The sequence below is a fragment of the Enterobacter sp. WCHEn045836 genome (genome assembly GCF_003965585.1).
Lineage (GTDB): Bacteria > Pseudomonadota > Gammaproteobacteria > Enterobacterales > Enterobacteriaceae > Enterobacter > Enterobacter dissolvens.
The window spans coordinates 173,015-278,490 of the sequence record NZ_RXPT01000006.1 but is presented as its reverse complement, the minus strand read 5'-3'; the positions used below and the strand labels follow the sequence as shown (position 1 = coordinate 278,490).

Annotated in this window: 94 protein-coding genes (1 of these 94 cut by a window edge); 45 read left to right on the top strand and 49 right to left on the bottom strand. The window is 54.6% G+C overall.

The annotated features are described in order from the left end of the window. Positions 1-120: 120 nt before the first annotated feature. Positions 121-687: a D-glycero-beta-D-manno-heptose 1,7-bisphosphate 7-phosphatase gene (gene gmhB / locus EKN38_RS10470; protein WP_014830732.1), complete on the bottom strand. Its 567-nt coding sequence runs from the start codon at positions 685-687 to the stop codon at positions 121-123. A gap of 188 nt (positions 688-875) precedes the next feature. On the opposite strand from gmhB, the gene metN reads away from it, so the two are divergent. From metN to proS, 6 genes are all read left to right on the top strand, one after another. After that, the gene (gene metN, locus EKN38_RS10465) at positions 876-1,907 is read left to right on the top strand and encodes a methionine ABC transporter ATP-binding protein MetN (protein WP_014830731.1); all 1,032 of its coding nucleotides are present in this window, start codon (positions 876-878) and stop codon (positions 1,905-1,907) included. Further along, on the top strand, positions 1,900-2,553 hold the full coding sequence (locus EKN38_RS10460; RefSeq protein WP_014830730.1) for a methionine ABC transporter permease MetI: 654 nt from the start codon (positions 1,900-1,902) through the stop codon (positions 2,551-2,553). Before metN ends, EKN38_RS10460 begins: the two co-directional genes overlap by 8 nt. A 41-nt stretch (positions 2,554-2,594) precedes the next feature. After that, entirely contained in the window at positions 2,595-3,410 is an 816-nt protein-coding gene (gene metQ, locus EKN38_RS10455; protein WP_014830729.1) for a methionine ABC transporter substrate-binding lipoprotein MetQ, read from the top strand. Between the two features lie 106 nt (positions 3,411-3,516). After that, positions 3,517-3,921, top strand: a complete 405-nt coding sequence (gene rcsF / locus EKN38_RS10450) for an Rcs stress response system protein RcsF (protein ID WP_014830728.1) — start codon at positions 3,517-3,519, stop codon at positions 3,919-3,921. Continuing rightward, positions 3,918-4,625, top strand: coding sequence for a tRNA (N6-threonylcarbamoyladenosine(37)-N6)-methyltransferase TrmO (gene tsaA / locus EKN38_RS10445; RefSeq protein WP_014830727.1), 708 nt, complete (start codon positions 3,918-3,920; stop codon positions 4,623-4,625). The genes rcsF and tsaA overlap by 4 nt, the downstream gene beginning before the upstream one ends. Before the next feature lie 112 nt (positions 4,626-4,737). Beyond that, complete coding sequence (gene proS / locus EKN38_RS10440) at positions 4,738-6,456, top strand: proline--tRNA ligase (protein WP_014830726.1); 1,719 nt, start codon at positions 4,738-4,740, stop codon at positions 6,454-6,456. A 50-nt stretch (positions 6,457-6,506) separates the two neighbouring features. Here proS and nlpE read toward each other — a convergent pair whose 3' ends face one another. Genes nlpE through EKN38_RS10425 form a run of 3 tightly spaced genes read right to left on the bottom strand, consistent with a single transcriptional unit; the run spans position 6,507 to position 8,204 of the window. Beyond that, positions 6,507-7,205, bottom strand: a complete 699-nt coding sequence (nlpE, locus tag EKN38_RS10435; protein WP_014830725.1) for an envelope stress response activation lipoprotein NlpE — start codon at positions 7,203-7,205, stop codon at positions 6,507-6,509. Between the two features lie 34 nt (positions 7,206-7,239). Then, entirely contained in the window at positions 7,240-7,662 is a 423-nt protein-coding gene (gene arfB / locus EKN38_RS10430) for an alternative ribosome rescue aminoacyl-tRNA hydrolase ArfB (RefSeq protein ID WP_014830724.1), read from the bottom strand. Beyond that, on the bottom strand, positions 7,659-8,204 hold the full coding sequence (locus EKN38_RS10425) for a YaeQ family protein (protein WP_014830723.1): 546 nt from the start codon (positions 8,202-8,204) through the stop codon (positions 7,659-7,661). The genes arfB and EKN38_RS10425 overlap by 4 nt, the downstream gene beginning before the upstream one ends. A 196-nt stretch (positions 8,205-8,400) precedes the next feature. Here EKN38_RS10425 and EKN38_RS10420 point away from each other — a divergent pair, with 196 nt between their 5' ends. After that, the gene (locus EKN38_RS10420) at positions 8,401-8,601 is read left to right on the top strand and encodes a YaeP family protein (RefSeq protein ID WP_008501889.1); all 201 of its coding nucleotides are present in this window, start codon (positions 8,401-8,403) and stop codon (positions 8,599-8,601) included. Then, a complete protein-coding gene (rof, locus tag EKN38_RS10415) occupies positions 8,588-8,848 on the top strand; it encodes a Rho-binding antiterminator (protein WP_014830722.1) in 261 nt (86 codons plus the stop codon). Before EKN38_RS10420 ends, rof begins: the two co-directional genes overlap by 14 nt. A 28-nt stretch (positions 8,849-8,876) precedes the next feature. On the opposite strand, the gene tilS is transcribed toward rof, so the two are convergent. The 20 genes from tilS to rpsB all read right to left on the bottom strand — a co-directional run bounded on the left by tilS (position 8,877) and on the right by rpsB (position 32,361). After that, on the bottom strand, positions 8,877-10,163 hold the full coding sequence (gene tilS / locus EKN38_RS10410) for a tRNA lysidine(34) synthetase TilS (protein WP_014830721.1): 1,287 nt from the start codon (positions 10,161-10,163) through the stop codon (positions 8,877-8,879). A gap of 58 nt (positions 10,164-10,221) precedes the next feature. Beyond that, the gene (locus tag EKN38_RS10405) at positions 10,222-10,611 is read right to left on the bottom strand and encodes a VOC family protein (protein WP_014830720.1); all 390 of its coding nucleotides are present in this window, start codon (positions 10,609-10,611) and stop codon (positions 10,222-10,224) included. A 65-nt stretch (positions 10,612-10,676) separates the two neighbouring features. Beyond that, a complete protein-coding gene (locus tag EKN38_RS10400) occupies positions 10,677-12,809 on the bottom strand; it encodes a lysine decarboxylase LdcC (RefSeq protein WP_014830719.1) in 2,133 nt (710 codons plus the stop codon). A 100-nt stretch (positions 12,810-12,909) separates the two neighbouring features. Then, positions 12,910-13,869 carry an acetyl-CoA carboxylase carboxyl transferase subunit alpha gene (accA, locus tag EKN38_RS10395; RefSeq protein ID WP_014830718.1) on the bottom strand — a complete coding sequence of 320 codons (960 nt, stop codon included), beginning with the start codon at positions 13,867-13,869 and terminating at the stop codon, positions 12,910-12,912. Positions 13,870-13,881: 12 nt separating this feature from the next. After that, complete coding sequence (dnaE, locus tag EKN38_RS10390; RefSeq protein WP_014830717.1) at positions 13,882-17,364, bottom strand: DNA polymerase III subunit alpha; 3,483 nt, start codon at positions 17,362-17,364, stop codon at positions 13,882-13,884. Positions 17,365-17,402: 38 nt separating this feature from the next. After that, positions 17,403-17,999: a ribonuclease HII gene (gene rnhB, locus EKN38_RS10385; protein ID WP_014830716.1), complete on the bottom strand. Its 597-nt coding sequence runs from the start codon at positions 17,997-17,999 to the stop codon at positions 17,403-17,405. Then, positions 17,996-19,144 (bottom strand): lipid-A-disaccharide synthase, encoded by a 1,149-nt coding sequence (gene lpxB, locus EKN38_RS10380; RefSeq protein ID WP_014830715.1) that lies wholly within the window; start codon positions 19,142-19,144, stop codon positions 17,996-17,998. Before lpxB ends, rnhB begins: the two co-directional genes overlap by 4 nt. Then, on the bottom strand, positions 19,144-19,932 hold the full coding sequence (gene lpxA, locus EKN38_RS10375; RefSeq protein WP_013095662.1) for an acyl-ACP--UDP-N-acetylglucosamine O-acyltransferase: 789 nt from the start codon (positions 19,930-19,932) through the stop codon (positions 19,144-19,146). The genes lpxB and lpxA overlap by 1 nt, the downstream gene beginning before the upstream one ends. A 3-nt stretch (positions 19,933-19,935) precedes the next feature. Then, entirely contained in the window at positions 19,936-20,391 is a 456-nt protein-coding gene (gene fabZ / locus EKN38_RS10370) for a 3-hydroxyacyl-ACP dehydratase FabZ (protein ID WP_010426706.1), read from the bottom strand. A 104-nt stretch (positions 20,392-20,495) separates the two neighbouring features. Then, complete coding sequence (gene lpxD / locus EKN38_RS10365; RefSeq protein ID WP_013095661.1) at positions 20,496-21,521, bottom strand: UDP-3-O-(3-hydroxymyristoyl)glucosamine N-acyltransferase; 1,026 nt, start codon at positions 21,519-21,521, stop codon at positions 20,496-20,498. 3 nt (positions 21,522-21,524) lie between these two features. Continuing rightward, positions 21,525-22,019, bottom strand: a complete 495-nt coding sequence (gene skp / locus EKN38_RS10360) for a molecular chaperone Skp (protein ID WP_014830714.1) — start codon at positions 22,017-22,019, stop codon at positions 21,525-21,527. 122 nt (positions 22,020-22,141) lie between these two features. Beyond that, positions 22,142-24,559: an outer membrane protein assembly factor BamA gene (bamA, locus tag EKN38_RS10355; RefSeq protein ID WP_014830713.1), complete on the bottom strand. Its 2,418-nt coding sequence runs from the start codon at positions 24,557-24,559 to the stop codon at positions 22,142-22,144. A gap of 31 nt (positions 24,560-24,590) precedes the next feature. Next, the gene (gene rseP, locus EKN38_RS10350) at positions 24,591-25,943 is read right to left on the bottom strand and encodes a sigma E protease regulator RseP (RefSeq protein WP_014830712.1); all 1,353 of its coding nucleotides are present in this window, start codon (positions 25,941-25,943) and stop codon (positions 24,591-24,593) included. Between the two features lie 11 nt (positions 25,944-25,954). Next, on the bottom strand, positions 25,955-26,812 hold the full coding sequence (gene cdsA / locus EKN38_RS10345; RefSeq protein ID WP_014830711.1) for a phosphatidate cytidylyltransferase: 858 nt from the start codon (positions 26,810-26,812) through the stop codon (positions 25,955-25,957). Between the two features lie 12 nt (positions 26,813-26,824). Continuing rightward, complete coding sequence (ispU, locus tag EKN38_RS10340) at positions 26,825-27,583, bottom strand: (2E,6E)-farnesyl-diphosphate-specific ditrans,polycis-undecaprenyl-diphosphate synthase (RefSeq protein WP_014830710.1); 759 nt, start codon at positions 27,581-27,583, stop codon at positions 26,825-26,827. Between the two features lie 186 nt (positions 27,584-27,769). Next, positions 27,770-28,969, bottom strand: a complete 1,200-nt coding sequence (gene ispC / locus EKN38_RS10335; RefSeq protein WP_014830709.1) for a 1-deoxy-D-xylulose-5-phosphate reductoisomerase — start codon at positions 28,967-28,969, stop codon at positions 27,770-27,772. Between the two features lie 95 nt (positions 28,970-29,064). Then, positions 29,065-29,622, bottom strand: coding sequence for a ribosome recycling factor (gene frr, locus EKN38_RS10330; protein ID WP_008501909.1), 558 nt, complete (start codon positions 29,620-29,622; stop codon positions 29,065-29,067). Between the two features lie 167 nt (positions 29,623-29,789). Then, positions 29,790-30,515 (bottom strand): UMP kinase, encoded by a 726-nt coding sequence (gene pyrH, locus EKN38_RS10325; RefSeq protein ID WP_003856194.1) that lies wholly within the window; start codon positions 30,513-30,515, stop codon positions 29,790-29,792. 151 nt (positions 30,516-30,666) lie between these two features. Then, entirely contained in the window at positions 30,667-31,518 is an 852-nt protein-coding gene (gene tsf / locus EKN38_RS10320) for a translation elongation factor Ts (protein WP_126522046.1), read from the bottom strand. 117 nt (positions 31,519-31,635) lie between these two features. After that, positions 31,636-32,361, bottom strand: coding sequence for a 30S ribosomal protein S2 (gene rpsB / locus EKN38_RS10315; protein ID WP_013095653.1), 726 nt, complete (start codon positions 32,359-32,361; stop codon positions 31,636-31,638). A gap of 321 nt (positions 32,362-32,682) precedes the next feature. Here rpsB and map point away from each other — a divergent pair, with 321 nt between their 5' ends. The 4 genes from map to EKN38_RS10295 all read left to right on the top strand — a co-directional run bounded on the left by map (position 32,683) and on the right by EKN38_RS10295 (position 37,571). Beyond that, a complete protein-coding gene (gene map, locus EKN38_RS10310) occupies positions 32,683-33,477 on the top strand; it encodes a type I methionyl aminopeptidase (RefSeq protein ID WP_013095652.1) in 795 nt (264 codons plus the stop codon). A 63-nt stretch (positions 33,478-33,540) separates the two neighbouring features. Beyond that, the gene (gene glnD / locus EKN38_RS10305; protein ID WP_014830707.1) at positions 33,541-36,216 is read left to right on the top strand and encodes a bifunctional uridylyltransferase/uridylyl-removing protein GlnD; all 2,676 of its coding nucleotides are present in this window, start codon (positions 33,541-33,543) and stop codon (positions 36,214-36,216) included. A 32-nt stretch (positions 36,217-36,248) separates the two neighbouring features. Then, on the top strand, positions 36,249-37,073 hold the full coding sequence (gene dapD, locus EKN38_RS10300) for a 2,3,4,5-tetrahydropyridine-2,6-dicarboxylate N-succinyltransferase (protein WP_013095650.1): 825 nt from the start codon (positions 36,249-36,251) through the stop codon (positions 37,071-37,073). A 111-nt stretch (positions 37,074-37,184) separates the two neighbouring features. Beyond that, positions 37,185-37,571 carry a DUF3461 family protein gene (locus EKN38_RS10295; protein ID WP_014168696.1) on the top strand — a complete coding sequence of 129 codons (387 nt, stop codon included), beginning with the start codon at positions 37,185-37,187 and terminating at the stop codon, positions 37,569-37,571. An 88-nt stretch (positions 37,572-37,659) separates the two neighbouring features. Here EKN38_RS10295 and cdaR read toward each other — a convergent pair whose 3' ends face one another. From cdaR to dgt, 3 genes are all read right to left on the bottom strand, one after another. After that, the gene (gene cdaR / locus EKN38_RS10290; RefSeq protein WP_013095649.1) at positions 37,660-38,817 is read right to left on the bottom strand and encodes a DNA-binding transcriptional regulator CdaR; all 1,158 of its coding nucleotides are present in this window, start codon (positions 38,815-38,817) and stop codon (positions 37,660-37,662) included. Between the two features lie 146 nt (positions 38,818-38,963). Beyond that, a complete protein-coding gene (gene degP, locus EKN38_RS10285; RefSeq protein WP_014830706.1) occupies positions 38,964-40,400 on the bottom strand; it encodes a serine endoprotease DegP in 1,437 nt (478 codons plus the stop codon). Positions 40,401-40,531: 131 nt separating this feature from the next. Beyond that, on the bottom strand, positions 40,532-42,046 hold the full coding sequence (dgt, locus tag EKN38_RS10280; protein WP_014830705.1) for a dGTPase: 1,515 nt from the start codon (positions 42,044-42,046) through the stop codon (positions 40,532-40,534). Positions 42,047-42,128: 82 nt separating this feature from the next. Here dgt and mtnN point away from each other — a divergent pair, with 82 nt between their 5' ends. Genes mtnN through EKN38_RS10265 form a run of 3 tightly spaced genes read left to right on the top strand, consistent with a single transcriptional unit; the run spans position 42,129 to position 44,271 of the window. Continuing rightward, the gene (gene mtnN, locus EKN38_RS10275; protein ID WP_013095646.1) at positions 42,129-42,827 is read left to right on the top strand and encodes a 5'-methylthioadenosine/S-adenosylhomocysteine nucleosidase; all 699 of its coding nucleotides are present in this window, start codon (positions 42,129-42,131) and stop codon (positions 42,825-42,827) included. Next, complete coding sequence (gene btuF / locus EKN38_RS10270; protein WP_014830704.1) at positions 42,820-43,620, top strand: vitamin B12 ABC transporter substrate-binding protein BtuF; 801 nt, start codon at positions 42,820-42,822, stop codon at positions 43,618-43,620. Before mtnN ends, btuF begins: the two co-directional genes overlap by 8 nt. Positions 43,621-43,647: 27 nt before the next feature. Beyond that, positions 43,648-44,271, top strand: a complete 624-nt coding sequence (locus EKN38_RS10265) for a TRIC cation channel family protein (protein ID WP_013095644.1) — start codon at positions 43,648-43,650, stop codon at positions 44,269-44,271. Positions 44,272-44,363: 92 nt separating this feature from the next. Here the strand turns inward: EKN38_RS10265 and erpA are convergent, their stop codons facing one another. Together erpA and clcA are read right to left on the bottom strand one after the other, a co-directional pair. Beyond that, on the bottom strand, positions 44,364-44,708 hold the full coding sequence (erpA, locus tag EKN38_RS10260) for an iron-sulfur cluster insertion protein ErpA (protein ID WP_013095643.1): 345 nt from the start codon (positions 44,706-44,708) through the stop codon (positions 44,364-44,366). 85 nt (positions 44,709-44,793) lie between these two features. Beyond that, positions 44,794-46,194 carry a H(+)/Cl(-) exchange transporter ClcA gene (clcA, locus tag EKN38_RS10255; RefSeq protein WP_014830703.1) on the bottom strand — a complete coding sequence of 467 codons (1,401 nt, stop codon included), beginning with the start codon at positions 46,192-46,194 and terminating at the stop codon, positions 44,794-44,796. A 176-nt stretch (positions 46,195-46,370) separates the two neighbouring features. Between clcA and hemL the strand changes: the two genes are divergently transcribed. Continuing rightward, on the top strand, positions 46,371-47,651 hold the full coding sequence (gene hemL / locus EKN38_RS10250) for a glutamate-1-semialdehyde 2,1-aminomutase (protein ID WP_014830702.1): 1,281 nt from the start codon (positions 46,371-46,373) through the stop codon (positions 47,649-47,651). A 94-nt stretch (positions 47,652-47,745) separates the two neighbouring features. On the opposite strand, the gene fhuB is transcribed toward hemL, so the two are convergent. From fhuB to hrpB, 6 genes are all read right to left on the bottom strand, one after another. Continuing rightward, positions 47,746-49,728 (bottom strand): Fe(3+)-hydroxamate ABC transporter permease FhuB, encoded by a 1,983-nt coding sequence (fhuB, locus tag EKN38_RS10245; protein ID WP_014830701.1) that lies wholly within the window; start codon positions 49,726-49,728, stop codon positions 47,746-47,748. Next, positions 49,725-50,618: a Fe(3+)-hydroxamate ABC transporter substrate-binding protein FhuD gene (gene fhuD / locus EKN38_RS10240; RefSeq protein WP_014830700.1), complete on the bottom strand. Its 894-nt coding sequence runs from the start codon at positions 50,616-50,618 to the stop codon at positions 49,725-49,727. Before fhuD ends, fhuB begins: the two co-directional genes overlap by 4 nt. Beyond that, a complete protein-coding gene (gene fhuC, locus EKN38_RS10235) occupies positions 50,618-51,415 on the bottom strand; it encodes a Fe3+-hydroxamate ABC transporter ATP-binding protein FhuC (RefSeq protein WP_014830699.1) in 798 nt (265 codons plus the stop codon). Before fhuC ends, fhuD begins: the two co-directional genes overlap by 1 nt. A 50-nt stretch (positions 51,416-51,465) precedes the next feature. Then, positions 51,466-53,676 (bottom strand): ferrichrome porin FhuA, encoded by a 2,211-nt coding sequence (gene fhuA / locus EKN38_RS10230; protein ID WP_014830698.1) that lies wholly within the window; start codon positions 53,674-53,676, stop codon positions 51,466-51,468. A gap of 231 nt (positions 53,677-53,907) precedes the next feature. After that, complete coding sequence (gene mrcB, locus EKN38_RS10225; protein ID WP_014830697.1) at positions 53,908-56,436, bottom strand: bifunctional glycosyl transferase/transpeptidase; 2,529 nt, start codon at positions 56,434-56,436, stop codon at positions 53,908-53,910. Positions 56,437-56,580: 144 nt separating this feature from the next. Next, the gene (hrpB, locus tag EKN38_RS10220) at positions 56,581-59,010 is read right to left on the bottom strand and encodes an ATP-dependent helicase HrpB (protein ID WP_014830696.1); all 2,430 of its coding nucleotides are present in this window, start codon (positions 59,008-59,010) and stop codon (positions 56,581-56,583) included. Between the two features lie 73 nt (positions 59,011-59,083). Between hrpB and thpR the strand changes: the two genes are divergently transcribed. From thpR to EKN38_RS10140, 16 genes are all read left to right on the top strand, one after another. Further along, positions 59,084-59,638 (top strand): RNA 2',3'-cyclic phosphodiesterase, encoded by a 555-nt coding sequence (gene thpR / locus EKN38_RS10215; RefSeq protein WP_014830695.1) that lies wholly within the window; start codon positions 59,084-59,086, stop codon positions 59,636-59,638. Further along, on the top strand, positions 59,628-60,332 hold the full coding sequence (gene sfsA / locus EKN38_RS10210) for a DNA/RNA nuclease SfsA (RefSeq protein WP_014830694.1): 705 nt from the start codon (positions 59,628-59,630) through the stop codon (positions 60,330-60,332). Before thpR ends, sfsA begins: the two co-directional genes overlap by 11 nt. Before the next feature lie 176 nt (positions 60,333-60,508). Further along, complete coding sequence (gene dksA, locus EKN38_RS10205; RefSeq protein WP_013095632.1) at positions 60,509-60,964, top strand: RNA polymerase-binding protein DksA; 456 nt, start codon at positions 60,509-60,511, stop codon at positions 60,962-60,964. Between the two features lie 59 nt (positions 60,965-61,023). Further along, positions 61,024-61,914, top strand: coding sequence for a tRNA glutamyl-Q(34) synthetase GluQRS (gluQRS, locus tag EKN38_RS10200; protein ID WP_047360392.1), 891 nt, complete (start codon positions 61,024-61,026; stop codon positions 61,912-61,914). A 42-nt stretch (positions 61,915-61,956) separates the two neighbouring features. Beyond that, the gene (gene pcnB, locus EKN38_RS10195; protein ID WP_074163208.1) at positions 61,957-63,354 is read left to right on the top strand and encodes a polynucleotide adenylyltransferase PcnB; all 1,398 of its coding nucleotides are present in this window, start codon (positions 61,957-61,959) and stop codon (positions 63,352-63,354) included. Further along, a complete protein-coding gene (gene folK / locus EKN38_RS10190) occupies positions 63,351-63,830 on the top strand; it encodes a 2-amino-4-hydroxy-6-hydroxymethyldihydropteridine diphosphokinase (protein ID WP_014830691.1) in 480 nt (159 codons plus the stop codon). Before pcnB ends, folK begins: the two co-directional genes overlap by 4 nt. Positions 63,831-63,953: 123 nt before the next feature. Continuing rightward, positions 63,954-64,745 (top strand): 3-methyl-2-oxobutanoate hydroxymethyltransferase, encoded by a 792-nt coding sequence (gene panB, locus EKN38_RS10185; protein WP_014830690.1) that lies wholly within the window; start codon positions 63,954-63,956, stop codon positions 64,743-64,745. Between the two features lie 11 nt (positions 64,746-64,756). Further along, on the top strand, positions 64,757-65,608 hold the full coding sequence (panC, locus tag EKN38_RS10180; protein ID WP_014830689.1) for a pantoate--beta-alanine ligase: 852 nt from the start codon (positions 64,757-64,759) through the stop codon (positions 65,606-65,608). A 59-nt stretch (positions 65,609-65,667) separates the two neighbouring features. Continuing rightward, on the top strand, positions 65,668-66,048 hold the full coding sequence (gene panD, locus EKN38_RS10175) for an aspartate 1-decarboxylase (protein WP_003856284.1): 381 nt from the start codon (positions 65,668-65,670) through the stop codon (positions 66,046-66,048). A 402-nt stretch (positions 66,049-66,450) separates the two neighbouring features. Beyond that, positions 66,451-67,038: a fimbrial protein gene (locus tag EKN38_RS10170; protein WP_014830688.1), complete on the top strand. Its 588-nt coding sequence runs from the start codon at positions 66,451-66,453 to the stop codon at positions 67,036-67,038. A gap of 61 nt (positions 67,039-67,099) precedes the next feature. Continuing rightward, complete coding sequence (locus tag EKN38_RS10165) at positions 67,100-67,837, top strand: fimbrial chaperone (protein ID WP_014830687.1); 738 nt, start codon at positions 67,100-67,102, stop codon at positions 67,835-67,837. Positions 67,838-67,902: 65 nt separating this feature from the next. Next, positions 67,903-70,482 carry an outer membrane usher protein gene (locus EKN38_RS10160; RefSeq protein WP_043951566.1) on the top strand — a complete coding sequence of 860 codons (2,580 nt, stop codon included), beginning with the start codon at positions 67,903-67,905 and terminating at the stop codon, positions 70,480-70,482. Positions 70,483-70,495: 13 nt separating this feature from the next. Then, on the top strand, positions 70,496-71,074 hold the full coding sequence (locus EKN38_RS10155) for a fimbrial protein (RefSeq protein WP_014830685.1): 579 nt from the start codon (positions 70,496-70,498) through the stop codon (positions 71,072-71,074). A 24-nt stretch (positions 71,075-71,098) separates the two neighbouring features. Further along, a complete protein-coding gene (locus EKN38_RS10150) occupies positions 71,099-71,656 on the top strand; it encodes a fimbrial protein (protein ID WP_014830684.1) in 558 nt (185 codons plus the stop codon). A gap of 29 nt (positions 71,657-71,685) precedes the next feature. After that, a complete protein-coding gene (locus tag EKN38_RS10145; protein ID WP_014830683.1) occupies positions 71,686-72,291 on the top strand; it encodes a fimbrial-like protein in 606 nt (201 codons plus the stop codon). 24 nt (positions 72,292-72,315) lie between these two features. Then, positions 72,316-73,389: a fimbrial protein StkG gene (locus EKN38_RS10140; RefSeq protein ID WP_014830682.1), complete on the top strand. Its 1,074-nt coding sequence runs from the start codon at positions 72,316-72,318 to the stop codon at positions 73,387-73,389. Position 73,390: 1 nt separating this feature from the next. Here the strand turns inward: EKN38_RS10140 and EKN38_RS10135 are convergent, their stop codons facing one another. The 4 genes from EKN38_RS10135 to EKN38_RS10120 form a co-directional block, all read right to left on the bottom strand. Next, on the bottom strand, positions 73,391-74,638 hold the full coding sequence (locus tag EKN38_RS10135) for a polysaccharide deacetylase family protein (protein WP_014830681.1): 1,248 nt from the start codon (positions 74,636-74,638) through the stop codon (positions 73,391-73,393). Between the two features lie 63 nt (positions 74,639-74,701). After that, positions 74,702-75,142 (bottom strand): PTS sugar transporter subunit IIA, encoded by a 441-nt coding sequence (locus tag EKN38_RS10130; protein ID WP_014830680.1) that lies wholly within the window; start codon positions 75,140-75,142, stop codon positions 74,702-74,704. Between the two features lie 107 nt (positions 75,143-75,249). Next, positions 75,250-76,020: an ABC transporter permease gene (locus EKN38_RS10125; protein ID WP_013095617.1), complete on the bottom strand. Its 771-nt coding sequence runs from the start codon at positions 76,018-76,020 to the stop codon at positions 75,250-75,252. Continuing rightward, positions 76,017-76,943 (bottom strand): ABC transporter ATP-binding protein, encoded by a 927-nt coding sequence (locus EKN38_RS10120; protein ID WP_126522044.1) that lies wholly within the window; start codon positions 76,941-76,943, stop codon positions 76,017-76,019. Before EKN38_RS10120 ends, EKN38_RS10125 begins: the two co-directional genes overlap by 4 nt. 107 nt (positions 76,944-77,050) lie before the next feature. Between EKN38_RS10120 and can the strand changes: the two genes are divergently transcribed. Further along, positions 77,051-77,713, top strand: a complete 663-nt coding sequence (can, locus tag EKN38_RS10115) for a carbonate dehydratase (RefSeq protein ID WP_014830678.1) — start codon at positions 77,051-77,053, stop codon at positions 77,711-77,713. A gap of 60 nt (positions 77,714-77,773) precedes the next feature. On the opposite strand, the gene hpt is transcribed toward can, so the two are convergent. Next, positions 77,774-78,310, bottom strand: coding sequence for a hypoxanthine phosphoribosyltransferase (gene hpt / locus EKN38_RS10110; RefSeq protein WP_013095614.1), 537 nt, complete (start codon positions 78,308-78,310; stop codon positions 77,774-77,776). A 208-nt stretch (positions 78,311-78,518) separates the two neighbouring features. Here hpt and EKN38_RS10105 point away from each other — a divergent pair, with 208 nt between their 5' ends. After that, the gene (locus tag EKN38_RS10105; protein WP_014830677.1) at positions 78,519-80,909 is read left to right on the top strand and encodes a glucose/quinate/shikimate family membrane-bound PQQ-dependent dehydrogenase; all 2,391 of its coding nucleotides are present in this window, start codon (positions 78,519-78,521) and stop codon (positions 80,907-80,909) included. Between the two features lie 91 nt (positions 80,910-81,000). On the opposite strand, the gene cueO is transcribed toward EKN38_RS10105, so the two are convergent. Then, positions 81,001-82,569 carry a multicopper oxidase CueO gene (cueO, locus tag EKN38_RS10100; RefSeq protein WP_014830676.1) on the bottom strand — a complete coding sequence of 523 codons (1,569 nt, stop codon included), beginning with the start codon at positions 82,567-82,569 and terminating at the stop codon, positions 81,001-81,003. A gap of 145 nt (positions 82,570-82,714) precedes the next feature. On the opposite strand from cueO, the gene EKN38_RS10095 reads away from it, so the two are divergent. The 3 genes from EKN38_RS10095 (at position 82,715) to speD (ending at position 84,842) form a co-directional block, all read left to right on the top strand. Next, positions 82,715-83,062: a YacC family pilotin-like protein gene (locus tag EKN38_RS10095; RefSeq protein ID WP_014830675.1), complete on the top strand. Its 348-nt coding sequence runs from the start codon at positions 82,715-82,717 to the stop codon at positions 83,060-83,062. A gap of 115 nt (positions 83,063-83,177) precedes the next feature. After that, entirely contained in the window at positions 83,178-84,047 is an 870-nt protein-coding gene (speE, locus tag EKN38_RS10090) for a polyamine aminopropyltransferase (protein WP_014830674.1), read from the top strand. Further along, positions 84,048-84,842 (top strand): adenosylmethionine decarboxylase, encoded by a 795-nt coding sequence (gene speD / locus EKN38_RS10085; RefSeq protein ID WP_013095609.1) that lies wholly within the window; start codon positions 84,048-84,050, stop codon positions 84,840-84,842. Positions 84,843-84,873: 31 nt separating this feature from the next. Here the strand turns inward: speD and yacL are convergent, their stop codons facing one another. Further along, positions 84,874-85,236 (bottom strand): protein YacL, encoded by a 363-nt coding sequence (gene yacL, locus EKN38_RS10080; RefSeq protein ID WP_014830673.1) that lies wholly within the window; start codon positions 85,234-85,236, stop codon positions 84,874-84,876. A gap of 186 nt (positions 85,237-85,422) precedes the next feature. Continuing rightward, positions 85,423-88,020 carry a bifunctional aconitate hydratase 2/2-methylisocitrate dehydratase gene (gene acnB / locus EKN38_RS10075; RefSeq protein ID WP_014830672.1) on the bottom strand — a complete coding sequence of 866 codons (2,598 nt, stop codon included), beginning with the start codon at positions 88,018-88,020 and terminating at the stop codon, positions 85,423-85,425. Between the two features lie 420 nt (positions 88,021-88,440). Here acnB and EKN38_RS10070 point away from each other — a divergent pair, with 420 nt between their 5' ends. Both EKN38_RS10070 and EKN38_RS10065 read left to right on the top strand, forming a co-directional pair. Continuing rightward, positions 88,441-89,985 carry a DUF3300 domain-containing protein gene (locus EKN38_RS10070; RefSeq protein ID WP_014830671.1) on the top strand — a complete coding sequence of 515 codons (1,545 nt, stop codon included), beginning with the start codon at positions 88,441-88,443 and terminating at the stop codon, positions 89,983-89,985. 10 nt (positions 89,986-89,995) lie between these two features. Continuing rightward, on the top strand, positions 89,996-90,787 hold the full coding sequence (locus EKN38_RS10065; RefSeq protein ID WP_014830670.1) for a DUF2950 family protein: 792 nt from the start codon (positions 89,996-89,998) through the stop codon (positions 90,785-90,787). Positions 90,788-90,838: 51 nt separating this feature from the next. On the opposite strand, the gene lpdA is transcribed toward EKN38_RS10065, so the two are convergent. The 4 genes from lpdA to pdhR all read right to left on the bottom strand — a co-directional run bounded on the left by lpdA (position 90,839) and on the right by pdhR (position 97,919). Further along, positions 90,839-92,263: a dihydrolipoyl dehydrogenase gene (gene lpdA, locus EKN38_RS10060; protein WP_014830669.1), complete on the bottom strand. Its 1,425-nt coding sequence runs from the start codon at positions 92,261-92,263 to the stop codon at positions 90,839-90,841. A 197-nt stretch (positions 92,264-92,460) separates the two neighbouring features. After that, on the bottom strand, positions 92,461-94,353 hold the full coding sequence (aceF, locus tag EKN38_RS10055) for a pyruvate dehydrogenase complex dihydrolipoyllysine-residue acetyltransferase (protein WP_014830668.1): 1,893 nt from the start codon (positions 94,351-94,353) through the stop codon (positions 92,461-92,463). Between the two features lie 14 nt (positions 94,354-94,367). After that, entirely contained in the window at positions 94,368-97,031 is a 2,664-nt protein-coding gene (gene aceE, locus EKN38_RS10050; RefSeq protein ID WP_014830667.1) for a pyruvate dehydrogenase (acetyl-transferring), homodimeric type, read from the bottom strand. 123 nt (positions 97,032-97,154) lie between these two features. Then, positions 97,155-97,919: a pyruvate dehydrogenase complex transcriptional repressor PdhR gene (pdhR, locus tag EKN38_RS10045; protein ID WP_013095596.1), complete on the bottom strand. Its 765-nt coding sequence runs from the start codon at positions 97,917-97,919 to the stop codon at positions 97,155-97,157. Between the two features lie 537 nt (positions 97,920-98,456). Between pdhR and aroP the strand changes: the two genes are divergently transcribed. The 3 genes from aroP to EKN38_RS10030 all read left to right on the top strand — a co-directional run bounded on the left by aroP (position 98,457) and on the right by EKN38_RS10030 (position 102,349). Then, the gene (gene aroP / locus EKN38_RS10040; RefSeq protein ID WP_014830666.1) at positions 98,457-99,827 is read left to right on the top strand and encodes an aromatic amino acid transporter AroP; all 1,371 of its coding nucleotides are present in this window, start codon (positions 98,457-98,459) and stop codon (positions 99,825-99,827) included. A gap of 166 nt (positions 99,828-99,993) precedes the next feature. Next, entirely contained in the window at positions 99,994-101,406 is a 1,413-nt protein-coding gene (locus tag EKN38_RS10035) for a glycoside-pentoside-hexuronide (GPH):cation symporter (protein ID WP_014830665.1), read from the top strand. Beyond that, positions 101,399-102,349, top strand: coding sequence for a family 43 glycosylhydrolase (locus EKN38_RS10030; protein ID WP_014830664.1), 951 nt, complete (start codon positions 101,399-101,401; stop codon positions 102,347-102,349). Before EKN38_RS10035 ends, EKN38_RS10030 begins: the two co-directional genes overlap by 8 nt. Positions 102,350-102,367: 18 nt before the next feature. On the opposite strand, the gene ampE is transcribed toward EKN38_RS10030, so the two are convergent. Together ampE and ampD are read right to left on the bottom strand one after the other, a co-directional pair. Next, positions 102,368-103,222: a beta-lactamase regulator AmpE gene (ampE, locus tag EKN38_RS10025; RefSeq protein WP_014830663.1), complete on the bottom strand. Its 855-nt coding sequence runs from the start codon at positions 103,220-103,222 to the stop codon at positions 102,368-102,370. Between the two features lie 9 nt (positions 103,223-103,231). Beyond that, positions 103,232-103,783, bottom strand: a complete 552-nt coding sequence (ampD, locus tag EKN38_RS10020; protein ID WP_014830662.1) for a 1,6-anhydro-N-acetylmuramyl-L-alanine amidase AmpD — start codon at positions 103,781-103,783, stop codon at positions 103,232-103,234. An 87-nt stretch (positions 103,784-103,870) separates the two neighbouring features. Between ampD and nadC the strand changes: the two genes are divergently transcribed. The 3 genes from nadC to gspE all read left to right on the top strand — a co-directional run. Further along, positions 103,871-104,764, top strand: a complete 894-nt coding sequence (nadC, locus tag EKN38_RS10015; RefSeq protein ID WP_014830661.1) for a carboxylating nicotinate-nucleotide diphosphorylase — start codon at positions 103,871-103,873, stop codon at positions 104,762-104,764. 175 nt (positions 104,765-104,939) lie between these two features. Next, positions 104,940-105,377 carry a prepilin peptidase-dependent pilin gene (gene ppdD / locus EKN38_RS10010; RefSeq protein WP_014830660.1) on the top strand — a complete coding sequence of 146 codons (438 nt, stop codon included), beginning with the start codon at positions 104,940-104,942 and terminating at the stop codon, positions 105,375-105,377. A gap of 12 nt (positions 105,378-105,389) precedes the next feature. Next, on the top strand, positions 105,390-105,476 hold the 5' portion of the coding sequence (gene gspE / locus EKN38_RS10005; protein ID WP_014830659.1) for a type II secretion system protein GspE. Its footprint extends 1,296 nt past the window's final position; the window shows 87 of its 1,383 coding nt (coding positions 1-87); the start codon lies at positions 105,390-105,392; the stop codon falls past the right edge of the window.

Sequence of the window (105,476 nt, the reverse complement as noted above, 5' to 3'; positions counted from 1 at the left end):
CTGTTTGTGAAGTGATTCACATCCGCCGTGTCGATGGAGGCGCATTATAGGCAGCCGCCGGGGAATGACAAGCGGAAATATGCATTTTCATTTCAACCGCTCATCTTTTCGCCAAAACGTCTATTTTTGGTGCTTTTTAATCGTTTCAGGCAGCTCGGCCAGACTATTAATCACCCAATCCGCTGCAGTCTCTGCTTCAGGCGTCACGGGCTTGCCGGTGCGAACTAATACTTTGGTACCCACACCCGCCGCGGTTGCCGCCTGCATATCTTCCAGTTTGTCGCCCACCATATAAGAAGCGGCCATATCAATATGCAGAAATTCCTGCGCCGAGATAAACATTCCCGGATGCGGCTTACGGCAATCACAGGTCTGGCGATACTCTTCTACGGTTCCCTGCGGGTGATGCGGACAATAGTAGATGCCATCAAGATCAACACCGCGGTCAGCAAGTGACCAGTCCATCCATTCCGTCAGCGTTTCGAATTGCGCTTCGGTGAATTTGCCACGTGCAATGCCAGACTGGTTGGTGACAACCACCAGCGCATAGCCCATCTCTTTCAGCTGGCGCATGGCATCGATTACGCCTTCGATAAACTCGAACTCATCAATCTCATGGACATAACCGTGATCGACATTAATGGTGCCATCACGATCGAGAAAAATTGCGGGTACTGATTTTGCCACCGGTTTGCTCCTGAAAAAGGCATGTTCAGCTAGTATCTCATGAATCGCAGCGCAATAAAGTGCTCATCGCACAGAGTTGGATTGATTTAGACGTCTGGATGCCTTAACATCCGTTTTGTTTACGGTCATCACCCGTATCTGGCAGAAGAAAATGCCACGGCTAACTTACATACGATAAAAATAATCTAATGATTAAACTTTCCAATATCACCAAAGTGTTCCAGCAGGGGAACCGAACCATTCAGGCGCTGAACAATGTCAGCCTGCATGTTCCTGCTGGTCAGATTTATGGCGTCATTGGCGCATCGGGTGCAGGTAAAAGTACACTGATCCGTTGTGTTAACCTGCTTGAGCGCCCAACCCAGGGCAGCGTAGAAGTTGGCGGACAAGAACTGACCGCGCTCTCAGAAAAAGAACTGACTAAAGCGCGTCGCCAGATCGGCATGATCTTCCAGCACTTTAACTTACTGGCCTCACGCACGGTGTTCGGCAACGTTGCCTTACCGCTGGAGCTCGACAACACGCCTAAAGACGAGGTTAAGCGTCGCGTAACCGAACTGCTGGATCTCGTTGGTCTGGGTGATAAACATGATAGCTATCCGGCCAATCTCTCCGGCGGACAAAAGCAGCGTGTGGCCATTGCCCGTGCGCTGGCAAGCAACCCCAAAGTGCTGCTGTGCGATGAGGCCACCAGCGCGTTAGACCCGGCCACCACACGTTCTATTCTGGAACTGCTGAAAGACATTAACCGTCGTCTCGGCCTGACGATCCTCCTTATTACGCATGAGATGGATGTCGTAAAACGCATCTGTGACTGTGTTGCCGTGATCAGCAACGGTGAACTGATAGAGCAGGACACGGTAAGTGAAGTGTTCTCGCATCCGAAGACCCCACTGGCGCAGCAATTTATTCAGTCCACACTGCATCTGGACATTCCGGAAGATTATCTGGAGCGATTGAAAACAGAACCTACGGCAGACAGCGTTCCGATGCTGCGTATGGAGTTCACCGGTCAGTCCGTCGATGCGCCGCTGCTTTCCGAAACCGCGCGCCGCTTCAATGTGAACAACAATATCATCAGCGCGCAGATGGATTACGCCGGCGGCGTGAAGTTCGGCATCATGCTGACGGAAATGCACGGCACCCAAGAAGAAACCCAGGCGGCAATTGCCTGGCTGCAAGAACATCACGTAAAAATAGAGGTACTGGGTTATGTCTGAGCCGATGATGTGGCTGCTGGTTCGCGGCGTTTGGGAAACGCTGGCAATGACCTTTGTATCCGGTTTCTTTGGTTTTGTGATTGGCCTGCCGGTCGGCGTACTGCTGTATGTAACACGTCCGGGTCAAATCATTGAGAACGCGAAGCTGTACCGCACGCTCTCTGCGCTGGTGAATATCTTCCGTTCTATCCCATTCATTATTCTGCTGGTATGGATGATTCCATTCACCCGCGTGATTGTCGGTACCTCTATCGGTCTGCAGGCAGCCATCGTTCCACTGACGGTCGGCGCTGCGCCATTTATCGCGCGTATGGTTGAAAACGCCCTGCTGGAAATTCCAACCGGGTTGATCGAAGCCTCCCGTGCGATGGGTGCCACGCCGATGCAGATCGTACGCAAGGTTCTGCTGCCGGAAGCACTGCCAGGCCTGGTTAACGCGGCGACCATTACGCTTATCACCCTGGTGGGTTATTCCGCAATGGGCGGTGCGGTTGGCGCTGGCGGTTTAGGTCAAATTGGTTACCAATACGGCTATATTGGATATAACGCGACCGTAATGAATACCGTTCTGATATTGCTGGTAGTACTGGTTTATCTTATCCAGTTCTCTGGCGATCGCATCGTCCGGGCTGTTACGCACAAATAACGTTACACACAACACAAACTCGACGAGTTAAGGATAAAAACATGGCGTTTAAATTAAAGACCTTCGCAGCAGCAGGCGCGCTGATCGGCTCTCTGGCACTGGTGGGTTGTGGTCAGGACGAAAAAGATCCAAACCACATTAAAGTGGGCGTTATCGTGGGTGCGGAACAGCAGGTTGCTGAAACCGCTCAGAAAGTGGCAAAAGAGAAGTATGGCCTCGACGTTGAACTGGTCACCTTCAACGATTACGTACTGCCGAACGAAGCGCTGAGCAAAGGCGATATCGACGCCAACGCCTTCCAGCACAAACCGTATCTGGATCAGCAGATCAAGGATCGCGGTTACAAACTGGTTGCTGTGGGTAACACCTTCGTTTACCCAATCGCGGGCTACTCCAAAAAAATTAAATCGCTGGACGAACTGCAGCCTGGCTCTCAGGTAGCGGTGCCAAACGATCCAACCAACCTGGGCCGTTCCCTGCTGCTGCTGCAGAAAGTGGGCCTGATCAAACTGAAAGACGGTGTTGGCCTGCTGCCGACCGTTCTCGACGTGACCGAGAACCCGAAAAATCTGAAAATTGTTGAGCTGGAAGCGCCACAGCTGCCGCGCTCTCTGGACGATGCGCAGATTGCACTCGCGGTGATCAACACCACCTACGCCAGCCAGATTGGCCTGACCCCGGCAAAAGACGGTATCTTTGTTGAAGACAAAGATTCCCCGTACGTTAACCTGATCGTGACTCGCGAAGACAACAAAGACGCGGAAAACGTGAAGAAATTCGTTCAGGCTTATCAGTCTGACGAAGTTTACCAGGAAGCCAACAAAGTGTTTAACGGTGGCGCGGTTAAAGGCTGGTAATCTCACCTCAGTGTAATATCATCAAGACGGGCTTCTGCCCGTCTTGTCATTTGTGCAGTCAACTGATTCAATATCTGACGTTTTGATTATCCATTGAGGAATTATTATGCGTGCTTTACCGATCTGTCTTTTAGCACTGATGCTGAGCGGCTGTTCTATGCTAAGCAGATCTCCAGTTGAACCCGTTCAAAGCACTGCAACCCCGCCAAAAGCAGAGCCCGTAAAACCTAAAGCGCCTCGCCCTGCGCCGGTACGTATCATTACCAAAGCCGACGAACTTGTGGGCAAGCCTTTCCGTGAACTGGGTGAGGTGAGCGGTGAATCCTGTCAGGCAACCAACCAGGACTCCCCACCCAACATTCCAACAGCCCGTAAGCGTATGCAGATCAACGCGGCCAAAATGAAAGCCAACGCGGTACTGCTGCACAGCTGTGAAGTCACCAGCGGTACACCAGGTTGCTATCGTCAGGCGGTATGTATTGGTTCGGCGCTGACCATTTCGGCGAAATGAGTGCATTTCAGTTCGAACAGATAGGCGTTATCCGCTCTCCTTACAAAGAGAAGTTTGCCGTGCCACGCCAGCCAGGTCTGGTCACCAGCGGTGGCGGTGAACTTCACTTGGTTGCCCCCTATAATCAGGCCGATGCGGTACGCGGGCTCGAGGCGTTCAGCCACTTATGGGTTGTGTTTGTGTTTCACCAGACAATGGACGGTGGCTGGCGTCCCACGGTGCGCCCTCCTCGTCTTGGCGGAAATGCCAGGATGGGGGTATTCGCAACCCGTTCTACCTTTCGTCCAAACCCGATCGGCATGTCGCTGGTTGAGCTGAAGGGCATACGCTGTCAGAAAGATCAGGTGATACTGGAGTTAGGCAGCCTTGATCTGGTTGATGGCACGCCGGTTATCGACATCAAACCCTATCTGCCTTTTGCCGAAGCTTTACCGGATGCCAGGGCCAGCTATGCCCAACAAGCACCGCAGGCGGACATGCCGGTTCACTTCACGCCAGCGCTACTGACGCAACTTGGCCAACTGGAAAAGCGCTATCCCCGTTTGCGGGACTTTATCGTAGAAGTACTGGCACAGGACCCGCGTCCAGCCTACCGTAAAGAAGAGGAAGCCGGGAAAACCTACGCCGTCTGGCTGCTGGATTTTAATGTCCGCTGGCGCGTGACGGAGACCGGTTTTGAAGTGTTTGCCCTGGAACCCAGGTAATTTTCTTTTCCTCTCTTTTGGCATCTTTGCCACACTGGTAAACTAAACCACTTTTTTTGTGTCAGGCTGGTGTTTCAGCCTGTTCCAATCGTCGAAATGGAACCGTAACAACATGCGTACTAGCCAATATCTGCTCTCCACTCTGAAGGAGACACCTGCCGACGCCGAAGTCATAAGCCATCAGCTGATGCTGCGCGCCGGGATGATCCGCAAGCTGGCCTCCGGGTTGTACACCTGGCTGCCGACCGGCGTGCGCGTCCTGAAAAAAGTCGAAAACATCGTGCGTGAAGAGATGAACAACGCCGGTGCTATCGAGGTGTCCATGCCCGTGGTTCAGCCCGCTGACCTGTGGCAAGAGAGCGGCCGTTGGGAGCAATATGGCCCGGAACTGCTGCGCTTCGTTGACCGTGGCGAGCGTCCGTTCGTCCTCGGCCCGACGCATGAAGAAGTGATTACCGATCTGATTCGTAATGAGCTGAGCTCTTACAAACAGCTGCCGTTGAACTTCTTCCAGATCCAGACCAAGTTCCGTGACGAAGTTCGCCCACGTTTCGGCGTTATGCGTTCTCGCGAATTCCTGATGAAAGATGCCTACTCTTTCCATACGTCTCAGGAATCTCTGCAAGAGACCTACGACAAAATGTACGAGGCTTACAGCAAAATCTTCTCCCGCATGGGTCTGGATTTCCGTGCTGTACAGGCCGATACCGGCTCTATCGGTGGTAGCGCGTCCCATGAATTCCAGGTTCTGGCGCAGAGCGGTGAAGACGATGTGATCTTCTCTGATTCCTCTGACTACGCAGCGAACATTGAATTTGCTGAAGCACTGGCACCAAAAGAACCGCGTGCTGCGGCAACCCAGGAAATGACGCTGGTTGACACGCCGAACGCAAAAACCATTGCCGAGCTGGTTGAGCAGTTTGCTCTGCCAGTCGAAAAAACCGTTAAAACGCTGCTGGTGAAATCCACAGAAGGTAGTGCATACCCGCTGGTTGCCCTGCTGGTTCGCGGTGACCACGAGCTGAACGAAGTGAAAGCAGAGAAGCTGCCACAGGTTGCCAGCCCACTGACCTTTGCAACGGAAGCGGAAATCCGCGCCGTCGTAAACGCAGGCCCAGGTTCACTGGGTCCGGTGAATATGCCAGTGCCTGTTGTGATTGACCGCACGGTCGCTGCGATGAGCGACTTCGCCGCCGGCGCTAACATTGATGGCAAACACTACTTCGGCATCAACTGGGATCGCGATGTGGCAACGCCAGAAGTGGCGGATATCCGCAACGTCGTCGCCGGTGATCCAAGCCCGGATGGTCAGGGTACCCTGATGATTAAACGCGGCATCGAAGTGGGCCACATCTTCCAGCTGGGTGATAAATATTCCCGTGCGCTGAACGCTGCCGTTCAGGGTGAAGATGGCCGTAACCAGATCCTGACCATGGGTTGCTACGGTATCGGGGTAACGCGCGTGGTGGCTGCGGCGATTGAGCAGAACTACGACGAGCGTGGCATTGTCTGGCCGGATAACATCGCGCCGTTCCAGGTGGCGATCCTGCCAATGAACATGCACAAATCTTACCGTGTGCAGGAGCTGGCTGAGAAACTGTACGCAGAGCTGCGCGCGCAGGGTATCGAAGTGCTGATGGACGACCGTAAAGAGCGTCCGGGCGTGATGTTTGCTGATATGGAACTGATTGGTATTCCTCACACCATCGTTATCGGTGACCGTAACCTCGACAGCGACGAGATTGAATATAAATACCGTCGTAGCGGCGAAAAACAGATGATCAAGACCGGTGATATCCTTGATTACCTGGTGAAAGCCATCAAAGGTTAAATAAGAAAAACCCCGCCTAAGCGGGGTTTTTTCATGGCGCAAAGCCAGCGTTATTTGCTATTACAGTCTTTACCTGCCGCGAACTTCGCGTCTTTATCTGCCACCAGGGTTTTCACCAACTCGCCGCTATCCGGGTTTGGCTCCAGCGTAAAGTGACCGTCCACCGTCAGTAATACCGGCTTGCTGTCATTGCCGCGCGCGACTGCATAATCCCGCTCCAGTTGAGCGTTATTCGCCACGCTCACCTTCTTACCTGTTGAGCAGTCTGTAAAGATGGCTGCATCAGCCATATAGAAATACATGCCCCGCATCGGCATCGGCGTGGCCGGCAGAGCCGCTTTCACCGGTGCCAGCGTATAGTTGAGCTGGGATTCAATCGGGTTGCCTTCACGGTCGAGCATCTCCATCCCCTCGCCCTTGGCGCGGAAATACGTTTTCTCACCGCTCGTATCTGTCAACACCAGCTTCTCGGCCGTGCGTGCCCATGTCCCGTAAGTCGCAAAAGAGGAGGGCTCTTTCGCGCCCTGATAACGCTGATTCATGACCCACGTACCGTCTTTTTGCAGGAACAGTGATGTCTCAATGCCTTCACAGTCGGCACAAGGCAGTACACCGCGCCAGCTCTGCTGCATTGGTTTTAATTCTTCATTCTGCGTTGGCTGCAGGACCTGCGTTTCCGAACGGTTGTTACACCCGAAAAGCGCAAAGAGCGTACTCACTGCCAGCGCTGACCATAATGTTTTTTTCACAATGAATTCCTTATGAAAATAGTGTTCCTTTTCGTCAATCCATAGGGCGACGAACTTTACCGCGTAGTGCTTTCACTGTGGATTTTTGGGCCTTCGACGACAACCGACGCTCTTTCGATGCGCGGGTTGGTCGCGTTGCCCGACGGCTTTTTTGCACCGCAGTTAATTCTTTTATCACCGCCACCAGCCTGGCAATCGCGGCTTCCCGGTTTAACTCCTGGCTACGGTACTCCTGCGCCTTGATCACAATGACACCGTCACTGGTGATCAGGTGATGGCTGGCGGCGAGCAGACTTTCCTTATAATACTCTGGCAGGCTTGAGGCCCGAATGTCAAAGCGCAAATGGATAGCCGTTGAAGCCTTGTTAACATGCTGCCCTCCGGCTCCCTGAGCGCGGATGGCAGTGATCTCCAGCTCATTGTCGGGAATGCTGACGTTGCGGGGCAACACAATCATGACGCAGGCTGCCACGCCGTCAAATGAATTTCCAGATTATTCTGAGAGTCAGAAAGCCAGATCGCGCCATCCTGAATCGTCGCCTGCAGCACCATCGTCCGGCTGGCGAACTCGCTCAGGTGCGCCAGTTGTTCATCATCCAGATACCAGACCGTGAGGTTTTTAAATTGTCCGCACTTGCTCTTGTTTTGCTGCCACCAGATTTCCGCAGCGCGTTGGTTATACGCGAATAGCGCCACTTCCGCAGACTGGGTACACGCCTTTTTAAGGCGACGTTCATCCGGCAGGCCGAGTTCAATCCATAAATCGATACCCAGATGATCGTTGCGCAGCCAGGCTTCTGGCTCGTCTTCTGCACTTAAGCCACGGGTAAACTGCAGACGCTCGTCGGCATATTTAATCCATGCCAGCAGGCGCAGCATCATGCGCTCCTGGGTTTCAGAGGGGTGACGCGCCAGCGTCAGTGACGCATCCAGAAACTGGTTGCGGTCAAGGTCAGCCACATTGACCACCGCTTTATAAATTGTCGCTTTCAGCGCCATGGGAGAACTCCTTTCGAATCAGGCGCACATTGTAGCGAAAACAGCGGCAAAAGGCTGTTACGCCGTGATGAATACGGCGCCATCAAGGCTCTGATATTGCTTAAATGAGTATGGTATAGTCACCTTGCTAAACCGAGTTTATCTTCGTAGGCTTAATGATATCTCACAGTAAGTCAGTGCGCTGGCGGGAGGGGATGTGAATAATTATTGTGAGCTAATTCGCAAACGGTATGCGGAAATCGCCAGCGGAGATCTGGGGTATGTCCCGGATGCGTTGGGCTGTGTATTGAAAGTGCTTAATGAAGTGGCCTCTGATGAGAGCCTTTCAGAATCGGTCAGGGAAAAAGCAGCGTATGCTGCGGCGAATTTACTGGTGAGCGATTATGTCGATGAATGATACTTATCAACCCATCAATTGTGATGACTATGACAACCTCGAACTCGCCTGCCAGCATCATTTAATACTGACGCTGGAGTTAAAAGATGGCGAAGTGTTGAAGGCGAAAGCCAGCGACCTGGTTTCACGCAAGAATGTGGAATATCTGATAGTGGAAGATGCCGGTGCGACGCGTGAGCTACGCCTGGACAAAATTGCCAGCTTCAGCCACCCGCAAATCGGCACCGTCGTGGTGAGCGAATCCTGATGTCATTAACGGGCAGCCTGGCTGCCCGTTACGCTTTCCACTCCAGACTCACACCCGTATCTGCCCACCCCTCTTCTGTAATGAACACCCCTGCAGCCGCAATCAGCGTTTCACCGTAGAAAAGTAATGGGGTGGTATCTCGTAACCAGGGCGGCACATTGCACTCCTGCCAGATTTTTTTGAGCTTCCTTCCACCGTTACGTCCGACAATGTGCAGCATACCGCCGGCCTTAAAGCGCACGCTGACCGGTTCATCGGCTTTCGGTAAACGTACATGGCCGGGCGTCAGCAAAGACAGGCTTCCGATATCACAGGGCAATACCAGCGGCTCATCATGCGACGGCCAGTCGAGCACCACGTCCGTAAGCGAGGGGATCGATTTAACCCACCAGAGCTCTCCTTTAAAGCGCCTGACGTCAAAACCGTTCAGGTGCACACACGGCGTCGCATCCTCCCGCGCCAGGGCGACTTCGTCCCAGATACGTCCCAGCATGGCACGCGATGGCATTGTTGCATGGTGAGAGGCCAGCCAACGGCGCAGCAGTGCGGCCCGACGAACCGGACTCATCGCCTCCAGCGGCGCAATCGCCAGCGCCCCGTTTACGGAAATCACTTCAGCCAGTTGTTCTCTCAGCAGCTCATCCAGCAGGCTCTCCTGTTCGGCACACAGCATGGCGCTTCTTGCTGTTGCGTCAGCAAAATGCGGCCAGCGTTCGGTCAGTAGCGGTACAACGCGCAGACGCAGGAAGTTACGGTCGTAGCTATCGTCCTGGTTGCTTTCATCTTCGATCCAGCTCAGCTGGTATTCCCGCGCCCAGGCTTCCAGCGATGCGCGTGTCTCACCAAGCAACGGACGCAATAATTGCGTCCCGGCAAAATCAGAGCGTTCAGGCATGGCGGAGAGCCCCGCCGGGCCACTTCCCCGTTTTAGCGCCAGCAAAAAGGTTTCGCATTGATCGTCCAGGTGCTGTGCTGTGACCAGCGCTTCGCCTGGCTGTAATGCCGCGGCAAACGCAGCATAGCGCGCCTTACGCGCCTGGGCTTCAATCCCCAGCCCCTCGTTCCTGAGAATCACCCGTTCAATCACCAGCGGGATCCCCCAGGCCGAGCACACCGCTTCACAGTGCGACACCCAGGCATCGGCGTGCGGACTCAGCCCGTGATGGATATGCATCGCCCGGAGCTGAATATCAGGTTGTTGGTCGCGCCAGAGTTTGAGGCGATGAAGCAGCACAGTGGAATCCAGTCCACCGCTAAATCCCACCAGCAACTGGCGGTACGGTGAAACGGCTTGTGCAATAGCGGGTAGGGTCATAGAGAATTACACATAAAAAATGCCCGAACTGAGCGGGCATTATCACACAGGATGGCGCTTACTGCTGGTAAAGCTCCAGCGGAAGGCTGTCCGGATCGTTGAAAAAAGTAAACCGCTTACCGGTAAACGGATCGACACGAATCGCTTCGCACTTCACGCCATGCTCTTCCAGGTGTTTTACCGCACGATCAAGATTATCCACGCTAAAAGCCAGATGGCGCAGGCCGCAGGCTTCCGGACGGGATGGACGCGCAGGCGGAAAAGGAAAAGAAAACAGTTCAATCACATATTGTCCGTTTAACGCTAAATCGCCTTTCCAGGAGTCGCGCTCCACGCGATACGCTTCGCTTAACAGCGTAAAGCCCAGAATGTCGCAGTAGAAAGCCTTACTTTTCGCGTAATCGGTGGCAATGATCGCAATATGGTGAACCTGTTTTAAACCCAGCATAGCTTCTCCTTTTTATGATCCCTGAACGTTACAACCGAAAACCCGCACCTTGCAAGCGGCTACCTTTATTTTAGGACTCGCACCCAGTAAACCCCATGCTCATCACGTTTCGCACCGTGGATATCCGTCTCGAAGCCCGGATAGTGGCGCCCGACAGAGCAGAGCATCAGCAGGAAATCGAGCACCGCCCGACTCTCTTCGGTGATCATCTCCCCTGGCATCAACAGCGGAACGCCCGGCGGATAGGGCAGGATCATGTTGGCCGATACGCGTCCCACCAGATTTTCCAGCTCAACGGTTTCCACCTCCCCTTTCACCTGGCGCTGCCAGGCGTTGTGCGGGGTTAGTTTCATCTCAGGCAAGACGTCAAACGCCTGCAGCATCAGGCGCGGCAGATCGTGCTGGCGGATCAGCTTGTGGATCCCCTGAGCCAGATCCTGTATACGCATATTGCGATAAAAGTCAGGATCTTCGGCGTAGAGATCCGGCAGCATATTCTTCACCCGCAGGTTGAGATCGTACGCACGCTTAAACTCCATCAGACCGCGCAGCAGACCCATCGCGCGGGTTTTATCAATCCCAATGCTGAACAGGAACAGCAGGTTATACGGTCCGGTCTTCTCCACCACCACGCCGCGCTCATCAAGGAATTTCGCCACCAGCGCGGCGGGAATGCCTTCATCGCTCATGTTGCCCTGTTCATCCATGCCCGGCGTCAGGATCGTCACTTTTACCGGGTCGAGGAACATATGGTCGGTATCGGCATCACGGAAGCCGTGCCAGTCTTCACCCGGCGCGACCGGCCAGCATTCGGCCTCGTCAATCTCATCCGGCTGCCAGATATCAAAGAACCATCCGTCAGCTTCATCTTTTAACCGCTGCACTTCTTTGCGGAAATGCAGCGCGCGCTCAACAGAACGATTGATGAGACGCTTGCCCGGATTGCCGCGCAACATCGCCGCCGCTGTTTCAATAGAGGCCACCAGCGGATAACTTGGTGAGGTGGTGGTGTGCATCATAAAGGCTTCGTTAAACGTCTCTTCGTCGTATTCACCTTTGATATGAATAAGCGAGGCCTGGGAAAACGCAGCCAGCATTTTGTGCGTCGATTGCGTTTCGAAAAACACCTTGCCCGGCACGCGTTCACCGCTCATCCCGCTTTTTCCGGCATAGATGGGGTGGAAATTGGTATAGGGAACCCACGCGGAATCAAAATGGATCGAGGGGACATCCAGCGTCTGTTTGATCCAGTTGGTGTTGTACAGCAGCCCGTCATAGGTGGAGTTGGTGATCACCGCGTGGATCGGCCAGCTTGCCCCCGGGATCGCCGCGACCTTATTTTCGATGGCTGCGTGAGTGAATTCACGGCGCGGAATTCCCCCCAGGATCCCAAGCGCGTTACGCGTGGGCGACAGCCAGAGCGGCACGACATCGCTCATCATCAGCAGATGGGCCAGCGACTTATGGCAGTTCCGGTCAATGAGTAACGTACTCCCGGCCGGGGCGGCATACATGCCGACGATTTTGTTTGACGTCGAGGTGCCGTTGGTCACCATGTAACTCTGCTCGGCACCGAAGGTACGGGCGATGTACTCTTCGGCTTCCAGATGCGGGCCGGTATGATCCAGCAACGAACCAAGCTCGGTAACCGAAATCGATACGTCGGCTTTCAGCGTGTTGCCGCCAAAGAAATCATAGAACAGACAGCCTACCGGACTTTTTTGATAGGCCGTTCCCGCCATATGGCCCGGCGTGCAAAAGGTGTACTTCCCTTCCTTCACATAGGTAAACAGCGCCCGGGTAAATGGCGGCGTGATGTTATCCAGATACTCGCCGGTATATTGCTGAATGCGGGCCGCAATATCTTCAGCCACGCCGAGGGAGTATTCGAAAAACCACAGTGCCATACGCATATCCTGGGCACTGACATCCATGGTCGAGTGGGTATTGATAAACGCATACAGCGGGAGATATTCATTCAGCTTATTGATATCGCTGCACAGCTCCAGGTCGTATTCATCCCAGTCGAAGATCACGCCACAGATACGCGGGTTATGCTCAATGAACTTCAGCAAGTCAGCGCTGTTGTGCGGCCAGATCAACTGGTAGCCGCGTGACTGCAGGGCCTGCTCCAGCTCCTTGATGGGCTCATCCTTATAAAAGACGCCGTGTGGCCCCATAATGGCAATAATATTCACGGGCTTCCTCCTTAAAAAACATTAGCTAAGCATAGCCAGGGTAAACCGCAGGTATAAAAAAAGCCGCAACAGTGTGCGGCTTTTCAGATAATTGTGTAACTTACGCGTAACCGTAGGTCATCAGACGCTGGTAACGGCGGTTGAGCAGATCATCTTTGCTCAGCACATCCAGGTCGGCCAGATCGGCCAGCAACTGCGCTTTCAGGGAAGCGGCCATCACTTCCGGCTTACGATGCGCACCACCCAGAGGCTCAGGGATGACGGTATCGATCAGCTTCAGCTCTTTCAGGCGTGGGGCAATGATACCCATCGCTTCTGCAGCCAGAGGCGCTTTGTCGGCGCTCTTCCACAGAATAGAGGCACACCCTTCCGGAGAGATAACGGAATAGGTGCTGTACTGCAGCATATTCACTTTATCACCCACACCAATCGCCAGTGCACCACCGGAACCACCTTCACCGATGACGGTACAGATGACAGGCACCTTCAGGCGAGACATCTCACGCAGGTTACGTGCGATGGCTTCAGACTGACCGCGCTCTTCCGCACCCACGCCAGGGTAAGCACCCGGGGTGTCGATAAAGGTGATGATGGGCATGTTGAAACGCTCAGCCATCTCCATCAGACGCAGGGCTTTACGGTAGCCTTCTGGTGCCGGCATACCAAAGTTACGACGGATCTTCTCTTTGGTTTCACGGCCTTTCTGATGGCCAATGATCATCACCGGACGTCCATCCAGACGAGCGATACCGCCAACGATAGCTTTATCGTCTGCGTAAGCGCGGTCGCCTGCCAGTTCGTCAAATTCGTCAAACGCCAGGCGGACATAATCCAGGGTGTACGGACGCTGTGGGTGACGCGCCAACTGGGCGATCTGCCATGCGCCGAGATCGGCAAAGATTTTGCGCGTCAGTTCTACGCTTTTCTCACGCAGACGATGCACTTCTTCGTCGATGTTAATATCCAGTTTTTCATCCTGACGGCTTACCGCTGTCAGAGAATCGATTTTCGCTTCCAGCTCAGCAATCGGCTGTTCGAAATCAAGGAAATTCAGACTCATAGTATTCCTGTATTAGTCAAACTCCAGTTCCACCTGCTCCGAACCAATGAGGCCACGGAGATCGTTCAGTAAACGATCGCTCGGAGAGACACGCCACGTTGCACCAAAGCGCAACCGCGCACGTGCATCCGCCCTCTGATAGTAGAGATGTACTGGAATTGTCCCCGAGCGGTGGGGTTCCAGAGACTGACGGAGTCGGTTTAAAAGCTGGTCATCAATTTGCCTGTCCGTCAGCGAGATAGCAAGCCCGCGAGCATATTTTTCCCGGGCTTCGTCAATGTCCATCACTTCGCGGGCGGTCATTTTAAGCCCCCCGCTGAAGTCATCAAAGCTGACCTGTCCGCTGACGATAAGTATGCGGTCTTTTTCCAGCAATTGCTGGTATTTATCCAGCGCGTCGGTGAATAACATCACCTCCAGACGCCCGGAACGGTCATCCAGGGTACAGATGCCGATACGATTGCCGCGCTTGGTGACCATAACCCTTGCAGCAATCACGAGCCCCGCAGCCGTGGTGATTTTACCACGTTCTGTCGGATGCATGTCTTTCAGCCTGTAGCCTCCGACATAGCGCTCAATTTCTTTGATGTACTGGTTGATCGGGTGCCCCGTCAGGTACAAGCCTAACGTTTCACGCTCACCATCCAGCACCACCTGTTCTGGCCACGGCAGACAGCTGGCGTAAGACTGCTCGATCTGCTCTGGCTCTTCCGCCAGCACGCCGAACATGTCCGCCTGGCCAATGGCTTCCGCTTTTGCGTGCTGATCCGCGGCTTTCAGCGCGTCGCCAAGCGAGTTCATCAGCGCGGCGCGGTGCGGGCCCAGCCTGTCGAACGCACCGGACATGATCAGTTTTTCCAGCACGCGGCGGTTCAGTTTTTTAGTATCGGTACGGGCGCACAGATCAAACAGCTCGCGGAAGTAACCACCGTTATTACGCGCTTCGATGATCGCCTCGATCGGCCCTTCACCTACGCCTTTGATCGCGCCGATCCCGTACACGATCTCCCCGTCGTCGTTAACGTGGAAATGGTAAAGACCCGAGTTAATATCCGGCGGCAGGATCTTCAGCCCCATGCGCCAGCACTCATCCACCAGGCCAACCACCTTCTCGGTGTTATCCATATCGGCGGTCATTACCGCCGCCATAAATTCAGCCGGATAGTGCGCCTTCAGCCACAGGGTTTGATACGACACCAAAGCATAGGCGGCAGAGTGCGATTTGTTAAATCCATACCCGGCGAATTTCTCCACCAGGTCAAAGATTTTCATGGCCAGCTCGCCGTCAACGCCGTTTTTCTTCGCGCCATCTTCAAAAATAGAGCGCTGCTTGGCCATCTCTTCCGGCTTTTTCTTACCCATTGCACGACGCAGCATATCCGCGCCGCCGAGCGTATAGCCGGAAAGCACCTGGGCAATCTGCATAACCTGTTCCTGGTACAGGATGATGCCGTAGGTTGGCTCAAGTACCGGCTTCAGGCTTTCGTGCTGCCACTGAACGTCCGGGTAGGAGATCTCTTCCCGACCATGCTTACGGTCGATAAAGTTATCTACCATCCCCGACTGCAGCGGTCCCGGACGGAACAGCGCCACCAGTGCGATCATATCTTCGAAGCAGTCTGGCTGCAGACGCTTGATCAGATCTTTCATGCCGCGGGATTCAAGCTGGAAGACCGCTGTGGTCTCCGAGCGCTGCAGCATGTCGAAACTTTTCTTGTCATCCAGTGGGATGGCCGCGATATCCAGCGGCGGCTCGCCATTCTTCTCGCGGCGGGCGTTGATCATCTCCAGCGCCCAGTTGATGATGGTGAGCGTGCGCAGACCGAGGAAGTCAAACTTCACCAGCCCGGCGTATTCCACGTCGTTCTTATCAAACTGGGTAACCGGGTGCTGACCGGCTTCATCGCAGTACAGCGGCGCGAAATCGGTAATTTTGGTCGGGGCGATAACCACGCCACCCGCATGCTTACCGGCGTTACGCGTGACGCCTTCCAGCTTACGCGCCATGTCGATCAGCGCTTTGACTTCTTCGTCAGCTTCGTAGATTTCCGGCAGCTGCGGCTCAGCTTCAAACGCTTTTGCCAACGTCATCCCCGGATCGGGCGGCACCAGCTTAGAGATGCGGTCTACAAAACCGTACGGATGCCCCAGCACGCGGCCCACGTCGCGGATAACCGCTTTTGCCGCCATCGTACCGAAGGTAATAATCTGCGATACCGCGTCACGGCCATACATATCCGCCACGTGCTCAATCACCTGGTCACGTTTTTCCATACAGAAGTCGACGTCGAAGTCGGGCATGGAGACACGTTCCGGGTTAAGGAAACGTTCGAACAGCAGGTCAAACTCCAGCGGATCGAGGTCTGTAATCTTAAGCGCATAGGCCACCAGTGACCCTGCACCCGAACCACGTCCCGGACCAACCGGCACACCGTTATCCTTCGACCACTGGATAAACTCCATGACGATCAGGAAGTAGCCCGGGAAGCCCATCTGGTTAATAACCTGAAGTTCAATATCCAGGCGCTCGTCATACTCCGGACGACGCTTTTTACGCTCTTCTTCATCCGGGAAAAGGAATTCCAGACGCTCTTCCAGACCTTCTTTCGATTTCATGACCAGGAAGTCTTCTGTGGTCATTTCCCCCGTCGGGAACTGCGGCAGGAAATACTCACCAAGACGCACGGTGACGTTGCAGCGCTTGGCGATTTCGACGCTGTTTTCCAGCGCTTCAGGAATATCAGAGAAGAGTTCGCACATCTCCTCTTCGCTACGCATGTACTGCTGAGCAGAATAATTGCGCGGGCGCTTCGGATCGTCGAGAGTGAAGCCATCATGGATCGCCACGCGAATCTCATGAGCGTCAAAATCCCCGGCTTCAAGGAAGCGTACATCGTTGGTTGCCACCACGGGCAGCCCGCGCGCTTCCGCAAGCGCCACAGCAGCATGCAGATAGCTCTCTTCATCCGGACGACCAGTGCGGATCAGCTCCAGATAGTAACGATCCGGGAAGTATTCTTCGTAGAAAGACACGCACTGATCCACCAGCGCGCTATTGCCGCGCAGCAGGCATTTGCCTACATCACCCATGCGGCCGCCGGAGATCAGCAATAACCCTTCGTTCAGCTCCGCCAGCCAGTCTCTGTCAATCCATGGCCCCAGGGCGCCGTAACCGCGCTGGTAGGCTTTGGAGATAAGCAGGGTGAGATTCTGATAGCCCGTGTTATTCATCGCTAACACGGAAATTTGCGTCATTTCGTCGCCGAGCAGTTCGCTCTGCACATGAAAATCAGCACCGACGATGGGTTTCATCCCCGCCCCGTGCGCCGTTCCATAGAACTTCACCAGACCACACAAGTTGGTAAAATCGGTGATCGCCAGCGCAGGCATGCCCAGTGAGGCCGCCTTTTTTACCAGCGGCCCGGTTTTCGCCAGCCCATCGATCATGGAGTAGTCGCTATGCACCCGCAGGTGTACGAAACGTGGTTCAGCCATCTTCAGATTCCGCGTTACTTAATTGCTTGCGTATTGATTCAGGACACCAGTCCCAGCGCGCGTTTCACCGGGCCAAAACTGCGCCGGTGATGCTCGGTTGCGCCATGTTCAGCCAGCTTTTCCAGATGGAATGCTGTTGGATACCCCTTATGCTGAGCGAAGCCATACTGAGGGTAATTGAGATCCAGCGCGGCCATTTCAGCGTCGCGGGTCACTTTGGCAATAATAGAAGCCGCACTGATTTCCGCGACCCGACTATCCCCTTTCACTACCGCCATGGAAGGCACGGGTAATGCAGGGCAACGGTTACCGTCAATAAGAACATACTCCGGGGCAATTTTCAGCCCCGCCACCGCACGCTGCATCGCCAGCATGGTGGCATGCAGGATGTTCAACTCGTCGATTTCATGCGGCTCGGCACGCCCAAGGCTCCAGGCCAGTGCCTTGTCCTGAATCTCATCGAATAACGCCAGTCGGCGCTTCTCAGACAGCTTTTTGGAGTCGTTCAACCCGATAATCGGACGGGCAGGATCGAGGATCACCGCCGCGGTCACGACAGCGCCCACTAACGGACCGCGCCCCACTTCATCCACACCCGCCACAAGGTGGGTGTGAGGATAAATAAATTCCATCATCTTGCTAACTCCAGCACCGCATCAGCCGCTTGCTCATCGGCATTACAGCGGATCTGCTGATGCAGTTCGCGGAACGTATCATGCATCTGGTGGCTGGTCTTGCCGTTGGCAAGCAGCGGTAACAGCGCATCGGCCAGCGCCTGAGGCTGACACTCATCCTGCAGAAGCTCTTTCACCAGCTCACGCCCGGCAAGCAGGTTTGGCAGCGAGACGTACTCCGTCTTCACCAGGCGTTTGGCCAGCCAGAAGGTGAACGGCTTCATGCGATAGCCCACCACCATCGGACATTTCGCCAGCATGCACTCCAGGGCAGCCGTGCCGGACGCCAGCAACGCGGCATCGCTCGCGACCATCGCCTCACGGCCTTTTCCATCCAGCAGATGGATGTGAAGATCCGGCGCTACCTCGGCTTTAATGCGCTCAAACTGCTCGCGGCGTTTGGCATTCACCAGTGGCACAACCACTTCGAGATCGGGATACGTATTACGCAGAATTTGCGCGGTTTTCAGGAAGTCCGCGCTCAGCATCTCCACTTCTGCGCCACGGCTGCCCGGCAGCAATGCCAGACAGTGCGCATCATGGGGGATCCCCAGCACGTCTCGCGCTGCGTTTTTATCCGGATCTAACGGCATCGCATCCGCCATGGTATGCCCGATAAAACGGCACGGAACATTAAATTTGTCGTAAAACGCTTTTTCGAAAGGCAGGAAAGCCAGCACCAGATGGGTTGACCGTCCGATTTTGAAAACGCGTTTCTGTCGCCACGCCCAGACGGACGGACTGACGTAATGAATGGTTTTAATGCCCTGCTTTTTCAGATTCCCTTCGAGGGTAATGTTGAAGTCAGGTGCATCAATACCGACAAAGACATCGGGTTTAAGCTCGGTGAAGCGGCGGGTAAGATCGGCGCGGATATGCAGCAGACGACGCAGCCGCCCCAGCACCTCAACGATGCCCATCACGGCCAGCTCTTCCATTTCGTACCAGGCTTCGCAGCCTTCAGCCTGCATTAGCGGGCCTGCAACGCCAACAAAGCGAGCATCAGGTACACGAGCCTTAAGCGCGCGGATAAGACCGGCACCAAGAATATCGCCGGAGGTTTCTCCGGCGACCAGGGCTATCGTAAGCGGACGACTGTCGACCATTAACGAATCAGACCCCTTGTGGAACGGTCAAAGAATTCCATGAACGCGTTCACTTCAGGGTGCTTTTCCGCCAGCTCGGCAATTTCCGGCTTCGCCTCTTCCAGCGTTTTGCCGCTACGGTACAATAATTTATACGCGTTGCGGATAGCAGTAATCGCTTCACGACTAAAGCCACGACGCTTGAGGCCTTCGATGTTCACGCCAAATGGCGTGGCATGGTTGCCCTGCGCAATTACATACGGTGGGACGTCCTGCGCCACACCGGAGCATCCGCCGACCATCACGTGTGCACCAATGATGCAGAACTGATGGACTGCGGTCATACCGCCAATAATTGCGAAGTCATCAACCGATACGTGTCCTGCCAGCGTTGCGTTGTTGGCAAGAATACAGCGGTCACCTACCGTACAGTCGTGCGCGATGTGCGCATTAACCATAAACAGGTTATCGCTGCCCACCTTCGTCAATCCACCACCCTGTACTGTTCCACGATGAATGGTGACGCTTTCGCGGATACGGTTACGATCGCCAATTTCCAGACGGGTCGACTCACCAGCATATTTTAAATCCTGGTTAACTTCGCCGATGGAGGCGAACTGATAGATCTCATTATTGCTGCCAATGGTCGTATGACCATTCACGACAACGTGAGATTTCAGTACTGTACCCTCACCAATTTCGACATGGGGACCAACAATACAGAACGGGCCAATGTGGACATTAGCACCAATGATGGCACCGGTTTCCACAATAGCGGTAGGATGAATAAAGGCAGATTTATCAATCACGTATCAGGACTCCCGGCTACGAGCACACATCATCGTCGCTTCGCAAACAACTTTGCCGTCAACCAGCGCTACGCCTTTGAAGCGAGTCAGGCCACGACGCGTTTTTTCAAAAGTGACTTCCATGATCATCTGATCACCAGGCACGACAGGACGCTTGAAGCGCGCTTCATCGATACCCGCGAAGTAGTACAGTTCACCCGGCTCCAGTTTGCCTACGCTTTTAAACGCAAGAATACCGGTAGCTTGTGCCATCGCTTCCAGGATCAACACACCCGGGAAGATGGGTTTACCAGGGAAGTGTCCCTGGAAGAATGGCTCGTTAACGGAGACATTTTTCACTGCGCGCAGAAAACGACCTTCTTCAAAATCCAGCACACGGTCTACCAGCAAAAACGGGTAGCGGTGCGGCAGAAGTTCTAAAATCTCTTCAATATGCAGAGTATGAGTGTCGGTAGTCAAAATACTCTTCCTGTCAAAATGTACTGATTAGCAATAATAACACGGCCTGCCGGTTTAAAAGAAAGCCGACAGGCCGGGAAATTAAGCGTTAAAAAGATGAACGCTTAGTCTTGTTGATCGATCTTGCGCTCAAGGGACTTGAGTCGCTTGCTCATATCATCAATATTCATCACCAGAGCTGCTGTTTTACGCCATACCTTGTTAGGTTGCAGCGGGATGCCTGAGGAATAGACGCCCGGCTCAGTGATAGGACGCATCACCATGCCCATTCCCGTCACTGTAACCTTGTCGCATATTTCCATATGACCATTGATCACGCTGGCACCGCCGATCATGCAGTAACGGCCAATTTTCAGGCTGCCTGCCATGATGACGCCACCTGCAACTGCGGTATTGTCGCCAATCACAACGTTATGCGCAATCTGGCACTGATTATCGATAATAACACCGTTGCCGATAATGGTGTCGTCAAGCGCACCACGGTCAATGGTGGTGCAGGCACCGATCTCAACGCGATCGCCAATGATAACGCGACCAAGTTGCGGGATCTTAACCCAATTACCACGATCGTTAGCGTAGCCAAAACCGTCAGAACCAATCACAGTGCTGGACTGAACGAGGCAATTTTCGCCGATTTCCACTTCATGGTAGACGGACACATTGGCCCACAAACGGGTCCCGGCGCCGATTTTTGTGTTTTTCCCAACGAAGCAGCCCGGACCGATAACGACGTTATCGCCCAGCACGACGCCAGACTCAATAACGGCATTTGCGCCGACTGCTACGTTGTTACCCAGCTGAGCCGTCGGATCGATTGCTGCACTGGCAGCAATGTTTTGCGCCGGCTGCGGCGTGGTATCAAGAATTTGTGCCATGCGGGCATACGTCAGGTAGGGATTTTTCACTACCAGTGCCGCACCAGTGGCAAACGGAAGATCGTCCTGCGTCAGAACAACGGCCGACGCCTGGCATTGAGCCAGATGTTCACGGTACTTAGGGCTTACCATGAAGGTGATATTGCCAGCTTTAGCAGATTGCATGGACGCAACAGCGGTGATGACGATATCGCCATCACCGTGTAATTCTGCATCCAACTGCTGAGCTAAATCAGCCAGTCGAATTGAAGGCATTACTTATTTAACCTGTTTCAGAACATCAGCGGTGATGTCTTTAACATCGCTGCTGTTGAAAGCAACGGCGTTCGCATCGACAACCAGATCGATGTTCTGATCGGCAGCAACTGCTTTAACAGCAGTCTGAATGCGAGTCACCAGCTTGCCACGCTCTTCGTTAGAACGACGCTGACGATCCTGCTCAAAAGCCTGCGCTTTCTGGGAGAACGTCTGGCGCTGAGCCATTACGTCTTTTTCCAGTTTGCTGCGGTCGCTTGCTTTCATGGTAGAACCATCACGCTGCAGACGCTGCATTTTGGACTGAAGATCGTTTTCCATACCCTGCAGTTCGCTTGCACGGCCTTTGAATTCGTTTTCCAGAGTCGCAGAAACGCCTGTTTTCTGTGCAACCTGCTGGAACAAATTACCCATGTTGACGATTGCAATTTTGTCTGCTGCCTGAGCAGAAGTTGCCATCGCTAAACCGAGACCTGCAGCTAATAACCACTTTTTCACAATTAACTCCTTACCATCCCATTGGTACCCGAAAGTACCGTTCTTTGCGTGGCAAGGCGATCGTTTTACCGATCGCCGGTTGTCAGCGCTACACTGCCAACGCATTCCTTTGCCGCGGAGAATTACCAGGTTTTACCAATGTTAAACTGGAATTGCTCCGACTTATCTCCATCATATTTCTTAAACGGCTGGGCGTAGGAGAAGACCAACGGCCCCAGCGGTGACATCCATTGTAATGCGATACCTGCAGACATGCGAATGTTGCCCGGATCGCTGTAGTCTGGAACGCCTGCCGCACGCATCTGGGCAGTATTCTCCCAGTTGGTATCCCACACTGTACCGGCATCCATAAAGAAGGAGGTACGGACAGAGTTTGCGTACTTGTCGCTGATAAACGGCGTCGGCGTGATGAACTCAAGGCTCGCCACGGCCATAGCGTTACCGCCTACCGCATCATCAGAGCTACAAACCTGTTTTGAATCGCGGCTTGCGCAGTTATCTTCGTCATTACCGCCGTAATAAACCGCTTTCGGACCAATGTTATTGGACTGGAAGCCACGAACGGTGCTGGAACCACCGGCGTAGAAGTTCTCATAGAACGGCATCTCTTTGCCGCCTAAACCATCGCCATAGCCCCAACGGGTACGACCCAGAACCACCCACTTATGATCGTCATCGATCGGGAAGTACGAGGCAGTATCAAGCGTTAACTTGTAGAACTCGTTATCAGACCCTGGAATAGTCACTTTACCATTCAGGTTGACACGAGAACCTTCCGTAGGGAAGTAACCACGGTCAAGGCGGTTATACGTCCAGCCGTAGTTGAAGGTGAAGTCATCCGCCGCAAAACCGTTGTTATCGCTGGAGGTGCTCGCCGACTGGCCGATAGAGTCCAGATAACGCCACATTGCCACCTGCGGTTGCATATTAGACAGGTCGTTATGCACATAACCTAAGCCCGCACGCAGGGTGTTGTATTCGTTAACCGGGAATCCAAGCGTACCATCTACACCGTAGCTCTTGTTGGTGTAGGAAGACAGATCAGCGTCGTCTGCTTTAAAGTCGTTATAGAAGATACGACCACCCAGGCTCACACCATCGACGGTGAAGTATGGGTTAGTAACAGAGAACTCAGAGTAGGTCTGGTAGTCGTTTTTGGTTCCGTTGATGCCAACTGAGTAACCGGTACCCAGCCAGTTATCCTGCTGAACGCCCACCTGGAAGCTCACGCCGCTTTCAGTACCGTAGCCCACACCGAAGTTAAAGCTACCGGTATTACGCTCTTTCACCTTGTAAACGACGTCAACCTGGTCCGGGCTGCCCGGCACACGCTGGGTATCAGTATCAACAGTTTCAAAATAGCCCAGACGGTTCAGACGCTCTTTACCCTGGTCAACGAGGTCGCTACCTAACCATGCACCTTCCATCTGGCGCATTTCGCGACGCAGAACAGAATCTTTGGAGGTGTCGTTACCTTCGAAGCGGATCTTACGCACGTAGAAACGGTTGCCCGCATCAACGTTGACGTGAAGCTTAACGGTTTTATCCGCATCGTTGATTTCTGGCTGAGTTTGAACACGCGGATAGGCATAACCATAGCGGCCGAGCAGCTTCTTAATGCCGTCTTCCATTTTGGTTACTTTAGAACCGCTGTACAGATCGCCCGGCTGAATTTTGGTCAGCGATTCGATCTCAGCAGAATGCCCCGCCAGGTTGCCACTCACTTCAACACCCGAAAGCTTGTACTGATCGCCTTCTGTGATGTTAATCGTAATGTAGATCCCTTTCTTATCCGGGGTCAGACTCACCTGAGTCGAGTCGATGTTGAAACGGGCATAACCACGATCCAGATAGTAGCTGCGCAGGGTCTCAAGGTCGCCCGCCAGTTTCTGTTTCTGGTATTTGCGATCGCCCACCACGTTCCACCACGGCACTTCATCACGCAGCTGGAAGGTGGAGATCAGTTCGTCGGTGGTGAACGCGTGGTTCCCTACGATGTTGATCTGTTGGATCTTCGCAGAGACACCTTCCTGGAAGACCAGTTTCAGGTCAACACGGTTACGCGGCAGCGGAGTGACTACCGCTTTCACGCTGGCACTGTACTTACCGACGCTGTAATAGAAATCTTCCAGACCTTTTTCAATGTCTGAAAGGGTTGTGCGGTCCAGAGACTCCCCCACACGAACACCGGATGCTTCAAGGTTCTGCTTGAGCATGTCATCTTTCACCGACTTGTTACCGGAGAAAGTGATACTGGCGATCGTCGGACGTTCTTTCACCTGAACCAGCAGCGTATCACCATCGCGCAGGACGCGGACATCCTCAAAGTTGCCGGTGGCAAACAGAGCACGGATGGTGTTACTGATGTCATCATCATTAACCGTATCGCCGGGGCGCACAGGCATACTGAGGAGGGCCGCACCAACGGCGACACGCTGAAGGCCTTCGAAATGAATGTCTTTCACTACGAACCCGTCAGCACCGTATACGGTGGCGCTGCTAAACAGCAGCGACGCTATGAGCAACTTTTTCATCGCCATCGTTATTATGCGTTCTTCCTAACTAACTCTCTTACAACCGAGAGAAATCATTGAAAAGTGCAAGCCCCATTAACAGCACCAGCAAAATCGAGCCAATGCGATAACTAAAGTCTTGAACTCGCTCGGATACCGGCCCGCCTTTTAGCTTTTCAATCGCTAAAAACAGCAGATGACCCCCGTCTAAAACGGGAAGCGGGAACAGGTTGATGATCCCAAGGTTCACGCTAATGAGCGCGAGAAACATGAGATAGTAAATCACCCCGAACTCCGCTGACATCCCAGCCCCCTGAGCTATCGAAATTGGCCCACTGAGGTTGTTCAGTTTCACATCACCGGTTATCAATTTCCCCAACATGTTTACCGTCAGCTTCATCAGTTGCCATGTTTTATCCGTGGCTTCAAGGATGGCGCTGAACGGCCCATACTGGCGTATTGTCTTGTACTCATCTGGCAGCGGGATCACTTTAGGCACAACGCCTGCAAACCCTTCAGCCTTTTTGCCGACCGATTTACTATCCGGGATCAGCGTCAGCGAGAGCGGACTGCCCTGCCTTTCAACTTCCAGCGCGAGCGACGTACCCGGATTATCGCGCACCAGAGTAACAAAGGTCATCCACTGTGTTAATGGCTGACCATCGACTTTAACGATCCTGTCGCCAGCTTGCAAACCCGCTTTGCTCGCCGCCGAATTTGCCTGAACTTCGGCTAATATCGGTTCGATCTGCGCACCACGTGGGCGAATCCCCAGCGCAGAGACGGGATCTTCTTTGTCAGGTTCGAAACTCCAGTGACGCAAATCCAGCACTTTATTCTGTCGCTGGTCAGAGCCAAACGGCGACACGCTGACCGTGGTCTGCTCATCACCGATTTTGGCGACCAGCTGCAGTCGCACGGCATCCCAATCAGGGGTTTCGATGCCATCAATCGCTTTAAGTTCCATCCCCGGTGTAATTTGCGCACTTGCCGCGATGGAATTGGGGGCGATTTCACCCACAACCGGACGCACGCCAGGGACGCCGATGATAAACACCAGCCAGTAGGCGAAGATAGCGAAGATAAAATTGGCTACCGGTCCGGCAGCAATGATGGCGGCACGTTGTCCAACGGTTTTGTTGTTGAACGCGCTGTGCCGAAGCTCAGGGGCCACAGGCTCAACACGTTCGTCGAGCATTTTGACGTAGCCACCAAGCGGGATAAGGGCGATGACAAATTCGGTGCCGTGACGGTCGGTTCGCGTCCAGAGCGATTTGCCAAAACCGATGGAGAATCGCTCTACGCGCACACCGCAGCGGCGAGCAACCCAGAAATGGCCAAATTCATGCACGGTAATCAGTACACCCAGTGCAACAATGAACGCCGCCAGATTCCAGAGAATGCTCAGCATAAAACCTTCCGTTAAATCGTCCCGAATACCAGTAAAAGCAGACAAGCAAACACGGGAACAGCCGCTGTCAGGCTGTCAATGCGATCCAGTATCCCGCCATGCCCTGGAATCAGATGTCCGCTGTCCTTAATCCCTGCTTCTCGCTTGAACATACTTTCGGTTAAATCACCGAGTACCGAGGCCAGCGCGGCAAAAATCGAGCACACCAGCAGTATTGACGGTGCAACCTCCAGATTCGCCCAGACACCATAGCCCCAGGAGATAATCGCTGCCGTAAACAAGCCGCCAATGAATCCTTGCCAGGTTTTGCCCGGCGACACCTTCGGAGCCAGTTTATGTTTGCCAAACAGTTTACCAAACATATAGGCCCCAGAGTCAGCCCCCCAGACCAGAATCATCACATAAAGCAGCCAAAGCGCACCGCTGTAGTGGTTTTCGTCGTAGTGCCAGGCGCGCAGGGCAACCATACCCCAGAAAAAAGGCACAATGGTGAGCAGGCCAAAAATGAGGCGCAGCACTTTTGAGTTACGCCACAGCGACGCGGATCCCGGATAAAAAAGCACCAGAACCAGCGCAGCAATCCACCAGGCCAGCGATACCCACAGGGAACCGGCAACCAGTGGTTGGTGAATATCATGGTGATATTCAGGCAAGGTAAACAGCATCAGGGCCAGGATTAAGCCACAGAGTACCGCCAGCCATACCCGCTGACTGCGCGACGTAAAGCCGCTAAACTGTCCCCATTCCCACGCGGCGAGCATACACACCACCAGCGTGACAATAGCGAATCCCACCGGGGGCAGTAAAAACAGCGCCGCAATGACAATGGGTATTAATACAAAAGCGGAAATCAGGCGATACTTCAGCAAAAGCTACCCCCATCAGGCTTTGTCGCCACCAGGCTCGGTGCCGCCGAAACGACGCTCTCGATTGGCAAAGGCATGCAGCGCACCTTCAAAGTCTTGTTCATCAAAATCGGGCCAAAGCACATCCGTAAAGTAAAGTTCGGCATAGGCAATTTGCCACAGCAAAAAGTTACTTATGCGATGTTCTCCCCCTGTCCTAATTACCAAATCCACCGGTGCCAGTTCATTCATGCAGATTTGCTGACTCAGCGCTTCTTCATCAATTTGGTCGGGTCTCAACAGCCCTTCCTGAACCTGTTCAGCCAGATGCCGAACACCCTGGATAATATCCCAGCGTCCGCCGTAATTCGCCGCGATATTCAGCGTCAGACCCGTGTTATTTTCAGTCAGCGCTTCTGCTTTACGAATCCGTTCCTGCAAACGTGAGTTAAAACGACTGGTTTCGCCGATGACGCGCAGGCGGACGTTGTGGCGGTGCAGGCTTTTTACTTCGCTGTCGAGCGCCCACACAAACAGTTCCATCAACGCAGTGACTTCCTGCGCAGGTCGATTCCAGTTTTCACTGCTAAAAGCATAGAGCGTTAACGCATCAATGCCGTTATTGGCGGCAAAAGAAACGGCGCGGCGAACAGATTTCGCCCCAGCTTTATGCCCAAAGGCTCGTATCTTCCCTTGTCTTTTCGCCCAGCGGCCATTGCCATCCATGATGATTGCTACATGACGGCAGCCATGAGCTGGCAAGTTTTCGCTTATTGGTTGATTCGCAGACAACATAACGCGTTTTTAGTCCCTGAAAAGGATTTAACGGTACTCAGGAATACTGAAGCCTATACGTAAAAAAGCCGTGTCAAACCACGGCTTACCTGACCACTTAAAGTCAAATACCTGCGATCAGGTGGCGCAGACTATATCACCGAAGCCCAACGCTAACAAATAGCACGACGACTAGTGCTTGCTTTATCACCAGCTTGCGAGACGTGTCACCTGTTTACGCGCAATAATACGAGCCTGCTCATCCACCGCCAGCACCTCTTCCACGCTTTGTGGTTCGCGCAGATCCATCAACTCCAGCACCGACAAATTCAGCATAGCGATATCGGTAAAACGGATCTGCTGATTCAGAAATGCTTCAACGGTAATTTCATTGGCTGCGTTCAGTGCTGTCGTCGCCGCCTGCCCCTGGTCAAAGGCATTCATTGCAAGCTTCAGACACGGATAGCGATCGTAGTCAGGTTCACTGAACGTCAGGGAACTCAGCTTGCAGAAATCGAGTGGCTTCACGCCAGATTTCACCCGTTCCGGCCACGCCATTGCATGCGCAATTGGCGTACGCATATCCGGCTCTCCCAGCTGTGCCAGCACGCTGCCGTCCTGATAGCGCACCATCGAGTGAATCACCGATTGCGGGTGGATCAGCACTTCCATCTGTTTCGCCGACGCGTTAAACAGCCAGCGAGCTTCAATGTATTCCAGACCTTTGTTCATCATAGTGGCGGAATCAACGGAGATCTTACGCCCCATTGACCAGTTCGGATGACGGCACGCCTGATCTGGCGTCATTGCGCTCAGTTCAGACAGTGGCGTTTCACGAAACGGGCCACCAGACCCGGTAAGCAAAATCGATACAACCCCATTCTGCTCCAGGTCAGCGTACCCCAGGTTCTGCTGAAAAGGTTGCGGTAAACTCTGAAAAATGGCGTTGTGCTCACTGTCGACCGGCAAAAGCCGTGCTCCGCGCTGCTTAACCGCCTCCATAAACAGGCGTCCGCAGGTCACCAGCGACTCTTTATTCGCCAGCAGAACATCCTTGCCGGCATCGATGGCGGCCAGCGTCGGCAGCAACCCGGCCGCGCCAACAATAGCGGCCATCACCTGATCGACCTCATCCAGCGCAGCCATCTCACAGGCAGCCTGTTGCCCGCTCAGGACCTCGGTACGACAGCCCTTCTCTTGCAGAACGGCTTTCAGCTGGCGGGCGCTCTCTTCGTCATCCATTACCGCATAGCGGGGCGTAAACTCCAGACACTGCTCGACCATTCGCTGCACATTCTTCCCGGCCACCAGTGCTGTCACGGTGTAAAGCGCAGGGTTGTGGCGTACAACGTCGAGAGTGCTGCAACCGATAGATCCGGTTGAGCCAAGGAGAGTTAAATGCTTCATGAGATGCCCGAAAAAAGTTAGACCAGATAAAAGCAAAACGCCGCCAGCAAGACCCGAAGTCCCTCTGAACGGCGTTTATCAGTGTACGACAGAAATCAGAACTGCATCAGTTCCGCTTCTTTATCTGCCAGCGCCGCATCAATTTTCTTGATGGCCGCGTCAGTCATTTTCTGAATGTCGTCCTGGGAACGACGATCGTCATCTTCACTGATCTCTTTTTCTTTCAGCAGCGCTTTCACTTTATCGTTCGCGTCGCGACGGACGTTACGCACGGAAACACGACCCTGCTCAGCTTCACCACGCACCACTTTGATCAGGTCTTTACGACGCTCTTCCGTCAGCGGAGGCAGCGGAACACGGATATCAGCACCCGCAGAGCTTGGGTTCAGACCAAGGTCAGACGCCATGATCGCTTTCTCAACCGCCGGTCCCATAGAACGATCGAACACGTTGATTTTCAGCGTACGGGTATCTTCTACGGTAACGCTCGCCAGCTGACGCAGCGGGGTTGGCGTACCGTAGTACTCTACGATGATGCCATCCAGCAGGCTTGGGGAAGCACGGCCAGTACGGATCTTGCTGATTTGGGTTTTGAACGCTTCTACGCATTTTTCCATGCGTACTTCAGCATCTTTTCTGATGTCGTTAATCACGTTACGAATCCTTGAAAACTTGTCTCAGGCAGACTATCCGCCAGCACAGCGCTACAGGTGTGCTAAGTATAGTCGCGTTTAATTCATGACAACGCCAAAGGCGCGCCCGGGTAAGATACCACAACAAAATAAAGCGGAATCTTACCTGTATTTATCGCCGACGGAAATTATTCCGTGATCAATGTGCCTTCTTTTTCACCCATTACCACGCGACGCAGTGCGCCAGGCTTGTTCATGTTGAAGACACGGATCGGCAGTTTGTGGTCGCGAGCCAGCGTGAAGGCGGCAAGATCCATCACTTTCAGCTCTTTTTCCAGTACTTCGCTGTAGGACAGCTGATCGTACATGGTGGCAGAGGGATCTTTTGCCGGGTCGGCGGTAAACACGCCATCCACTTTGGTGGCTTTCAGCACCACATCGGCTTCGATTTCGATACCGCGAAGGCAGGCAGCGGAATCGGTCGTAAAGAACGGGTTACCCGTACCGGCGGAGAGGATCACCACGCGGTTGTTGCGCAGCAGGCTGATGGCTTCTGCCCAGCTGTAGTTATCGCACACGCCATTCAAAGGAATAGCGGACATCAGGCGGGCATTCACATAGGCACGATGGAGCGCATCACGCATTGCAAGACCGTTCATCACGGTTGCCAGCATACCCATATGGTCGCCCACAACGCGGTTCATCCCCGCTTTCGCCAGACCAGCACCACGGAAAAGGTTGCCACCGCCAATGACCACGCCGACCTGAATACCCAGTTCGACAAGTTCTTTGATCTCCTGTGCCATGCGGTCGAGAATGCTTGCGTCAATACCGAAGCCTTCCGATCCCTGCAGCGCTTCGCCACTCAGCTTAAGCAGAATGCGTTTGTACACGGGTTTTGCATTGGTAGCCATGTTTCTTTCCTGAGACTGTCAACGATTAAGATGGGGGTAAATTCTGGCGACATAGTATGTCGCATACCAGCACAGCGATACGGGATCCTGTCTGATTTTCGTCTGACGGGTGACAAAAAGAAGCCGCCCTCAGGCGGCTCCTTTTTCATCATTAAGACTGCTTGGACATTGCAGCAACTTCTGCTGCGAAGTCAGTCTCAACTTTCTCAATGCCTTCGCCCACTTCGAAGCGGATGAAGCCAGTGACGTCAGCGTTGTGCTCTTTCAGCAGCTGAGCAACGGACTTGCTTGGATCCATAACGAAAGGCTGGCCAGTCAGAGAAACTTCGCCGGTGAATTTCTTCATGCGGCCTTCAACCATTTTCTCTGCGATTTCTTTTGGCTTACCAGACTGCATCGCGATGTCCAGCTGAACCTGGTACTCTTTCTCTACCACTTCAGCAGACACGTCTTCTGGCTTAACGAATTCTGGTTTTCTTGCAGCGATGTGCATTGCCAGCTGTTTAACCAGCTCTTCGTCAGCGCCTTTAGCCGCAACCAGAACACCGATACGCGCACCGTGCTGGTATGAACCCAGAACGTCGCCTTCCAGGGAAGCCACGCGACGGATGTTGATGTTCTCACCGATTTTAGCAACCAGCGCAACACGTTCTTCTTCGAACTGTGCTTTCAGAACTTCAACGTCAGTGATTTTGCCAGCAACAGCTGCGTCCAGAACTTTGTTAGCAAATGCCTGGAAACCACCATCTTTAGCAACGAAGTCAGTCTGGCAGTTAACTTCCAGAATGATGCCGTAGGTGCCGTCGATTTTAGTGATGATCACGCCGTCAGCAGCAACGTTGCCTGCTTTTTTAGCTGCTTTGATCGCACCGGATTTACGCATGTTTTCGATTGCCAGCTCGATGTCGCCGTTCGCTTCAGTCAGCGCTTTTTTGCAATCCATCATGCCTGCGCCAGTACGCTCGCGCAGCTCTTTTACCAGGGATGCGGTAATTTCAGCCATTCTTAAATCCTCGGGAGATGTGAACTGCCCGGCCTGCGGCCAAACAGTATAAATTGAAAAAAGGGGCCGATAATGGGCCCCTATTCATACACGGTACTAATAAGGGGTGAAACCTTATTATTCAGCTTCTACGAAGCTTTCTTCCGCCTGAGAAGCCAGATCCTGGGAACGGCCTTCACGAACGGTAGCAGCTACAGCGCTCAGGTACAGGCTAACAGCACGGATTGCGTCGTCGTTACCCGGGATAACGAAGTCAACACCGTCCGGATCGGAGTTGGTATCAACGATAGCGAATACCGGGATACCCAGGTTGTTAGCTTCTTTGATTGCGATGTGCTCGTGGTCTGCATCGATTACGAACAGCGCGTCTGGCAGGCCGCCCATATCTTTAATACCGCCCAGGCTGTTTTCCAGCTTGTCCAGCTCACGAGTGCGCATCAGCGCTTCTTTCTTAGTCAGCTTGTCGAAAGTACCGTCCTGAGACTGGGTTTCCAGATCTTTCAGGCGCTTGATGGACTGACGAACAGTTTTCCAGTTGGTCAGCATGCCGCCCAACCAGCGATGGTTCACGAAGAACTGGTCGCAGCTGTTAGCAGCATCTTTCACAGCTTCGCTTGCAGCGCGCTTAGTACCAACGAACAGAATCTTACCTTTACGGGAAGCGATCTTGTTCAGCTCAGCCAGGGCTTCGTTGAACATTGGTACCGTTTTCTCAAGGTTGATGATGTGAACTTTGTTACGTGCGCCGAAGATGAAAGGCTTCATTTTCGGGTTCCAGTAACGGGTCTGGTGACCAAAGTGAACACCAGCCTTGAGCATGTCGCGCATGGAAACAGTTGCCATGTTTAAAACCTCTATATTGAAAGTTGGGGTTATGCCTCCACGTATCCCATATTACCGACCCCGAAGGGCACCCCGGAATATGTGCCGATACGTGTGTGTTGTTACACAAAGTGAGATTTGTCGCTTCCGTCCAGCCTGTGTATCTGAGATGGATCGGAAGTCCGGCGCGCTTTATACCACAAAACACGGCCAGAAACCAATAGTTGTTGGCTGAGTGTGCTGTTAATGATTCTCAGTTTGGCACGGGGTGCGCCTGACTGGTACCATTGACGGCACTTAGACTAGTATTGTCGAAAAAATCGACACCGATGGACAGATTACATGGCTATCTCTATTAAGACCCCTGAAGAAATTGAAAAGATGCGCGTCGCCGGTCGTCTGGCCGCGGAAGTGCTGGAAATGATCGAGCCGTTCGTGAAACCGGGCGTCAGCACCGGCGAACTGGACCGCATCTGTAACGACTATATCGTTAACGAGCAGCACGCGGTCTCCGCCTGCCTCGGCTACCACGGTTTCCCGAAATCCGTCTGCATTTCTATAAATGAAGTGGTGTGCCACGGTATTCCGGACGACGAAAAACTGCTGAAAGATGGCGACATCGTCAACATCGACGTCACCGTCATTAAAGATGATTACCACGGTGACACCTCGAAGATGTTTATCGTGGGCAAGCCAACCATCCTGGGCGAGCGCCTGTGTAAAGTGACGCAGGAGAGCCTCTACCTGGCACTGAAGATGGTAAAACCGGGCATTCGCCTGCGCACCATTGGTGCCGCTATCCAGAAGTTTGTGGAAGCGGAAGGTTTCTCCGTGGTTCGCGAATATTGTGGTCACGGCATTGGCCGCGTCTTCCACGAAGAGCCGCAGGTTCTGCACTATGATGCGGATGACGGCGGCGTGGTGCTGCAAAAAGGCATGACCTTCACCATCGAGCCAATGGTCAACGCGGGTGACTACCGTATCCGCACCATGAAAGATGGCTGGACGGTGAAAACCAAAGACAGAAGCTTGTCTGCGCAGTACGAGCATACTATTGTGGTAACAGACAATGGCTGCGAAATTATGACGTTGCGCAAGGATGACACCATCCCGGCAATACTGACGCACGATGAATGATAAAAAAGCCGGCAAATGCCGGCTTTTTTAATGGCTATAGCTTTTTCTTATGGGTGGCGCACGATGAGTAATCTATTACCCGAACAGTATGCTAACACAGCACTTCCCACCCTCCCCGACCAGCCCGATAACCCGGGCGTCTGGCCGCAGCACGAGCTGAGCTGTGCCGGCATCAAAGCCCATATGGATGTCTTCCAGCGCTGGCTGGGAAGCGCGTTTGACGCGGGCATTTCCGCCGAACAGCTGATCGAAGCGCGCACCGAATTTATCGACCAGCTCCTGCAACGCCTGTGGATTGAGAACGGGTTCGGGCAGGTCAGCGACGTGGCGCTGGTTGCCGTCGGGGGCTATGGCCGCGGTGAGCTGCATCCGCTCTCCGATATCGACTTACTGATCTTAAGCCGCAAAAAGCTGCCGGACGAACAGGCGCAAAAGATTGGCGAACTGCTGACGCTGCTCTGGGATATCAAGCTGGAAGTTGGCCACAGCGTGCGCACCCTGGAAGAGTGTTTGCTGGAAGGGTTATCGGATCTGACCGTTGCCACTAACCTGATCGAAACCCGCCTGCTGATCGGCGACGTCGCGTTGTTCCTGGAACTGCAAAAACACATTTTCAGTGACGGCTTCTGGCCGTCAGAAAAGTTCTTCGCCGCAAAGGTCGAGGAACAAAATCAGCGCCACCAGCGCTATCACGGGACAAGTTATAACCTTGAACCGGATATTAAAAGCAGCCCCGGCGGCCTGCGCGACATCCACACATTACAGTGGGTGGCCCGTCGCCACTTTGGCGCCACCTCGCTGGATGAGATGGTGGGTTTTGGCTTTTTAACCGAGGCCGAGCGAAACGAGCTCAATGAGTGTCTGCATCTACTGTGGCGCATTCGTTTTGCCCTTCATCTTGAACTTAATCGCTACGATAACCGTCTGTTGTTCGACCGCCAGCTCAGCGTGGCCCAGCGCCTCAACTACAGCGGCGAGGGTAACGAACCGGTTGAGCATATGATGAAGGATTTCTTCCGCGTGACCCGCCGCGTCACCGAGCTCAACCAGATGCTGCTACAGCTGTTCGACGAAGCCATTCTGGCGCTGACGGCGGACGAAAAACCGCGCCCCATCGATGACGAGTTCCAGCTGCGCGGCACGCTTATCGATCTGCGTGACGAAACCCTGTTTATGCGCGAGCCGGAGGCGATCCTGCGGATGTTCTATACGATGGTCCGCAACAGTACGATCACCGGGATCTACTCCACAACCCTGCGCCATTTGCGCCATGCGCGCCGCCATCTGACGCAGCCGCTGTGCTATATCCCGGAAGCGCGTTCGCTGTTCCTGAGCATGCTCCGCCATCCGGGCGCCGTCAGTCGCGGGCTGCTGCCAATGCACCGTCACAGCGTACTGTGGGCCTATATGCCGCAATGGTCGCACATTGTCGGGCAGATGCAGTTCGATCTGTTCCATGCCTATACCGTGGATGAACACACGATCCGCGTCATGCTCAAGCTGGAGAGCTTTGCGAAAGAAGAGACGCGCTCCCGCCACCCGCTTTGTGTAGAGCTGTGGCCACGTCTGACCCACCCGGAACTTATTCTGATTGCCGCCCTGTTCCACGATATCGCCAAAGGCCGTGGGGGTGACCACTCGGTGCTGGGCGCGCAGGATGTGCTGAAGTTTGCCGAACTGCACGGTCTGAACTCGCGCGAAACGCAGCTGGTTGCCTGGCTGGTCCGCCATCACCTGCTGATGTCGGTTACCGCTCAGCGCCGTGACATTCAGGATCCTGAAGTGATCAAGCAGTTCGCAGAAGAGGTACAAACAGAAAACCGTCTGCGCTATCTGGTCTGCCTGACGGTGGCCGATATCTGCGCCACCAACGAAACGCTGTGGAACAGCTGGAAGCAGAGCCTGCTGCGTGAACTGTACTTTGCGACCGAAAAACAGCTGCGCCGCGGCATGCAAAATACCCCGGACATGCGAGAGCGTGTTCGCCATCATCAGCTGCAGGCTCTGGCCCTGCTGCGGATGGACAACATTGATGAAGAGGCATTGCATCAGATTTGGGCCCGCTGTCGCGCCAACTACTTTGTCCGCCACAGCCCAAACCAGCTGGCCTGGCATGCGCGGCATCTGCTGCAGCATGATTTGTCGCAGCCGATGATCCTGCTCAGCCCGCAGGCGACGCGCGGTGGTACCGAGATCTTTATCTGGAGCCCGGACCGTCCTTATCTGTTTGCTGCGGTATGCGCTGAACTGGACAGACGAAACCTGAGCGTGCACGACGCGCAGATTTTTACCACCCGCGACGGCATGGCGATGGACACCTTTATTGTGCTGGAGCCGGACGGCAGCCCGCTGTCGTCGGATCGTCATGAAGGGATACGTTTTGGTCTGGAACAGGCCATCACCCAGCGCAGCTGGCAGCCACCACAGCCGCGTCGTCAGCCGGCAAAATTGCGCCACTTTACCGTCGATACCGAGGTCAATTTCCTGCCGACCCACACCGATCGTAAATCGTTCCTGGAGCTGATTGCCCTGGATCAGCCAGGACTGCTCGCCCGCGTCGGCCAGGTCTTTGCCGATCTGGGAATTTCGCTCCACGGAGCCCGAATTACAACCATTGGCGAGCGAGTAGAAGATTTATTTATAATCGCAACAGCGGACCGGCGTGCCCTTAATAATGACCTGCAACTTGAAGTGCAACAACGGTTGACAGCAGCCCTCAATCCAAACGATAAAGGGTGACGTGTTTTTTAGTGAAATGGAAAGAGTAAACAATGCAGCAGTTACAGAACGTTATTGAGTCCGCTTTTGAGCGTCGCGCCGAGATTACCCCGGCAAATGTGGATACCGTTACCCGCGAAGCGGTTAATCAGGTGATTTCTCTGCTGGATTCCGGCGCGCTGCGTGTAGCAGAAAAAATCGACGGTCAGTGGGTCACTCATCAATGGCTGAAGAAAGCCGTGCTGCTCTCTTTCCGTATCAACGATAACCAGGTTATCGACGGAGCTGAAAGCCGCTACTTCGATAAAGTGCCAATGAAATTCGCTGATTACGACGAAGCGCGTTTCCAGAAAGAAGGCTTCCGCGTAGTGCCACCTGCTGCGGTGCGTCAGGGCGCGTTCATCGCCCGTAACACCGTACTGATGCCGTCCTACGTAAACATCGGTGCCTATGTAGACGAAGGCACCATGGTGGACACCTGGGCTACCGTGGGCTCCTGCGCGCAGATCGGTAAAAACGTTCACCTGTCCGGCGGCGTCGGCATTGGTGGCGTACTGGAACCCCTGCAGGCTAACCCAACCATCATCGAAGACAACTGCTTCATCGGCGCGCGCTCTGAAGTGGTAGAAGGCGTGATCGTTGAAGAAGGTTCAGTAATCTCTATGGGCGTTTACATCGGTCAGAGCACCCGTATTTACGACCGTGAAACCGGCGAAATCCATTACGGCCGCGTTCCGGCGGGCTCCGTGGTGGTTTCCGGCAACCTGCCGTCTAAAGATGGTAAGTACAGCCTGTACTGTGCGGTTATCGTGAAGAAAGTGGACGCGAAAACCCGCGGTAAAGTGGGCATCAACGAATTGCTGCGCACCATCGATTAATCGGATATAACAAAAAGCGGGGGCAACCCCGCTTTTTTCATATCTGAGGGTGGCGAAAATAGATTTTTTCGTTAATTATTCAAAGGTTATGTTGAGATCAAGGGTACCGCTATGTACGATAATCTGAAAAGTCTGGGCATTACCAATCCTGATGAAATTGATCGTTACAGCCTTCGCCAGGAAGCCAACAACGATATTTTAAAAATCTATTTTCACAAGGACAAAGGAGAGTTTTTCGCCAAGAGCGTGAAGTTCAAATACCCACGCCAGCGTAAGACCGTCGTCGCAGACGGTGTAGGACAGGGATACAAAGAGGTTCAGGAAATCAGCCCTAACCTGCGCTATGTGATTGATGAACTCGATCAGATCTGCCAGCGCGACCGTACCGAAGTCGATCTCAAGCGTAAGATCCTTGACGATCTGCGTCACCTTGAAAGCGTTGTGACTAATAAGATCAGCGAGATTGAAGCGGATCTTGAGAAATTAACCCGGAAATAAAAGCAAAACGGCAATCCTTGATTGCCGTTTTTCGTGTTTGCGCCCTCTTCCTGTGAGGGATGGGGTGAGGGTACCATACCGCACTCAGCTATCGCTGTTCATCCAGCTGCAGCGCCACATACAGCAGCAGCCTGTCGTCAAAACTCCCCAGATCCAGCCCTGTCAGCTCCGAAATCCGGTTGAGCCGATACTCCAGCGTATTGCGGTGAATGAACAGCGCTTTCGACGTCGCCAGCGGCTGCACGTTATGCCGGAACCACGCCTGTAGCGTCCGGCGCAGCAGGCCATTGTTGTCCATCGCTTTCAGGCGCGCGAGCGGACGCGCCAGCTCATTGGCCTGCCAGCCACCGCGCAGGCTGTCGAGCAGTACCGGCAGCATCAGATCCTGATAAAAATAGCTGCGGCTTTCCGGCATTCGCTGTTTACCCACCATCATCGTGGTACGCGCCGTACGCCATGAGCGGGCAATACTGCCAGGTCCGGTAAAGTAATTTCCCAGGGCGACGCGAAAACGCAGCTGACCGTTCTCTTTCATACGGGAAATCAGCTGCTCCACACGACGACGGTGATCTTCCGCATCCCAGCGACCGAACGCGTTAAGTGCCGGCTTGAGCACCACCATTTCCGTCAGGGAAACGATCGCCACCAGGTTGTCACGCTCCGGCGTCGCCAGCGCATTCTGCAGTTGCTGCAATTCAGCCATTGCGCTATCGACCCCCAGCTGGCCGCTATCCACCTCAATCACCGCCACCACGCGTGGTTGGTTCAGGTCGATGCCCAGACGCTGAGCCCACTCGCTCAGCGCAGGCGTATGCTCCTCTGCCTGAATCAGGTTCATCACCAGCTCTTCGCGCAGACGGCTATCCTGCGCCAGCAGATGCATCAGGCGCGACTGCTCCAGCATCATCTCCGCCGTCATACAGACCAGCTCGCCATATTTACGCAGTGATTCGGGTTCGCCGGTCAGGCCTATTACGCCAACAATCTCCCCTTCGAGGCGCAGCGGTAAATTGATGCCCTGACGGACGCCGTGCAGGTGTTTCGCCACGGCATCATCGATATCCACGACCCGCCCCTGGGAAAGCACCAGCAACGCACCTTCGTGCAATTCCCCAATGCGCTCGCGATCGCCGCTGCCAATAATGCGCCCACGGGCATCCATTACGTTGATATTGGTATCAATGATGCGCATGGTGCGCGCCACGATGTCCTGCGCCATTTTGGTATCAAGATGCCAGCCAGCCATGTAGCCCTCCTGTGAGCAGTGCTCCAGCATAGGGGAGTTCGGTTACGGTCGCATTGTGCGAATGCACAAAGTCAGGGAGAGAAATGTGGACTTGTGGAAAAGGTCACAGAAACGAGAAAGCCCCTGCGAGCAGGGGCTTAAGAGGATTACTGCATCAGCAGATAAATAGAGGTGTCACCACGCTGAATATTCAACGCCAGCACGGATGGCTTGCTGTCGAGAATTTTGCGCAGTTCAGCGATGTTTTTCACCGGCTGCTGGTTAGCCCCCATGATCACATCACCTTTTTTCAGGCCGATACGGGCTGCCGGTGAGTTCGCTTTCACGTTATTCACCACCACGCCTTTATCTGCACCTTTGTTGCTCATCTCCGCCCCTTCAATCCCGCTGAAGATGGTGCTGGAATCGACCTGATTCTGGCTGCTCTGCTGCAGCTCCAGGCTCACGTTAACCGCCTTACCGTCACGCAGCAGGCCGAGCGTCACTTTGCTGCCAATTGGCATTGAGCCCACTTCGGCACGCAGGGCGGCAAAGCTGCTGATCGGTTTACCGTTCAGGGAGGTGATCACATCCCCGGCTTTAATCCCCGCTTTTGCTGCGGAGGAGTTCGGCATAACCTGGCTCACAAACGCGCCGCGCTGGGCGTCAACTTTCATCGCTTTCGCCAGCTCAGAGTTCAGCTCCGTACCCAGAATACCCAGCTCACCGCGTTTCACCTGGCCATACTGCACCATCTGTGCGGTCAGGTTTTTCACCATATTACTTGGGATAGCAAAACCGATACCGATGTTGCCGCCGTCCGGCGCCAGGATGGCAGTGTTAATACCAATCAGCTCACCGTTCAGGTTCACCAGCGCACCGCCGGAGTTACCGCGGTTGATCGCCGCATCCGTCTGGATGAAGTTTTCATAGTTCTCCGCGTTCAGACCGCTACGGCCCAACGCTGAGACAATACCCGACGTCACGGTTTCACCCAGACCGAACGGGTTACCGATGGCCACGGTGTAGTCACCGACACGCAGCGCGTCGGAGTCGGCAATTTTAATCGCCGTCAGGTTTTTAGGATCCTGAATCTGGATCAGTGCGATATCAGAGCGTGGGTCCTTGCCCACCACTTTGGCGTCAAATTTGCGCCCGTCGCTCAGTTGAACCTTAATGCTGTTGGCGTTATCCACCACGTGGTTGTTGGTCACGACATAGCCTTTCGCAGCGTCGATAATGACCCCCGAGCCAAGCGCCATGAATTTCTGCTGCTGGCCGCCGCCCTGGCCGTCATCCCCTGCGCCACCGCCTTGACAGAACGGAGAACTCTGGAATGGCGAACCGTCCTGGCAGAATGGCGAGTTATCGCCGAAGAACTGCTGGAAGTTACGCGGCATACGCGGCGTATTGACGGTCGTGCTGCCCTCAACGTTGATACTCACCACCGATGGCATCACTTTTTCGAGCATCGGTGCCAGGCTTGGCATCTGCTGCGCGGTTGCTGCCGACGACGCGGTCTCGGCTGCAGTAGCAGTCAGAGGAGACAGCGCTAAACCTAAACTCAGAGCCAGTGCACTCATTGCTAATGTGGTTTTTTTCATGTTTCTCAATCTCGATTTACAGATAACGCAAAATTGCTGTGTAACTCAGATTCGTTTTATACCGCTTAGTTCCGGCGATAAGTTTATGGAAAAAGTAAAAATTTATTGGTCGTCTTTACAAAACTCACCGGTTATTCCACAGCCATCAGCTTGCGGTACTCGTCCCAGGCATACAGATCGGTCATCCCGCTGATATAGTCCTGGATGAGACGACAGCGATAATAATATTCGAGCACCGGCCATTGAGGAGCGTGGCGATCCAGTTTGCCGATGGCTTCAACATAAGCCAGACGATGACGGGTAGAAAGTTTCTGATAAAGCCGGGACTCAATCGGTATTCGTCGCACGCGCTCGTGTTCCACCAGCTCGCTAAATTCATCGACCGATAATTGCAGCAGGGGTCGATAGATTTCCAGTAAGCCGCTGATAACCCGGTATCCCTGCAGCTCTAACTGTTCAACATCAGGGTGGCTGAAGACATGGCGCATTGCGACATGTTTATATAACTCAAGCAACTGACTAAAGCTGCTGTCATCCTCCAGCAACGCATGATTAAATTCCCCGCTAAAAATCATCGGCAAATTGTCAATAAAACGCGAGGCGGCGTAAGGCACCAGTTTATTTAATGTATTGACCCGCAAATACATAAAGAACTGATCTTCCGTACTGCGGCTTAATGTATTTGCGCGCGATTTTTCCCAGGCATTTTCGACGACCTGCGCAAACAGCGAACCTTTTTCATGTTTCCCCCACGCATCATAAAGATGCTGATACAACTCCTCGACGCTGAATATTCTTTTCTCAACGGCGTCTTCCAGGTCGGCAACACAATAGGAGATGTCATCGGCGGCTTCCATTATCCACGTTAACGGGAAGCGGCCATTTGCAGTCAATGAAAGTTCTTTACGTAGCCGCTCAATATAGGCTTCTTCAGAGAGATAATAGCCCGGCTTTTTCATCAGATAACTGTGCGAAGCGGGCGTTTCGCCCATCCACCAGGCGGGACGGGTATATTTGAGGATGCATCCCACCTGTGCCCAGGTCAGGTTCATGCGCATCAGGGAGTGCACCAGCCGGATCCCCTGTGCATTGCCTTCAAAGTGACAGAGATCCTGACGCACTTTACGACGCAGATCGTTCAGCGCTTCTTCGCCTTCACGCAGACGTAAATCCCGGACCACGCAGCGGTCATCACTGAGCGGCTGGCTGACGGCATCTGACGGGAAGAGTCGCTGCCTGAACCAGTCGTTGATCGCCGCCTCGCCGAAATGGCCAAACGGCGGGTTGCCGATGTCATGCATCAGGCAGGCCATCTCAACAATGCTCTCAAAGGGCCCGGTCAACTCATCCAGACCATAGGTTTCCAGCAAGCGCTGCTCTTTGAGGCGGCTTAAAATCTCTTTGGCAATGTAGCGTCCCACCTGCTGAACTTCCATTGAGTGGGTTAAGCGTGTGCGCACGGCAGCGTTACGCTCAAGCGGAAACACCTGGGTCTTTTGCTGCAGACGACGGATGGCAGGCGAATTAATGATCCGCCCGCGATCGCTTTCGAAGATACGCAGGATCTCATGTTCGCTCTTTTCCCCCTGCGGCGAACGGAAACGTCGGTGCCAGTTAATTTTGGTGCGAAAATCGATCTGTGACATGTGCTCCCCCGCGTGAGAATGCGTTTCCCCTTAAGCGCATGATAGACTATGCATCTTAACAAGGCACATCGCGAGTAAATCTATGAAAATCGGCATTATTGGTGCAATGGAAGAAGAAGTTACGCTGCTGCGTGACAAAATTGAGAACCGTCAGACACTCTCTCTGGGGGGTTGTGAGATCTATACCGGTCAACTGAACGGTGTTGACGTGGCTCTGCTGAAATCAGGCATCGGTAAGGTTGCTGCTGCGCTGGGCGCAACGCTGTTGCTTGAGCGCTGCAAGCCAGACGTGATCGTTAACACCGGCTCTGCGGGCGGTCTGGCACCGACCCTGAAAGTGGGTGATATCGTCGTCTCCGATGAAGCGCGTTACCACGATGCAGACGTTACCGCATTCGGCTACGAATACGGTCAGCTTCCGGGTTGCCCGGCCGGCTTTAAGGCCGACGATAAGCTGGTTGCGGCGGCAGAAGAGTGCATTGCTGAGCTGAACCTCAACGCCGTACGCGGCCTGATTGTGAGCGGTGATGCCTTCATCAATGGCTCCGTCGGCCTGGCAAAAATCCGTCACAACTTCCCACAGGCAATCGCCGTTGAGATGGAAGCGACCGCGATTGCTCACGTCTGTCATAACTTCAACGTCCCGTTCGTGGTGGTTCGTGCCATCTCTGACGTGGCCGATCAGCAGTCTCATATCAGCTTCGACGAATTCCTGGTTGTCGCGGCAAAACAGTCCACCGTGATGGTGGAGAGCCTTGTGCAGAAACTGGCTCGTGGCTAAACATGCCGTCAGGGCGCTGGTCGCCCTGCTTCTGCTCGCACCGGCCTGGCTCTGCGCCGCGCCGCGTGTGATAACCCTCTCCCCCGCTAACACCGAACTGGCGTTTGCCGCCGGGATCACCCCCGTTGGCGTGAGTAGCTTTTCTGATTATCCACCTCAGGCCACGCGTATTGAACAGGTCGCGACCTGGCAAGGGATGAACATTGAACGCATCGTGGCGCTTAAGCCCGATCTCGTGCTCGCCTGGCGTGGCGGTAACGCCGAGCGGCAGGTTAATCAACTGACGTCGCTTGGGATCAAGGTCATGTGGGTGGATGCCGTGAGCATTGAGCAGGTCGCTCAGGCGTTACGATCTCTGGCTCCCTATAGTCCAACCCCGGCCAAAGCCGAGGATGCGGCAAAACAACTGCTCAGCGACTATGCGGCACTCAAAGCAAAATACGATACCCCCGTTAAAAAGCGCATCTTTTTGCAGTTTGGCAGCCAGCCGCTGTTCACCACCGGGAAAGGCTCTATTCAGAATCAGGTCCTGGAAGTCTGCGGCGGAGAAAATATCTTTGCGGCCAGCCGGATACCGTGGCCTCAGGTCAGCCGGGAACAGGTTCTGGCTCGCAGACCGCAGGCTATCGTTGTGGTCGGAAATGCGAGCGAGATTCCTAAAATTGAACAATTCTGGCAAAGCCAGCTAAAAATTCCGGTGATCCCCCTCACCAGCGACTGGTTTGAACGCGCCAGCCCGCGTATTATCCTCGCCGCAAAACAACTCTGTGCCGCACTGGCCGAGAGTCATTAACATAAGACCCCCTTCGAGGATTTAACGATGCTCGTTTATTGGCTGGATATTCTTGGCACAGCCGTTTTTGCTATCTCCGGCGTTTTACTCGCCGGAAAACTGCGCATGGATCCGTTTGGCGTGCTGGTGCTTGGCGTGGTAACTGCCGTTGGTGGTGGAACGATCCGTGATATGGCGCTGGATAATGGCCCGGTGTTTTGGGTGAAAGATCCTACCGATCTGGTGGTGGCGATGGTCACCTGCCTGTTAACTATCGTGCTGGTTCGCCAGCCCCGCCGGTTACCGAAATGGATCCTCCCGGTGCTGGATGCCGTCGGTCTGGCTGTGTTTGTCGGCATTGGAGTGAATAAAGCCTTTAATGCGGGGACAGGGCCCATGGTTGCCATCTGCATGGGCGTGCTGACTGGCGTAGGCGGCGGGATTATTCGCGATATTCTGGCACGAGAAGTGCCGATGATCCTGCGTACCGAAATCTATGCTACGGCCTGCATTATTGGCGGGATTGTACACGCCACGGCGTACTATACCTTTGCGATCCCGCTGGAAAATTCAGCCATGCTGGGGATGGTGGTGACGCTGGCGATACGTTTAGCGGCGATACGCTGGCATCTTAAATTGCCGACGTTCGCATTGGATGAGAATGGAAGATAAACGCAAAACGGTAACCGCAAGGTTACCGTTTTTAATCTTTTCTCCCTCTCCCTGTGGGAGAGGGCCGGGGTGAGGGCATCAGCCCGCCCCTCTTAAATACTGAACGAAGACCCACACCCGCAGGTGCTGGTGGCATTTGGGTTAGTCACCACAAAGCGCGAACCTTCCAGACCTTCGGTGTAATCCACCGAACCGCCCACCAGATATTGCAGGCTCATCGGATCAACCACCAGCGCGACGCCCTGTTTCTCGATAGTCATATCGCCGTCGTTAACCTGGTCGTCAAAGGTAAAACCATACTGGAAGCCGCTGCAGCCGCCACCGGTAATATAGACACGCAGTTTCAGATCCGGATTGTCTTCGTCGGCAATCAGGGTTTTCACTTTGTTGGCTGCTGCTTCGGTAAACTCCAGCGGCAACGCTACGTCATCACTCATCTTATGCTCCCATGAATACTGCTACTGCAATTGGGTAAAATTCACCCAATGCTTTTTGTCATTATCTAATACCCTGGTAATTCATTCAAGTATTCTGCATTGCGGCCCGTTCTGCCTCTTGCTTCGCCAGGGTGCGAGCAAGAATGGTGGAGTATAGCGGTTTTCCACCCAGGAATTGGGCTAATAGTGTCGCGCCGAGACAGGTAATGATCATTGGCAAAATGAGCTGGTAATTATCCGTCATCTCCAGCACCAGCACGATCCCGGTCAGCGGCGCGCGCAGGGAGGCCGCCAGCAGCGCCCCCATTCCGGCAACGGCAAACGTACCGGCCTCCAGATGATATGCCGGAAAACCGGCCGCAGCCGCCATGCCAAAGGCTGTGCCAAGCAACGTCCCTAGCGCCAGCATCGGGGCAAAGATACCGCCGGGCGCACCGGAGGAAAAACAGAGCACCGTCGTGATGACGCGAGAAATAAACATAAACAGAAGCAGACCCACGCTGAAGTTGCCTGCGGCCGCAATCGGGATCAGCCCGAACCCGCCGCCCGCGGCGTTCGGCTCAATGAACCCCAGAACGCCACACAAGCCCCCCAGCACGCCGCCCATCACCACCCATTTCGTGGTATTCCCGCCATGGATGCGCTGGAACATATCCTGCGCACGCAGGATAAAGGTGTTAAACAGCGGGCCGACAACACCGAATATCATGCCCAGGATCAGGTACAGCCACAGCGTGTTCACCGGCGCATTGGTCAGTTTCCCCACTTCGATCACCGGGCTTTCGCCATTGAAAATGCGAAACACAATGCTCGACATGATCACACCGGTAAAGACCGCTTTGATCGAGATAAGGTTATAGCGGAACTGGGCGCGCATCTCTTCGATTATAAACAGGATCCCCGCCAGCGGCGCGTTAAACGCCGCCGAAAGCCCCGCTGCGGCGCCTGTGGCCAGCAGCGTATGGCGCGCTTCCGCGCTGCGCATCCTGAACAGATCCCCCACCATGCGCCCGACGTTCCCGCCCAACTGCACGGTGGGCCCCTCTCGACCCAGCACCATACCCGCACCAAGCGTTCCCATGCCGCCGATAAACTTCACCGGGATGACGCGCCACCAGCGCACCGGACGCAGCTCTTCCAGCGCGCCTTCAATTTCAGGGATCCCGGAACCGCCCGCTTCCGGCGCAAATTTACGCACCAGAAAGTAGCCCACCATGGCAAATAGCGCGGACAACCCGAACGCCCAGACCCAGACCAGCCCTCCTTTGTCGGCGAAACCGGCCACCGTACCAATACGCCAGTTCAGTACCGCATTGACCGCCTTTTCAAAGGCAACCCCCGCCAGCCCGGCGAGCGTACCTACTACAGCGGCGGCCAGTAAAATTGCCAGCGGTGTCTTATCGCGGTTGAGCAAGCGCCGGATGCTGATCCGGTGTTGCGCGCGTCGGAACTGTTGTTCTTCAAAAGAAGGTGAGTCTGCTTTCATTACCGTTTCTTTTCGTCATACAAATCGCCACAGGGATTTTACCAGAGTGCGTCACGTCGTCCCGTGAAAAATACTTAAAAATTGTTTAGCAATGAAAGGGGCAAAAATTTCATTACCTTTCGCTGATCACTTAGAATAGTGTGCTTAATCATTTTATACGAACCAGGAACGACGCCATGAGCAAGTCTGAAAACCTCTACAGTGCAGCCCGCGAGCTTATCCCGGGCGGCGTGAACTCGCCTGTTCGCGCCTTTACCGGCGTAGGCGGAACGCCGCTGTTTATTGAACGTGCTGATGGCGCGTACCTGTTTGATGTCGACGGCAAGGCCTATATCGATTACGTCGGCTCCTGGGGCCCGATGGTGCTGGGTCACAACCACCCCGCCATCCGTAATGCAGTGATTGAAGCGGCCCAGCGCGGCCTGAGCTTCGGCGCGCCTACCGAGATGGAAGTCAAAATGGCGGAGCTGGTGACCGAGCTGGTGCCAACCATGGATATGGTGCGTATGGTGAACTCCGGTACCGAAGCCACCATGAGCGCTATCCGTCTGGCGCGCGGCTTTACCGGTCGCGACAAAATCATCAAGTTTGAAGGCTGCTACCACGGCCATGCGGACTGCCTGCTGGTGAAAGCGGGCTCCGGCGCACTGACCCTTGGCCAGCCAAACTCCCCGGGCGTACCGGCTGATTTCGCGAAACACACCCTGACCTGCACTTATAACGATCTGAACACCGTTCGTGCGGCATTCGAGCAGTATCCACAGGAGATCGCCTGCATCATCGTTGAACCGGTTGCGGGCAACATGAACTGCATTCCACCGCAGCCCGATTTCCTGCCGGGCCTGCGCGCCCTGTGCGATGAGTTTGGCGCGCTGCTGATTATCGACGAAGTGATGACCGGTTTCCGCGTCGCGCTGGCGGGTGCCCAGTCTTATTACGGCGTTGAGCCGGATCTGACCTGTCTCGGCAAAATCATCGGCGGCGGTATGCCGGTGGGCGCATTCGGGGGGCGCAAGGATGTGATGGAAGCCCTGGCACCAACGGGGCCGGTTTACCAGGCGGGTACGCTCTCCGGTAACCCGATTGCCATGGCGGCGGGCTTCGCCTGCCTGACAGAAGTCTCCCAGCCGGGCATCCATGAAACCCTGACTGATCGCACGACGCAGCTGGCAAATGGTCTGCTGGAAGCGGCTGAAGAGGCGGGTATTCCGCTGGTGGTGAACCACGTGGGCGGGATGTTCGGGATCTTCTTCACGGAAGCCCAAACCGTGACAAGCTATCAGGACGTGGTGAAGTGCGACGTTGACCGCTTCAAGCGTTTCTTCCACCTGATGCTGGAAGAAGGCGTCTACCTGGCGCCGTCAGCATTTGAAGCCGGCTTTATGTCCGTGGCGCACAGCGAAGAGGATATCAATAACACCATCGACGCGGCGCGTAAGGTGTTTGCGAAGTTGTAAGCACGTGCGGCGTGACGCCCTCACCCCGGCCCTCTCCCACAGGGAGAGGGAGCAAACCCTAAAACGTCAATCTTAGGATTGACGTTTACTTTTATTACCGACTCTGCTTTCTCAACAGATAAATAAAATACGGCGCGCCGATAAAGGTCGACAGCAGACCCGCCGGGATCTGATACGGGAACAGCACCATTCTTCCGCACCAGTCCGCCACTACCAGCATTACCCCGCCCGTCAGGGCAGACATCACGATATGCGGTATCGTCCTGCGGAATCCCATCATTCTGGCGATATGCGGCGCCATCAACCCGACAAAACTCAGTGGGCCAATGGTCATGGTGGCTGTGGCCGTCAGGCACGCCGCCAGCAGTAACAGCGCGACGCGCGTTGGCGTTAACGCCATGCCGACCGCACGTGCGGTTTCGCCCCCCAGCGGCAGGATCGTCATCCAGCGGCGACACAGGGGCACAATCGCCAGCAGCACGATCATCACGATCCCGGAATGCACCACCTGACTGCCGGTGGCGTTGTACGTTGAGCCGGAGATCCAGGTCAGGATCTTCGCCATCCGCGGATCGCCGCTCGCCTGCAGCATCATCAGCAGCATGGTAAAGGCGGTGCTGAGCGCCATCCCGGCCAGCAGCATCCGGTGAGGCGAAAACCCGCCGCGCCCGGAGGCAATCAGGATGATCATCAGCGTCACTGCCGCCCCGATGCTCCCGGCAGGCATCAGCCAGCCAAAGGCATTTCCCGGCACCAGGAACAGCATCAGCACCACGCCAAATGCGGCTCCCGAACTGATACCCAGCACTTCCGGGCTGGCCATCGGGTTGCCGGTCAGGCGCTGGATAATACAGCCCGCGACCGCCAGCATTACCCCGGCAATCAACGCCGAGAGGATACGCGGCCAGCGCCACTGCAGCAGTTCCTGGAGCAAATCGCCCGTTGCCCAGTGCCAGCCCACCGCATCGCGCCCGAAAGCAAGCGCGACGAACGAGACGATGATCAACACCGCCAGACCGGCCAGGCTGAACCACAGCACCGACTGACGCTCAGCATAAACTTTATCCCCCGCGTCCATCGCGGGAGCACTCATACTGCGCAGGCGTGGCAACAGCCACAGCAACAGCGGCGCGCCAACCAGTGCCGTTACCGACCCGGTAGAGACTTCCATCCAGACACGCGCCAGCCAGAGAATGATTTGATCGGAAAGCCAGAGGATCAGCGCCCCAATCAGCGGGGCCAGCAGCAGTCGCGCCAGCAGGCGACGCGCACCGAGCATTTTGGCCAGCAGCGGGGCAAACAGTCCGATAAAGCCGATAATCCCAACCGCATTAACCAGCAATGCGCTGAGGACAATCGCCAGCGTCAGCGCCGCCAGACGCGCCAGGGAGAGCGCCAGCCCCAGATTGCGGGCTACGCCGTCATCCAGCCCCATCAGCGTCAGCGGACGTAACAGCAGTAGCGTCAACATGGCGCCGCCAACGAGCTGCGGCCACAGGCGCTGCACAATGCTCCAGTCGGTCTGGGTCAGCGTACCGGTACTCCACAGGAACATGCTTTGCAGCTGATCGTGATGGAACAGCACCAGCAGCTGGTTGATTGCCCCGCAGTACAGGCTGACGACCAGCCCTGCGAGGATCAGCGTCACGGGCGAGAGACGTTTCCCCCAGGCCACGCCGAAGACCAGCGCGCCGACCACGCACGCGCCCGCAAGCGCGGCAAACTGCGAGGTTAACGCGCCAGGCAGTGCCCACAGCGTGGTCACCGTGATCCCAAGCTGGGCACCGGTCGCGACGCCAAGCGTTGTAGGCTCGGCCAGCGGGTTACGCAAAACCTGCTGGAACAGGACGCCCACCAGCCCTAACCCGGCTCCGACCAGCAGCGAAATCGACAGACGCGGCAGCAGGCTGTAGTGGAACAGCATTTGCTGAATATTATCGATATCCGGCGTAGCCAGGGCCGCGCCCCACTGCCCGCGCGGTAAGGCGGTCGAGAGGTTAAACCAGGTCAACGCCAGCGCGGTCAGGAAAATCAGAGCCAGCAACAGCGCCGGGAAACGGGCAATACGCGTACTCATGCTTTTCCCCCCAGCGCGCTATCCAGCACCCGGGCGAAGTGCATGGCCGACAGCGTCGCGCCGTAGAACCAGACCGCCGGTGCACGCGTAAAGCGTTGCTCACGCACGAACGGCATCGCCTGCCACAGCGGTGTCGCCATCAACGCCTGCATTTCACGCTCGTTGCCGTGATCGAAGCACAGCACGTCCACATCGCGGAACGCCGCCAGACGGTCGATACCGACGGCGGTGCTGCCCCAGAAGGTCATCTCCCCTTCCCAGGCATTACGAATACCAAAACTATCGAGCACTTCCTGGAAAAGGCAGTTTTTACCGAACACCAGCATATGGCGCGCATCCAGCAGCGTCACCATCAGCAGCGGGCGGTCTCCGCGATGGGCAAAACGCGGCTTCAGGGAGTCAATCAGAGCATCAAACTCAGCGAAATGTTGTTTGGCTTCCGCCTCACGATTGAGGAAATGCGCCATCTCGTTGATGGAGTTTTTCGCCATCGTCAGCGGTTTTTTTCCGTCACTGAAGGAGAACCCCCGCCCAGGCGCAATACGCGCCATTGTCTCTTCTGACGGGCCATACCCCGCAGACCAGAACAGAAATGACGGCTTCATCTGCGTCAGCAGCTCAAGGTTAGGCTCCGTTCGCAGACCAATATCAATGACCGAATCGGGCAGCGCCGGCTCGTTCACCCACAGCCGGTAGTTGGGAATATCGGCGACACCATACGGCGTGACGCCCAGTGCCATCATCAGTTCAACAGGTAACCACTCCAGCGCCACAATACGGTGCGGATCGACGGCAGCCGCTGCCCGCGCGAGGTTCATCTTTAACAGCAGCGGTGAAAGTGCCATGGCCGTCAGCAGGCGGCGGCGGCTCAACAAAGTAGAATTCAGCATCAGTAAACAAAGCTCACCGGAGCAGCCCCACCAGGATGAGGCAGGATCCCCATGGGAATACCGTAAATGTGTTCCAGGGTTTCACTTCGCATCAGTTCCGACGGTGTCCCCTGGGCAATCATCTCCCCGCCGCGAAGTGCGACAAGATAATCGCAGTAGCGCGCCGCCATGTTGATATCGTGCAGGACCGCGATAACCGTCAGGCCACGCTGCTGGCTCAGGCGGTGCACCAGCGCAAGCACATCAACCTGATGAGCGATATCCAGTGCGGAAGTTGGTTCGTCGAGCAGCAGGCAGCGGCTGTCCTGCGCGACCAGCATCGCAATCCATGCTCGCTGACGTTCACCCCCGGAAAGGCTGTCGACCAGACGGTGCGCCAACGGCTTTAATCCCACCAGCGCAATCGCCTCTTCCACTTTCTCTCTGTCGGCAACACCGAAGCGCCCGAGCGCGCCATGCCACGGATAACGCCCGATCGCCACCAGCTCACGCACCGTCATCCCTTCCGCCTGGGGCAGTTGCTGCGGTAGATAGGCGACTTTGCGCGCAAAGGCTTTACTGCTCCAGCTCTCCAGAGGCTGTTCATCCAGCAAAATATCCCCTTCTGAAGGCGGCTGATGACGGCCCAGCATTTTCAGTAACGTCGATTTACCGGAACCATTGTGACCAATCAGGCCGGTAACTTTACCTGCGGGGAACGTCAACGAGAGCGGGTGCAGCAAGGTGCGCCCGGGAACACGAAAGGAGAGTTGATTGAGCGTAAAAGTGGTGTCGGAGTGCGTTTTATTGTCCTGCATATCAGCCAACTTAAATAAAAAGGGCACGGCGAACCGTGCCCGAAGAGAGATTAGAAGCGGAAGGTCGCGGTGGCCACAACCTGACGTCCAGCTCCCCAGTAGCATGCGTACTCGCTATAGCAACTGGAAACGTACTCACGGTCAAAGATATTGTTCACGTTGACGCCAACTGAAGATCCCGGCAGCCCAAAGCGCGCCAGATCGTATTTCACTGTCGCATCCGCCAGCGCGTAACCCGCGACGTTAAACGATTCGTAGGCTTTCGGAGACGTTGAGGAGTAGTAGGAAACGGTGTTGCCGATATAACGCGCACCCGCCCCCAGCGTCAGACCGCTCAGTGCCGTCTCGTGGAAGGTGTAATCCGCCCACAGAGAGGCCATGTTACGCGGCACTTCCGCCGGGCGACGACCTTCATACCAGGTATCGTGTGTGTATTTTGCATCGGTGAAGCTGTACGAAGCCGTCACGTTCACGTTGGCTGATACGGCCGCTTTCGCTTCCAGCTCAACACCACGGGAACGAATTTCGCCCCCTTGCACGCTGAAGCCGCTGGTCGGGTTAGCCGGATCGGCCGTCAGATTATTGTTTTTGGTCAGCTGATACACAGCGGCCGTCACCACCACAGGCAGATCTTTCGGTACGTATTTCACACCGGCTTCATATTGCTTGCCGCGCGCCGGATCGAACGGTTTTCCGCCCTGAGTGGTGCCCGAAATCGGTTCGAATGATTCGCTATAGCTGAAGTACGGCGTGATACCGTTGTCGAACAGGTAGTTAATCCCGCCGCGCCAGGTGAATGCCTGATCGTTAATTTCCGCGGTAGAACCGGTAGTACGGGTCAGCGCAGAGGTTTTCGCAAAGTCATAGCGGCCACCCATTGTGAGTACCCACTTATCCCACTCAGCTTGATCCTGCGCGTACAGGCCGGTTTGCTCCTGACGATTAAGCACTTTGTACAGGTAGTAAACGTCGACGTTCGGATTGCCATACGCAGGCTTTGTCATGCTGATCGGATCGGCAGTACCGTAGTCTGCGTTGATATCATTACGCATACGAAGGTAATCGACCCCGGTTAACAGGGTATGATCCACGGCACCGGTCGCAAATTTTGACTGGAGCTGAGTATCAACGGTGAACGAGTTGAGATCTTCGTCTGAACGTACATACGCGCGGCTGATTTGCGCCGGAGCGATATAGCCGTTGCCGTAGACGGAACGATAAAGGGTGTTGATTTTGGTGTAGCGCAGGTTTTGACGCAGGGTAAAGGTGTCATCAAACGCATGCGAGAAGCTGTATCCCACCATTTTCTGGCGACGGGAGATCTTATTGTCTTCCTCGCCTTCGTTAAAATCGGTCGGCAGCTTGTGCGCTTTTCCGTTGGCATCATAGTAAGGCACAACGGTCCCTTCCCGCGGCAGCCAGCCGTAATAGCCCGCGTCCGGATCGCTCTGGAAGTTGCTCAGGAAAGTGAAATCGGTTTTGTCGTCAGGACGCCAGCTGAAAGCAGGTGCAATGGCATAGCGAGTGGATTTGACCATCTCCTGCTGCGCATTTTCACTACGACCCAGACCGGTCAGGCGGTATGACCACACGCCGTCATCATCAATCGCATCGCTGAAATCAAACCCGGTCTGCCACAGGTTATCGGTGCCCATCTTGAACTGAATTTCTTTCAGCGGCTCAGTGGTCGGTCGCTTGCTGACCATGCTCACAACACCGCCCGGATGGCTTTTGCCGTACAGTACAGACGTTGGGCCACGCAGCAGTTCCACGCGCTCAAGGAAGTACGGATCCATGGACGCTTCAGAATAGTTATCGCCCTGCAGCTTCATCCCATCGAGATACTGGTTGGTATTCACGGTACTGGAAGTGGTGAAACCACGAATCGACACCACATCATATGTCGTTGAGGCGCCGCGGGTGGCAAAAACGCTCGGCGTATAAGCCAGCGCTTGCTTGACCGTTCCCGGCTGCTTCATGTCAATTTCTTCACGCGTAACGACGGAAATCGACTGCGGCGTCTTTTCTATAGGTGTATCGGTCTTGGTCGCCGTCGCGGTTCGTTTCGCCGCAATCGTTGGTGCAGGCCCCCAGGCACTTTCCTGTGCAGCCGGAGCGGCAGTGACAGTGATGGTTTCTTCTTTTTTCGGGGTTTCGGCAGCATGGGTATAAGCAGACATGCCGGCAACCGCTGTGGCTACGACAACTGCGATTTTACGCAGCGACGTGTTAATTGGCTGAGCAGTATTGGAAAGCGCCATGGTGTATCTCTGATGGAAAAGTGAATGATAACGTAAACGAGAATTATTATTATGACCGCAGCATAATAGGCGAAACGTTGGCCGTATAGCAAGCAGTAAGCGGCCCTACGAGAATTAAGGGTTTAAGAAATAACCAGGAGAAAACGAAGGGTTAATCAGAATTAAAACGAGGGTTAATAAAATGGGGAAAACGGGTAAAAAAATCCCCCCTTTCGGGGGGATCTGGAACAGTTAGTTACCGCCGAACATATCTTTAATCCAGCCCGCGACACCGTCGCTGTCTTTCTTCTCGTTCTGCTGCTGCGGCTGTTGTTGCTGCTGCGGCTGCTGAGGCTGAGAAGACTGGTCGAACGGGTTGCCCGTCGGCTGCTCTGGCTGGCTCTGCTGGCACAGGGAGTCCGGGTTGGTGGTCCAGACAGGCAAGGTACGCATACCGCCGCCACAGACAAAGTTTCCGGAACTGTCCACGCCCATATCCACGATATCTTCCGGTGCAACCAGATCCAGCGGCACCGGAGACTGATTCGCCAGATAACGCTGGTAAATCGACATCGCCCCGCTCGCACCATACAGTTTGGTTGGCTGGTTGTTATCGCGGCCCACCCAGGTGATCACCACTTCACGACCATCAATACCGGCAAACCAGGTATCGACGTTATTGTTGGTGGTCCCGGTTTTACCCGCCAGATGCAGGCCCGGATACTTCGCACCCAGTTGACGGCCGGTACCACGTTGCACAACCTGCTGCATCGTCCACAGCGTCATATAGGCTGCCTGCGCCGGAACGGCACGTTCCGCCTGTGGGAAGCTCTGGTACAGCACGGAGCCATCTTCGGCGATCACCGAACGCAGGGCTGACAGCGGTGCACGGTTACCGCCGCTGGCAATGGTCTGGAACGCCTGTGCCACTTCGATTGGCGTCAGGTTTAACGCCCCCAGGATCATGGCTGGTACAGGGTGCAGCTGATCTTTGGCGACGCCCAGTTTCTGCCAGGTGTCGACAATCGCCGGCAGACCCAGCGCCATCCCCAGGTTTACCGTCGGCACGTTCATGGAGCGGGTCAACGCATCCACCAGCATTACCTGGCCGCTGAACTGTTTATCATCGTTCTGCGGTGACCAGACCTGGCCGTTAGGCTGACGCAGGGAGATCGGCGCGTCGGCAATCCAGGTATTCAGGCGATACAGATTTGGCTGACTCAGGGCAGTGAGATAGGTTGCGGGCTTCGCCAGTGAACCGATCGAACGGCGCGCCTGCATAGCACGGTTGTAGCCTGCAAACTGCGGCTCAGCCCCGCCCACCATCGCACGGACTTCACCCGTGTTACGGTCAACCACCACCATCGCGGTTTCCAGATCGCTCAGCTTACGCTGTTTCTTCAGCGCCGGAATGCCCTCAACGGCCGCTTTTTCTGCCGCATCCTGCGCCACGGAGTCAAAGGTGGTAAAGATCTTCACGCCGGAGAGATCTTTCACTTTATCACCGAGCTTGCTCTGCAGCTCCTGACGCACCAGCTGCATAAACGCAGGCTGAGGCGAGATCACACCGCCGCGCGGCTGCACGCCAAGCGGACGTGCGCTCAGCATGTCGTACAGCTCCTGGTCAATCACCTGCTGTTGTTGCAGCAGACGCAGCACCAGGTTACGACGCTCCAGCGCCAGTTTCGGGTTACGCCATGGGTTATAAATGGACGCCCCTTTCACCATGCCCACCAGCAGCGCCTGCTGATCAAGGCTCAGCTCCTCCACCGGGCGGCCAAAGTAGTACAGGCTCGCCAGCGGGAAGCCGCGGATTTCGTTATCACCGCTCTGACCGAGATACACCTCGTTCATATACAGCTCAAGGATACGATCCTTGCTGTAACGCGCGTCCATCAGCACGGCCATGTACGCTTCGTTGGCTTTACGCCAGTAAGAGCGCTCGCTGGAGAGGAACAGGTTCTTCACCAGCTGTTGGGTAAGCGTACTCGCCCCCTGCACGGTACGTCCGGCAGTCAGGTTAGCCAACACCGCACGGCCAATGGAGTAAAGGCTGATACCATCGTGCTCATAGAAGTGACGGTCTTCGGTAGCCAGCAGGGTGTCCACCAGCAGGTCCGGGAAACCGTTACGGGCGACGAACAGACGCTGTTCACCGTTCGCCGAAGAGAGCATGGTGATAAGACGCGGATCGAGACGGAAGAAACCGAACTGGCGGTTGTTATCCATGTTCTCGATGGTTTCCAGACGATCGCCGTCAAAGGTCAGACGCGCACGCACCTGCCCCTCTTTGCTGTCCGGGAAATCGAACGGACGGCGGATCATCTCAATGGTTTTCGCCTGCACGGTAAATTCGCCAGGACGCGTCATTTTCGACACCTGACGATACTGGGTGGCTTCCAGCAGTTTCACCATCTCGTTCTTACTGATCGACATGTCGGGCTCAAGGTTCACCATGCGGCCATACACCGCCGCAGGCAACTGCCAGACTTTCCCGTCGATACGGCTGCGGATCTTCTGATCCAGATAAACGCCGTAGATCGCCATCAGCACAACAAAAACAATGAACAGCTTCAGCAGCAGCCAGAACCAACCGCGTTTGCCCCGAGGCTTACGCCCTTTGCCTTTTCCTTTACGCGGCATCGGTTCTTCATCCTCATACTCGTCTTCATAGTCATCGTCATAGTCCTCATCTCTGAGGCGACGACGGCTCACCTTTTCTTTCGCCGGACGCGTTGGTTTTCCCTTACGCCCAATTGGCTCGCGGTCATTCCCCGCCATGCTTTTTCTCCGCAACGTTCAGGCGCAAAGGCCCGATTCTCATTTCTTCCACTGACCTGTGAAAGAAGAAATCTCTCAAAATTGCTTTTCTCCCTCTCCCTGTGGAAGAGGGTCGGGGTGAGGGCATCAGGCCGCACTCCCCTTTTACGAATATTTCTTCGTCCGCCGTGTCGGCGCCGTATTCGCCGGATCGTCCGGCCAGACATGTTTGGGATAACGCCCTTTCATCTCTTTTTGCACTTCACGGTAGCTCCCCGCCCAGAATGCGCCCAAATCGCGGGTGATCTGCAGCGGGCGATGCGCAGGTGACAATAGCTCAAGCACCACGGGCACGCGCCCCTCGGCGATAGACGGCGTGGTCGCCTCACCAAACATCTCCTGCATCCGCACCGCCAGTGCCGGAGGATTATCCTCGTGATAACGAATGGCAATCCGGCTGCCGGTCGGCACAGTGTAATGCCCAGGCAGTTCACTATCCAGACGTTGACGTAACGACCAGTCGAGTAAATTCTGTAACGCCACCTTAACATCAAGCGCTTTCAGCGCCCGCAGCGAGTGTACACCGCTCATTTGCGGCAATAACCAGGTGTCCAGAGACGCAAGTAACGTGTCGTCATCCACCGCCGGCCAGGCATACTCCGGCAACCAGCGTGCGGCACAGTGCAGACGAATACGGTACTGCTCGGCCTCCGGTGTCCAGTTCAGAACACCTAATCCTTTTTCCCGGATACCGTTCAGCATCGCCTGGTGCAACTCCTCTTCCGACGGCTTTGCCAGCGGCTTCGTCCCCATGGTCAGTTTACCTATCTGACTACGACGAAATGCCTTCAGGGTGCCCTGCACATCATCCCACTCAACGATGTCGGACTGCTGAAGCAGTTGCGGACACGCCCGCGTGAGGGCATCAATATCCACAGCCACGGCCTGCAAAATACGGGCATCAGGAGAGTGGCTACCCTGCAGTAAGAGCGGCGCAATCAGCCATTCATGGCGCGTCAGGGCGTCATCGCTGTCCAGCATAGCACCCATGCCGTTTGCCAGTTGATAACGTCCATCCAGCCCGCGACGACGCGCGATCCTGTCGGCAAACGCCTGCGCCAGCAGGGGCGCAATGCTGTCAGCGTCCGGCGTACCACCACGGCTGTTAAGCCGTTTACAGAGTTGCTGCGCGCGCTGCTGCCAGTTCCCCTGATTGCGCGAAAAGGCCTGGGCCAGATCAGAATTTGCACCACGAGGCGGCTCCTCAAGGATAGCCGCCAGTTTTGCCGCCGTGGCAATTTCATCATCGCCCTGCGCGGCCACCAGCATCGCCGCCAGCCGGGGATCGTTACCCAGCGCGGCCATTTTCTGCCCGCGCGATGATAACCTGTCGCCGTCCAGCGCGCCTAACTGAGTCAGTAAGGCGCGCGCCGCCGCCAGGTTTACCGCCGGGGGCATATTGAGCCAGGTCAACTGTGCGGGATCGGGGCAGCCCCACTGCAACAGTTCCACGATCAGCCCCGAAAGATCGCTTTGTAAAATTTCCGGCGTGCTCTGCACAGCCGCGCGTTCGGCCTGTTCTGGGCTGATGAGATGCAAACAGATGCCAGGCTCAAGACGCCCGGCACGGCCAGCACGCTGAACCATTGACGCCTGGCTGATGCGTTGCGTCAGCAGTTTCGTCAGCCCGGTACGCGGGTCAAAACTGGCTACTCTCTCCTGGGCGCTGTCCACCACCAGGCGAATGCCTTCGATGGTCAAACTGGTTTCGGCAATATTGGTGGCCAGTACCACTTTACGCTGCCCCGTCGGCGCGGGAAGGATGGCCTTGCGCTGGTCACTCAACGACAGTGCGCCGTAGAGCGGGCAGAGCATTACGTCGCTGCCCACGCGGGCGGCGAGCTGCGCCTGCACCCGCTGGATTTCGCCAACGCCCGGCAAAAACAGCAGCAGCGAACCGGATTCCTGACGCAGCAAGTCGGCAGTGGCGATAGCCACCGCTTCATCGAAACGCTGATGGGCAGGAAGCGGCTGATAGCGGCGCTCAACCGGAAACGCACGCCCTTCGGAGGTGATGACCGGCGCATCCGGTAACGTCTGCTGTAGCCGTTCGTTATCCAGCGTGGCCGACATGATGAGCAGTCGAAGATCGTCCCGTAACCCCTGCTGGACATCCAGCAACAGCGCCAGCGCCAGATCCGCCTGCAGGCTGCGCTCGTGGAATTCATCCAGAATCACCAGCCCGATGCCGGTCAGTTCCGGATCGTTTTGCAGCATACGGGTGAGGATCCCTTCAGTCACCACTTCAAGCCGTGTAGACGGGCCAACGCAGGTTTCGGCGCGCATACGGTAGCCCACCGTTTCGCCCGGTTTTTCATTCAGCAGTTCCGCCAGGCGCTGTGCCACGTTGCGTGCGGCCAGTCTGCGCGGCTCCAGCAGGATAATCTTCCCGCTGATAATACCTGCGTTGAGGATGTGCAGCGGTAACCAGGTGGACTTACCGGCACCCGTAGGGGCGTTAAGTAAAACCTGCGGGGCATCCTGCAAGGCAGCGAGCAGTTCAGGAAGGACGACGGCGACCGGCAATGAGGACACTAACAGCTCCAGAGGGTTAACATTAGTCGGCGTACATTGTAGCATCGGCGCATATCATTACCGAGTCCCCTGTATGTCTGAGTCGAAACGACTGTTTTTCGCCATTGAGCTGCCCACGCCGATCCAACGACAAATTGTTCGCTGGCGCGCCGAACACTTCCCGCCCGAAGCGGGCCGCCCGGTTGCCGCCGCAAACCTCCACCTGACGCTGGCTTTTCTGGGCGACGTCAGTGGAGAGAAACAGCGCGCCCTGGCGGCGATGGCCGGTCGGATTTCCCAGCCGAGGTTCACGCTGACCCTTGATGATGCGGGGCAATGGCTCCGCTCCCGCGTCGTCTGGCTGGGGACGCGCCAGCCGCCGCGCGGATTATTACAGCTTGCAAATATGCTGCGCGCCCAGGCGGCGCGTAGCGGGTGTTATCAGAGCCCGCAGCCGTTTCATCCCCATATTACGCTGCTGCGCGATGCCGGTCAGGCCGTTGCCATACCGCCACCGGGTTTTCACTGGGCCTTTCCGGTGACCTCATTCGCGCTGTACGAATCTGTTTTTTCACAAGGACGCACCCGCTATACGCCGCTCCAGCGCTGGACGCTGGGCGATACCCTAAGGAATTCTGATGAAGTTTAGTCCTGCACTGCAACGCGCCACGCTTATCCAACGCTACAAGCGTTTTCTCGCCGATGTTATTACCCCTGAGGGGGAACAGTTAACGCTGCACTGCCCCAATACCGGGGCAATGACAGGATGTGCGACACCGGGTGACACGGTCTGGTATTCCACGTCAGAAAATACTAAACGCAAATATCCCTATACCTGGGAAATGACGCAAACCCAGCAAGGGGCATTTATTTGCGTTAACACCCTGCGTGCGAATCAATTAGTTAAGGAAGCCCTGACCAACGGAACCCTTCCCGAACTGGTGGGTTACGGCACGCATAAATCAGAAGTGAAATATGGCGATGAAGGCAGCAGAATTGACTTTATGTTACAGGCGGAAGACCGCCCCGAGTGCTATATTGAAGTCAAATCAGTCACGTTAGCGGAACAGGAAAACGGCTTCTTCCCGGATGCGGTCACGCTACGGGGACAGAAGCATCTGCGGGAGCTGATGAGTGTTGCGGCGGCGGGCAAACGCGCCGTATTGCTGTTTGCGGTTTTGCACTCAGCCATTGAACGATTTTCTCCAGCCCGCCATATTGATCTCAAATACGCGCAATTGTTGAATGAGGCACAAAAGCAGGGGGTAGAGGTTTTGGCTTATAAAGCGGAACTTTCTGCCGATAATATGACTCTGAGATCCTCTCTTCCCATTGTCTTATAAGGGATTAGACGATTGATGATTAAGTGTTCTGGCCGCGTGCGCAAATACGCTTTTCCTCACAGGCTTGTCAAGTGTTACGTTTAGATAATTGCCATACGGAAAAGCATCTGCTATTTATAGCGACCTGATTTTTCCCCCAACACGGGGATCGATAGTGCGTGTTAAGGAGAAGCAACATGCAAGAAGGGCAAAACCGTAAAACATCGTCCCTGAGTATTCTCGCCATCGCTGGGGTGGAGCCGTATCAAGAGAAGCCGGGCGAAGAGTATATGAATGAAGCCCAGCTGTCGCACTTCAAGCGTATTCTTGAAGCATGGCGTAATCAACTCAGGGATGAAGTCGATCGCACCGTTAGTCATATGCAGGATGAAGCGGCTAACTTCCCGGATCCGGTAGATCGTGCCGCTCAGGAAGAAGAGTTCAGCCTGGAACTGCGTAACCGTGACCGCGAGCGCAAACTGATCAAAAAGATCGAAAAAACGCTGAAGAAGGTCGAGGACGAAGATTTTGGCTACTGCGAATCCTGTGGTGTTGAAATCGGCATTCGTCGCCTGGAAGCGCGTCCAACCGCCGATCTGTGCATCGACTGTAAAACGCTGGCAGAAATCCGCGAAAAACAGATGGCGGGTTAATCCCGGTCCTGTTTACCCACTCCAAAGGCGGGAGTCTCTCCCGCCTTATTACTGTTGATATGTCTGAATCTCACTATATCGGGCGCTTCGCGCCATCCCCCTCCGGTGAATTACATTTCGGCTCGTTAATTGCCGCTCTCGGCAGCTACCTGCAGGCGCGCGCCAGCCTGGGCAAATGGCTCGTTCGCATTGAAGATATTGATCCTCCGCGTGAAGTTCCCGGTGCAGCAGACACCATTCTGCGTCAGCTGGAACATTACGGTCTTCACTGGGACGGCGACGTTCTCTGGCAGTCAACACGTCACGACGCCTACCGCGAACGTCTGGCCTGGCTCGCGGAGCAGGGGCTGTCCTATAACTGCACCTGCACCCGCGCGCGCATCCAGAGCGTGGGGGGCGTCTATGACGGCCATTGCCGCACGCTCAATCACGGCCCGGAACACGCCGCCGTACGTCTGTTGCAGCGCGCTCCCGTGCTCCACTTTAACGACCTGCTCTCCGGTGACATTCAGGCGGATGAGCGCCTGGCGCGGGAAGATTTTATTATTCACCGCCGTGACGGACTGTTTGCCTATAACCTGGCGGTGGTGGTGGATGATCACTTTCAGGGCGTCACCGAAATTGTGCGCGGGGCCGATCTGGTCGAGCCTACGGTGCGGCAAATAGCGTTGTATCACCAGTTTGGCTGGACAGCGCCGGATTACATTCATCTGCCGCTGGCCGTCAACGAGCGGGGCAGTAAGCTGTCAAAGCAAAACCACGCCCCTGCCCTGCCAGACGGCGATCCGCGCCCCGTTTTGATCGACGCGTTGCGATTTCTCAACCAGAATGTAACCCATGAATGGCAGGATCTGCACATTGACGAACTGCTGAAAATGGCCATTGCCAACTGGACGCTCAGGGCAGTGCCAAAAATCCAGCATTCTCAAATGCGTTGCGCTGAGCTATGATTAGCCGCTTTTTTCATAACAAAACACACTACGAGGTGTACCATTTTTACCCGAGTCGCTAATTTTTGCCGTAAAGTGCTAAGCCGCGAAGAGAGCATGGCGAATGACGCTATTGCGCAACCCCACATGTCGGTTATTCCGCGTGAGCAGCACAATATTTCCCGCAAAGATATCAGTGAAAATGCCCTCAAGGTGCTCTATCGTCTGAATAAAGCGGGCTACGAGGCCTATCTCGTTGGCGGTGGAGTACGTGATTTACTGCTGGGCAAAAAACCCAAAGATTTCGACGTGACGACCAGCGCCACGCCCGAGCAGGTGCGTAAATTATTCCGCAATTGCCGTCTCGTTGGCCGCCGTTTCCGTCTGGCTCACGTCATGTTCGGGCCAGAAATTATTGAGGTGGCGACGTTCCGTGGACACCACGAAGCGGGGGCATCCGATCGCACGACCTCCCAGCGCGGCCAGAACGGTATGCTGCTGCGCGACAACATCTTCGGTTCTATCGAAGAAGATGCTCAGCGTCGCGATTTCACCATCAACAGCCTTTACTACAGCGTGGCGGATTTCACCGTGCGTGATTACGTCGGCGGCATGCAGGATCTGAAAGAAGGTCTGATTCGCCTGATCGGTACGCCGGAAACCCGCTATCGCGAAGATCCTGTGCGTATGCTGCGCGCCGTGCGTTTCGCCGCCAAGCTGGATATGCGCATCAGCCCGGAGACGGCAGAGCCGATCCCGCGTCTGGCGACGCTTATCAACGACGTGCCACCTGCCCGTCTGTTTGAAGAAGCGCTAAAACTGCTGCAAGCCGGTCACGGATTTGAAACCTACAACCTGCTGCGCGAATATAACCTTTTCCAGCCGTTATTCCCGACCATTACCCGCTACTTCACCGAAAAGGGTGACAGCCCAATGGAACGTATGATCGCACAGGTGTTGAAGAATACCGACACCCGTATCCGCAACGATATGCGCGTGAACCCGGCGTTCCTGTTTGCGGCAATGTTCTGGTATCCGCTGCTGGAAACCGCTCAACGCATTACCCAGGAAAGCGGTCTCGCCTATTACGATGCTTTCGCGCTGGCGGCAAACGACGTGCTGGACGAAGGCTGTCGTACGCTGGCCATCCCGAAACGGATCACCACGCTGGTGCGCGATATCTGGCAGCTTCAGCTGCGTATGTCCCGTCGTCAGGGCAAACGCGCCTGGAAGCTGATGGAGCATCCTAAGTTCCGCGCGGCCTTTGATCTGCTCTCTCTGCGTGCTGAAATTGAACGCAATCAGGAGCTGCAGCGTCTGGCGCAGTGGTGGGCCGAGTTCCAGGTCTCCGCACCGCCGGAGCAAAAAGATATGCTTACCGGCCTTGATGAAGAGCCGGCACCGCGTCGTCGTCACCGTCGTCCGCGCAAGCGCGCACCGCGTCGCGAAGGCACCGCATGACCCTCGCGTATATCGCTATCGGCAGCAATCTGGCCTCTCCGCTGGAGCAGGTTAATGCTGCCGTTCAGGCGCTGGGTGAGATCCCCCAGAGCCGGATCGTCGCTGTCTCCTCTTTTTACCGCACACCACCGCTGGGACCTCAGGATCAGCCTGACTACCTGAACGCCGCCGTGGTGCTGGATACCGCGCTGGATGCCGAAACATTGCTGGATAACACCCAGCGAATCGAGTTGCAGCAGGGCCGCGTGCGCAAAGCCGAACGCTGGGGACCCCGAACCCTGGACCTCGACATTATGCTGTTTGGCAACGAGGTGATTAACACCCCACGCCTGATTGTGCCGCATTACGACATGAAAAATCGTGGGTTTATGCTCTGGCCGCTGTTTGAAGTTGCCCCCGATCTCACCTTCCCGGACGGCATTCCGCTCAGGGACATTCTGGACAACCTCCACGCGGAAAAACCCGCTCGCTGGTAAGCCTGCAACCCTGCCCATTAGCCATAAAATAATTGTGGCTAATCGACTACCTAAAATCATTGTTCCCTCGAATGTTACTGTTAGAATGCGCAAAGATTCGCTTTTGGGCTATCAGGAAACAGTATGAAACCAACCACCATCTCCTTACTGCAGAAATGCAAACAGGAAAAGAGACGCTTCGCCACCATCACCGCATATGACTACAGCTTCGCCAGACTGTTTGCCGAAGAGGGTATCAACGTCATGCTGGTCGGGGATTCGTTAGGGATGACGGTACAAGGGCATGACTCCACCCTGCCGGTCACGGTCGAGGATATTGCCTACCACACCCGTGCCGTGCGCCGTGGCGCCCCCGCTTGCCTGCTGCTTTCCGATCTGCCGTTTATGGCCTACGCCACGCCAGAGCAAGCTTTCGACAATGCGGCGGCCGTGATGCGTGCCGGTGCCAACATGGTCAAAATCGAAGGCGGCGCCTGGCTTGTGGAAACGGTAAAAATGCTCACCGAGCGCGCCGTGCCGGTGTGCGGTCATTTAGGCCTGACGCCACAGTCCGTCAATATCTTTGGCGGTTACAAGGTGCAAGGCCGTGGTGATGCCGCGCAGACGCTGTTTGATGATGCCCTCGCGCTGGAAGCGGCTGGTGCACAGTTGCTGGTACTGGAATGTGTCCCGGTGGAACTGGCAAAACGCATCACCGACGCGCTGTCGATTCCGGTGATTGGGATTGGCGCGGGCAACGTCACCGACGGTCAGATTCTGGTAATGCATGACGCCTTTGGTATTACCGGCGGTCATATCCCGAAATTCGCCAAAAATTTCCTTACTGAAGCGGGCGACATGCGCGCCGCGGTCAGGCAGTATATTGCCGACGTCGAATCCGGTGTTTACCCGGGTGAAGAACACAGTTTTCATTAAGGAGTCTCGTTGTGCTAATCATTGAAACCCTGCCGCTGCTTCGCCAGCATATCCGTCGTGCGCGACAGGAAGGTAAACGTATTGCACTGGTCCCGACCATGGGTAACCTGCATGACGGCCATATGAAACTGGTCGACGAAGCGAAAGCCCGCGCAGATATCGTGGTGGTCAGTATCTTCGTTAATCCAATGCAGTTTGATCGCGCAGACGACCTGGCGCGCTATCCTCGTACGCTGCAGGAAGATTGCGAAAAACTGAAAAAACGCCATGCGGACTTCGTCTTCGCACCGGCACCTGCGGATGTGTACCCTCAGGGTACGGGAGAGGCAACGTACGTTGACGTCCCGGGTATTTCCACCATGCTCGAAGGGGCAAGCCGTCCAGGCCATTTCCGCGGCGTATCGACCATCGTCAGCAAGCTGTTCAATCTGGTGCAGCCTGACGTCGCCTGTTTCGGTGAGAAAGATTTCCAGCAGCTGGCGCTGATCCGCAAGATGGTGGCCGATATGGGCTATGATATCGAGATCGTGGGCGTGCCGATTGTGCGGGCTAAAGATGGTCTGGCGCTCAGCTCCCGTAACGGTTATCTGACCGCTGAGCAGCGTAAGATTGCCCCAGGATTAAGCAAAGTCATGAACACCATGGCAGAGCAACTGTTAGCCAAAGAGTTGTCCGCAGAGGAGATTGTCGCCCTCGCTGAGCAAGCGCTGAACGATAAAGGCTTCCGTGCTGACGACATTCAAATCCGTGATGCCGACACCCTGCTTGAGCTGACCGACGCCAGCAAACGCGCGGTTATTCTGGTGGCAGCATGGCTCGGTCAGGCGCGACTCATCGACAATAAAGTGGTCGAGCTGGCGTAGTCTTCTTACCCTCCCCTCTTACGAGAGGGGTTAACGCATGATGATTAAAGGTACACGTAATGATTCGCAAAATGCTGCAAGGTAAGCTTCACCGTGTGAAAGTCACGCAGGCCGACCTGCACTATGAAGGCTCCTGCGCGATCGATCAGGATTTTCTCGACGCGGCGGGTATTCTTGAAAACGAAGCCATTGATATCTGGAACGTGAACAACGGTAAACGTTTCTCCACCTACGCTATCGCTGCCGAGCGCGGGTCTAAAATTATCTCCGTCAACGGTGCCGCCGCGCACTGTGCCGACGTGGGTGATATTGTGATCATCGCGAGCTTCGTCATGATGTCCGACGAAGAGGCGCGCCGCTGGCAGCCTAAAGTGGCCTACTTTGAAGGTGACAACGAGATGAAACGCACCGCGAAGGCGATCCCGGTGCAGGTTGCCTGAATCCGGTGAGGAGCGGATTTCTCAGGATCCGCTCCTTCAGTGACAATAAGTACTTCATACTTTTATCGCTAATAACATCACTCCTCATTTATTTATCCTGTTTCCCTCCCCCATCGCGCCTGTTTTTTTTAAAAAATACATTTCCCTAAATAATATAATAATGGAAATGATCCTTACCATTTATAATTTATATCGTACCAGAATGCGTTCGACGCGCTAAAAAAACTCCTCCCTGCATTCTTTTATAGAATTTTCAAGATCATTTTCAGTAACTTATCCGGACCCTCACTTTTTCTAACGATGATATTAAGCAATTTTAAATACCCAACGCATTCAGAGATCCCTATCATCTTTTTTGCTTGAATTACATCAGTGAAATGTTTTTTAAATGGAATTTTAATCATGTTAAAAAAAACGCTATTAGCTTCAGTTGTAACTTTATTCGTAACAGGTTCTTTTTCAGCAACTGCAGACACAGATCTGGGTTTAATCACCTTTGATGGTGCAGTAACTGATACAACATGTAATATTTCCACTTCTAATGGTGAAGCACAAAACAATATCACCATCACCTTACCGGTTGTTAAAAAATCTGAGGTTGAATCCACCACCGTCGATACCGGCGTCGGCTCTAAGAATTTTGAACTGCTGCTCACCAACTGCCCTGAAACATTAAAGAGTGCGTCTGCAAACTTCATGTCTAAAAATATGGGTGCCATTGCAAACGGTACCATTGAACCTGACGCCGGCGTAGCAGGCGCAGCAACGAACGTTGCACTTGCCCTGTATAACAATGCCCCAACAACCTCTTCTCGTATTATGGTCGGCCAGCCAGACAATAATACGCAGAAAGCCGACCTGAATGCAGGTTCCGCTAAACTGTTCTACCGCGTTGCTTATGTCCCTGGCGCCAACTGGGTGAAAGACACGAATCCTGTACAGTCAGGTAAAGTCAGCGCCAACGCTTACTTCACCATGAGCTACGAATAATTTATCCCTGCCGTTAATGTGCCCCGCTGGGCACATTTTTCGTATTTTTTCGAGAATATACATGTACGTACTGAATATTAAGAGCGGATTAAAAGCCCTGCTGCTGGCCTCGGTGAGCGTTTTTGCTCTTAACGCCAGTGCAGATATTGTCATTTCTGGCACCCGAATCATTTATCCTGAATCGGCAAAGGACGTAACGGTATCGATGGATAACCGTGGCACCCGGCCTTTACTGGTACAAACCTGGCTCGATGACGGAAGAGATAGCACCAATCCTCAGGAGCTCAAGCTTCCCTTTATTGTTACCCCCCCGGTTTCGCGTGTTGAACCGCAAAAAGGGCAAACCGTCAGAATCACCTGGCTTGGTCAGACATTGCCAAAAGATAAAGAGTCCCTGTTCTGGTTTAACGTTCTGGAAGTTCCGCCAAAAGCAAAGGAGAGCGACAACCAAAGCATGCTTCAGCTTGCTTTCCGTACCCGCATAAAACTCTTTTTCCGTCCTACAGGGTTGAAAGGGGAACCGACAGAGGCAGCCAAAAATCTTAAATGGTCTCAAACCCGACAAGGGCAAAAAGTCGTTTTAAGTGCGAAAAATGACTCGCCGTATTATGTTTCGCTGGCGAGTGCATCGCTTATTTCAGGCGGTAAACGTTACGAGATCGAAACGCATTATATTGAGCCGTTCTCAAGCCAGACAATGAATGTGAAAAACGCCCCCCTGACAGGCAATAGCAAAATAACCTGGCAAGCCATCAATGATTACGGTGGAATTGATAAATATGAGTTTATACAGAATTGACCCTGTATTCATTTCATATCATTCGCAAGAACTATAATTGGCTTTGCTCTGGGACAGAGTTCATCATGCACTTTAGACGTTCGCTACTATGTTTATCGATAAGTGCGGTATTGCCGTTATGTGCATTTGCTGCTGAAAATAATAAAGAAGAAGACGTGCAGTTTAACGAGCAGTTTCTTTATAACACCGGTGCATCAATTGATGTCAGTCGCTTTTCAAAGGGCAACCCTGTAATTGCCGGAACCTATAAGGTGAAGGTAATTATTAACGGGAAACCTTCCGTTACCACGGATCTTCTCTTTAAGGAGAATGGCACTCCACGCGCCACGCCCTGTATCACCCCTAAACTGCTCACTCAGGCAAATGTCACCATCGAGCAACTTAAACAAGCAGAGGGGGATTCTGAGGACACCTGTGTCTCTGTGTCGAACGCCTATCCCGGGTCACGCGTGGCTTACGATCCTTCCACTCAGGAGTTAGACCTTTCCATTCCGCAGGCTTTCGTTATTCAGCGTCCCTCAGGGTTTGTCGATCCTTCGCTTTGGGAAGACGGTATCCCGGTAGCCATGCTCTCCTGGGATCTCAATGGCTGGCACGCCGACACACCTGACTCCACCACGGATACGGCCTATGCAGGCTTACGCTATGGGGCAAATCTGGGGCCATGGCGACTCCGCGCACGCGGCAACCTGAACTGGGATCAGGATTCCGGTACCCATTACGCCAGCCAGGACATTTATCTTCAGCGTGATATCACGCCCCTTAAAGCGCAGTTTATCGCCGGAGATTCCTATACCCGTGGTGACGCCTTCGATTCCATTAGCCTGCGCGGGGCGCGTTTATATAACGATGACCGTATGCTTCCTAACGGCATATCAACCTATGCGCCGGTGATCCGGGGAGTCGCAAACAGTAATGCCAAAGTCACGATCGCCCAAAGTGGCAATACGATTTACGAAACGTCTGTACCGCCAGGGCCATTTGAAATCTCGGATCTCAGTACAACAGGTTACGGAAGCGATCTTATCGTCACGGTAGAAGAGACGGATGGGAGCAAACGTTCCTTCTCAGTCGCCTATTCTTCCGTCGCGCAAATGCTTCGCCCTGGCTACTTGCGATGGGATATCGGCGTAGGTGAACTGCGTGACGACAGCCTGCACGACAAACCAATGGTGGGATATGCCACGGGGTATTATGGCTTAACCAATACCTTCACGGGCTATGCAGGGCTGGAATACACCGATAGCGATTTCTACGCCGCATTGCTGGGTATTGCGATGAACACCCGTGTGGGTGCATTCGCCTTTGATGCCACGCATTCTGACGCCCGGATTGACGGCTTACGACATCTCACCGGCGAAAGTTATCGCATCTCCTACAGCAAACTCATGGAAGCCACGAATACCTCTTTCAACGTCGCCGCTTACCGGTTTTCAACGTCTGACTACCTCAGCCTGAATGATGCAGCCTCGTTGACCAATGAGATCAAATACCGTGACAGGGAACGTAACCCTGAACGTAATAACCGCGATGTGTATCAGACCTTCCAGCGCATGAAAAACCAGATCCAGGTAAATATCAGCCAGCCGTTGAAAATGGCTGACCTTGATTTGGGATCGCTGTATGTCAACTCAACCTGGCAGGACTACTGGAATGAAAGTAGTTCGTCCGCGCAATACTCCGTTGGCCACAGTCATTCGCTAAGCTGGGGAAGTTATAGCCTCTCCGTGCAGCGCACCTACAATGAGTTCGGGGAAAAAGATGACAGTGTCTATCTGAACCTCACTATTCCATTCGACACGCTGATGGGTAACGGCAAGCGTGCGGGCGGATTCTCCTCACTCACGACGGGCATCGGCAGCGATTTACAAGGTGGCGGGAGTTTTAACGCCAGCGTCAATGGCAGCACTGAAGATAATCGCTTCAGTTACAGCATTACCGAAAGCACCACGCGTAATGACGATACGTTAAACCAGCTCAGCGGCTACGGCAGTTACAACGGCCCGCATGGACCGATGAGCCTTTCCGTCTCAGCCTCAGATGACGATTCGCGGCAATATTCTGCCAGCTATAGCGGCGGGTTGGTTCTGCACTCGGGTGGCGTAACACTTGCACCCGGCAGCATCAGCGAAAGCGATACGCTTGCGTTGATTAAAGCAGAGGGAGCAGACGGTGCCCGCGTCTCTACCGGTAACGGCGAAATCGGCGCCTCAGGCTATGCCCTTATGCCCTATCTGTCCGCCTACCGTGAAAACAGCGTAGGTCTTGATATCAGCGAGATGCGCTCTGACGTGGAAGTGAAAAATACCCGCTCCACCACCGTTCCCCGCAGCGGTGCCGTTGTGCTGGTTAACTTTGAAACCGATCAGGGGCGTTCCGTGTTAATGGAACTGACGCGTGACGACGGTGGATTTATTCCATTAGGCGCCGATGTGCAAACCGACCAGGGCGTATCCGTGGGTAGCGTGGGTCAGGCCGGGCAAGCCTGGATCCGCGGAATTGAAGATAAAGGAACGTTAAACATCGTCTGGGGAAGTGAGCCGGGCTCATCCTGTAGCGCCACCTACCAGATCCCACCGGATGCGAAAAAGATTGGACCGACAACGCTGCTGACGGGCCAGACCTGCCACGTTACAGCCTTATAAAGGGAGTTAAAACATGCTTTTTAAAGCCTGGAAAAAAACAGGATTCTTTATTTTAAGTACAGGGCTGATGGCCCTGTCACTGGAATCATACGCCGACACACTCGATATTACTTTTACCGCTAATATCCGCGACACCACCTGCGATATGAAAATTGAAGGCGGCAGCGGTGATGGCAGCAGCAACGTTATCCCCATTGGCACTAACGGCAAGGTGCGCCTGGATTACATCATCCTGAAAAATGCCAAAGCGACGACCAACTTTAAACTCAAAATGGTCTCCTGCCCGTCAAGTCTGACATCGCTGAAAACAACCATTAGCGGTAGTGCCAGCCCTGTAACTACGGCCATTAAGAACTCACTCTCCGGCGAAGGCAGCGCGGAGCATATTGGTGTGGCGATTTCCCGCACCGCCACCCCGGATGCCCCGTTTGTCATCAATTCATTCACCGATACGCAGCGCCTCATCTGGTCGAGCGGAGAAATAAGTGCTGGCGAGGTTTCACTCCTGGCGACGCTGGTGGAAACCGCAAGCGGGCAAGGCACGACCGGCAACTTTAGCGGTATCGCTACGTTTAATTTCACCTATGAATAACTGGCAGCAATACGGAGCGTTGAGATGAAAAAGAAAATGACATTACTGGTGCTTGCGATGACTGCCACCCTGCCTTCCGTTGCGTTAAGCACCATTACAGGCACCACAAGCGTTGAGGCCACGTTTACGTCCACCATAGAGGCCGGCACCTGCAATGCGGAGATACAAGATGCCGGCGGAGCACCTATAAGCATTTTACCGTTTGGCGACGTGTTTAAGTCCGACCTTGTGAGCAAGAACCGAAGAGGGGCATTCAAAATCGCGTTCACCAATTGTGCCGGGGTCAAAAATGCCGCCATTCAGGCCACGCCGGGGGCAGGCGGGTCGTGTACCGGTAATGCTAAAAATGGAACCTCGTATGCCGCCGGGCATAACGTCGGTTTTGAAATCTGGAAAGGCACTGTCGACTCAGGCTCCCTGTTGAACTGCGCCACAGCCCCGACCTCTCTCGTCAACCTCTCTAACGGGACGGGGAAGTTTGAAATGGATGCGCGCATCGTCATTGCGCAAGATAAAACGATTTCTGACGTGACCACGGGGTCGGTCAGCGCACCAGTGACGTTTATCGTGACCTATCAATAATGTTAATTCAGACAGGTAGCTTAAACAGGATGTTCCACTCCCGCTTCTTTATTAAAAATAGGGTGTCCTGGCTCACCCTCTGCCTGGGTTTTCCCGCTGCGGGGATTACCTCAAGCCTGGAAATGGATATGACGGCAAACATTATCAACAATACGTGCCAGGTGAGTATTCCTGATAGCGGAAACGTAACGCTGCCAACGGTGGGAAGGGCGTGGTTTTATACTGCGGATGGCGCCGATCGCCTTAAGCCAGCGGACCCCGCAGGAGGAACACGCTTCATGATTCAGGTGTTGGACTGTAGCGGGGATGAATCCGGAGCCGGGCAAGCGCTGCACTTTACCTTTAAACCGCAGGCTGCCCAAATTGATGGCATTTCCAAACAAATATTCAGTAATGAGACGTCCGCCATCGCAGGCGGCGCAGAGAATGTGGGGATTGTCATTTTTTCAGAATCCAGTAATCAAAACGTCCTCGACAGCGAGGGGCAGTCTGATGTGGCAGTCAAAATAGCCACGCCATCAGACCAACAAAGCTATTTGAAAGCGTATAACTTTTACGCCCGCTACCAAAATTACGGCCCGGTCAGCGCAGGAAAAGTGACCGCGCGCGCATTGGTCAGCGTGACATATCGCTAACAGGCAACGCTAAAAGGAAGAACTATGGCACAGCGTCCTGGGATAACTGTTTCCCCACGTTTTTACGGTTTTATTATTTTATTTATGTGCTTAACCATGAGTGCCTTTTACGCCAGTGCAGCCGAGGAGTGCCAGATTGGGAGTGCTAAGCCACGTGCGGTTGGCGATTTTACGGGTGGAAAACCGACGTTAAGAGCGGTGGATGCCGTCACCGCTCCCACAAAAATCAGTACCCTCTATCCCTTAAGCCTAACCCCCCGGTTGATGAGCGTATGCTCAGGTGGACAACATGGAGAAAACATCTTTACCGCAACACGGGCTACCCTGCAGGTGGGCAGCATCGACGGTAAAGCCTTATTCAAAACCAATGTGACCGGCATTGCTTATGCCCTGGCGTTTCGAACAATAGGTACGGGAGTCACGGCCTATTTTGCCCCCAGCACAAACTGGTTTCTGACGTTACATTTGGAGGATCAGGATGAATTATTGCAATACCGAACCTGGGAGGCCGCGGTCGAGTTTTATCAGCTTCCCAGCTTTGCCGGGGTTCCCGCGGAGGTGGTCTCCGTTGGCCCTGCCGGAGGGACTATCGGAGACTTTGGTATTGGCGATCCCTATGCACCTAATGATGACCATCCAGGCACAACCATCAGCATTGCCGACATGGCATTCACAACACCAATAATAAAACCAACCTGCACCCTTACGGCCCCCAAAACCGTGGATCTGGGGGATTATGGTGTATCCGACCTGGAGAACGATAACACCTTAAACGTATATGCGGCGGTGTCCGGGAATTGCACCAACACACGTAAAATCACCATGAAGTTGACCACCAGTAAGACCACCGGCACTGATGGCACATTACTCGCCAATACCGCATCCTCGAATGCAGCAAAAGGCGTAGGAGTGTTTCTGATGTGGCCGGACAACAGCCAGGTGGTGCCTAATTCCACTAACAGCTATACCACGCGGGAGAACACCACCATTGCATTATTCAGCCGGTTACTTACGGCCCGGTTAGTTAAGTCTGGTACAGAAAAAGTCACCTCTGGCACGTTCAGCACCATCGGCACCCTGCAGTTCACCTATGAGTAATTTATCCCTGCGGCTGGTTGCTGATCAGCCGCGACATCGTCTCCAGCGAATCCGTTCTTAAGATATACAGGCGTTTCAGTAAGAACGGATTATCCCCCGGCTTAACCTTCCCTTTCACCGTCGTGACGGCCAGATGAAAACCGGCGTCATTCGCGGCTTTTATCGCTTTGTTGTCGTAGCCACCAAAGGGATAAGAGAGATACAGCACGCGCGGGTTAAACTGCGCCAGCCCCCGGCGCGAGCGTTCAAAATCAAACAAAATCACGTGGTAGCTGCGGCTCAGTAAAATCGGATGTTTAATACCATCGACGCGGTGCAGGAAGTGCGTGTGGGACTGAATATCGAACACGTCCTGGATGCCCTTCAACTCCTGAACGCTCATAAACTGCAGCGATTTTGGATCCCACTTCTGGGGATGGCGCTTAATGCGCGATGAGATGATAAATGCCGTGGCGTTAAACCCGTACTCTTTCAGAATCGGGTAAGCGTAGCGGCTCACGGATTTCAGCCCGTCATCAAAGGTGATCACCACCGATTTGGCAGGCAGGTTCATTTTGTTACGCACGTACCCTTCCAGTTGATACATCGTCAGGGTGGTATACCCCTGGTCGCGCAGCCAGGCCATCTGGTTATTGAACGCACGCACGCTGGTGGTGGTAGACGTATGTCGAAAACGCGTGTTCTCTTCATCACGCAAAATATGATGGTAGGTCAGAACCGGGAGGCCGTTATCTTCCTGCGCATCCAGGCTGCTGATCCACGCCAGACGGTTACCGATGCGAATCTGGTACCAGGTCTGGTTTAAGCGGTCCTTGAGTTTGCTTAAAACCGGGTAACGCAGATTGGCACTCAACGTTCCGAATGGCGCACTGCCGCTGGACGGCGCGTTGTACACCGGCGTGTCTTTCCAGGTGATCAGGTTTTGATTACTGAGCGGCTTATTAAGATCGCCAAGGCTGTCCTCAACGCGCTGCTTTCCCTGCACCTGCTCCAGATGGCCTTTATCAATAAAGCCTGTCCCAAATCCGAAGCGAAACTCGTAGTAATCCGCAGCGGTAGGCACAACGGCGAGGATCTGTCCGGCGCTGACATGGCCGACGTTCACGACTTCATTACCCACCTGCGCCCAGATAGCCGCATCCTCGGTGGTTTGCATGTACTGGGCTGGAAGACCTTGCTGACTTAATAAACTGGCTGATGCCCCACCAGAGAGAACCAGCAGGAACAGGAACAAAATACGCGTGAACATGTCTGTGATATCGGTACGAATAAACTGATGCCATTGTAACAAATGCACCATCAATACCAATGTTTAATTCTTATACAGGTCGTGAAGCAGGACAAAGGGAGGATTTTTCTGTTGTTGATGCCACAAGCTGCTGACGCCCGGCTCACCTTGTGCCACGATGGCATGGCGAAACTCTGCGCTGCTTAATAATTCACGCTGTGGATACATTAGCTCCAGTAAGGGAAGGTTAATGCCGGAGATCACTTCACAGCAGTCGTGTTTGTGGCTCAGTAAGGAGGCGGCGCGATACGGCGCTGCACCCGATTTATCGGTGAGAAAGATAACACCTTCGCCGGTGTCGGTTTCATGCAGAGCATCGCACATCATCCGGCTCAACATGTTGGTGCTCAGCCCTTGCCAGTAATTCACCGCGCGACACTGCGCCAGTGGACCAAACCTGGCTTCAAGCTTTATCAACATCTCCTGCGCCTGTTCATCGTGGCAGGTAATGACCCATCCCAGCATAACGTTCTCTCCTTAGCAGGCGAGTAGTTTAGCGGAGTGAAGATTAGCTTACGGTGATAACAGTCAAAGAAAAGTGCCCGGCAACCAGAAAGCCACCGGGCGGAAGGTTAGCTGCGCAGTCCGCGCCCGCGCTGGATTAAATACCAGCACAGCAGGTAGAAGGCGACGATAAACACCACCAGCACCGCCACTGTGGTAAACAGCGGAACGTCAGTAATACCGAGGAAGCCGAAGCGGAACCCGCTGATCATGTAGACAATCGGGTTCAGGTGCGACAACGCCTGCCAGAACGGCGGCAGCAACGTCAGGGAGTAGAACACCCCACCCAGATAGGTCAGCGGGGTCAGGACAAAGGTCGGGATCAGGCTGATATCGTCAAACGTTTTGGCAAACACCGCGTTCAGCAGACCGGCAAGCGAGAACAGGATCGCCGTCAGCAGCAGCGTCAGCCCCACGAACAGCCAGGAGTGCACCTGGAACGGCACGAAGAATAAGGAGATAGCCGTCACCAGGATCCCGACGCACAGGCCGCGGGCCACGCCGCCGCCGACGTAGCCCGCGATGATCACATGCGTTGGTACCGGCGCCACCAGCAGCTCCTCAATGTTGCGCTGGAACTTAGCGCTAAAGAATGACGAAGCCACGTTGGCGTAGGCGTTGGTGATCACCGCCATCATGATCAAACCCGGAACGATAAACTGCATATAGGTAAAGCCGTGCATCTCACCAATGCGGGAACCAATCAGGTTACCGAAGATGATGAAATAGAGCGTCATGGTGATCACTGGCGGCACCAGGGTTTGTACCCAGATGCGCATAAAGCGGTTAATCTCTTTCGCCCAGATGCTTTTCAGCGCGACCCAATAAAGATGCGTCATGCCTTGTCTCCTTGTTTATCCTGCACCAGAGAGACAAACAGCTCTTCCAGTCGGTTCGCTTTGTTGCGCATACTTAAAACCTGAATGCCCTGGGCACTTAACTGGGAGAAGACGCTGTTGATGCCCTGCTCCCGCAATACTTCGACTTCCAGCGTGGAGGTATCGACCAGACGATACTGGTACCCTTCAAGCTTCGGCAGCGCGCTTTTTGCCGCCAGATCGAGAATGAACGTCTCTGATTTCAGCTTCGAGAGCAGATCCTTCATCGAGGTATTTTCCACCAGCTCACCGTTCTGAATGATGCCGATGTTGCGGCACAGCATTTCCGCCACTTCAAGGTAGTGCGTCGTCAGAATAATGGTGGTGCCTTTGTCGTTGAGATCCTTCAGGAACCCCCACATTGAGCGACGCAGCTCAATATCTACCCCGGCGGTGGGCTCGTCGAGGATCAACAGTTTTGGCTCATGCATCAGCGCACGGGCAATCATCAGACGGCGCTTCATGCCGCCAGACAACATACGCGCACGTTCGTTACGCTTTTCCCACAGATCAAGCTGCTTCAGGTACTTTTCGCTTCGTGTTAACGCTTCTTTTCGCTCAACGCCGTAGTAGCCCGCCTGGTTGACGACGATCTGCTGTACCGTCTCGAACGGGTTGAAGTTAAACTCCTGCGGTACCAGCCCGAGCTGGCGTTTGGCGTTGACCACATCTTTTTGCAGATCGTAACCAAAGACGCTGACCCGGCCAGAGGTCTTATTGACCAGCGAACTGATAATGCCGATGGTCGTCGATTTCCCCGCGCCGTTCGGCCCCAGAAGCGCATAGAAATCCCCTGCCTCTACTTTGAGATCTATCCCGCGTAGCGCCTGAACGCCGCCCGGATAGGTTTTTTTAAGCTGCTCAAGCTCCAGTGCAATCGCCATGAATTAAACTTACCTTAGGTTCTGACACACGTTGTGTGGTTTCATTAAAAGTCGGGTTACCCTATAGTAGCGCAACGCAATCACTTGGTTACAGGTCGCTAACCTCCATGAACAACATAGATACACTCATCAGCAACAATGCACTATGGTCAAAAATGCTGGTGGAGGAAGACCCCGGATTTTTTGAAAAGCTTGCGCAAGCGCAGAATCCACGCTTTCTCTGGATTGGATGTTCCGACAGCCGTGTTCCGGCTGAGCGCCTGACGGGCCTTGAGCCCGGCGAACTGTTTGTTCACCGTAACGTTGCCAACCTGGTGATTCATACCGATCTCAACTGCCTGTCTGTGGTTCAGTACGCCGTTGACGTTCTGGAAGTCGAGCACATCATTATTTGCGGTCACTACGGCTGCGGTGGCGTGCAGGCGGCGGTCGAAAATCCGGAACTGGGGCTCATCGATAACTGGTTGCTGCACATCCGCGATATCTGGTTCAAACATAGCTCACTGCTGGGTGAAATGCCGCAGGAACGCCGGATGGACACGCTGTGTGAACTGAACGTGATGGAGCAGGTGTATAACCTGGGTCATTCAACGATCATGCAGTCAGCGTGGAAGCGCGGGCAGAAGGTCTCTATCCACGGCTGGGCATACGGTATTCATGACGGTCTGCTGCGTAACCTCGAAGTGACCGCCACCAACCGCGAAACGCTGGAACAGCGTTACCGTTCAGGAATTGCCAACCTTAAGCTTAAGCACGTGAACCATAAATAAAGCCGGGGGTTTTCTCCCTCTCCCTGTGGGAGAGGGCTGGAGTGAAGGCACCAGGCCGCACTACTCGTCCAGAAGCACAACCTTCCCAACATACGGCAGATGACGATAACGCTGCGCATAGTCAATGCCGTAACCGACGACGAATTCGTCCGGAATGGAGAAGCCCACAAACTCCACCGGCACCTGCACTTCACGACGGTCTGGTTTATCCAGCAGAGTACAGATGGCCAGGGATTTCGGCTCGCGCAGGCTCAGGATCTCGCGCACTTTAGAAAGCGTGTTACCGGAGTCGATGATGTCTTCGACGATCAACACATCTTTGCCACGAATATCTTCATCCAGATCTTTCAGGATTTTCACATCACGGGTTGTGGACATGCCGCTGCCGTAGCTGGAGGCGGTCATAAAATCGACCTCATGTGACACCTGCACTTCACGGCACAGATCTGCCATGAACATGAAAGAGCCACGCAACAGACCGACCAGCACCATTTCGCTGCCGCTGTCCTTGTAATGTTCGGTGATTTGACGACCCAGTTCGGCGATACGCGCTTTGATCTCGGCTTCCGGGATCATCACTTCAACAGTATGTTTCATATTACTAACCATATGATTTTAATGAAAATCTCTCAATGCGGATGAACGTTATTCCGGCATCGATACGCAAGCCAGCCATTATATCAGTAAATGGCTAAGCCTGGCGCATGAGTTATAAAAAGCAAATATTGTGATTCCGATCACACTTGTTAATACCTATAATTAGTTGCTAGCAAATTATTAACAAAAACTGACGAGTACACTTTCTATGGCTGAAACAAACTCTAAACAGCCGCGTCTACTGGTGACACTAACAGCGTTATTCGCCGCCTTCTGCGGCCTGTACCTGTTAATCGGTGGCGTCTGGCTGGTCGCAATCGGCGGCTCCTGGTACTACCCGATAGCGGGTCTGGTTATGCTTGGCGTAACCGTCCTGCTCTGGCGTAGAAAACAATCCGCACTGTGGCTCTATGCTGCATTACTCCTCGCCACCATGATCTGGGGCGTCTGGGAAGTCGGTTTCGACTTCTGGGCACTGACGCCGCGCAGTGACATTCTGGTCTTCTTCGGTATCTGGCTGATCCTGCCGTTCGTCTGGCGTCGCCTGATCGTGCCTTCCAGCGGTGCCGTTGCGGCGCTGGTGGTTGCCCTGCTCATCAGTGGCGGCATCCTGACCTGGGCCGGCTTTAACGATCCGCAGGAGATCAACGGAACGCTGAACGCAGAGTCAACCCCTGCTGCGGCTATCTCGCAGGTCGCGGACGGTGACTGGCCGGCGTATGGGCGTAACCAGGAAGGTCAGCGCTACTCCCCGCTGAAGCAAATCAACGCGGACAACGTGAAAAACCTGAAAGAAGCCTGGGTATTCCGTACCGGCGATCTGAAGATGCCGAACGATCCAGGTGAGCTGACCAACGAAGTGACGCCGATTAAAGTGGGCAACATGCTTTATCTGTGTACGGCGCACCAGCGTCTGTTCGCGCTCGACGCGGCCACCGGTAAAGAGAAATGGCACTTCGATCCGCAGCTGAACTCCAACCCGTCGTTCCAGCACATCACCTGCCGTGGCGTCTCTTACCACGAAGCGCGCGCGGACAATGCCAGCCCGGACGTCATTGCCGACTGTCCTCGCCGCATTATGCTGCCGGTGAACGATGGCCGCCTGTTCGCGATTAACGCCGAAACGGGCAAGCTGTGCGAAACCTTCGCCAACAAAGGTATCCTGAATCTGCAGACCAACATGCCGGACACCACGCCGGGTCTGTATGAACCCACCTCACCGCCCATCATCACAGATAAGACTATTGTGATTGCTGGTTCGGTCACGGATAACTTCTCCACCCGCGAAACCTCTGGCGTTATTCGTGGTTTCGACGTAAACACCGGTAAACTGCTGTGGGCCTTCGATCCGGGCGCGAAAGATCCTAACGCGATCCCGTCTGATGAACACACCTTTACCTTTAACTCGCCAAACTCCTGGGCACCGGCCGCGTATGACGCGAAGCTGGATCTGGTTTACCTGCCAATGGGTGTGACCACGCCTGATATCTGGGGCGGTAACCGTACCCCTGAGCAGGAACGTTATGCCAGCTCCATTCTGGCGCTGAACGCGACCACCGGTAAACTGGCCTGGAGTTACCAGACCGTACACCACGATCTGTGGGATATGGACATGCCGTCCCAGCCAACGCTGGCGGACATTACCGTTAACGGCAAAACCGTTCCGGTGATTTATGCTCCGGCGAAAACCGGTAACATCTTCGTCCTGGACCGTCGTAACGGCAAGCTGGTTGTGCCTGCACCGGAAAAACCGGTTCCTCAGGGCGCGGCAAAAGGCGATTACGTCACGAAAACGCAGCCGTTCTCTGACCTGAGCTTCCGTCCGAAGAAAGACCTCAGCGGGGCAGACATGTGGGGTGCCACCATGTTTGACCAGCTGGTATGCCGCGTGATGTTCCATCAACTGCGCTATGAAGGCATCTTCACCCCGCCTTCTGAGCAGGGCACGCTGGTCTTCCCGGGTAACCTGGGGATGTTCGAATGGGGCGGGATCTCCGTTGACCCTAACCGTCAAGTCGCGATCGCCAACCCGATGGCGCTGCCGTTTGTCTCTAAACTGATCCCACGTGGTCCAGGTAACCCGATGGAGCAGCCAAAAGACGCGAAAGGCAGCGGTACCGAAGCCGGTATTCAGCCGCAGTATGGCGTACCGTTTGGCGTCACCCTGAATCCGTTCCTGTCTCCGTTTGGTTTGCCATGTAAACAGCCTGCCTGGGGATATATCTCCGGTCTGGATCTGAAAACCAACCAGATCGTGTGGAAAAAACGTATTGGTACCCCACAGGACAGCATGCCGTTCCCGATGCCGGTTCCGGTGCCGTTCAACATGGGTATGCCAATGCTGGGTGGCCCAATCTCCACCGCCGGTAACGTGCTGTTCATCGCGGCAACCGCAGATAACTACCTGCGCGCGTACAACATGACCAACGGTGAGAAACTGTGGCAAGGCCGTCTGCCAGCCGGTGGACAGGCTACGCCGATGACCTATGAAGTGAATGGCAAGCAGTACGTTGTCATCTCTGCGGGCGGTCACGGTTCGTTTGGCACGAAGATGGGCGACTATATTGTCGCGTATGCGTTGCCGGACGACGCAAAATAAATGCAAAACGGCAACCTCGGTTGCCGTTTTTTATGTTTGTTCCCGCTCCCACAGGGAGAGGGCCAGGGTGAGGGCATCAGGCCGCGGGTGCCTAAACCGTGAAACCCAGCATCATCCCCGTATCTTCATGCTCCAGCAGATGGCAGTGCGCCATATAGGCAAACTCCTTCGGCGCAGCATGGTCAAACTTCACCAGCACCTCGCTGACGCCGCCTTCCACTCTCACTGTATCTTTCCAGCCCGCGCGATGCGTATCCGGCGCTTTGCCGTTCTCTGAAAGAATACGGAACTGGGTGCCGTGAATATGGAACGGATGCAGCATCATGTCGCCTTCGCCTGAAATCACCCAGCGCTCAAACTGCCCTTTTGTGGCAGCGAACATCGGCGTGTTCATGTCGAACGCCTGGCCGTTTATCCTGTTGGCGTTGTGGAAATCAAACCCGTGACCGCCGTGATTCATGTTGCCCATTCCACCCATTTTGCCATGGTCCATATTCATATGGCCCATCATCTGCCCGTGGTGCATCCCCGCCATCGCCTGGTCGCCATATTTCTTCATCAGCGCCTGCATGCCCATCATATCGAGCATCGGATCCATCGAAAGCTGCAGTTTGCGCTGGGTTAGACCATCAAGCGACGGGAGGGCTGGCAGCGTGGTTAAGGTATCTGGCAGGATCCCGGATGCGGCGATCTGCAGAGGCTGAATGCGTAATACCGGATGAGGCTTATCAAATGGCGCAACGGCCATGCCCATCTGGCTGACCGGGAGCGTCACCAGGTCAAACGGCTTACCGTCGCTGATGTCCACCAGCACCTCAAAGCGCTCGCCCATCAGCATAGGGAGTTCCTGCACTTTGACCGGCTCAGGCAGCAGTCCACCGTCGCTCGCCACCACGTACAGCGGGCGTTTATCGCTGGCGGCAAAATTCAGCGAGCGCGCATTACATCCGTTGAGCAGACGTAACCGCAACCAGCCTTTTGGCGCGGCGTGCTGGGGGTAAATCGCGCCATTAGTCAGCAGCGTGTCGCCAAACCAGCCGACCGCCGCGCTCATCACATCGAGCTGATAATCAATCTGACCGTCTGCGGTAAATTTTTTGTCCTGCACAATGACCGGCACATCATCGATACCCCACTGTTTGGGCAGACGCAGCAGGCGGCTTTCGTCATCTTCAATTAGCACCAGGCCTGCCAGCCCCATTGCCACCTGATGACCTGTTTTGCCGTGCTGATGCGGGTGGAACCAGCAGGTCGCCGCCCGCTGCTCGGGGGTAAAAGTCACGGTGCGCTTCCCGCCCGCTTTAATAATCCCTTGCGGGCCGCCGTCAACCTCGCCCGGCACTTCCAGTCCGTGCCAGTGCAGCGTCGTCTCTTCTGCCAGCGTGTTGTGAATATCAACGGTGACGGCTTTCCCTCTGCGCAGCTGCAGCGCCGGGCCAAGCAGATTGCCGTTATAGCCCCAGGTGGTGGTGTTATATTTGCCAAACGCCGTTTTACCGGACTGAACCACTAGCTGGATACGGCCACGGGCATCGGCGGTCAATAAATCAGGAATGGGTAAGGCAGGTCTGTCGGCCGCCAGAACCGCGCGACTCCACAGTGGTAATGCGCTGGCAACCCCCAACGCAACGGAATATTTTAGAAATTCACGACGTTGCATATTCATTTCCTTATTTCGTGCAGACGATCTTTTGAGCATAAACCCTCCCCTTACCGGAAGGTCAAGTAACGCGGCAATAATAAAGATCGTCGCACTGGCACCAAATATGCTAACGTTGATTTTCCGTGATGCAGTGGTAGAAGCAATGAAGACGTTTTTCAGGACAATTTTGTTCACCAGCCTGATGGCAATGTGTGCGAACAGCTATGCGCTCAGTGAAAATGAAGCGGAAGATATGGCCGATCTGACGGCAGTTTTTGTATTCCTGAAAAATGATTGTGGCTACCAGAATTTACCCAACGGGCAAATTCGTCGCGCACTGGTCTTTTTTGCCCAGCAGAACCAATGGGATCTCAGCAACTACGACAGCTTTGACATGAAAGCGCTCGGTGAAGACAGCTACCGCGATTTAAGCGGTATCGGTATCCCTACGGCAAAAAAATGCAAAGCGCTGGCTCGCGATTCGCTTAGCCTGCTCGCCTACGTGAAATAACCTTCCCGACGCCTCTTGTTTCGCCTGGAACCGTGCAACCACGGTTATAGTTAGCTATCATGTTTCGCTCATTTTTCGTGAGTGTAACGGATGTTAACGAAGGAGGAGTCCGCGTATGGCCGATCACACGTTGTGGCATGAAACACTGCATGACCAGTTTGGTCAGTACTTTGCCGTTGATAACGTGCTTTATCATGAGAAAACCGATCATCAGGATCTGATCATCTTCGAGAATGCCGCTTTTGGCCGCGTAATGGCGCTGGACGGCGTGGTGCAAACCACCGAGCGGGATGAGTTTATCTATCATGAGATGATGACCCACGTCCCGCTGCTGGCCCATGGCCACGCGAAGCACGTGCTGATTATCGGCGGCGGCGACGGGGCGATGCTGCGCGAAGTCTCCCGCCATCAGTCCATTGAAACCATCACCATGGTGGAGATCGATGCGGGCGTGGTCTCATTCTGTCGTCAGTACCTGCCCAACCATAATGCGGGTAGCTACGACGATCCGCGCTTTAAGCTGGTGATTGACGATGGCGTGAACTTCGTCAACCAGACCAGCCAGACGTTTGACGTCATTATCTCTGACTGTACCGACCCTATTGGCCCCGGCGCGTCGCTGTTTACCTCGTCGTTCTACGAAGGTTGCAAGCGTTGCCTGAACCCTGGCGGTATCTTTGTGGCACAAAATGGCGTCTGCTTCCTGCAGCAGGATGAAGCGCTCGACAGCCACCGCAAACTGAGCACCTATTTTGGCGATGTCAGCTTCTATCAGGCTGCCATTCCGACCTACTACGGCGGGATCATGACCTTTGCCTGGGCGACGGATAACGATGTCCTGCGCCATCTGTCCACGGAAATTATCCAGGCGCGCTTCCATCAGGCGGGTCTCCAGTGCCGTTACTACAATCCCGCGGTTCATACCGCAGCCTTTGCCTTGCCGCAGTACCTGCAAGATGCACTGTCCTCCCAGGGGGTGAACTAATTGAAAAAGCTTAAACTGCATGGCTTTAACAACCTGACCAAAAGCCTGAGTTTTTGTATTTACGATATCTGCTATGCCAAAACAGCGGAAGAACGCGATGGCTACATCGCCTATATCGATGAACTCTACAATGCCAACCGACTGACCGAGATCCTGTCGGAAACCTGTTCCATTATCGGCGCTAATATCCTGAACATCGCCCGCCAGGATTATGAACCCCAGGGCGCCAGCGTGACCATTCTGGTCAGCGAAGAGCCGGTCGACCCAAAACTAATCGATAAAACCGAGCATCCAGGCCCGCTGCCGGAAGTGGTTGTCGCGCATCTCGATAAAAGCCATATCTGCGTACATACCTACCCGGAAAGCCACCCGGAAGGCGGACTGTGTACGTTCCGCGCTGATATCGAAGTATCCACCTGCGGCGTGATCTCGCCGTTAAATGCGCTGAACTATTTAATCCACCAGCTGGAATCCGATATCGTTACCATTGATTATCGTGTGCGTGGTTTCACGCGTGATATCAACGGTATGAAGCACTTTATCGATCACGAGATCAACTCCATTCAGAACTTTATGTCCGAGGACATGAAATCGCTGTATGACATGATGGACGTGAACGTGTACCAGGAGAACATCTTCCACACCAAGATGCTGCTTAAGGAGTTTGACCTTAAGCACTACATGTTCCACACAAAGCCAGAAGATTTAAGCGAAGAAGAGCGCAAGGTCATTACCGACCTGCTCTGGAAAGAGATGCGCGAAATCTACTACGGCCGCAATATTCCGGCCGTGTAAGACGCGCGAGGAGCAAGGACGCTCCCGTGTGCTATTTCTGTTTCATGAACGCCCGGTACGCCGCCACGACCTGCAGAAAGTCCTCCACGCCGCACAGCGACAGACTCTCTTCGTCGTAGTAGCTCATCCCCTCTTCCATCTCGTCGCCCGAGAATTCCAGCTGGTTGGCTCGCACCATCACCTCTTCGCCATCCATCCACAGCGTGTATTCATGACCCGCGCGTTGCCAGGAGCGTTCACTGCCTTTCACCGTATTCGCCGCCTGTTCAACTTCATCAAGAAGCGCGAGATTTTCTTTCACCTCTTCGTTAAACCAGTGTCCAACGGCTTCGTGGCCCATCGACATACGCACTTTCACCACCCCGGTGATGTCGCGCAGAAATTCGTAATCCATAGTGTTTTCCTCTGCAAAGCCATTACGGTAATTATCGCAGCAGAGAGGAAGAAAAAAAGCGTGTGAGGCGGGAGGAATGAAAATAAAAAGGTGAGAGCAAGACCCTGCGGCCTGATGCCCTCACCCCGTCCCTCTCCCACGGGAGAGGGTGCAAACACTAAAAACCGTGTAGAGACGGTTTTGCTTTTATACCGCCGTCTGGAAGATCACCCCGTCAGCTTTCTCGGTGTACTGAGAGAGCTGGTCGAAGTTCAGATAGCGATAGGTATCCACCGCTGTCTTATCAACCTGAGCCACAAAGGTCTGGTACTCTTCCGGCGTTGGCAGTTTGCCAATCAGCGCCGCAACCGCCGCCAGCTCAGCAGACGCCAGGTAGACGTTAGCACCGGTACCTAAACGGTTCGGGAAGTTACGGGTAGAGGTGGAGACCACCGTCGCACCGTCTGCCACGCGCGCCTGGTTACCCATACACAGGGAACAGCCAGGGATTTCGATACGCGCACCGCTCTTACCAAACACGCTGTAATAGCCCTCTTCGGTCAGCTGTGCCGCATCCATACGGGTTGGCGGTGCCACCCACAGGCGGGTTGGCAGCTGGCCTTTGTGAGTATCCAGCAGTTTACCGGCAGCACGGAAGTGGCCGATGTTGGTCATACAGGAACCGATGAATACTTCGTCGATCTTATCGCCCTGCACGTCAGACAGCAGACGCGCATCGTCAGGATCGTTCGGTGCACAGAGAATTGGCTCTTTAATGTCTGCCAGATCGATGTCGATCACCGCCGCATATTCTGCGTCAGCATCGGCTTCCAGCAGCTGCGGATCCGCCAGCCATTTCTCCATGCCCTGAATACGACGCTCCAGCGTACGACGATCGCCGTAGCCTTCCGCAATCATCCACTTCAGCAGGACAATGTTAGAGTTCAGATACTCAATGATCGGCTCTTTGTTCAGCTTGATGGTACAACCCGCGGCGGAACGCTCTGCAGACGCATCGGTCAGCTCGAATGCCTGCTCAACTTTGAGATCCGGCAGCCCTTCAATTTCCAGAATGCGGCCAGAGAAGATGTTTTTCTTACCTTTCTTCTCAACGGTCAGCAGGCCCTGTTTGATGGCATACAGCGGGATAGCGTGAACCAGGTCGCGCAGGGTGATACCTGGCTGCATTTTACCTTTGAAGCGCACCAGTACCGATTCCGGCATATCCAGCGGCATCACGCCGGTCGCTGCGGCAAACGCCACCAGACCGGAGCCCGCCGGGAAGGAGATACCAATCGGGAAACGGGTATGGGAGTCACCGCCAGTACCGACGGTATCCGGCAGCAGCATACGGTTCAGCCAGGAGTGGATAACACCGTCGCCCGGACGCAGGGAGACGCCGCCACGGTTCATGATGAAGTCTGGCAGCGTGTGGTGCGTGGTTACGTCAACCGGCTTCGGATACGCCGCCGTGTGACAGAAGGACTGCATGACCAGGTCAGACGAGAAGCCCAGGCACGCCAGGTCTTTCAGTTCGTCACGGGTCATTGGGCCTGTGGTGTCCTGAGAACCCACGGAGGTCATCTTCGGCTCGCAGTAAGCACCCGGACGGACGCCGGCTACGCCGCACGCGCGGCCAACCATTTTCTGCGCCAGCGAGAAGCCACGATTGCTTTCTGCGACGTCTTTCGCATGACGGAACACGTCTGAGTGCGGCAGACCCAGCGCTTCACGCGCTTTAGTCGTCAGGCCACGACCAATGATCAGCGGAATACGGCCACCGGCACGCACTTCGTCGATCAGCACGTCGGTTTTCAGCTCGAAGCTCGCCAGCAGCTCGTTGGTGTCGTGGTTACGGACTTCACCTTTGTACGGGTAAACGTCAATCACGTCGCCCATGTTCAGGTTAGACACATCCACTTCGATTGGCAGTGCGCCAGCATCTTCCATGGTGTTGAAGAAGATTGGGGCAATCTTACCGCCCAGGCACAGACCGCCGCCGCGTTTGTTCGGCACATGCGGAATGTCGTCACCCATAAACCACAGGACGGAGTTGGTTGCGGATTTACGGGAAGAACCGGTACCGACAACGTCACCGACGTAAGCCAGCGGGAAGCCTTTTTTCTGCAACGCTTCGATCTGTTTGATCGGGCCGACAACGCCAGGCTGATCCGGCTCAATGCCTTCACGGGCGTTTTTCAGCATCGCCAGGGCGTGCAGCGGGATATCCGGACGAGACCATGCATCCGGTGCCGGAGAGAGGTCATCGGTGTTGGTTTCACCGGTAACTTTGAATACGGTAACGGTAATTTTTTCAGCCAGCGCAGGACGGTTCAGGAACCATTCGGCATCGGCCCAGGACTGCATCACCTGCTTCGCATAGACGTTGCCTGCTTTGGCTTTTTCTTCCACATCGTAGAAGTTATCGAACATCAGCAGCGTTGAAGAGAGCGCTTTAGCGGCAATCGGTGCCAGCGTGTCGTTATCCAGCGCGTCAATCAGCGGATGAATGTTATAACCACCCTGCATGGTGCCGAGCAGTTCAATGGCTTTTTCAGGAGTAACCAGTGGGGAGGTGGCTTCGCCTTTGGCGATAGCAGCAAGGAATCCGGCTTTTACGTAGGCAGCTTCATCTACGCCAGGCGGTACGCGGTTGATCAGCAGATCTAACAGGAATTCTTCTTCGCCCTTAGGCGGGTTCTTCAGCAGCTCGACGAGCGCGGCCATTTGGGTTGCATCTAACGGTTTGGGTACAATTCCCTCGGCGGCACGTTCTGCTACGTGCTTACGGTATTCTTCTAGCACGACGGTTCTCCTCGCTCTCATTGTCATATGCGGCGGGCGTTCTCTTCACGCTCCTGTGAGACAGCAGTTTGTAGGGTAAATGCCCGATACCGCGTCGGGCAGCATAGCAGGATTTCTGCACAGTGTTAATCCGTTTACAAAAAAGCAACATTAAAAAATTTGCTGAATCGTTAAGCATGGTGTAGAGGGCAGACAGGGGGAATTTTGGCAACTCGCTGCGGTCCGCTCGCAAGAGCGGCCTTCTGAAATCCCAGCGGCTTTTCAGCTATCACATATAATTGTGTAATAAATACTCACACTCTTTATCCGGACGTACCGACAGTTCCCCAACAAAAGTCAAAACAGTAAAAGGCGAGTGAATAATACTCACGCCAACCGTAACGCCTCACGGCACAGCGCTTGTCTCGTTGGAGTCATTTTATGAAGTTGCCCTTTAAACCCCATCTGCTTGTTCTTCTGTGCAGTGCCGGGCTGTTTGCCGCCTCAGGCGTGATGTTTGTCAAAAGTCGGGCGACAGAGCCTGCCGTCCCCGCTCCCGTCGCACAACAACCGGTAACCCCCGCAGCAGCGCAACCCGCGCCCGTCGTCGCTCCAGCCTATACGGCTGCGCAAATCGATCAGTGGGTTGCTCCCATCGCGCTCTATCCGGATGCCCTGCTGTCACAAATTTTAATGGCCTCGACCTACCCGGCCAACGTCATCCAGGCGGCGCAGTGGTCCAAAGACAACCCTAAAATGGAAGGAGACGCCGCTATTCAGGCCGTTGCCAGCCAGCCCTGGGATCCCAGCGTAAAATCGCTGGTCGCGTTTCCTCAACTGATGTCGCTGATGGGTGAAAACCCGCCGTGGGTACAAAATCTGGGGGATGCGTTTCTCGCGCAACCGAAAGATGTCATGGATTCCGTCCAACGCCTGCGCGCGCTGGCACAAAAGACCGGCGCCTTACAATCAACGCCTCAGCAGACGGTCACCACCGTGACAAAACCTGCTCCGGCCAAATCAGCCACCAGCGAATCGACGACTTCCACCACGCCTGCCCCGACGGTAATCAAAATTGAATCCGCGGATCCGCAGGTCGTTTACGTCCCCACCTATAACCCCAATACCGTCTACGGTACCTGGCCAAACACTGCCTACCCGCCGACCTATCTTCCTCCTTCTCCGGGAGAGCAGTTTACGGACAGTCTGGTTAAAGGCTTAGGCTTCAGCCTGGGCGTGGCGACAACCTACGCCATCTTCAGCAACATCGACTGGGATGATGACGACGACTGGGACCACCATCATGACGATGACTGGAATCACGGCGGCTATAACCGCAACGGTGATAACAATATCAATATCAACGTTGAGAACTTCAATAAAATCAGTGGCCAACGCCTGACGGATGCCAACCGCACCTGGCAGCATAACCCGGCATATCGGGAAGGTGTGCCCTACCCCACCAGCCAGCTCAATAACCGCTTCCATTCCACTGACACGGTAACGGGGCTCAGTTCTACGCAGCAAAAACCGGTTAACCGCGACAGCCAGCGTCAGGCGGCCCTGAGCCAGATGGAGAAATCGACAGGCAAAACCTTCCCGCAAACCGCGCGTCCGGGAACCAAAGATGCACAGCGCCAGGCTTCAGGCGAACAGCTGAAGCAGATATCCCAGCGCAACAACTACCGTGGCTACGACACCAGACCGCAAACGGCAAAGCGAACCACCTCGCAGCAGCGTGAGAATCGCCATGCCGTAACCCAGCGACAGGAGAAACGGATCGCGCAGCCCGCCCAGCAACGCCATATCCCGCAGCGAACCAGCCAGCCTCGCGCGAATGCGCTGAGCGGCAACGACAGCCGCTCTGCCAACTGGCAAGCCCAGCAGCAGCGGGGAGCGCAAAGCAGACAACTGGCTGCCCGTCATCAGCAGCCGCGTCAGGCACCTGCCGGACGTGCTGAACACCGTGAATTCCGTCATCGTTAAGGGAGCCAACATGAAAACGAATCTTGTCTGTGGAATGGTGTTGTTCATGATGTCCGCCGCTGCGATGGCACAGCAATCCTTCAGCACGCCCGCTCAGGCGACCGATGCGCTGGCGCAGGCCATCAGTGAGCAGAATGAAACGGCGATGAACAATCTGCTTGGAGAGAACTGGCGCGATTTTCTGCCGCCTGAAGGGGTCGATCCTGATGCCGTCGATCGTTTCCTGCGCGACTGGAAGGTGCGGCACAACACGGTTATCGACGGTAATACGGCGCATCTGGTTGTCGGAAATAACGACTGGCAGCTGCCCATCCCGGTTGTCAAAACCGCTGCCGGATGGCAATTCGATATCAAGGAGGGCGCCGAGGAGATCCTGACCCGCGAGATCGGGCGTAACGAGCTTGCCGCCATCGAAGCATTACATGCCTATGTGGATGCCCAGCAGAGCTATTTCGCCATGAATCAAAAATACGCGCAGAGAATTGTCAGCTCTGAAGGGAAAAAAGATGGTCTCTACTGGCCCGTTTCGCCGGGTGAAGCCCCCAGCCCGCTGGGGCCGGCCTTCAGCCCCAAAGAGCCCGGTGCAGGCTATCACGGCTATCGGTTCCGTATCCTGCCATATGAGAAAGGCTTTGCGATGGTGGCATGGCCCGTCAGCTATGGCCAGACAGGCGTCATGAGCTTTGTGATAAACCAGGATGACAAGGTGTACCAGGCCGATCTCGGCAATGATTCTGAGCAGAAAGCCCAGGCGTTAACTGCCTATAACCCGGATAAAACCTGGCAGCCTGTGGCTCCCTGAATCCAGCACATAAAAAAAGCGGCCAGAGGCCGCTTTTTTATCTGAAGAAACTTATTTCTTCTTCGCTTTCGCGTTTGGCAGGTCGGTGATGCTACCTTCAAACACTTCTGCCGCCAGGCCCACGGACTCGTGCAGAGTCGGGTGAGCGTGGATGGTCAGCGCGATGTCTTCTGCGTCGCAACCCATTTCGATCGCCAGACCGATTTCACCCAGCAGCTCGCCGCCGTTGGTACCGACAATCGCACCACCGATAACGCGGTGGGTCTCTTTGTCGAAGATCAGTTTGGTCATACCGTCTGCGCAGTCGGAAGCGATAGCACGGCCAGAAGCAGCCCACGGGAAGGTGGCGGTTTCGTAGCTGATGCCTTTCTCTTTCGCTTCTTTCTCGGTCAGACCTACCCATGCCACTTCTGGCTCGGTGTACGCGATAGATGGGATCACTTTCGGATCGAAGTAGTGTTTCATGCCGGCGATAACTTCAGCGGCAACGTGACCTTCGTGAACACCTTTGTGCGCCAGCATTGGCTGACCAACGATATCGCCGATAGCAAAGATGTGCGGCACGTTAGTGCGCAGCTGTTTGTCAACGCGGATGAAGCCACGGTCGTCCACTTCCACGCCAGCTTTGCCCGCGTCGAGGTTCTTACCGTTCGGCACACGGCCGATCGCCACCAGCACGGCGTCGTAACGCTGTGGTTCGGATGGCGCTTTTTTACCTTCCATGGAAACGTAAATACCGTCTTCTTTCGCTTCAACGGCAGTCACTTTGGTTTCCAGCATCAGGTTGAATTTCTTGCTGATACGCTTGGTGAAGACTTTAACGATGTCTTTATCCGCAGCCGGGATAACCTGGTCGAACATTTCAACCACGTCAATATCGGAACCCAGTGCATGGTACACGGTACCCATTTCCAGACCGATGATACCGCCGCCCATAACCAGCAGGCGTTTTGGAACGGTTTTCAGTTCCAGGGCATCGGTGGAATCCCACACGCGTGGATCTTCATGTGGAATGAATGGCAGCTCGATTGGACGAGAGCCCGCCGCGATGATCGCGTTGTCGAAGTTGATCACGGTTTTGCCGTTTTCGCCTTCCACTTCCAGGGTGTTCGCGCCGGTGAATTTACCCAGACCGTTAACCACTTTTACTTTACGGCCTTTCGCCATGCCAGCCAGACCACCGGTCAGCTGAGTGATAACTTTCTCTTTCCAGGTACGGATTTTGTCGATATCGGTTTTCGGCTCGCCGAAGACGATACCGTGTTCAGCCAGCGCTTTGGCTTCTTCGATAACTTTCGCGACGTGCAGCAGCGCTTTAGAAGGGATACAACCTACGTTCAGACAAACACCGCCAAGGGTGTTGTAACGTTCTACGATGACGGTTTCCAGACCTAAATCAGCGCAACGGAAGGCTGCAGAGTAACCTGCGGGACCTGCCCCAAGTACCACGACCTGAGTTTTGATTTCAGTACTCATCATGACCTCTTATTGATTTCCGGCGGTCCAGGTACTTGTCGCCCTTCATCCACCGGGACGTTCTATCCGCCCGCAGTTTACAAAATTGTTAACAATTTTGAAACAACAAACGGCTCACGAATTGTCGCTTTCGCCAATAACCTCACAAACCACATGAGATTAACAGAAAAAAGCCGGCCGACTGGCCGGCTTTTCACTTACATCACCAGGCGGCGAATGTCGCTCAGCATGTTGTTGATGATGGTGATGAAACGCGCACCATCAGCACCGTCGATAACGCGGTGGTCGAAGGACAGAGAGATTGGCATCATCAGACGCGGCACGAACTCTTTGCCATTCCACACCGGCTCCATCGCGGACTTGGACACACCGAGGATAGCCACTTCCGGCGCGTTAACAATCGGTGCGAAGTGGGTGGTACCCAGGCCGCCGATGCTGGAGATAGTGAAGCAGCCGCCCTGCATTTCGCCGGCAGTCAGCTTACCATCACGCGCTTTTTTGGAGATGGTGGTCAGTTCACGGGACAGCTCAGTGATGCTCTTCTTGTTCACGTCTTTGAAGACCGGAACAACCAGACCATTTGGCGTATCAACCGCAACACCGATGTTGATGTATTTCTTCAGCGTCAGCTTCTGGCCATCTTCGGACAGGGAGCTGTTGAAGCGTGGCATCTGCTCCAGAGCCGCAGCAACCGCTTTCATGATGAAGACCACTGGGGTGAATTTCACGTCCAGTTTACGCTTCTCAGCTTCGGCGTTCTGCTGTTTACGGAACGCTTCCAGATCGGTGATATCGGTTTTGTCGAAGTGCGTAACGTGCGGGATCATTACCCAGTTACGGCTCAGGTTAGCACCAGAGATTTTCTGGATGCGGCCCAGTTCCACTTCTTCAATTTCGCCGAACTTGCTGAAGTCCACTTTCGGCCATGGCAGCATGCCCGGGATACCGCCGCCTGCGGCTGCAGCTGGTGCAGCTTCAGCGCGTTTCACCGCGTCTTTCACATAAGCCTGAACGTCTTCGCGCAGGATACGACCTTTACGGCCAGTCCCTTTCACTTTCGCCAGGTTCACGCCGAATTCGCGCGCCAGGCGACGAATCAGCGGGGTCGCGTGGACATAAGCGTCATTTTCAGCGAACTCAGATTTGCTTTCCGCTTTTGCAGCAGGTGCCGCTGGTTTAGCAGCCTGAGTCGGTGCAGCAGCCGGTGCTGGAGCAGCCGCGGCAGCCGGAGCTGCGGCAGGCGCAGCGCCTTCCACTTCGAAGACCATGATCAGAGAACCGGTAGACACTTTGTCGCCGGTGCTGATTTTGATCTCTTTAACGGTACCCGCGAACGGCGCAGGCACTTCCATAGACGCTTTGTCGCCTTCAACGGTGATCAGTGACTGTTCAGCGGCAACTTTGTCGCCCACTTTCACCATCACTTCGGTCACTTCAACTTCGTCACCGCCGATGTCAGGAACGTTAACGTCTTTCACGCCGCCTGCTGCTGGTGCAGCCGCAGGAGCCGGAGCAGCAGCCTGAGCTGGCGCAGCGGCAGGTGCAGCACCCGCCACTTCGAAGATCATGATCAGAGAGCCGGTAGACACTTTGTCACCGGTGTTGATCTTGATCTCTTTAACGGTGCCCGCGAACGGCGCCGGCACTTCCATAGACGCTTTATCGCCTTCTACGGTGATCAGAGACTGCTCAGCCGCAACGGTATCGCCCACTTTCACCAGGATTTCAGTGACTTCAACTTCGTCACCGCCGATGTCAGGCACGTTAACTTCTTTCGCTGCCGCGGCAGCTGCTGGAGCAGCGGCGGCCGGAGCTTCTTTCTTCTCTTCCTGCGCAGGTGCAGCTGCTGCTGCACCGTCGGCGGAATCGAAAATCATGATCAGTTTGCCAGTCTCGGTTTTATCGCCAACAGAGACTTTGATCTCTTTAACGATGCCAGCCTGAGGAGACGGGACTTCCATAGAGGCTTTGTCGCCTTCTACGGTGATCAGCGACTGTTCAGCTTCAACTTTGTCGCCTACTTTGACCAGGATCTCGGTGATTTCAACTTCATCAGCCCCGATGTCCGGTACATTGATTTCGATAGCCATTATTCTTTTACCTCTTACGCCAGACGCGGGTTAACTTTTTCTGCATCGATGTTGAATTTGGTAATTGCGTCCGCAACCACTTTCTTATCGATTTCGCCACGTTTAGCCAGTTCGCCCAGTGCTGCTACAACCACGTAAGAAGCATCAACTTCGAAGTGGTGACGCAGGTTTTCGCGGCTGTCAGAACGACCGAAGCCGTCAGTACCCAGTACGCGATAATCATCAGCTGGAACGTAAGTACGAACCTGCTCAGCGAACAGTTTCATATAGTCAGTAGACGCCACCGCTGGCGCGTCGTTCATCACCTGAGCGATGTACGGAACGCGTGGGGTTTCCATTGGGTGCAGCATGTTCCAGCGCTCACAATCCTGGCCATCACGCGCCAGTTCAGTGAAGGAGGTCACGCTGTATACGTCGGAACCCACACCGTAGTCTTTCGCCAGGATCTGCGCTGCTTCACGAACGTGACGCAGAATAGAACCGGAGCCCAGCAGCTGAACTTTACCTTTGCTACCTTCGAGGGTTTCGAGTTTGTAGATACCTTTACGGATACCTTCCTCGGCACCTGCTGGCATTGCCGGCATGTGGTAGTTTTCGTTCAGGGTGGTGATGTAGTAGTAAATGTTCTCTTGCGCTTCGCCGTACATGCGCTGCAGACCGTCATGCATGATGACTGCCACTTCGTACGCGTAAGACGGGTCGTAAGAGATACAGTTAGGGATAGTCAGAGACTGAATGTGGCTGTGGCCATCTTCGTGCTGCAGACCTTCACCGTTCAGGGTCGTACGACCGGAAGTACCACCAATCAGGAAGCCGCGAGCCTGCTGGTCGCCTGCCTGCCAGCACAGGTCACCGATACGCTGGAACCCGAACATGGAGTAGTAGATGTAGAACGGGATCATCGGCAGGTTGTTGGTGCTGTAGGAGGTCGCAGCAGCCAGCCAGGATGCGCCTGCGCCCAGCTCGTTGATACCTTCCTGCAGGATCTGACCTTTCTCGTCTTCTTTGTAGTAAGCAACCTGCTCACGGTCCTGCGGGGTGTACTGCTGGCCGTTCGGGCTGTAGATACCGATCTGACGGAACAGACCTTCCATACCGAAAGTACGCGCTTCGTCAGCGATGATTGGCACCAGACGATCTTTGATCGACTTGTTCTTCAGCATCACGTTCAGGGCACGAACGAAAGCGATAGTGGTGGAGATCTCTTTGTTCTGCTCTTCCAGCAGCTGAGAGAAGTCTTCCAGCGCTGGCAGTTCCAGTTTCTCGGTGAAGTTAGGCTGACGAGCTGGCAGGTAGCCTTTCAGCGCCTGACGACGTTCGTGCAGGTACTTGTGCTCTTCAGAACCTTCCGGGAAGGTTATGTAAGACAGGTTTTCTACCTGCTCATCGGTTACTGGCACGTTGAAACGGTCGCGGATATAACGCACGCCGTCCATGTTCATTTTCTTAACCTGGTGAGCGATGTTTTTACCTTCTGCGGTATCACCCATGCCGTAACCTTTGATAGTGTGGGCCAGGATTACAGTCGCTTTACCTTTGGTTTCGCGCGCTTTTTTCAGTGCAGCGTAGATTTTCTTCGGATCGTGACCACCACGGTTCAGCGCCCAGATCTGCTCATCAGTCCAGTCTGCAACCAGTGCGGCGGTTTCAGGATATTTGCCGAAGAAGTGCTCACGAACGTAGGCACCGTCTTTGGATTTGAAGGTCTGGTAGTCACCGTCAACGGTTTCGTTCATCAGCTGGATCAGTTTACCGCTGGTGTCTTTACGCAGCAGTTCGTCCCAACGGGAACCCCACATCACTTTGATAACGTTCCAGCCAGCACCAGCGAAGATGCCTTCCAGTTCGTTGATGATCTTGCCGTTACCGGTTACCGGACCATCCAGACGCTGCAGGTTACAGTTGATGATGAAGCACAGGTTGTCCAGCTTCTCACGGGTAGCGATGGTGATCGCACCTTTAGACTCTGGCTCATCCATTTCGCCGTCGCCCAGGAAGGCGTAAACGGTTTGCTCAGAGGTATCTTTCAGACCACGGTGTTCCAGGTATTTCAGGAATTTAGCCTGATAGATCGCACCGATAGGGCCCAGACCCATGGATACGGTCGGGAACTGCCAGAATTCAGGCATCAGTTTAGGGTGCGGATAAGAAGACAGACCTTTACCGTGAACTTCCTGACGGAAGTTGTTCATCTGCTCTTCAGTCAGACGACCTTCCAGGAATGCACGTGCATAGATGCCCGGAGAGATGTGGCCCTGGAAGTACACCAGATCGCCGCCGTCTTTCTCGTTGGCTGCACGGAAGAAGTGGTTGAAGCACACTTCGTAAACGGTCGCAGAGGACTGGAAGGACGCCATGTGGCCACCCAGTTCCAGATCTTTCTTGGACGCGCGCAGAACGGTCATGATGGCGTTCCAGCGGATGGCAGAACGGATACGGCGTTCCAGATCCAGATTGCCCGGGTATTCCGGTTCGTCTTCAACGGCAATCGTGTTTACGTAGTTGCTAGCCCCTGCACCTGAAGCAACCTTCACGCCGCCTTTGCGGGCTTCAGAAAGCAGCTGATCAATCAGATACTGAGCGCGCTCAACACCTTCTTCACGGATGACCGATTCGATCGCCTGTAGCCAGTCGCGAGTTTCGATCGGATCCACGTCATTTTGGAGACGTTCTGACATGGGGGTATTCCTTATCTATCTAATACGTTGATTTGTCTGGAACCTGTCCCATTGTATTTTCGCCAGAAAACACAATAAGACAGGTTCTGCGTTTAGTTGCCGCGCTCTAAAAGTACCTGGCGCTTAATCCTTTCGTTGCTGTATGCGGCGTAATGAACGTTCGCGACGCGATTGTTCTCGGCTGCGGTCCAGCAAGATTTCCTCAATGAAAGCCAGATGTCGGTGCGACGCTTCGCGCGCCTGCTCCGGTTCCCCGGCCATTATCGCCTCGAATACTCGGGTGCGATGGTTGCTTACCAGTGGGAGCATGTCCCGACGGGCATACAACAATTCAAAATTCTGACGAACGTTCTGGGCCAGCATCGGCTCCATGCAGCGTAGCAGATGGAGGAGCACCACGTTGTGTGCCGCTTCGGTGACGGCAATCTGATACTGGACGACGGCATTGGACTCGGCGTCTAAGTCGCCGGACTGCTGTGCCCGTTCAATGGCCTGATGCAGTTCGCGGATACGCACGCGATCTTCATCAGTGCTGCGAAGGGCGGCGTAATAGGCCGCGATACCTTCAAGCGCGTGACGGGTCTCAAGCAGATCAAACTGGGATTCTGGGTGGTCAGAGAGAAGTTCTACCAGCGGATCGCTGAAGCTCTGCCACAGGCTGTTTTGTACAAAGGTTCCGCCGCCCTGGCGACGAAGCAGCAAGCCCTTTGCTTCGAGGCGTTGAATTGCCTCACGCAGAGAGGGACGGGATACGTCGAACTGTTTAGCCAGCTCGCGTTCTGGCGGAAGTTTCTCACCCGGGCGCAGTGTCCCTTCGAGGATTAAAAACTCCAGCTGCTGCTCAATCACATCAGATAGTTTTGGTTGGCGAATTTTGCTGTAGGCCATATTCCCTGTCTTACGCCTTTTTGCCCGGAGTCAATTGGTCTTACCAATTTCAAGTTCGTATCGCTAAAGTAACAAAGTATTCACCTTCTGTCCATATTGGTTTTGATTGAAATCAGTAAACCCTGCACATTTTAACAACCTTACAGAAATAACGTTTCAGAAATGTAACTTTGCACAAATGAGTTGATTACTACTAAAGAGGGAGTTTTAACCTTAATGAAACGAGGGTTTTTGCAATCTGAAGCGATTCAACAAGGCAAATAATGAAAATTCGCCCACTTTTGAGGCATTTCTATTCTATAGGTTGGGGTAGTGAGAATTAACGGTGCGATTTACAAATGCTTTCTTTTTATTCAACTCGTCATCAGCCCTTCATAAAGCAGGTGCATTCACAGGCGCTTACCACTATTCTTGCGCTTACGGAAGACATCTCCGCTTTTTTCGGTCTCATTAACCGTAAAGAAATAAATACAGAAAACGGATATTCATAATTACACACGCACAGCGTGAACATAACAACCACACACGAGGTTTCAAATGGAAGCTCAACAGCACGGCGATCAGCTAAAGCGCGGCCTTAAAAACCGCCATATTCAGCTCATCGCACTGGGTGGTGCTATCGGCACTGGCCTGTTTCTGGGAAGCGCATCCGTCATTCAGTCGGCCGGCCCGGGCATTATTCTGGGTTACGCTATCGCAGGTTTCATCGCGTTTCTGATCATGCGCCAGCTCGGTGAGATGGTCGTTGAAGAGCCGGTTGCAGGCTCTTTCAGCCACTTTGCCTACAAATACTGGGGCAGTTTTGCCGGTTTCGCCTCAGGCTGGAACTACTGGGTACTTTACGTTCTGGTGGCCATGGCAGAACTGACTGCCGTGGGGAAATACATTCAGTTCTGGTATCCCGAGATCCCAACCTGGGCTTCTGCGGCGGCGTTCTTCGTCATTATCAACGCCATCAACCTGACTAACGTCAAAGTGTTCGGTGAGATGGAGTTCTGGTTTGCCATTATCAAAGTGATTGCCGTGGTGGCGATGATCATCTTTGGCGGCTGGCTGCTGTTCAGCGGCAACGGCGGTCCACAGGCCACAGTGCGTAACCTCTGGGAGCAAGGGGGATTCCTGCCTCACGGGATGACCGGCCTGGTGATGATGATGGCGATTATCATGTTCTCTTTCGGGGGGCTGGAGCTGGTGGGGATCACCGCCGCTGAAGCCGACAATCCGGAGCAGAGCATCCCAAAAGCCACTAACCAGGTTATCTACCGTATCCTGATTTTCTATGTGGGTTCGCTGGCCGTTCTGCTTTCGCTTCTGCCGTGGACGCGCGTCACGGCCGACACCAGCCCGTTCGTTCTGATCTTCCACGAACTGGGCGATACCTTTGTGGCGAATGCGCTTAATATCGTCGTGCTGACGGCAGCGCTTTCCGTATATAACAGCTGCGTATACTGCAACAGCCGTATGCTGTTCGGCCTGGCGCAGCAGGGTAACGCACCAAAAGCGCTGCTCAACGTCGATAAGCGCGGCGTGCCGGTCAATACCATCATTGTTTCGGCTATCGTGACGGCGCTTTGCGTGCTGATTAACTATATGGCACCTGAATCGGCGTTTGGTCTGCTGATGGCCCTGGTGGTCTCGGCCCTGGTGATTAACTGGGCAATGATCAGCCTGGCGCACATCAAGTTCCGCCGCGCGAAACAGCAGCAGGGCGTAACCACCCGCTTCCCTGCCCTGCTCTATCCGCTGGGCAACTGGGTTTGCCTGCTGTTTATGGCGGGTGTGCTGGTGATTATGCTGATCACCCCAGGCATGGCGATTTCCGTTTACCTGATCCCGGTCTGGATTGCGATCCTTGGCGTGGGTTATCTGGTTAAACAGAAAAACGGCAAAGCCGTAAAAGCACATTAATAGCCCTTCAGCTCAGCACTCGCTTCGCGGGTGCTGAGCGTTTGTTACCTTCCTCACAAATTCACCTCGTCAGCCGCTTTATCCATATCACCGCCCTGATACTGCAACGCATATATCGATTAGCCAGCAAATAATTCTCTCCATACCGTCACCCGGAGAGCAGTCAATGGATAACAATAAATTGTCAGTAAAAGAGAAGATCGGCTATGGGATGGGCGATGCAGGATGCAATATCATCTTCGGCGCCATCATGTTGTTTGTTAATTATTTTTATACCGACATTTTTGGTCTGGCACCTGCGCTGGTCGGCGTATTGCTGCTGTCTGTGCGCGTCATTGATGCCGTTACGGACCCCATCATGGGGGCCATCGCTGACCGTACCCGCAGTAAATATGGGCGGTTTCGTCCATGGCTTTTGTGGATTGCGTTCCCTTATGCGCTGTTCAGCATCCTGATGTTCACCACCCCTGAGTGGAGCTATAACAGCAAAGTTATCTATGCTTTTGTGACCTACTTCCTGCTCTCGTTAACCTATACGGCCATCAACATTCCTTACTGCTCGCTGGGCGGCGTGATTACCAACGATCCAAAAGAGCGCGTGGCCTGCCAGTCCTATCGCTTTGTCATGGTCGGTATTGCCACGCTTTTGCTGTCGCTCACGCTCCTGCCGATGGCCGACTGGTTTGGTGGCGATAACAAAGCCAAAGGTTATCAGATGGCGATGACCGTGCTGGCGCTGATTGGCACCTGTATGTTCCTGTTCTGCTTCTCCACCGTGCGTGAGCGTGTGCGTCCGGCGGTACAGACCCATGATGAGCTGAAAAACGATCTGAAGGACGTGTGGAAAAACGACCAGTGGGTACGCATTTTGCTGCTGACCCTCTGCAACGTCTGCCCGGGCTTTATCCGCATGGCGGCCACCATGTATTACGTCACCTGGGTGATGGGCCAGAGCACCCACTTTGCCACCCTGTTTATCAGCCTGGGTGTGGTGGGCATGATGTTCGGCAGTATGCTGGCGAAAGTGCTGACCGACCGCTGGTGTAAGCTGAAAGTGTTCTTCTGGACCAACATCGTGCTGGCGATTTTCTCCTGCGCGTTCTATTTCTTCGACCCGAAAGCCACCGTCACCATCGTGGTGCTCTACTTCCTGCTTAACATTCTTCACCAGATCCCATCTCCGCTACACTGGTCGCTAATGGCCGATGTGGACGACTATGGCGAGTGGAAAACCGGTAAACGCATCACCGGGATCAGCTTCTCGGGCAATATCTTCTTCCTCAAGCTGGGGCTGGCGATTGCTGGCGCGATGGTGGGCTTCCTGCTCTCCTGGTATGGCTACGACGCCGGCGCGAAAGCACAAAGCGCGGATGCTATTAACGGGATCGTCCTGCTGTTTACGGTGATCCCGGGCGTGGGGTATTTGATCACTGCCGGCGTAGTGCGACTGCTGAAAGTGGATCGGGAAACCATGAAACAGATCCAGCTCGACCTGGAGAAACGCCGCGCCAACTACAGCGAACTGAACGCCTGGCAGGAAACGAGAGTCGAAACAAAAGAAGGAACGCCGCATGCATAACTGGCCTAACCCGTTTATTGAACAACGCGCCGACCCATACATTCTGCGTCATGAAGGGCAATACTATTTTATCGCCTCCGTGCCGCAATACGACAGGCTGGCGATCCGCCGGGCAGCGTCGCTGGAAGGGCTGCGCAGTGCCGACGAGGTGGTCGTATGGCGCAAACCGCAGACCGGCCCAATGAGCCAGCTTATCTGGGCGCCGGAACTGCATCATATCGACGGCAAGTGGTACATCTATTTTGCCGCCGCGCACACCCAGGCGCTGGACGGTCTGGGCATGTTCCAGCACCGCATGTTTGTGCTGGAGTGTGCCGACCGCGACCCGCTAACCGGCACGTGGACTGAAAAAGGCCAGGTAAAAACGCCGTTCGACACCTTTGCGCTGGATGCCACCACGTTCGTGCATCAGGGGAAACGCTGGTATCTGTGGGCGCAAAAAGCCCCGGATATCTCCGGAAACTCCAACCTTTATTTATGTGAAATGGAGAACCCGTGGACGCTGAAAGGCGAGCCGGTGATGCTCAGTAAACCGGAATATGACTGGGAGTGCCGGGGCTTTTGGGTCAACGAAGGTCCGGCGGTGTTGTTCCACGGCGACAGGCTGTTTATCAGCTATTCCGCCAGCGCGACCGACGAGAACTACTGCATGGGGCTGCTGTGGACAGAGATCAATGCCGATCCGCAAAACCCAGCGAACTGGCACAAAGCCTCACGTCCGGTCTTCGTCACCAGCTACGAAAACCGCCAGTATGGGCCAGGCCATAACAGCTTTACACAAACGCCGGAAGGAGAAGATGTGCTGGTGTATCACGCGCGAAATTACACCGAAATTGAAGGCGATCCGCTTTATGACCCCAATCGTCATACCCGCCTGAAGCTCGTCCGCTGGCACGAAAACGGGATGCCTGATTTTGGCATCCCGCCTGCTGATACACCGTAACCGCTACGGCGCGCGGGTTCAGACCAGCGTGCCGTAAATGGTCAGCAACGCCACAACAACGACCACCACAAACGACGTTTTCTTCGCCATCGAGACCGCCGCTTTCGGCGTTTCTATCTTGTCGGTATGCGGCTCACGCGCCAGGGAGAACTGTGCCAGGCGTGTGAGCACCTGATACTGCGAGGTATGACGGTCGCCAAGCGACGCGAACCACGCCGGGAGCGCTTTTTCGCCGTGCCCAATAAGCGCGTAGACCACGCCCACCAGACGAACCGGAAGCCAGTCGAGCACATGCAGAATGGCATCAATGCCAGAGAGCAAACGTTCATGCGGGGTGAGATAGCGGGCAAGCCAGGTCTGCCAGGCGCGCAGGAACGCATATCCCATCAGCAGTACCGGCCCCCACGGGCCCCCCACCACAAACCAGAACAGCGGCGCCAGGTAGTAGCGGAAGTTAATCCACAGCAGCGCGTTTTGCAGTTCACGCAGGAACTCGCGTTCATCACAATCCGGCGGCACGCCGTGGATCATCGTCAGCTCGCTGGCCATGGCGCTACGTGCATGCGCATCATCCCGGGAAGCGGCTTTCAGATAAGCGTGATAGTGCATACGCACCTTGCCGGCGCCAATGCACAACACGCCGAGCAGGATCCACACCACCAGCAACGGCACGTTGAAAAAGAGGCCGTATAGTGAGCGCAGCAGCAAGAACGTAATCACCATCACGCCCGCGGTCATCAGCAGCGTACGCAGCATGGAAAAATGGTTAATCCGGCGGAAAAGCACCTCCAGCCGGTGATCCAGATGCCAGTGCTCACCGAGTTTGAACAAGCGTTCTGCGATGATAACCAGCAGCATGGTAAACAACGTCATGTTATCTCCTTATTCTGACGACGCGGTAAGCATGGCGCGAAACCGGGGCCAGTCAAATGCAGGGCCAGGATCGGTTTTTCTCGCCGGGGCGATATCACAGTGTCCTGTCATGTTCTCTGCAATCTCAGGGTAAAGCCCGATCAGCGTTTGGGTGACATCCACCAACCGTTGGTACTGTGCATCGGTATAAGGGGTGGTGTCAGTGCCTTCCAGTTCAATCCCAATGGAAAAATCATTGCAACGCTCGCGCCCCTGATACATCGAGACACCCGCATGCCAGGCGCGCTTATCAAAAGGAACATACTGAACCACTTCGCCATCGCGACGGATCAGGCAGTGCGCCGATACGCGCAGATGCGCAATCTCAGCAAAGAAAGGATGGGCATCGGGATCTATCGTTCCCGTGAATAACGCATCGATCCACGGACCGCCAAACTCACCCGGCGGGAGACTAATGTTATGAACCACCAGCAGTGTGGGCTTTTCATCCTCCGGGCGGCCATCGTGGTGCGGCGAGGGTACACGCCGCGCATCCACCAGCCATCCGTCTTCTAACAACATGCTGGAACTCCTTATGTATGGTGCTGTTACTCGGTTCAGAGTAGCATGTTTCAATATTATGATTCGTTACCAATTTGGAGTTTTATCATGCCGCCTCGCCGCTACAACCCCGACCACCGACGTGAAGCGCTTCTGGAACGTATTAATATGGATATTCCGGCAAGCGTTGCCCATGCTTTGAAAGAAGATCTGGGCGGTGACGTCAGCGCGGACAACGATATTACCGCACAATTATTGCCGAAAGAGACGCGCTCACACGCCGTGATCATCACCCGTGAAGATGGCGTGTTTTGCGGCAAGCGCTGGGTTGAAGAGGTCTTTACCCAACTGGCTGGCGATGATGTGCAAATCACCTGGCATGTTGAAGACGGTGACGCGATTACCGCAAACCAGCCGCTGTTTGAGCTTGAAGGCCCGTCACGCGTGTTGCTGACTGGCGAACGTACCGCCCTTAACTTCGTGCAGACCTTGTCTGGTGTGGCAAGCGAAGTGCGTCGTTACGTTAACCTGCTGGCCGGCACCCGCACGCAGCTGCTGGACACCCGTAAAACGCTGCCGGGTCTGCGCACGGCATTAAAGTACGCGGTGCTTTGTGGCGGGGGAGCCAACCACCGTCTGGGGTTGTCCGACGCCTTCCTGATTAAAGAGAACCACATTATTGCCTCTGGCTCCGTGCGTCAGGCGGTGGAGAAAGCCTTCTGGCTGCACCCGGATGTGCCGGTTGAAGTGGAAGTTGAAAACCTCGATGAGCTGGAGCAGGCCATCAAGGCCGGTGCCGATATCATCATGCTCGATAACTTTGAAACAGCGCAGATGCGTGAGGCGGTGAAGCTCACCAACGGGCAGGCACAGCTGGAGGTGTCCGGCAACGTGACGTTCGAGACCATCCGCGAATTCGCCGAGACTGGAGTGGATTACATCTCCGTCGGCGCGCTGACCAAACACGTACACGCCCTCGACCTCTCCATGCGCTTCAAATAACGTCTATTCCCCTCTCACCCGGAGAGGGGAAATTTCAGCCTCACTCGCAAATTCACTGCTCTTCTTTGCAAGCCTGCGAGAAATCCCTGAAAGCCGCTTCACGTTCCTTTTTTTGTCCCTCGTCTGCTTTTTTTGCCTCTGTCAGAGTTGTGCCACTTAACTCTGAGGAGCAGATATGGACAGACAACAAGGCTTTACGCTCATTGAGCTGATGGTCGTGATCGGCATTATTGCCATTTTGAGCGCCATCGGCATTCCCGCCTACCAGAACTACCTGCGAAAAGCGGCCCTGACCGACATGCTGCAAACGTTCGTGCCCTATCGTACGGCCATTGAGCTTTGTGCGCTGGAACATGGCGGCGTAACGAGCTGTGACGGCGGCAGTAACGGTATCCCTTCCCCCACGACAACACGGTATGTCTCTGGAATGAGCGTGACGCAGGGCGTCGTGTCGTTAACGGGCCAGGAGAGTCTTAACGGGCTAGAGGTGGTGGTGACGCCGCAATGGAGCAGTGGCAACGGTATGACGGGCTGGAACCGTAGCTGCGATATCAGTAACGACGGCGCGCTCAAACAAGCCTGTGAAGACGTTTTCCGCTTCGACAGTCACTGACAGGAGTGAATAATGAATTCAGATCAACTCATCGCCCTGTGCCAGCGCCACCATGCCCTGCTGCTCGCCAGCGACACCGACATGATCAGCATCGCCGTC

Coding starts and splice junctions, on each gene's coding strand:
- rnhB (WP_014830716.1), bottom strand. CDS start 17,999: ATGATGGAATTTATTTATCCTCACACCCACCTTGTGGCGGGTGTGGAT.
- EKN38_RS10125 (WP_013095617.1), bottom strand. CDS start 76,020: ATGACGCATCTTTATTGGGTCGCGCTGAAAAGCATCTGGGCGAAAGAG.
- thpR (WP_014830695.1), top strand. CDS start 59,084: ATGTCTGAGTCGAAACGACTGTTTTTCGCCATTGAGCTGCCCACGCCG.
- clcA (WP_014830703.1), bottom strand. CDS start 46,194: ATGAAAGCAGACTCACCTTCTTTTGAAGAACAACAGTTCCGACGCGCG.
- fhuC (WP_014830699.1), bottom strand. CDS start 51,415: ATGCAGGACAATAAAACGCACTCCGACACCACTTTTACGCTCAATCAA.
- metN (WP_014830731.1), top strand. CDS start 876: ATGATTAAACTTTCCAATATCACCAAAGTGTTCCAGCAGGGGAACCGA.
- EKN38_RS10130 (WP_014830680.1), bottom strand. CDS start 75,142: ATGCTGGGATGGGTCATTACCTGCCACGATGAACAGGCGCAGGAGATG.
- rof (WP_014830722.1), top strand. CDS start 8,588: ATGTCGATGAATGATACTTATCAACCCATCAATTGTGATGACTATGAC.
- EKN38_RS10160 (WP_043951566.1), top strand. CDS start 67,903: ATGCACTTTAGACGTTCGCTACTATGTTTATCGATAAGTGCGGTATTG.
- ampE (WP_014830663.1), bottom strand. CDS start 103,222: ATGACGTTGTTTACCATGCTGCTGGTTATCATCGCAGAACGCTTGTTC.
- EKN38_RS10095 (WP_014830675.1), top strand. CDS start 82,715: ATGAAGACGTTTTTCAGGACAATTTTGTTCACCAGCCTGATGGCAATG.
- mrcB (WP_014830697.1), bottom strand. CDS start 56,436: ATGGCGGGGAATGACCGCGAGCCAATTGGGCGTAAGGGAAAACCAACG.
- can (WP_014830678.1), top strand. CDS start 77,051: ATGAACAACATAGATACACTCATCAGCAACAATGCACTATGGTCAAAA.
- metQ (WP_014830729.1), top strand. CDS start 2,595: ATGGCGTTTAAATTAAAGACCTTCGCAGCAGCAGGCGCGCTGATCGGC.
- panB (WP_014830690.1), top strand. CDS start 63,954: ATGAAACCAACCACCATCTCCTTACTGCAGAAATGCAAACAGGAAAAG.
- pyrH (WP_003856194.1), bottom strand. CDS start 30,515: ATGGCTACCAATGCAAAACCCGTGTACAAACGCATTCTGCTTAAGCTG.
- fhuD (WP_014830700.1), bottom strand. CDS start 50,618: ATGCTGAATTCTACTTTGTTGAGCCGCCGCCGCCTGCTGACGGCCATG.
- arfB (WP_014830724.1), bottom strand. CDS start 7,662: ATGATTGTGTTGCCCCGCAACGTCAGCATTCCCGACAATGAGCTGGAG.
- ispU (WP_014830710.1), bottom strand. CDS start 27,583: ATGTTGTCTGCGAATCAACCAATAAGCGAAAACTTGCCAGCTCATGGC.
- EKN38_RS10150 (WP_014830684.1), top strand. CDS start 71,099: ATGAAAAAGAAAATGACATTACTGGTGCTTGCGATGACTGCCACCCTG.
- aceF (WP_014830668.1), bottom strand. CDS start 94,353: ATGGCTATCGAAATCAATGTACCGGACATCGGGGCTGATGAAGTTGAA.
- tsaA (WP_014830727.1), top strand. CDS start 3,918: ATGAGTGCATTTCAGTTCGAACAGATAGGCGTTATCCGCTCTCCTTAC.
- EKN38_RS10295 (WP_014168696.1), top strand. CDS start 37,185: ATGTACGATAATCTGAAAAGTCTGGGCATTACCAATCCTGATGAAATT.
- bamA (WP_014830713.1), bottom strand. CDS start 24,559: ATGGCGATGAAAAAGTTGCTCATAGCGTCGCTGCTGTTTAGCAGCGCC.
- proS (WP_014830726.1), top strand. CDS start 4,738: ATGCGTACTAGCCAATATCTGCTCTCCACTCTGAAGGAGACACCTGCC.
- mtnN (WP_013095646.1), top strand. CDS start 42,129: ATGAAAATCGGCATTATTGGTGCAATGGAAGAAGAAGTTACGCTGCTG.
- EKN38_RS10030 (WP_014830664.1), top strand. CDS start 101,399: ATGCATAACTGGCCTAACCCGTTTATTGAACAACGCGCCGACCCATAC.
- EKN38_RS10265 (WP_013095644.1), top strand. CDS start 43,648: ATGCTCGTTTATTGGCTGGATATTCTTGGCACAGCCGTTTTTGCTATC.
- tsf (WP_126522046.1), bottom strand. CDS start 31,518: ATGGCTGAAATTACCGCATCCCTGGTAAAAGAGCTGCGCGAGCGTACT.
- aroP (WP_014830666.1), top strand. CDS start 98,457: ATGGAAGCTCAACAGCACGGCGATCAGCTAAAGCGCGGCCTTAAAAAC.
- folK (WP_014830691.1), top strand. CDS start 63,351: ATGACCCTCGCGTATATCGCTATCGGCAGCAATCTGGCCTCTCCGCTG.
- EKN38_RS10165 (WP_014830687.1), top strand. CDS start 67,100: ATGTACGTACTGAATATTAAGAGCGGATTAAAAGCCCTGCTGCTGGCC.
- rcsF (WP_014830728.1), top strand. CDS start 3,517: ATGCGTGCTTTACCGATCTGTCTTTTAGCACTGATGCTGAGCGGCTGT.
- EKN38_RS10140 (WP_014830682.1), top strand. CDS start 72,316: ATGGCACAGCGTCCTGGGATAACTGTTTCCCCACGTTTTTACGGTTTT.
- EKN38_RS10405 (WP_014830720.1), bottom strand. CDS start 10,611: ATGCTGGGTTTAAAACAGGTTCACCATATTGCGATCATTGCCACCGAT.
- lpxD (WP_013095661.1), bottom strand. CDS start 21,521: ATGCCTTCAATTCGACTGGCTGATTTAGCTCAGCAGTTGGATGCAGAA.
- fhuA (WP_014830698.1), bottom strand. CDS start 53,676: ATGGCGCTTTCCAATACTGCTCAGCCAATTAACACGTCGCTGCGTAAA.
- nadC (WP_014830661.1), top strand. CDS start 103,871: ATGCCGCCTCGCCGCTACAACCCCGACCACCGACGTGAAGCGCTTCTG.
- rpsB (WP_013095653.1), bottom strand. CDS start 32,361: ATGGCAACTGTTTCCATGCGCGACATGCTCAAGGCTGGTGTTCACTTT.
- dapD (WP_013095650.1), top strand. CDS start 36,249: ATGCAGCAGTTACAGAACGTTATTGAGTCCGCTTTTGAGCGTCGCGCC.
- dnaE (WP_014830717.1), bottom strand. CDS start 17,364: ATGGCTGAACCACGTTTCGTACACCTGCGGGTGCATAGCGACTACTCC.
- cdaR (WP_013095649.1), bottom strand. CDS start 38,817: ATGGCTGGCTGGCATCTTGATACCAAAATGGCGCAGGACATCGTGGCG.
- accA (WP_014830718.1), bottom strand. CDS start 13,869: ATGAGTCTGAATTTCCTTGATTTCGAACAGCCGATTGCTGAGCTGGAA.
- gluQRS (WP_047360392.1), top strand. CDS start 61,024: ATGTCTGAATCTCACTATATCGGGCGCTTCGCGCCATCCCCCTCCGGT.
- pdhR (WP_013095596.1), bottom strand. CDS start 97,919: ATGGCCTACAGCAAAATTCGCCAACCAAAACTATCTGATGTGATTGAG.
- rseP (WP_014830712.1), bottom strand. CDS start 25,943: ATGCTGAGCATTCTCTGGAATCTGGCGGCGTTCATTGTTGCACTGGGT.
- map (WP_013095652.1), top strand. CDS start 32,683: ATGGCTATCTCTATTAAGACCCCTGAAGAAATTGAAAAGATGCGCGTC.
- EKN38_RS10135 (WP_014830681.1), bottom strand. CDS start 74,638: ATGTTCACGCGTATTTTGTTCCTGTTCCTGCTGGTTCTCTCTGGTGGG.
- EKN38_RS10425 (WP_014830723.1), bottom strand. CDS start 8,204: ATGGCGCTGAAAGCGACAATTTATAAAGCGGTGGTCAATGTGGCTGAC.
- EKN38_RS10105 (WP_014830677.1), top strand. CDS start 78,519: ATGGCTGAAACAAACTCTAAACAGCCGCGTCTACTGGTGACACTAACA.
- EKN38_RS10035 (WP_014830665.1), top strand. CDS start 99,994: ATGGATAACAATAAATTGTCAGTAAAAGAGAAGATCGGCTATGGGATG.
- EKN38_RS10145 (WP_014830683.1), top strand. CDS start 71,686: ATGTTCCACTCCCGCTTCTTTATTAAAAATAGGGTGTCCTGGCTCACC.
- EKN38_RS10155 (WP_014830685.1), top strand. CDS start 70,496: ATGCTTTTTAAAGCCTGGAAAAAAACAGGATTCTTTATTTTAAGTACA.
- dgt (WP_014830705.1), bottom strand. CDS start 42,046: ATGTCACAGATCGATTTTCGCACCAAAATTAACTGGCACCGACGTTTC.
- speE (WP_014830674.1), top strand. CDS start 83,178: ATGGCCGATCACACGTTGTGGCATGAAACACTGCATGACCAGTTTGGT.
- sfsA (WP_014830694.1), top strand. CDS start 59,628: ATGAAGTTTAGTCCTGCACTGCAACGCGCCACGCTTATCCAACGCTAC.
- glnD (WP_014830707.1), top strand. CDS start 33,541: ATGAGTAATCTATTACCCGAACAGTATGCTAACACAGCACTTCCCACC.
- lpxB (WP_014830715.1), bottom strand. CDS start 19,144: ATGGTCGACAGTCGTCCGCTTACGATAGCCCTGGTCGCCGGAGAAACC.
- EKN38_RS10065 (WP_014830670.1), top strand. CDS start 89,996: ATGAAAACGAATCTTGTCTGTGGAATGGTGTTGTTCATGATGTCCGCC.
- dksA (WP_013095632.1), top strand. CDS start 60,509: ATGCAAGAAGGGCAAAACCGTAAAACATCGTCCCTGAGTATTCTCGCC.
- tilS (WP_014830721.1), bottom strand. CDS start 10,163: ATGACCCTACCCGCTATTGCACAAGCCGTTTCACCGTACCGCCAGTTG.
- ispC (WP_014830709.1), bottom strand. CDS start 28,969: ATGAAGCATTTAACTCTCCTTGGCTCAACCGGATCTATCGGTTGCAGC.
- yacL (WP_014830673.1), bottom strand. CDS start 85,236: ATGGATTACGAATTTCTGCGCGACATCACCGGGGTGGTGAAAGTGCGT.
- hemL (WP_014830702.1), top strand. CDS start 46,371: ATGAGCAAGTCTGAAAACCTCTACAGTGCAGCCCGCGAGCTTATCCCG.
- degP (WP_014830706.1), bottom strand. CDS start 40,400: ATGAAAAAAACCACATTAGCAATGAGTGCACTGGCTCTGAGTTTAGGT.
- aceE (WP_014830667.1), bottom strand. CDS start 97,031: ATGTCAGAACGTCTCCAAAATGACGTGGATCCGATCGAAACTCGCGAC.
- EKN38_RS10170 (WP_014830688.1), top strand. CDS start 66,451: ATGTTAAAAAAAACGCTATTAGCTTCAGTTGTAACTTTATTCGTAACA.
- cueO (WP_014830676.1), bottom strand. CDS start 82,569: ATGCAACGTCGTGAATTTCTAAAATATTCCGTTGCGTTGGGGGTTGCC.
- EKN38_RS10070 (WP_014830671.1), top strand. CDS start 88,441: ATGAAGTTGCCCTTTAAACCCCATCTGCTTGTTCTTCTGTGCAGTGCC.
- lpdA (WP_014830669.1), bottom strand. CDS start 92,263: ATGAGTACTGAAATCAAAACTCAGGTCGTGGTACTTGGGGCAGGTCCC.
- ppdD (WP_014830660.1), top strand. CDS start 104,940: ATGGACAGACAACAAGGCTTTACGCTCATTGAGCTGATGGTCGTGATC.
- EKN38_RS10460 (WP_014830730.1), top strand. CDS start 1,900: ATGTCTGAGCCGATGATGTGGCTGCTGGTTCGCGGCGTTTGGGAAACG.
- hpt (WP_013095614.1), bottom strand. CDS start 78,310: ATGAAACATACTGTTGAAGTGATGATCCCGGAAGCCGAGATCAAAGCG.
- ampD (WP_014830662.1), bottom strand. CDS start 103,783: ATGTTGTTAGAAGACGGATGGCTGGTGGATGCGCGGCGTGTACCCTCG.
- EKN38_RS10120 (WP_126522044.1), bottom strand. CDS start 76,943: ATGGCGATTGCACTGGAGCTTGAGCAGCTTAAAAAAACCTATCCGGGC.
- panD (WP_003856284.1), top strand. CDS start 65,668: ATGATTCGCAAAATGCTGCAAGGTAAGCTTCACCGTGTGAAAGTCACG.
- fhuB (WP_014830701.1), bottom strand. CDS start 49,728: ATGAGTACGCGTATTGCCCGTTTCCCGGCGCTGTTGCTGGCTCTGATT.
- erpA (WP_013095643.1), bottom strand. CDS start 44,708: ATGAGTGATGACGTAGCGTTGCCGCTGGAGTTTACCGAAGCAGCAGCC.